At 42.7% G+C, this 115,343-nt stretch carries 106 protein-coding genes, 4 tRNA genes and 1 pseudogene (2 of these 111 running past the window's edge); 41 read left to right on the forward strand and 70 right to left on the reverse strand.

From position 1 onward, the window contains the following. The 5 genes from AQUSIP_RS06330 to AQUSIP_RS06350 all read left to right on the forward strand — a co-directional run. On the forward strand, positions 1-890 hold the 3' portion of the coding sequence (locus AQUSIP_RS06330; RefSeq protein WP_114834423.1) for an SGNH/GDSL hydrolase family protein. The gene continues 313 nt to the left of window position 1, outside the view; 890 of the gene's 1,203 nt are visible here — the last part of the coding sequence; its start codon lies beyond the left edge, outside the window; its stop codon occupies positions 888-890. A gap of 147 nt (positions 891-1,037) precedes the next feature. Continuing rightward, the gene (locus tag AQUSIP_RS06335; protein ID WP_114834424.1) at positions 1,038-1,421 is read left to right on the forward strand and encodes a hypothetical protein; all 384 of its coding nucleotides are present in this window, start codon (positions 1,038-1,040) and stop codon (positions 1,419-1,421) included. Positions 1,422-1,629: 208 nt separating this feature from the next. Beyond that, positions 1,630-3,177 carry a symporter gene (locus AQUSIP_RS06340; RefSeq protein ID WP_114834425.1) on the forward strand — a complete coding sequence of 516 codons (1,548 nt, stop codon included), beginning with the start codon at positions 1,630-1,632 and terminating at the stop codon, positions 3,175-3,177. 311 nt (positions 3,178-3,488) lie between these two features. Then, a complete protein-coding gene (locus tag AQUSIP_RS06345; protein WP_147277487.1) occupies positions 3,489-4,154 on the forward strand; it encodes a hypothetical protein in 666 nt (221 codons plus the stop codon). 104 nt (positions 4,155-4,258) lie between these two features. Further along, positions 4,259-5,935, forward strand: a complete 1,677-nt coding sequence (locus AQUSIP_RS06350) for an Eco57I restriction-modification methylase domain-containing protein (protein WP_114834427.1) — start codon at positions 4,259-4,261, stop codon at positions 5,933-5,935. Positions 5,936-5,941: 6 nt separating this feature from the next. Here the strand turns inward: AQUSIP_RS06350 and cyoD are convergent, their stop codons facing one another. From cyoD to cyoA, 4 genes are read right to left on the reverse strand one after another with little or no spacing between them, the layout of a single operon-like run. Further along, complete coding sequence (gene cyoD / locus AQUSIP_RS06355; protein ID WP_197737837.1) at positions 5,942-6,274, reverse strand: cytochrome o ubiquinol oxidase subunit IV; 333 nt, start codon at positions 6,272-6,274, stop codon at positions 5,942-5,944. A 1-nt stretch (position 6,275) separates the two neighbouring features. Then, positions 6,276-6,863, reverse strand: a complete 588-nt coding sequence (cyoC, locus tag AQUSIP_RS06360) for a cytochrome o ubiquinol oxidase subunit III (protein ID WP_114834428.1) — start codon at positions 6,861-6,863, stop codon at positions 6,276-6,278. A gap of 14 nt (positions 6,864-6,877) precedes the next feature. Then, on the reverse strand, positions 6,878-8,854 hold the full coding sequence (gene cyoB / locus AQUSIP_RS06365; protein ID WP_114834429.1) for a cytochrome o ubiquinol oxidase subunit I: 1,977 nt from the start codon (positions 8,852-8,854) through the stop codon (positions 6,878-6,880). 41 nt (positions 8,855-8,895) lie between these two features. Continuing rightward, on the reverse strand, positions 8,896-9,771 hold the full coding sequence (gene cyoA / locus AQUSIP_RS06370) for a ubiquinol oxidase subunit II (protein WP_197737838.1): 876 nt from the start codon (positions 9,769-9,771) through the stop codon (positions 8,896-8,898). Positions 9,772-10,135: 364 nt separating this feature from the next. Here cyoA and AQUSIP_RS06375 point away from each other — a divergent pair, with 364 nt between their 5' ends. Then, on the forward strand, positions 10,136-10,864 hold the full coding sequence (locus tag AQUSIP_RS06375; protein ID WP_114834431.1) for a Crp/Fnr family transcriptional regulator: 729 nt from the start codon (positions 10,136-10,138) through the stop codon (positions 10,862-10,864). Between the two features lie 476 nt (positions 10,865-11,340). On the opposite strand, the gene AQUSIP_RS12440 is transcribed toward AQUSIP_RS06375, so the two are convergent. Next, positions 11,341-13,575 carry a glycoside hydrolase family 5 protein gene (locus AQUSIP_RS12440; protein WP_197737839.1) on the reverse strand — a complete coding sequence of 745 codons (2,235 nt, stop codon included), beginning with the start codon at positions 13,573-13,575 and terminating at the stop codon, positions 11,341-11,343. Positions 13,576-13,750: 175 nt separating this feature from the next. Between AQUSIP_RS12440 and AQUSIP_RS06385 the strand changes: the two genes are divergently transcribed. From AQUSIP_RS06385 to AQUSIP_RS06395, 3 genes are all read left to right on the forward strand, one after another. After that, complete coding sequence (locus tag AQUSIP_RS06385) at positions 13,751-14,518, forward strand: outer membrane protein (protein WP_114834432.1); 768 nt, start codon at positions 13,751-13,753, stop codon at positions 14,516-14,518. Between the two features lie 274 nt (positions 14,519-14,792). Continuing rightward, on the forward strand, positions 14,793-17,798 hold the full coding sequence (locus AQUSIP_RS06390; protein ID WP_170131807.1) for a tRNA nucleotidyltransferase/poly(A) polymerase family protein: 3,006 nt from the start codon (positions 14,793-14,795) through the stop codon (positions 17,796-17,798). Positions 17,799-17,966: 168 nt separating this feature from the next. Then, positions 17,967-18,773 carry a response regulator transcription factor gene (locus tag AQUSIP_RS06395; protein WP_114834434.1) on the forward strand — a complete coding sequence of 269 codons (807 nt, stop codon included), beginning with the start codon at positions 17,967-17,969 and terminating at the stop codon, positions 18,771-18,773. 123 nt (positions 18,774-18,896) lie between these two features. Here the strand turns inward: AQUSIP_RS06395 and AQUSIP_RS06400 are convergent, their stop codons facing one another. From AQUSIP_RS06400 to AQUSIP_RS06455, 12 genes are read right to left on the reverse strand one after another with little or no spacing between them, the layout of a single operon-like run. Then, positions 18,897-19,583 (reverse strand): HoxN/HupN/NixA family nickel/cobalt transporter, encoded by a 687-nt coding sequence (locus AQUSIP_RS06400; protein ID WP_114834435.1) that lies wholly within the window; start codon positions 19,581-19,583, stop codon positions 18,897-18,899. Beyond that, positions 19,576-20,052 (reverse strand): hydrogenase maturation protease, encoded by a 477-nt coding sequence (locus AQUSIP_RS06405; RefSeq protein ID WP_114834436.1) that lies wholly within the window; start codon positions 20,050-20,052, stop codon positions 19,576-19,578. Before AQUSIP_RS06405 ends, AQUSIP_RS06400 begins: the two co-directional genes overlap by 8 nt. Next, entirely contained in the window at positions 20,049-21,341 is a 1,293-nt protein-coding gene (locus AQUSIP_RS06410; protein WP_114834437.1) for a Ni/Fe hydrogenase subunit alpha, read from the reverse strand. The genes AQUSIP_RS06405 and AQUSIP_RS06410 overlap by 4 nt, the downstream gene beginning before the upstream one ends. Next, positions 21,338-22,150, reverse strand: coding sequence for an NADH-quinone oxidoreductase subunit B family protein (locus AQUSIP_RS06415; RefSeq protein ID WP_114834438.1), 813 nt, complete (start codon positions 22,148-22,150; stop codon positions 21,338-21,340). Before AQUSIP_RS06415 ends, AQUSIP_RS06410 begins: the two co-directional genes overlap by 4 nt. Positions 22,151-22,152: 2 nt before the next feature. Beyond that, positions 22,153-22,992, reverse strand: coding sequence for an FAD/NAD(P)-binding protein (locus AQUSIP_RS06420; RefSeq protein ID WP_114834439.1), 840 nt, complete (start codon positions 22,990-22,992; stop codon positions 22,153-22,155). Beyond that, positions 22,979-24,130, reverse strand: a complete 1,152-nt coding sequence (locus AQUSIP_RS06425) for a 4Fe-4S dicluster domain-containing protein (RefSeq protein ID WP_114834440.1) — start codon at positions 24,128-24,130, stop codon at positions 22,979-22,981. Before AQUSIP_RS06425 ends, AQUSIP_RS06420 begins: the two co-directional genes overlap by 14 nt. A gap of 16 nt (positions 24,131-24,146) precedes the next feature. After that, positions 24,147-25,205 (reverse strand): hydrogenase expression/formation protein HypE, encoded by a 1,059-nt coding sequence (hypE, locus tag AQUSIP_RS06430; RefSeq protein ID WP_114834441.1) that lies wholly within the window; start codon positions 25,203-25,205, stop codon positions 24,147-24,149. An 11-nt stretch (positions 25,206-25,216) separates the two neighbouring features. Then, on the reverse strand, positions 25,217-26,338 hold the full coding sequence (gene hypD, locus AQUSIP_RS06435) for a hydrogenase formation protein HypD (protein WP_114834442.1): 1,122 nt from the start codon (positions 26,336-26,338) through the stop codon (positions 25,217-25,219). Next, positions 26,335-26,571 (reverse strand): HypC/HybG/HupF family hydrogenase formation chaperone, encoded by a 237-nt coding sequence (locus AQUSIP_RS06440; protein ID WP_114834443.1) that lies wholly within the window; start codon positions 26,569-26,571, stop codon positions 26,335-26,337. Before AQUSIP_RS06440 ends, hypD begins: the two co-directional genes overlap by 4 nt. Beyond that, positions 26,531-28,873, reverse strand: a complete 2,343-nt coding sequence (gene hypF, locus AQUSIP_RS06445) for a carbamoyltransferase HypF (protein WP_232058648.1) — start codon at positions 28,871-28,873, stop codon at positions 26,531-26,533. Before hypF ends, AQUSIP_RS06440 begins: the two co-directional genes overlap by 41 nt. Then, entirely contained in the window at positions 28,819-29,565 is a 747-nt protein-coding gene (gene hypB / locus AQUSIP_RS06450) for a hydrogenase nickel incorporation protein HypB (protein WP_114834445.1), read from the reverse strand. Before hypB ends, hypF begins: the two co-directional genes overlap by 55 nt. Next, the gene (locus AQUSIP_RS06455) at positions 29,565-29,807 is read right to left on the reverse strand and encodes a hydrogenase maturation nickel metallochaperone HypA/HybF (protein ID WP_114834446.1); all 243 of its coding nucleotides are present in this window, start codon (positions 29,805-29,807) and stop codon (positions 29,565-29,567) included. Before AQUSIP_RS06455 ends, hypB begins: the two co-directional genes overlap by 1 nt. A gap of 162 nt (positions 29,808-29,969) precedes the next feature. Between AQUSIP_RS06455 and AQUSIP_RS06460 the strand changes: the two genes are divergently transcribed. Further along, positions 29,970-30,272 carry a putative quinol monooxygenase gene (locus tag AQUSIP_RS06460; RefSeq protein WP_114834447.1) on the forward strand — a complete coding sequence of 101 codons (303 nt, stop codon included), beginning with the start codon at positions 29,970-29,972 and terminating at the stop codon, positions 30,270-30,272. Between the two features lie 43 nt (positions 30,273-30,315). Here the strand turns inward: AQUSIP_RS06460 and AQUSIP_RS06465 are convergent, their stop codons facing one another. The 3 genes from AQUSIP_RS06465 to AQUSIP_RS06475 all read right to left on the reverse strand — a co-directional run bounded on the left by AQUSIP_RS06465 (position 30,316) and on the right by AQUSIP_RS06475 (position 31,195). Beyond that, positions 30,316-30,510 (reverse strand): hypothetical protein, encoded by a 195-nt coding sequence (locus tag AQUSIP_RS06465; RefSeq protein WP_114834448.1) that lies wholly within the window; start codon positions 30,508-30,510, stop codon positions 30,316-30,318. Positions 30,511-30,586: 76 nt separating this feature from the next. Next, positions 30,587-30,973 carry a DUF2065 family protein gene (locus AQUSIP_RS06470; RefSeq protein ID WP_114834449.1) on the reverse strand — a complete coding sequence of 129 codons (387 nt, stop codon included), beginning with the start codon at positions 30,971-30,973 and terminating at the stop codon, positions 30,587-30,589. Positions 30,974-30,994: 21 nt separating this feature from the next. Further along, positions 30,995-31,195, reverse strand: coding sequence for a hypothetical protein (locus AQUSIP_RS06475; protein WP_114834450.1), 201 nt, complete (start codon positions 31,193-31,195; stop codon positions 30,995-30,997). Between the two features lie 374 nt (positions 31,196-31,569). Between AQUSIP_RS06475 and AQUSIP_RS06480 the strand changes: the two genes are divergently transcribed. The 3 genes from AQUSIP_RS06480 to AQUSIP_RS06490 are packed head-to-tail and all read left to right on the forward strand — an operon-like array spanning position 31,570 to position 35,341. Continuing rightward, positions 31,570-32,925: an MBL fold metallo-hydrolase RNA specificity domain-containing protein gene (locus AQUSIP_RS06480; RefSeq protein WP_114834451.1), complete on the forward strand. Its 1,356-nt coding sequence runs from the start codon at positions 31,570-31,572 to the stop codon at positions 32,923-32,925. An 11-nt stretch (positions 32,926-32,936) separates the two neighbouring features. Next, the gene (locus AQUSIP_RS06485) at positions 32,937-34,451 is read left to right on the forward strand and encodes a thymidine phosphorylase family protein (RefSeq protein ID WP_114834452.1); all 1,515 of its coding nucleotides are present in this window, start codon (positions 32,937-32,939) and stop codon (positions 34,449-34,451) included. After that, entirely contained in the window at positions 34,448-35,341 is an 894-nt protein-coding gene (locus AQUSIP_RS06490; RefSeq protein WP_114834453.1) for a ribose-phosphate pyrophosphokinase, read from the forward strand. The genes AQUSIP_RS06485 and AQUSIP_RS06490 overlap by 4 nt, the downstream gene beginning before the upstream one ends. A 58-nt stretch (positions 35,342-35,399) precedes the next feature. On the opposite strand, the gene AQUSIP_RS06495 is transcribed toward AQUSIP_RS06490, so the two are convergent. After that, a complete protein-coding gene (locus AQUSIP_RS06495) occupies positions 35,400-35,894 on the reverse strand; it encodes a GNAT family N-acetyltransferase (RefSeq protein WP_114834454.1) in 495 nt (164 codons plus the stop codon). A gap of 277 nt (positions 35,895-36,171) precedes the next feature. Here AQUSIP_RS06495 and AQUSIP_RS06500 point away from each other — a divergent pair, with 277 nt between their 5' ends. Next, positions 36,172-37,575 (forward strand): DUF2779 domain-containing protein, encoded by a 1,404-nt coding sequence (locus tag AQUSIP_RS06500; protein ID WP_170131808.1) that lies wholly within the window; start codon positions 36,172-36,174, stop codon positions 37,573-37,575. 51 nt (positions 37,576-37,626) lie between these two features. Here AQUSIP_RS06500 and AQUSIP_RS12355 read toward each other — a convergent pair whose 3' ends face one another. The 4 genes from AQUSIP_RS12355 to AQUSIP_RS06515 all read right to left on the reverse strand — a co-directional run bounded on the left by AQUSIP_RS12355 (position 37,627) and on the right by AQUSIP_RS06515 (position 41,062). After that, positions 37,627-37,797, reverse strand: coding sequence for a hypothetical protein (locus AQUSIP_RS12355; protein ID WP_170131809.1), 171 nt, complete (start codon positions 37,795-37,797; stop codon positions 37,627-37,629). Positions 37,798-38,175: 378 nt separating this feature from the next. Beyond that, a complete protein-coding gene (locus tag AQUSIP_RS06505; RefSeq protein WP_114834456.1) occupies positions 38,176-39,243 on the reverse strand; it encodes a hypothetical protein in 1,068 nt (355 codons plus the stop codon). A gap of 228 nt (positions 39,244-39,471) precedes the next feature. Further along, the gene (locus AQUSIP_RS06510) at positions 39,472-40,518 is read right to left on the reverse strand and encodes an NAD(P)-dependent alcohol dehydrogenase (RefSeq protein WP_114834457.1); all 1,047 of its coding nucleotides are present in this window, start codon (positions 40,516-40,518) and stop codon (positions 39,472-39,474) included. A 190-nt stretch (positions 40,519-40,708) separates the two neighbouring features. Next, positions 40,709-41,062: a winged helix-turn-helix transcriptional regulator gene (locus tag AQUSIP_RS06515; protein WP_114834458.1), complete on the reverse strand. Its 354-nt coding sequence runs from the start codon at positions 41,060-41,062 to the stop codon at positions 40,709-40,711. Between the two features lie 142 nt (positions 41,063-41,204). Here AQUSIP_RS06515 and AQUSIP_RS06520 point away from each other — a divergent pair, with 142 nt between their 5' ends. Continuing rightward, positions 41,205-41,711 (forward strand): hypothetical protein, encoded by a 507-nt coding sequence (locus AQUSIP_RS06520; protein ID WP_114834459.1) that lies wholly within the window; start codon positions 41,205-41,207, stop codon positions 41,709-41,711. 77 nt (positions 41,712-41,788) lie between these two features. Here AQUSIP_RS06520 and AQUSIP_RS06525 read toward each other — a convergent pair whose 3' ends face one another. Continuing rightward, on the reverse strand, positions 41,789-42,829 hold the full coding sequence (locus AQUSIP_RS06525) for a methyltransferase (protein WP_170131810.1): 1,041 nt from the start codon (positions 42,827-42,829) through the stop codon (positions 41,789-41,791). 168 nt (positions 42,830-42,997) lie between these two features. After that, positions 42,998-43,402, reverse strand: coding sequence for a DUF1275 family protein (locus AQUSIP_RS06530; protein WP_170131811.1), 405 nt, complete (start codon positions 43,400-43,402; stop codon positions 42,998-43,000). Between the two features lie 203 nt (positions 43,403-43,605). Here AQUSIP_RS06530 and AQUSIP_RS06535 point away from each other — a divergent pair, with 203 nt between their 5' ends. Beyond that, entirely contained in the window at positions 43,606-45,462 is a 1,857-nt protein-coding gene (locus tag AQUSIP_RS06535; RefSeq protein ID WP_114834462.1) for a DNA cytosine methyltransferase, read from the forward strand. A 13-nt stretch (positions 45,463-45,475) separates the two neighbouring features. On the opposite strand, the gene AQUSIP_RS06540 is transcribed toward AQUSIP_RS06535, so the two are convergent. The 3 genes from AQUSIP_RS06540 to AQUSIP_RS06555 all read right to left on the reverse strand — a co-directional run bounded on the left by AQUSIP_RS06540 (position 45,476) and on the right by AQUSIP_RS06555 (position 49,198). After that, positions 45,476-46,195 carry an SDR family oxidoreductase gene (locus AQUSIP_RS06540; RefSeq protein ID WP_114834472.1) on the reverse strand — a complete coding sequence of 240 codons (720 nt, stop codon included), beginning with the start codon at positions 46,193-46,195 and terminating at the stop codon, positions 45,476-45,478. A gap of 324 nt (positions 46,196-46,519) precedes the next feature. Further along, entirely contained in the window at positions 46,520-47,806 is a 1,287-nt protein-coding gene (locus AQUSIP_RS06545) for a hypothetical protein (RefSeq protein ID WP_114834463.1), read from the reverse strand. Positions 47,807-48,448: 642 nt separating this feature from the next. Then, positions 48,449-49,198, reverse strand: a complete 750-nt coding sequence (locus tag AQUSIP_RS06555) for a helix-turn-helix transcriptional regulator (RefSeq protein WP_170131812.1) — start codon at positions 49,196-49,198, stop codon at positions 48,449-48,451. Positions 49,199-49,392: 194 nt separating this feature from the next. Between AQUSIP_RS06555 and AQUSIP_RS12630 the strand changes: the two are divergent. Together AQUSIP_RS12630 and AQUSIP_RS06565 are read left to right on the forward strand one after the other, a co-directional pair. Beyond that, positions 49,393-49,890: pseudogene (locus AQUSIP_RS12630) on the forward strand (IS30 family transposase); the annotation flags it as partial. Between the two features lie 102 nt (positions 49,891-49,992). After that, positions 49,993-51,168: an ISL3 family transposase gene (locus AQUSIP_RS06565; RefSeq protein WP_148326074.1), complete on the forward strand. Its 1,176-nt coding sequence runs from the start codon at positions 49,993-49,995 to the stop codon at positions 51,166-51,168. A 47-nt stretch (positions 51,169-51,215) separates the two neighbouring features. Here AQUSIP_RS06565 and AQUSIP_RS06570 read toward each other — a convergent pair. From AQUSIP_RS06570 to AQUSIP_RS06590, 5 genes are all read right to left on the reverse strand, one after another. Beyond that, positions 51,216-51,288, reverse strand: a tRNA-Lys gene (locus AQUSIP_RS06570). A gap of 86 nt (positions 51,289-51,374) precedes the next feature. Then, positions 51,375-51,450: transfer RNA gene (locus tag AQUSIP_RS06575), tRNA-His, on the reverse strand. A 24-nt stretch (positions 51,451-51,474) separates the two neighbouring features. Further along, a tRNA-Arg gene (locus tag AQUSIP_RS06580) sits at positions 51,475-51,548 on the reverse strand. 9 nt (positions 51,549-51,557) lie between these two features. After that, positions 51,558-51,631: transfer RNA gene (locus tag AQUSIP_RS06585), tRNA-Pro, on the reverse strand. A gap of 208 nt (positions 51,632-51,839) precedes the next feature. Beyond that, positions 51,840-52,922: a U-box domain-containing protein gene (locus tag AQUSIP_RS06590; RefSeq protein ID WP_114835070.1), complete on the reverse strand. Its 1,083-nt coding sequence runs from the start codon at positions 52,920-52,922 to the stop codon at positions 51,840-51,842. Between the two features lie 169 nt (positions 52,923-53,091). Here AQUSIP_RS06590 and folD point away from each other — a divergent pair, with 169 nt between their 5' ends. The 3 genes from folD (at position 53,092) to AQUSIP_RS06605 (ending at position 55,021) form a co-directional block, all read left to right on the forward strand. Next, entirely contained in the window at positions 53,092-53,970 is an 879-nt protein-coding gene (folD, locus tag AQUSIP_RS06595; protein ID WP_114835069.1) for a bifunctional methylenetetrahydrofolate dehydrogenase/methenyltetrahydrofolate cyclohydrolase FolD, read from the forward strand. A 73-nt stretch (positions 53,971-54,043) separates the two neighbouring features. After that, the gene (locus AQUSIP_RS06600; protein ID WP_232058649.1) at positions 54,044-54,274 is read left to right on the forward strand and encodes a helix-turn-helix domain-containing protein; all 231 of its coding nucleotides are present in this window, start codon (positions 54,044-54,046) and stop codon (positions 54,272-54,274) included. Positions 54,275-54,301: 27 nt separating this feature from the next. Beyond that, positions 54,302-55,021 carry a hypothetical protein gene (locus AQUSIP_RS06605; RefSeq protein ID WP_114835067.1) on the forward strand — a complete coding sequence of 240 codons (720 nt, stop codon included), beginning with the start codon at positions 54,302-54,304 and terminating at the stop codon, positions 55,019-55,021. Here AQUSIP_RS06605 and AQUSIP_RS06610 read toward each other — a convergent pair. The 3 genes from AQUSIP_RS06610 to AQUSIP_RS06620 all read right to left on the reverse strand — a co-directional run bounded on the left by AQUSIP_RS06610 (position 54,998) and on the right by AQUSIP_RS06620 (position 58,257). After that, positions 54,998-56,371, reverse strand: coding sequence for a sugar porter family MFS transporter (locus AQUSIP_RS06610; RefSeq protein WP_114835066.1), 1,374 nt, complete (start codon positions 56,369-56,371; stop codon positions 54,998-55,000). The genes AQUSIP_RS06605 and AQUSIP_RS06610 overlap by 24 nt on opposite strands. A gap of 102 nt (positions 56,372-56,473) precedes the next feature. Further along, positions 56,474-57,694 carry an ornithine--oxo-acid transaminase gene (gene rocD, locus AQUSIP_RS06615; RefSeq protein WP_114835065.1) on the reverse strand — a complete coding sequence of 407 codons (1,221 nt, stop codon included), beginning with the start codon at positions 57,692-57,694 and terminating at the stop codon, positions 56,474-56,476. Between the two features lie 119 nt (positions 57,695-57,813). Further along, on the reverse strand, positions 57,814-58,257 hold the full coding sequence (locus tag AQUSIP_RS06620) for a hypothetical protein (protein ID WP_114835064.1): 444 nt from the start codon (positions 58,255-58,257) through the stop codon (positions 57,814-57,816). Between the two features lie 540 nt (positions 58,258-58,797). On the opposite strand from AQUSIP_RS06620, the gene rlmD reads away from it, so the two are divergent. From rlmD to AQUSIP_RS06645, 5 genes are all read left to right on the forward strand, one after another. Next, positions 58,798-60,129, forward strand: a complete 1,332-nt coding sequence (rlmD, locus tag AQUSIP_RS06625) for a 23S rRNA (uracil(1939)-C(5))-methyltransferase RlmD (protein WP_114835063.1) — start codon at positions 58,798-58,800, stop codon at positions 60,127-60,129. A 12-nt stretch (positions 60,130-60,141) separates the two neighbouring features. Beyond that, positions 60,142-60,504 carry an Hpt domain-containing protein gene (locus AQUSIP_RS06630; protein WP_114835062.1) on the forward strand — a complete coding sequence of 121 codons (363 nt, stop codon included), beginning with the start codon at positions 60,142-60,144 and terminating at the stop codon, positions 60,502-60,504. Between the two features lie 45 nt (positions 60,505-60,549). Further along, entirely contained in the window at positions 60,550-62,079 is a 1,530-nt protein-coding gene (locus tag AQUSIP_RS06635; protein ID WP_232058650.1) for a peptide MFS transporter, read from the forward strand. A 222-nt stretch (positions 62,080-62,301) separates the two neighbouring features. After that, complete coding sequence (locus tag AQUSIP_RS06640; RefSeq protein WP_114835061.1) at positions 62,302-63,675, forward strand: MFS transporter; 1,374 nt, start codon at positions 62,302-62,304, stop codon at positions 63,673-63,675. 14 nt (positions 63,676-63,689) lie between these two features. Beyond that, entirely contained in the window at positions 63,690-65,159 is a 1,470-nt protein-coding gene (locus AQUSIP_RS06645; RefSeq protein ID WP_114835060.1) for a class I adenylate-forming enzyme family protein, read from the forward strand. Here AQUSIP_RS06645 and ttcA read toward each other — a convergent pair whose 3' ends face one another. The 4 genes from ttcA to AQUSIP_RS06665 all read right to left on the reverse strand — a co-directional run bounded on the left by ttcA (position 65,160) and on the right by AQUSIP_RS06665 (position 68,381). After that, a complete protein-coding gene (ttcA, locus tag AQUSIP_RS06650; RefSeq protein WP_114835059.1) occupies positions 65,160-66,047 on the reverse strand; it encodes a tRNA 2-thiocytidine(32) synthetase TtcA in 888 nt (295 codons plus the stop codon). A 263-nt stretch (positions 66,048-66,310) separates the two neighbouring features. Beyond that, positions 66,311-66,949, reverse strand: a complete 639-nt coding sequence (locus tag AQUSIP_RS06655) for a BON domain-containing protein (RefSeq protein WP_170131861.1) — start codon at positions 66,947-66,949, stop codon at positions 66,311-66,313. A gap of 266 nt (positions 66,950-67,215) precedes the next feature. After that, positions 67,216-67,431, reverse strand: coding sequence for a cold-shock protein (locus AQUSIP_RS06660; RefSeq protein WP_114835057.1), 216 nt, complete (start codon positions 67,429-67,431; stop codon positions 67,216-67,218). A 128-nt stretch (positions 67,432-67,559) separates the two neighbouring features. Beyond that, positions 67,560-68,381: a ChbG/HpnK family deacetylase gene (locus AQUSIP_RS06665; protein WP_114835056.1), complete on the reverse strand. Its 822-nt coding sequence runs from the start codon at positions 68,379-68,381 to the stop codon at positions 67,560-67,562. 63 nt (positions 68,382-68,444) lie between these two features. On the opposite strand from AQUSIP_RS06665, the gene AQUSIP_RS06670 reads away from it, so the two are divergent. Then, positions 68,445-70,172 carry a glycosyltransferase family 39 protein gene (locus tag AQUSIP_RS06670; RefSeq protein WP_147277503.1) on the forward strand — a complete coding sequence of 576 codons (1,728 nt, stop codon included), beginning with the start codon at positions 68,445-68,447 and terminating at the stop codon, positions 70,170-70,172. Here the strand turns inward: AQUSIP_RS06670 and AQUSIP_RS06675 are convergent. After that, on the reverse strand, positions 70,155-70,562 hold the full coding sequence (locus AQUSIP_RS06675; RefSeq protein WP_114835054.1) for a GtrA family protein: 408 nt from the start codon (positions 70,560-70,562) through the stop codon (positions 70,155-70,157). The genes AQUSIP_RS06670 and AQUSIP_RS06675 overlap by 18 nt on opposite strands. Beyond that, entirely contained in the window at positions 70,555-71,523 is a 969-nt protein-coding gene (locus AQUSIP_RS06680; RefSeq protein ID WP_114835071.1) for a glycosyltransferase family 2 protein, read from the reverse strand. Before AQUSIP_RS06680 ends, AQUSIP_RS06675 begins: the two co-directional genes overlap by 8 nt. A gap of 280 nt (positions 71,524-71,803) precedes the next feature. On the opposite strand from AQUSIP_RS06680, the gene abc-f reads away from it, so the two are divergent. After that, a complete protein-coding gene (gene abc-f, locus AQUSIP_RS06685) occupies positions 71,804-73,420 on the forward strand; it encodes a ribosomal protection-like ABC-F family protein (protein WP_114835053.1) in 1,617 nt (538 codons plus the stop codon). Position 73,421: 1 nt separating this feature from the next. On the opposite strand, the gene AQUSIP_RS06690 is transcribed toward abc-f, so the two are convergent. Next, on the reverse strand, positions 73,422-74,789 hold the full coding sequence (locus AQUSIP_RS06690; protein ID WP_114835052.1) for an RCC1 domain-containing protein: 1,368 nt from the start codon (positions 74,787-74,789) through the stop codon (positions 73,422-73,424). A 224-nt stretch (positions 74,790-75,013) separates the two neighbouring features. Between AQUSIP_RS06690 and AQUSIP_RS06695 the strand changes: the two genes are divergently transcribed. Both AQUSIP_RS06695 and AQUSIP_RS06700 read left to right on the forward strand, forming a co-directional pair. Continuing rightward, a complete protein-coding gene (locus AQUSIP_RS06695; protein ID WP_114835051.1) occupies positions 75,014-75,289 on the forward strand; it encodes a hypothetical protein in 276 nt (91 codons plus the stop codon). Positions 75,290-75,366: 77 nt separating this feature from the next. Then, positions 75,367-76,581 carry a multidrug effflux MFS transporter gene (locus tag AQUSIP_RS06700; protein WP_114835050.1) on the forward strand — a complete coding sequence of 405 codons (1,215 nt, stop codon included), beginning with the start codon at positions 75,367-75,369 and terminating at the stop codon, positions 76,579-76,581. A 54-nt stretch (positions 76,582-76,635) separates the two neighbouring features. Here the strand turns inward: AQUSIP_RS06700 and AQUSIP_RS06705 are convergent, their stop codons facing one another. Further along, positions 76,636-76,977, reverse strand: coding sequence for a hypothetical protein (locus AQUSIP_RS06705; RefSeq protein ID WP_114835049.1), 342 nt, complete (start codon positions 76,975-76,977; stop codon positions 76,636-76,638). A 156-nt stretch (positions 76,978-77,133) separates the two neighbouring features. Between AQUSIP_RS06705 and AQUSIP_RS06710 the strand changes: the two genes are divergently transcribed. Next, complete coding sequence (locus tag AQUSIP_RS06710) at positions 77,134-78,096, forward strand: DMT family transporter (protein WP_114835048.1); 963 nt, start codon at positions 77,134-77,136, stop codon at positions 78,094-78,096. Between the two features lie 15 nt (positions 78,097-78,111). Here AQUSIP_RS06710 and AQUSIP_RS06715 read toward each other — a convergent pair whose 3' ends face one another. Next, the gene (locus AQUSIP_RS06715; protein WP_114835047.1) at positions 78,112-79,254 is read right to left on the reverse strand and encodes a phospholipase D-like domain-containing protein; all 1,143 of its coding nucleotides are present in this window, start codon (positions 79,252-79,254) and stop codon (positions 78,112-78,114) included. A gap of 208 nt (positions 79,255-79,462) precedes the next feature. Here AQUSIP_RS06715 and AQUSIP_RS06720 point away from each other — a divergent pair, with 208 nt between their 5' ends. Then, positions 79,463-80,464 carry an MBL fold metallo-hydrolase gene (locus AQUSIP_RS06720; protein ID WP_170131860.1) on the forward strand — a complete coding sequence of 334 codons (1,002 nt, stop codon included), beginning with the start codon at positions 79,463-79,465 and terminating at the stop codon, positions 80,462-80,464. A gap of 34 nt (positions 80,465-80,498) precedes the next feature. On the opposite strand, the gene AQUSIP_RS06725 is transcribed toward AQUSIP_RS06720, so the two are convergent. From AQUSIP_RS06725 to AQUSIP_RS06760, 8 genes are all read right to left on the reverse strand, one after another. Next, on the reverse strand, positions 80,499-81,275 hold the full coding sequence (locus tag AQUSIP_RS06725) for an SDR family NAD(P)-dependent oxidoreductase (protein ID WP_114835045.1): 777 nt from the start codon (positions 81,273-81,275) through the stop codon (positions 80,499-80,501). Positions 81,276-81,306: 31 nt separating this feature from the next. Next, positions 81,307-82,269 (reverse strand): hypothetical protein, encoded by a 963-nt coding sequence (locus AQUSIP_RS06730; RefSeq protein WP_147277502.1) that lies wholly within the window; start codon positions 82,267-82,269, stop codon positions 81,307-81,309. A gap of 222 nt (positions 82,270-82,491) precedes the next feature. Next, a complete protein-coding gene (locus AQUSIP_RS06735; RefSeq protein ID WP_114835043.1) occupies positions 82,492-82,899 on the reverse strand; it encodes a hypothetical protein in 408 nt (135 codons plus the stop codon). After that, complete coding sequence (locus AQUSIP_RS06740; RefSeq protein WP_114835042.1) at positions 82,848-83,324, reverse strand: hypothetical protein; 477 nt, start codon at positions 83,322-83,324, stop codon at positions 82,848-82,850. Before AQUSIP_RS06740 ends, AQUSIP_RS06735 begins: the two co-directional genes overlap by 52 nt. Positions 83,325-84,125: 801 nt before the next feature. Further along, positions 84,126-85,520 (reverse strand): metallophosphoesterase, encoded by a 1,395-nt coding sequence (locus AQUSIP_RS06745; protein WP_114835041.1) that lies wholly within the window; start codon positions 85,518-85,520, stop codon positions 84,126-84,128. A 101-nt stretch (positions 85,521-85,621) separates the two neighbouring features. After that, positions 85,622-86,614, reverse strand: coding sequence for a hypothetical protein (locus AQUSIP_RS06750; RefSeq protein ID WP_114835040.1), 993 nt, complete (start codon positions 86,612-86,614; stop codon positions 85,622-85,624). 124 nt (positions 86,615-86,738) lie between these two features. Further along, positions 86,739-87,275, reverse strand: a complete 537-nt coding sequence (locus AQUSIP_RS06755; protein ID WP_114835039.1) for a superoxide dismutase family protein — start codon at positions 87,273-87,275, stop codon at positions 86,739-86,741. A gap of 138 nt (positions 87,276-87,413) precedes the next feature. Continuing rightward, on the reverse strand, positions 87,414-87,830 hold the full coding sequence (locus AQUSIP_RS06760; protein WP_114835038.1) for a CBS domain-containing protein: 417 nt from the start codon (positions 87,828-87,830) through the stop codon (positions 87,414-87,416). A 519-nt stretch (positions 87,831-88,349) separates the two neighbouring features. Here AQUSIP_RS06760 and AQUSIP_RS06765 point away from each other — a divergent pair. Together AQUSIP_RS06765 and AQUSIP_RS06770 are read left to right on the forward strand one after the other, a co-directional pair. Next, entirely contained in the window at positions 88,350-90,779 is a 2,430-nt protein-coding gene (locus AQUSIP_RS06765; RefSeq protein ID WP_170131859.1) for an ankyrin repeat domain-containing protein, read from the forward strand. Positions 90,780-90,932: 153 nt separating this feature from the next. Next, positions 90,933-92,588: a SulP family inorganic anion transporter gene (locus AQUSIP_RS06770; RefSeq protein ID WP_114835036.1), complete on the forward strand. Its 1,656-nt coding sequence runs from the start codon at positions 90,933-90,935 to the stop codon at positions 92,586-92,588. Here AQUSIP_RS06770 and AQUSIP_RS06775 read toward each other — a convergent pair. The 6 genes from AQUSIP_RS06775 to AQUSIP_RS06800 form a co-directional block, all read right to left on the reverse strand. Then, complete coding sequence (locus tag AQUSIP_RS06775) at positions 92,530-92,961, reverse strand: hypothetical protein (protein WP_114835035.1); 432 nt, start codon at positions 92,959-92,961, stop codon at positions 92,530-92,532. The two genes, AQUSIP_RS06770 and AQUSIP_RS06775, sit on opposite strands and share 59 nt — an antisense overlap. Positions 92,962-93,013: 52 nt before the next feature. Further along, positions 93,014-93,775 carry a sulfate transporter CysZ gene (cysZ, locus tag AQUSIP_RS06780; RefSeq protein WP_114835034.1) on the reverse strand — a complete coding sequence of 254 codons (762 nt, stop codon included), beginning with the start codon at positions 93,773-93,775 and terminating at the stop codon, positions 93,014-93,016. Beyond that, entirely contained in the window at positions 93,769-94,269 is a 501-nt protein-coding gene (locus AQUSIP_RS06785) for a DUF6790 family protein (RefSeq protein WP_114835033.1), read from the reverse strand. The genes cysZ and AQUSIP_RS06785 overlap by 7 nt, the downstream gene beginning before the upstream one ends. Before the next feature lie 114 nt (positions 94,270-94,383). After that, positions 94,384-95,604, reverse strand: coding sequence for an MFS transporter (locus tag AQUSIP_RS06790; protein WP_114835032.1), 1,221 nt, complete (start codon positions 95,602-95,604; stop codon positions 94,384-94,386). 157 nt (positions 95,605-95,761) lie between these two features. Next, positions 95,762-96,415 (reverse strand): M15 family metallopeptidase, encoded by a 654-nt coding sequence (locus tag AQUSIP_RS06795; RefSeq protein ID WP_170131858.1) that lies wholly within the window; start codon positions 96,413-96,415, stop codon positions 95,762-95,764. 885 nt (positions 96,416-97,300) lie between these two features. Next, on the reverse strand, positions 97,301-98,386 hold the full coding sequence (locus AQUSIP_RS06800) for an IS110 family RNA-guided transposase (protein WP_197737807.1): 1,086 nt from the start codon (positions 98,384-98,386) through the stop codon (positions 97,301-97,303). A 233-nt stretch (positions 98,387-98,619) separates the two neighbouring features. Here AQUSIP_RS06800 and AQUSIP_RS06805 point away from each other — a divergent pair, with 233 nt between their 5' ends. Further along, positions 98,620-98,964, forward strand: a complete 345-nt coding sequence (locus AQUSIP_RS06805; protein ID WP_114835462.1) for a zinc ribbon domain-containing protein YjdM — start codon at positions 98,620-98,622, stop codon at positions 98,962-98,964. A gap of 132 nt (positions 98,965-99,096) precedes the next feature. Then, positions 99,097-100,089, forward strand: coding sequence for a zinc-dependent alcohol dehydrogenase family protein (locus AQUSIP_RS06810; protein WP_114835461.1), 993 nt, complete (start codon positions 99,097-99,099; stop codon positions 100,087-100,089). 48 nt (positions 100,090-100,137) lie between these two features. Here the strand turns inward: AQUSIP_RS06810 and AQUSIP_RS06815 are convergent, their stop codons facing one another. Together AQUSIP_RS06815 and AQUSIP_RS06820 are read right to left on the reverse strand one after the other, a co-directional pair. Further along, entirely contained in the window at positions 100,138-101,385 is a 1,248-nt protein-coding gene (locus tag AQUSIP_RS06815) for a hypothetical protein (RefSeq protein WP_114835460.1), read from the reverse strand. 241 nt (positions 101,386-101,626) lie between these two features. Then, positions 101,627-102,595: a hydrolase gene (locus AQUSIP_RS06820; protein WP_114835459.1), complete on the reverse strand. Its 969-nt coding sequence runs from the start codon at positions 102,593-102,595 to the stop codon at positions 101,627-101,629. A 131-nt stretch (positions 102,596-102,726) separates the two neighbouring features. On the opposite strand from AQUSIP_RS06820, the gene AQUSIP_RS06825 reads away from it, so the two are divergent. After that, the gene (locus tag AQUSIP_RS06825) at positions 102,727-104,433 is read left to right on the forward strand and encodes a thiamine pyrophosphate-binding protein (RefSeq protein ID WP_114835458.1); all 1,707 of its coding nucleotides are present in this window, start codon (positions 102,727-102,729) and stop codon (positions 104,431-104,433) included. A 150-nt stretch (positions 104,434-104,583) separates the two neighbouring features. On the opposite strand, the gene AQUSIP_RS06830 is transcribed toward AQUSIP_RS06825, so the two are convergent. The 4 genes from AQUSIP_RS06830 to AQUSIP_RS06845 form a co-directional block, all read right to left on the reverse strand. Beyond that, positions 104,584-105,195: a hypothetical protein gene (locus AQUSIP_RS06830; protein ID WP_114835457.1), complete on the reverse strand. Its 612-nt coding sequence runs from the start codon at positions 105,193-105,195 to the stop codon at positions 104,584-104,586. Between the two features lie 107 nt (positions 105,196-105,302). Further along, a complete protein-coding gene (locus tag AQUSIP_RS06835) occupies positions 105,303-105,620 on the reverse strand; it encodes a hypothetical protein (RefSeq protein ID WP_114835456.1) in 318 nt (105 codons plus the stop codon). Positions 105,621-105,634: 14 nt separating this feature from the next. Then, positions 105,635-106,954 carry a hemolysin family protein gene (locus AQUSIP_RS06840; protein WP_114835455.1) on the reverse strand — a complete coding sequence of 440 codons (1,320 nt, stop codon included), beginning with the start codon at positions 106,952-106,954 and terminating at the stop codon, positions 105,635-105,637. A gap of 43 nt (positions 106,955-106,997) precedes the next feature. After that, the gene (locus AQUSIP_RS06845; protein ID WP_114835454.1) at positions 106,998-107,384 is read right to left on the reverse strand and encodes a DoxX family membrane protein; all 387 of its coding nucleotides are present in this window, start codon (positions 107,382-107,384) and stop codon (positions 106,998-107,000) included. A gap of 133 nt (positions 107,385-107,517) precedes the next feature. Between AQUSIP_RS06845 and AQUSIP_RS06850 the strand changes: the two genes are divergently transcribed. Together AQUSIP_RS06850 and AQUSIP_RS06855 are read left to right on the forward strand one after the other, a co-directional pair. After that, the gene (locus tag AQUSIP_RS06850; RefSeq protein WP_170131894.1) at positions 107,518-108,753 is read left to right on the forward strand and encodes a dicarboxylate/amino acid:cation symporter; all 1,236 of its coding nucleotides are present in this window, start codon (positions 107,518-107,520) and stop codon (positions 108,751-108,753) included. Between the two features lie 189 nt (positions 108,754-108,942). Beyond that, entirely contained in the window at positions 108,943-109,407 is a 465-nt protein-coding gene (locus AQUSIP_RS06855; protein WP_114835452.1) for a hypothetical protein, read from the forward strand. Between the two features lie 37 nt (positions 109,408-109,444). On the opposite strand, the gene AQUSIP_RS06860 is transcribed toward AQUSIP_RS06855, so the two are convergent. Beyond that, entirely contained in the window at positions 109,445-110,491 is a 1,047-nt protein-coding gene (locus AQUSIP_RS06860) for an IS481 family transposase (protein ID WP_114835537.1), read from the reverse strand. Between the two features lie 269 nt (positions 110,492-110,760). Here AQUSIP_RS06860 and AQUSIP_RS06865 point away from each other — a divergent pair, with 269 nt between their 5' ends. Continuing rightward, positions 110,761-111,963: a hypothetical protein gene (locus tag AQUSIP_RS06865; RefSeq protein ID WP_114835253.1), complete on the forward strand. Its 1,203-nt coding sequence runs from the start codon at positions 110,761-110,763 to the stop codon at positions 111,961-111,963. Between the two features lie 55 nt (positions 111,964-112,018). Here AQUSIP_RS06865 and AQUSIP_RS06870 read toward each other — a convergent pair whose 3' ends face one another. Further along, complete coding sequence (locus AQUSIP_RS06870) at positions 112,019-113,074, reverse strand: SGNH/GDSL hydrolase family protein (protein WP_114835254.1); 1,056 nt, start codon at positions 113,072-113,074, stop codon at positions 112,019-112,021. A 124-nt stretch (positions 113,075-113,198) separates the two neighbouring features. On the opposite strand from AQUSIP_RS06870, the gene corA reads away from it, so the two are divergent. Next, positions 113,199-114,272: a magnesium/cobalt transporter CorA gene (gene corA / locus AQUSIP_RS06875; RefSeq protein ID WP_114835255.1), complete on the forward strand. Its 1,074-nt coding sequence runs from the start codon at positions 113,199-113,201 to the stop codon at positions 114,270-114,272. A 7-nt stretch (positions 114,273-114,279) separates the two neighbouring features. On the opposite strand, the gene AQUSIP_RS06880 is transcribed toward corA, so the two are convergent. Further along, positions 114,280-115,343, reverse strand: partial view of a 3-phosphoglycerate dehydrogenase family protein gene (locus AQUSIP_RS06880; protein ID WP_114835256.1) — the 3' portion only. Its footprint extends 118 nt past the window's final position; the window shows 1,064 of its 1,182 coding nt (coding positions 119-1,182); the start codon falls outside the window, past its right edge — the gene reads right to left on this strand; the stop codon is at positions 114,280-114,282.

The raw sequence follows: 115,343 nt of genomic DNA on the forward strand, positions 1-115,343 counted from the left end.
ACGATAAGTCAGCAGACTATAACGGGCAAAATTTCGTTAGAACCTATAGCGAGGGCGGTCTAACCGCGTATGATTACAGCTGGTGGCCCAGCAAAAGCATCAGCCGATTTTTTAGCCGCTTAATACTGTCTACCTTAGAAAAAAAACGCAAAGAACTGTTTGCTTATGATCAGTCACATCATTTGTCCAAAAAACAGAAAGCACACACATTAATCATCGAATGGTCAGGCGCGAATGATCTCATTACCGTTAATGAAAAACCTTCCAAACCAGAAGTAGATCGAGCTATTAAAGCCAGAATTAAAAATTTAACTGAATTAATCAAAAATGGTTATCGACATTTTGTTTTATTTAACTTACCTGATCTTTCATTAACGCCTCGCTATCAAAATAAGGAAGATCCGGAACGTGAAAATGCCAGAGCATGCTCTTATTATTTCAATAATCAACTTGAATTAGCATGCAAAAATCTTAAAGAACAGTATCCTTATTGCTCAATTGATATTTTCGATGCCAACAAGGAATTTACAAACATGTATCATCACCCGGAAAAGTATTATCTAGAAAAGGCCAAAAAAAACCTGGCATACACAAAATCGGCTGATTTTAAAATATTACCGAACGGCACGTCCCCAGCCAAAGGATATATGTTTTGGGATGATGTGCATCCTACCGCTGATGTTCATGCACTGCTAGCTTATAAATTTTGTGAATTATACAGAAACAAATTTAATTTTCTTCCACCGCCACCATATGGACTGCATAGAGCACATGCAAAGCTGCGCCAGCGCTCAACAAGTCAATCCAACTTATTCAGCGCACAAACTCAAAATAAGGAGGATTACTCTGACAATAATGCAAAATTAGCTAAGCGAATTATAAAAAAATGATGCCTACTTTTATGTATCTTACTAACTGTGCCGCCAGTGCCTCGAAGATAGACGGTGACACAGTTAGTCTAATTCATTGATTTTTAATAAAACAAATTCAGTCGGTCTCACATGTTAAAATAAATCAATAGAATAAGAGCTCATCATATGACTAAAAACATCCAAGTACGTCCAGTCACTGTGCTGCTTGTATTTATCTTACAAGTATTCATGAACTGGCTGTATGTATTATGGGTAAAAAGCCAGCCGGATATTATTTCAAATGCCTGGTTTATCCTGACTCCCATATTGGGATATTTTTATTTTACATTCACTCTAATTGCAAGCATTGGGCTTATTTACAAGAAAAAATTTGGTTTAACATTAGCGTATGGCGTCATTTTGTTTGGGGTGATATCCGTAGTAATGTCTTATAATGCGGCCTTTAGAGGTCATTACTTAATCGAGGTAATGATCGTCCCCCTGATCACTATCAATTTTTGCGTTCTTCTTTATATGGTGTTTAACCAGGATTATTTTAAGCCGGACTAAAAATTGCCGAAGTAACTAAAATAAAAACGCTAAAAATCAGGTGATTAGCATCCTAATTCGTCATTTAAGGTTTACTTAAACAAAATTTATTGTCAATAGGATACATTAGCAAGCATTAATTGCCGACTTGATGATATCTGAAAAAAATATGAATGGCTTCAAAAGCATCATATTCACCGTATTAAAAAATCACTGAGGAAATAGAGAGATGCTGAAGAGAACTCACTTAGATAGCTCATATAACTTACAAGCAGCTGAGGCATTCTTAAGCAGGGTCGAAAAAGTTATTTCTCAACGAACTGATCCCAAATTAATCTCGCAAATTTTAATCGAATTCAAGTTAGAAAGCATTAATTTTTCTGATAAAGATTTTGCTGTTTTTATTCAAAAAATAAAAACGGAACCAATGGACGCAACTGAATTTTTAAAAAAATTAAAATCCTCCATTCTAGAAAATAAGCCGTTATGTAAATTACTGGGTAACATTCATATTTTGCAATTAATCAGTGATGAAGAACTTGAATCTGCCGCTGGAACATTCCAATTACAAATTAATTTATTGTTTTTGCTAGAAGCATTTAACATTACAATGGCCAACAGCACTACTTTGGCTAAAGAGATTTATCAATTCATGTCAAATCAGCGGGCTTCCTTTCAGCCCAACAATCAACTGGTTAATTTCATTTGGGGTTCGTTCCAACCCGGTAATCCGGTTGCTAACTTTTTGTTTGGCGCCCCAAAGCAGGCAACGCTTTTTGAAAGATTAAAGATGATCTCGGTTGATCCTGCAATGACGAATGTTGCGTTTCACAAATCCACGGCTGATAAAGAAGAAACTAAGGAAGATGTTGAGACGTTCATTAGTGAATTTCAGCTCAGAGGTATTAATGCCAGCATTTCACCCGGCGTCATAGGCAAACCTTCCGACACATCCGCGCGGGGATTATGTCTTAATATATTAGAAGCTGCATGGGAGGATGCCACGCATGAAGCTAGCAAGAAAGGTGGAATTGACAATGCGATCGCAGGCTTTGGCCTTATCACTATCATGGAACACTTGCAAGATGTATCTACTCAGCAATATATAAACAGGCTTAAACTTGTACCTGCAATATTACCTGAAGGCATACAACTGAATGAAGATCATTCCTACCCGTTGATGCCAGACTTAATTGTTAATAATCAATTAAAGAAAGTCGACGAGCTTGTCATGCATAAAGTGTGGCGCGATTTATACAATACCTGGAATGCTTACTTTGTGGTCGCCAACCTGGATGCCATACTCCTGCCTCTTAAACTGTTATTGCCTTCTGTTTTAAAGGCCGAATCAAACTATTTTAAGGAGAGCCGAGTAATATCTCTCTTTTTAGTGGGCAGCTTGTTCTTCAATAATCAGACCAAGCATAATCCACTTTTCCAAAGCAAATTTACTTTCAAGCAAGCTGATGAAATACTTTCACTGTGGGGAAAAATAAACAGGGAATACGCTGAACAGCTATTAAAAGAGTACTGCCCCGATGTAAAGAAAACTGCGGCTGACCTTTATAAGGAGACCTTTGGCAATCATGCAACGGTTAATTTAATCAAGCATGTTGTCTCCTTTGGACGCAATCCCAGTGATTTTCATATTACCTGCTACGGGACAGGTTCGAAGACAAAAAATCTCACCTTTTTTTCACCTGATGAGCGTAAAACTAAAATGGAATTTGCCTGCTCTAAAAGCGATAAGCAAGTCGAAAAAAAATCCGTTATATAAACTGGATCATGGCGCCCACATCAGCGCCATCCGTATTTATTCGCCTCTCCGTTAAGCGTATTTAATATCCCTATGACGATGTGTTAAAGTACGCATTTGCACTTATTAAAATTAGTTTATTTTCTTTCAACAGATTATACCCAAGCAGGTAATTTTTAAAGGTAATAAAATATATGCTCAACCGCCTTTTCTATTTTTGGAGCCAAAGAAGTGCGCCCTCTCCTCATTCAAATAAGAACGCGTTTGCCAACATACCTTATGATGTACTTTGCTATCTATTTGGCTTTTTAGACCTTGAGGGGCTGAAACAAATGCGATTAACGGCTACCAGGTTCAAGCAAGCAACCGAACCTGTAATAAAAGCTAAATGTAACGAATTTTATTTCAACTATATTCGTCAACGTCGACTCGATCTAAATAGCGATAAGGAAGCAAAGACTGCACTTGAGCACATACACTTCTTATTGAAAATAAACCATTCTCTTAATAGCGACCAGGAAAAAAAACGTTTTTTTATCCTTCTTAGCACATTAACTGTCATGCTAAATGAAATACTAAAGTTCCTTGCAGATGAAAACATAGTAAGTTACTCATTGTTTAAGGGTGAGGATTTGCAAGAAGCAAGCAGTTACCTGGGACCCTATGGACCCAAGGTGGCGGTGGAATTAAGCGGTCCTGTTAATGACCATGATTTGCAAAACCTGAGAAATAATTTAAATAAATTTATTTTTATTGAGGAAACGGCCGCCGAAAATCCCGATAATGACTCCATTGAATCGCTAGCTGATGTAATGTTGAATATGCACTATTCGAAAAAATTTAATGAAGAAAGATCACTTCCACATACTATTCAGAATCTATTTCATTCTGCCAAACCCATTGACTTCAAAAAATTAATTCAGAACTGTATTAACCACTTGAATCAGGGCATCGGCAGGCTGGAAGCCAGTTATAACAAGATCACGCCACGGCGCTAGGGATAGAAAAATGCACGACGAAAAAAAAATTTGCATTGACTTCCAACCATTAAGAAAAGTGATCTGCCATGTCATCATGGATAATTTCAAGTATTGGATGACATATGCTAGATAAACGTCATAGTCAAAAGCGTACGGGAGCTTATTTTACGCCCAGACTATTAGCAGATTTTGTCGCTAAAAACACGCTTAAACATATTAACTTGGCGGGCAGCAAACAGCTTAAAATCATTGATCCCGCTATCGGCGATGGAGAATTGATCCTGAGCCTGCTGGGCATATTGAAAAACTATGCCGGCCAGATAGAAGTATATGGATTCGATATCAATGGCCAGGCATTAGACCTGGCTTGCGCCCGGATCGCCAACACCTTTCCTGGCGTTCATTTGCGGCTTTTTAATACTGATTTTCTTGATACCTGCTTTCACAAAACAATGAACCTCCCCCTTTTTGATATATTGATCGCCAATCCTCCTTATGTTAGGACACAGACACTCGGGCAGGAAAAAATAAAACAGCTAGGAGCCAAGTTTGGCTTAAAAGGGCAAATCGATATTTATCATGCATTCCTGGCAGCCATTCAACCCCTACTAAAACCGGATGCTATCGCAGGCGTTATTATTTCCAATCGCTTCATGACCACTAAAAGCTGTAATGCCCTCAGGAAAACCCTGATGGAGCAATATGCCATAAAACAATTATGGGACTTGGGCGATACAAAACTCTTTGGTGCCGCAGTATTACCTGCAGTGATGCTATTAACGCCCAGGATAAGCACAGCCGAAACAGCGGGTTTTTTCACTTCGATTTATGAATACAAAGGTAACCATCCGGAAAACGAACAGAAGGATGTTGTCGCCCATCCTGTTGACGCATTGAACCATTCAGGCGTGGTTAAATGCAAAAACCAGAAAACCTATCTTGTACGTCACGGAACATTAACTTTCGATAAAGACTCGAGCGAAGTTTGGCGTCTTCATGAACCGGAAAGTGAAAAATGGCTTGCTAAGGTGAATAAACATACATGGGCCACCTTCAAGGATATAGGCAAGATTCGGGTGGGAGTTAAAACAACGGCGGATTCTGTGTTTATTAACAGTGATTGGAAAAAAGCGATCGGCTATGAACCTGAGCTATTGTTGCCGCTCACCACTCACCATGTCGCTGGCCGGTTCAGAAGAACGCCATTACCGCTTAAATCCATCCTTTATACACACTATACTGACAATGGAGTACGGAAGGTAATCGACCTGGAGCAATTTCCGCTTACTAAAATATACTTGCAAACCCATTATAAAACGCTTTCCAGCAGAACATACATACACAACAGCCGTCGTAAATGGTACGAAATCTGGGTCCCTCAGGATCCCGACGCCTGGCAGCGAACTAAATTGATCTTTAAAGATATTTCGGAAAAGCCCTTATTTTGGATAGACACGGAAAAAACGGTTGTTAATGGCGATTGCTATTGGATGACTCGTGATAATGACACATTTTCAGAGGATATATTATGGCTTGCAGCAGCCGTTGCTAATTCAACTTTTATTGAAAAGTTTTATGACATTAAATTTCATAATAAACTTTATTCAAATAGACGTAGGTTCATCACACAGTATGTTGAGCAGTTTCCTATTCCGGATCCGTCAACCAGGTGCGCAAGGGAACTCATTGAATTGGCTAAATCGTTACATCATGATCCTATCAAGCAGCCAAAAAATCAGGAAACCAAAATAAATCAGCTTGTTTTGGCTGCTTTTAACTTGAACGATATCGAACCCTAACGCACATTAGCTCATGTTGATATTTAAATTATACATAATCCATAAAGATCCGCCGACTATAATCGCAATAATCAGAACGGTAAATATAAACGGGAATAAATTCCATCTGCCTTCTGTGCTACAATTTAAGCGGAGAAAGCAAATCGATTGTACAAATAATTGTGCCACGGCTAACACTGTCAGCGCGATGTAAAGATTGGCATCACTCAATAATCGTTTTTCGACAATGCCAAACGCCAACAGCGTCAGTATAATTGATAGCGCCAACCCGGTTATATAACCTGAAAGTGTTTTCTGACCGCTTGCCTGACCCATCATTTTTTCATGCTGATGTGACATACTAGATCGCTCCCATTAAGTACACGATAGTAAACACAAAGATCCAGATAATATCCAAAAACGCCCAGAATAAGCCTAAATAGGTGAGTCTTTTCCTCATGACATCTGTCAGGCCAAATTTTAAAAGCTGCACCATGAGCACTAGCATCCATAATAAGCCGATTGTCACATGAAGCCCATGGGTACCAACGAGCGTAAAAAATGCCGATAGAGCAGCGCTGCTTTGCCAGGTATGGCCCTCATTATACAGGTTGGCAAATTCACTTACTTCCATGCCAACGAATAATGCGCCGAATAGAAAGGTAATGGCAAGCCAGCCTATCACTTTACTTGGTTTATTTTTATAAAGAGCCAGGATGGCAAGCCCATAAGTAAAGCTGCTCGCCAGCAGGGTCATGGTTTCAATCAGAATATAAGGTATATTCACTAGCTCCTTGATGGTAGGACCGCCGTAGACGCTGGTTTGCAGTACTGCATACGTGGCGAAAATACTCGCAAATAAAATGCAGTCGGTCAGGATATAAATCCAGAAACCAAAAATATCCATTTCATCCGTATTGTGATGATGGTAAGTTAAGCTGTGTGCCATAGTAATACCCTTCTTTACGCTTTTTGTGTCTCTAACCTTTCTACTTCGGCCGCTTTCAAATAATAATCTGTATCCATGCTGAATGAACGCATAATCATGGTAACAATCGCACCCACCAATCCAGCTATCGTGAGCCAAGTGATGTGCCAGATAATGGCAAAGCCAAATACACCGCAACACATGGCGATAATAAAGCCGGTTCCCGTGTTTTTTGGCATATGAATATCATGGTAAGACGGATTTGCTGCACCCTGATTTAATCCCTGACGCTTGGCTTCCCAAAATGCATCACGGCTATTCACTACAGGCGTCGTCGCGAAATTATAAAATGGTGCAGGTGATGGAATAGACCATTCCAATGTTCTGCCATCCCAGGGGTCGCCCGTGAGGTCTTTATATTGTTCACGGTTTTTAATGCTCACCACTAATTGTAAAACCTGGAACACAACGCCGCAGACAATAATTAATGCGCCAATGCCAGCGACAATGAGATAGGGCTGCCACCCTGTTGAAGCATCATAATGGCTTAACCGTCTTGTCATCCCCATCAGGCCCAGCAAATATAAGGGCATGAAAGCAATGTAAAATCCAATTATCCAGCACCAAAAAGCGTATTTACCCAAGGTTTCATTTAGCTTAAAGCCAAATGCTTTGGGAAACCAATAGGTCAATCCTGCCAGATAGCCAAATACGACACCGCCAATAATTGCATTATGAAAGTGAGCGATGAGGAATAAGCTGTTATGCACCTGATAGTCAACAGCAGGGACGGCCATGAGAACGCCTGTCATTCCACCTACCACAAAAGTCGTGATAAATCCGATTGTCCACAACATTGGAGTAGTAAAGGTGATGCGTCCTCTGTACATGGTAAATAACCAGTTAAAGACTTTCACACCTGTAGGCACCGAAATAATCATTGTGGCGATGCCAAAAAACGCATTTACATTTGATCCGGCTCCCATGGTAAAGAAATGGTGCAGCCATACACTAAACGCCAAAATGGTGATACATGCTGTTGCCCACACCATGGTAGCGTAACCAAACAGATATTTTTTGGAAAAGGTAGCGACTACTTCAGAATAGATGCCAAACGCGGGCAAGATAAGAATATAAACTTCGGGATGACCCCAAATCCATATCATATTGATATACATCATCGCATTGCCGCCAAAATCAGCGGTAAAGAAATGCATGCCAAAATAGCGGTCCAAAAACAGCATGCCTAAGGTGACCGTTAAAACAGGGAACGCGAGAATGACGAGAATCATGGAACAAAGCGCAGTCCAAGTGAAAATTGGCATTTTCATTAATGTCATGCCCGGGCAGCGCATTTTGAAAATGGTCACAACAAAATTAATTCCTGACAACAACGTTCCAATACCGGAAATTTGCAATGCCCAAATATAATAATCCACACCTACTGTTGGGCTGTAGGCAAGCTCCGAAAGAGGTGGATAGGCAAGCCAGCCTGTTGCGGCAAAATCCCCCACAATCAACGAAATATTCACCAACATTGCACCTACAACAGCGAGCCAAAAGCTTAATGAATTCAAGAAGGGAAATGCGACATCTCGTGCGCCAATCTGCAATGGCAAAACCAGATTGATCAAGCCGAACATAAACGGCATGGCCATGAAAAAGATCATGATAACGCCATGTGCAGTAAATATCTGGTTATAATGTTCAGGAGGTAAATAACCCATTGAATCGCCTACCGCCATCACTTGCTGCAAACGCATCATCAACGCATCCGTCAAGCCGCGAAGAAGCATGACAATCGCGAGGATAATATACATAATGCCGATTTTTTTATGATCGACAGTCGTGATCCATTCCGACCATAACCATTTCCATTTTTTGAAATAAAACACAGCACCTACAATGGCTGCTATTACTAGACCCATAAACACACCAGCACCCATGATGATGGGGTTTTGATAGGGAATCGCTTGCAGTGTTAAATTTCCAAATATGAGCTTTTCAAGCATGTTTTTTTACCTAATCAATTTATTTTTTAATGGGATCTGTTCTATTCGGCGCTTGCCATATCCTTCATGGACATAGGCATCATGGATTTCATGATCGCCATTTCAAATATCTTGCTATTCGCCGCTGAAAACTGCTGAATTCTGTTATTTTCGCTAGGTTGTACCAGACGATGGTAAGCAGCCATTGTCAGTTTATCGGGAGACTGTTTCACCGATTTGACCCATTGATCAAATTGCGCTTGCGAGCTGGCGCGAGCAGTAAATTTCATGCCCGCGAAGCCATCTCCGCTGAAGTTAGCGGAGATGCCCGCATAATCGCCCTCGGCATTTGCAATCAAGTTGAGCTTCGTTTGCATCCCCGCCATCGCATAAATTTGCCCAGCAAGCTGTGGGATTTGAAATGAATTCATGGGCCCTTCGGCTGTGATAAGAAATGTAACGGGAACACCGGCGGGGAATTGAACAAAATTGATCGTCGCAATATTTTGCTCGGGATAAATGAACAGCCATTTCCATTCGAGGGCAATGGCCTGGATGGTAATGGGTTTGCTATTGTTAACCGCGAGCGGTTTGTACGGATCTAATTCGTGCGTGCTTTTCCAGGTAATAGTGGCGAGTATCGCAATAATAATGCAAGGCACAGACCACCATATGAGCTCCAAAACCGTGCTATGCGACCAGTCAGGGGTATACTTTGCTTTTGTATTTCCCGCCCGATACCGCCAGGCAAAAACAAAAGTCAGAATAATCACAGGAACGATCACAATGGACATCAGCCAAACTGAAGTGATCATAATATTTTTTTCATCTGCTGCTATGATCCCTTTAGGATCCAGGAGCGCAAACTTGCAACCACTTAACGATAAGGCTGCGACGAAAAAAAGAATGCCTAAAAGAATGTGTCGACTTTTACTCACTATGCTCTATCCTCTGCCTGTTGTGCCGGAGTCCAACCTATTCACTGACTATTTTTGTTCACTGTTTGTTACTATTACATTCACGTGAACCATTTCGTGTTGATCGTCAGCGCCTTGTCTTAACCCGTATAAAATTTAAACGCCACCTCTCGGGGTGTTTGCGCTAAAAAAATTTTTTAATTTTTCAACAAATTAGTTATTTATCTGCTTGATAACTGGTGCCTTTTGAGTTTGGTCATACCCTATCGATTTTCCGAACATAAAACATTGATCTACATCATGGAAAATTGATAATTTATTTGATAAGGGTGCTTATTTAGGTAAAATAAGGAACAAATTAATATAATAATCAGTGGTATAAATTATGCACAGCTCGGCTACTAGCAATCCTACCTGTAACCTTTGTTTGTTTGCGCCCTTTTGCACTTCAGAGGAAGAAATTTTACACACCGGAAGACAGGCGAGTCTCGCCGTCAAACAGTATCGCAAGCTCAATCGCAACGAAGTCCTGTGCCTTCCCAATAATAAATTTCAAAACCTCTATGCTATTCAGAAAGGGACGCTAAAAACCTATCAGGTGGAAGCAGATGGAAGAGAATTAATCCGGGAATTTTATTTTGCAGGCGAAATCCTCGGTTATGAAGCGATCTATACCGGTCATTATCCTTTTTCAGCTGTTGCCATATCAGAAACCTTGATTTGCGAAATACCTTATGCGAATTTTTTAAAATTGCTGCATTCAAAGCCCGCCCTGCAAAGGCGAATTTTGTACCTGATCAGCCGCCAGCTTAATATAGGATCTTATCTGGTATCGACCACTGCCGAGCAACGCTTGGCCGCTTTCCTTATCGAATTAGCCACCCGATTACATCCCGCCGAGACCCGATATGCCTTTTTGCTGCCCATGTCGCGTCAGGATATAGGCAACTATTTAAGGCTGTCTGCAGAAACCATCAGCCGTGTTTTTTCGCGCCTGCAAAAAAACAAAATGATCCTGATTGACCACAAGAAAATAAACCTGCTTCAACCAGACAAGTTAAAGCAAGTTGCAGATGGATTATGGACAAGTAATAAAGGCAATACAGTTAAGTAAAAGCTTTCTGTTTTTACAGGTTTTCAGATGCTTATCCAGAACCTTATCCACAGAATCTGTGGATAAGGTTCTGGGGTATTCTTGAGGACTCCGTTCAGCATTAATATCCACTATCGGCAGGAAGCCGAGGCAGTGCCTGATTCTATTGCTTTCTTGCCATCACATGATAGCATTTGAACAGCTTTCGCCCTGAGGAGGCCGCGAAGCGGCCGTCTCGAAGGGTGAACGGTTAGAAATTTTGTCGTGTACAGAGTTTATTGATAAAAAATAGTTTGTTTAAAGCACAGCAACATAATGTATCGCCAGAAGTTCGTGATTATTCAGGCAGCCTGCATAACGATAGCCAAAATAAAATTCATTCCGAAGAAAAAAGACCGCTCCAGGCGCTAAGCAATTCATAGTTCTGCCAAAAAGCAATTTGACTGATTAACACGATGCCAAATGCTTTTTAGCAGGCAACAGCTTCTAACATTGCCTTAGTTTTTAATCTTATCTTTTATCCATATACCAGCCGGTTTTAAATTCGTATCTGTCCAGGGCCCACCGGAACAGGTTCCTGTTTTCCAGATTGCACCAGAGCGGAAATCATCCGAATAATTCCAATTGGTCCAACTGATTTTCTTTTGACTCATTAATTGTATGTATTTATCAGACATGACAAAGTCATTCGTCCCATCGCCTGAGTAAGTTTGCGTCCCAAATTCCGTAACAAAAATAGGCAGTACATTGGAGGCCTTATCAAGTTCATTTAAATAAACCTCACGATGAGAAGCTGCATAAAAGTGAAAAGTGTACATAATATTTGGGAAGGTGACAGGCTGATTGATTATGTCCTGTGAACTCCTTCCATCTGAAATGCCTAACGAACTCCAGCCTGCGGTACCGACAAGAATGACTGTGTCGGGGTCAATCGAACGAATCACGGGAATAAGTTTATCCGCATAGCTCTTGATTGTGCTCCAACTGACGCCATTCGGCTCATTCGCGATTTCATAAATAAGGTTTTTCTTGCCTTTATGCGCTGTTGCAATGTCTGTGAAGAATTTCTGCGCTCTCGTTAAATTATAGTTAGGATCGCCCGGAGAAAGAATATGCCAATCCACAATCACATAAACTCCACGTTGCGTGGCTTCTTCAATGATTTGATTAACCTGATTGGTAAAGCCAACCGGGTCCGTCTCATACCCTCCTTCTTGCACATACAAAGAGGCACGGACCACACTCGCTTTGAAATCATTAGTTAATGCATCCAACGATGCCGGGGTGACACATTTGTTCCATCCATACCATTGCAGCCCATGTGTACTCATGCCCTTTAATTGGATAGGAACATTGTGCTCATTGCAAAGCTTCGTGCCGCAAACTTTTAATCGACCATTAATCGAAACAGGCGTTCCCGCTTGCTGACTCAATGAGATAGTTTCGATCTGGTTATCAGTTGCCGTCAAAGGCTGCGGGTTAAAATGAATGGAATAGTCGGGAACGGGATCAGATGAAACCTGATAGATCAGCCCAGCTGTTAACATCACAGTGCTCGTACCGCTGCCATTATTAAGCGTTACCGTTTGTGTAACAGGATTAGCATTATTATTGGGTGTAAAAGTAACATTTAGTGAAGGCAGTGTCGCAGGCGCTCCATTTACATTCACCGTTACACTGGCCTGAACGACCCGACTACAGCTGTAGGTTAATTCAGCAACAGGTGCAGGATCATTAGCTACCAGGGTGGCAGGATGAAAAGCGGGTTGGCATTGGAACCCATTATAATTAATGACAGGTGTTGAGAAGCTATAAGTGCTGCCCTTTTTTAACTGTGAAACAGTTAAAGACATATTCCAATCCACAGTAACAGGTGTCGCACTGCCTGTTCCTGATTCTGTCAGCTGGATAGTCGGCTTGGCTGTATAACCAGCCAATTCTGCAGGCAGTGCCTGCAGTTTAATGGTAATTTTTCCCGTTGGCTGCAACAAGGCATAGTTAATAATAACACTGGCAGTTTGATTTGCGCTCAAATGGACCGTAGAGGGGTTAACCATACTTTGGTAAGTATTACCGCCCGTATCTGTCACATTATCAGCCGAGATAGCATAACTACCTGGTACCAGGCCTGAAACCACCTTGGAACTCAGCCAAGGAAGATTAATATCACTGATTTTCTGCCCGTTCATAGTGATATGAACCAGCGCGTAATCCTGTGAAACATTCGCAGGCTTGGATGAACGACTGGTTAATTCTATATTCCCGGTTTCAACAGGACTTCCGAGATAAACTTGAGTTGTGCCCTCAATATGGTTATCGGTTGCCGCGCCGTATTTAATATAAATGGAATGGTCCGCAGGGAGATTTGTGTTCGCGCCGGGATAGGTGGGAAAATGCAGATTCAATGTCGCCAGGAAATTTCCTTCGGGCAACGCCTGGGAAGTGATTCGTAAATCATTATCAGGATAGGGCAAAGGGCTAAACGTTCCCCAAAAACTCGTGTTAAGGGCTTTAGTCGCCTGGAAGGTAACAGTTGCGTTTTGAAAGTCGACCGCTTTGCCGCAATGATTGCTTAGTTTTAATATAATATTTTTCCAATAGTTATCTCCCGTCGAGCTGAATTGCGCGCCGATGCAGGAGGTTGATTGTGGCGTAATATGCTGAGGAATATTGGCAAAGCTAACAGGCGATAAAAAAAAGAGAACAGCCCCCAAGCTAAAAAATGCTTTCATAACGAATCCCTTCGAAATTTTGAATACGTATTATAAATATAAGGTGGTACGGTTGTCACTGTATTCTCCGAGCTAGAAGATTAAAAAGGGAAAGCACCAGAAGGTAATAGACAGGGCAATTAATTTTTATCTATCATTAGACGTTAAAGGGAATTTATAAAAAGGAACCCATGGAATGAAGAATAAGTTACATCTCATAACGTATTTAACCATCGTTTTGATTACGTGGTTATTGGTGCCAACAAGCAGCTGGGCACAGGGAAACGGAAGAATGAGCTGCGAGGAATGCTATAATCAAGGTTATGACGACGGCTATGATGACGCCGAGTATGATTGCCCCTGTCCTCCCCTGCATTTCCAAAACTTAGGTCGAATTTATGTCGCACTGGCTCTGGGTTACAATTCCTTTCTTTCCACTCAGCGCTTGCATGAAAACAATGAATTAATCGCCAGGCTGCGCGCGAATGCCGCGGGCTTTTTAGCGAATATCTATTTGGGCTATGGCCTTCTGGTATATCAAAATTTTTATCTGGGCGGCGAAGGCTTTTTTGGAACAAGCAATGCAGAAGGTAAAAGCTCAGTCAACACATTAGGCTCCTGGTTCCACCGCCAAGTGTCTATAGGCAATACCTATGGGTTAGCATTATTACCCGGATATCTTATTTACAATACCCTACTTTATTTTCGTCTGGGCTTACTGAGAACAGCCATTGAAACCAAAGACTATTCCACTGGCGCATTGACTTCCAATGTAAGCGAAACCAACTGGCAAAATGGTGTTTCCTATGGTTTGGGGTTTGAAATGCCTGTCTACAAAAATTTCACCCTAAGGGCTGAATATAATCGCATTAATTACAGCTCATTTACCACTGCTGCGGGCACCGAAAACTCACCCTCCGATAATCAGGCTATTCTGGGTGTTCAGTACCGCTTTAATTATTAAAATTTTGAAATCACATCCCATCATCTGTTCCATGATGGGATGTGATAAAGGCCATGCTTTTTTATAAAAGCCTCCTATCATCCTTCACCTCTTGTTAACTAATTAATCGCATCAGCCTATCGGTAGTACTCATCAGGCCGATACGCTTCCATAGGGATTAATGCTATTATTCAGGGAAAATCAACGACCGTATTTTGACCATCTCTTTGCTTACCCAAAACGGCTTCGTCGAGTCAATGCAAGATCATTAAATTTGGCAACAAGGAATGCAACCATGCAGAGAAAAAAAGAAGAAATAGAATTGGCGCTGGATAAATTAAATGATGAAGAAACACTCTTCCAAGTCTACTCCATAGCCAAACTGCAAATAAGCAGGGACGCCTTAAAACTCGAGAAAGATAGATGGGACCCAACCAACATTATTGCTTTTGAAAAACAAGTAATGAATTTTCGATTGTTTATTTCAGCAATCAAAATTGAATATCGTATCGCAGGGAATCTGGATTTAGGTTTATTTTACTTATCACGGCCAGTACGAACATTACCGATCGATAATAAATTTGCATATGAAAAAGCGGAAGAACACTTTGCAGAAGCAAAAAAACTATTTGATGCCAATCCATCGCAGCTGCGGCAATATCGGCGCATATTTGATATTTGTATCAAAGCAGCGGCGGATTTAGTTGAGTTAACCTCCATCTACATGACCCCTTTTAAATTAAATCTGAAAAAACTGCATGATCAAAGAATAGCAAAAAGTATCGCCCTCCCCAATGTGTTGTCATTAGCTGAATTAATAAACAACCAGACAAACGAAAAAAAAGCCACGCAGGCAACAGAAAGGTTATTTGCATCGGACAAAAATAAAGCCGATAAACTTGCACTGAGGATATGTGACATTTATACCAATGACCCCCTTAGAAAACTGAAAGGAGAAAAAGAAATAGCTGAAAACCAAGAAAAAAATCTAGAGTTGTTAAAAATGATTATTCCGGTAATGCACTCTGAAATGTTATTCATCATGACTGATTATCTTAAAAAAATAGTCGAAGGCCATTATCCAGAACAAAATATCATTCAATTATGTAAAAATTTTGAATCGGCCGAAGCAAAAAATATGCAAACTCTATTTACCAACTATGAAAAAATGTTAAAAGAATTGCAAGAATTACTGGCAATCCCCTTACCGGCCGAGCTACCAAACGAAATAAAAACGAGCTTTGACAAAAAGCAAAAGGAATTAGAAGTTGATTTAGCAAAAATAGAATCTTGCAACAAAATAATACAGGAAGCATATACAGCTTTTGTGAGGGAAGAAAAGCTGCGAAACAAACAAAGAAGGATATTTTTTGATGCTTTAATTAAAAGAGAGGCCTTAAAACAAAAGCAGCTTCAAAAGAAGAAAAGCAGCACCGATCAAACCCAGCCATCGACAAAAAACCGGCCTGATACCCATGAAGAGCAACCTGTTCATTCAGTCAAAACAGTCAATCCAGAAGATACTGCTTATCAATTATACATTAATGGAAAATACTTGGATGCTATTAAGGTGTTGAAAAATTTATTACCCAACAAATTGGAACAAGCTGAGACATTGGCGCATTTCAAATACATTCATACCATCGCTGAATATTATAAATCATGGTCAGAATGGGTAATGCTTAACAATGATGGAGGCACAAGACAATATCATCAACTGAGGAAACTTTCCTATCATTACAAGAAACTGGCGAATGAATATTATACTTTAGCTCACGAAGGATTGAAGAAAGGAATTGCTTTACAAATTACAAATACGGCTGATTATGACGAGTGGAAAATGTGGCTGGATTTAGCCGCCATGAGTGCAAGGCCTGAACGCAAATACCTTGACAAAAGCTTGGTCGAGAAAGCGCCCATACAAGAAAGGCGGCTTCCCAAATACTCGTCGTCCAAATCTGAATCCTCTTCGACACAGCCAGTAACAACGGTGGCGCCAAAGCAAATTGAAGTAACTAAAAAACCACCGCCTGTTATCAAACAAGAGCCACTTAATATATCACTCAGTCCGTGGGTTGATGAACAATTACAGTCTCTGATTAAACACGGCGTTGAAGTCCATGTAGTGGGTGGAGCTGTTAGAGACACTTTATTAGGAAAACCTGCTAAAGATAATGATATTGTAGTCAACTGCTCACCTATTAAAATAAAAAAAATACTTCACTCACCAGGTGAAATTCGTGGGAAAACTCGTCCTATCCTAAATCTGAATAATGACGAAGAAAACATGGAGCTTTCTCCTTTATGCGCTCCTCATTCTGGACAGAACCAAAAACCTGTCATCTTGGATGATGGAACAATAACAACTTATACGCCTGCTAATTCAATCTTGGACGACGCCTCATTACGTGACTTTACGATAAATGCACTTTATTGGAACCTTAAATCTAAAAGCGTGTTGGATCCAACAGGAAATGGGTTGGCTGATTTACGTGCGGGAATGATACGAACAATTATTGACGCAAATCTTAGCTTTCAAGAAGATCCCATTCGAATGCTACGGGCTGTTCGGCTCAGGGCGAAACTCAATTTCCGCCTTGAGGAGGCGACCCAGGAAGCAATTGTGAAAAATGCGGGGGTAATTACTAAAGCAAATCCAGGACGAATACTGCTTGAATTAACAAAATGCATAGATGACGGGAACCTGCATACTAACATTATTGAATTACAAAAATTAGGCTTGTTAAAATATATTTTCCCCGCTGCAAATAACCTATTTAATTCCAAACCATCCATAGCCGGATCATTGATTGAGCACATGCTATTGCTGGCCAGCAATCCTTATTCACCCCGCTGCTATGCTAATCTGCCTTTTTTTCTTGCTACAATGCTTTGGGTTCCAGTTCAGGAAAAAATTACTGAATTAAAATTTTCAGCCGATTCCGATAAATATCAAACCATCGTCAACGAGATGGAAAAAATCCTGAGGGAGCAGGAAAAATGCTTGGGCCTTACTGAAGAACTACAAAATATTATACGTTTAATATGGCGCAACCATATTTCTAGAGAATTCAATCAGCCCGATTTATATTTAATTAACAGCGCTTACTCATCCGATGAATTAGAAGTGATGAATAGCTTTTCTGAGATGCATAGTCAAGTCTCAGCGCAAATAGTGGCTTATTACCCAACAGTAACAACATGGATACCAAAAGTTGACGCCCCCAAAACATCCCTTACATCTCCTGTTGAAACAGGTAGTTATAAGCCAGACTCACCAGGAAAATATCGTTTGCATTAAAATTAGCCAAAATGGCAAAGAAACATGCCAAGTTAATCTCTACTTAAGTAAGCTTGCCAGAGCAATTTTTTAATTGTATCTTTGCAATTCATCATAGCAGCGCACCAAACAAATAATGATTGAAGCTAGCTGATTTTAAATATAAATATTGCAGCCATCTAAAGACATATGCATAAAATTGTTATTTCCTCCGGTCATTATATCCTTGCAAGTGTTAGCAAGATCCAAAAAATTTGCGCACCGCTTTTTGCAGGTGACCGATTTTCTTTTTTTGATTATGCACGATTTGGCAAACAGGGGGAGTTTAATGGCTTCACAACGAATGGTGATTCCTTCAGAATATTTTTTGACCTGGAATACGAATCATTAAAATCATGCAAACACCTCTCCTTTGAAGAAAACAAGTTTAACTATTTCTACTCACCTCCCCCTCAGTCATTTTCTGATAGCAATGACTCCCATGCAGCACAAGAAATTCTTAGAGTAACCGGCGCAGACAACGGCTTCTCTCTCTTAAAAAAAAGAGGTGGTTTTATTGAAGCTTTTTATTTTGCCTGCGCGCTGCCACGCGATAAAGCGATTAATTATTATTTAAATCAATTGCCGCTCTTACACAAATTTATTAATTATTTCCAAACCGAAGCCAACGGGCTATTAAAATTAGCTCATGAAAATACGCTCATTTTGCCAGAAAAAATGCGCCCAAAAATGTGGGGCGATTCGTTGCAAAGGCCAACTCCTGCCCATGACCGATTATTGTCTCAAATTAAAAATGAAATTCATTTAACTAAGCGCGAAATTGAATGTGCTAACTATATCGGCCAGGGATATACTATTAAAGAAATCGCTGAATTGTTAGCTCTATCCTCACGCACTGTGGAATCTCATATAGCTCATATTAAAACTAAGCTCAATATTCGGAGAAAATCCGAATTGGTTAAATACCTGTTACGTAATAACCTAATCAGGTATTGATGTTTATACGTATCTCCTTACAACAGTTGGTGCCGGGTAAAATCACACTGTCATTGCTGTAAAGATAAGTGAGGACGCAATGGCGAGGAGAAGGAGATATTCACACTAACAGAGCATTAAGCCCTAAACCATAATCAATTTGATAATTCCATCTACACTCATTGTAAACCCAAACAAACCAATGGCGACACCCAACATACGGGAAAGCAATCGTGACACATAATCAGCGCGTCGAATAATGAGCGATAGAAGATAACCGTTTACTCCATCAATTAAAATCATTCCAGCCATAAACACCACGCCTAACAACATAGCTATAATCCACCCGTAAACAGCCGAGCTGCTCAATGAGAAAAAGGCAATCTGACTAACGGTATCAAATGAAACAGCAAATATTCCTCCAACGCAAAAAATCGCGAAGGGATGATGTACGTTTTTTAGCAGCTTGCTTATAATTAACAATTTTGGCGTCATCATACCAGCCTGTTGATAACGGATAGCTTGAAATACAGAGTAAAAATTGACAAGGCTAAACAATAGCAAAAATAAAATTGATGCAAGCTGCGCATAAAAGCCCAATATGGCCGGCAGCTGAAGCAGCTTCATGCTTATCCCGACGATGATGCTGATTATAATAACCACACTGCCATGCCCAACAGAAAATAAAATGCCAACCAATTTTACCAGTGTTTTTTGTGACGATACATTTCGCGTCATTGCATCAATAGCAGCGAGATGATCTAGATCAAGACCATGGCGCATCCCGAGCAGTAATACAATAATAAACATCGCTAATAAATCGTTATGCATGCGATAATAACTCCCTTAACTTCTGATTAATAGCATTAACAAGACCGCCAAAGGACAATGATACTTGCTCAGACAAGCTGTTGCTTAGATGCTTGGGATCTATTTCCATACCATAAATTATTACTATTTCTGGCAATATATTTAGCGCTTTTCCTAATTCCAACGCGTCCGCAATCGAAACATGATGAGACGTAACACGATTGTTTATGGATGCTATCTCATGGCCAGACAGACGATAAATTTTTCCGACATTTCCATCGTTAACAATCGCATCGATCAGAATAACTGAATAACATTGCTGAAATTCTGTCAATAACGACAAACCAGGCCGATCTAATTTTCTTAATTGCAATAAATGGGGTATATAAGCCTGAAGGGTGATTTCATTAGATAAAGCTTCGACCACTTTCCAGCCCAACTGATCATCGCCAAAGGGCGACCCCACTCCAATTACGCGAGTCAACTTCATTTGCGGCTCACCCGCATATCAAGGAAATGCGTGGAACAGGAGATGCAAGGATCATAATTACGGATAAGTACTTCGCTATACTTGCGTAATTCATTTTCGGGTTTATCGAGGCCTAATTGAGTAAGCGAATCATGCAGATCTTCTTCGATCCTTGCCTGATTTTGGCTGGTGGGCGGCACGATGCGTGCTGACTGAATTAATCCATTTTTATCCAATTCAAACCGATGCCACAGCAACCCCCGTGGAGCCTCTGTACAGCCATAACCAATACCTGCTTGGGTTTCGTATAGGCTGAAAGCGCTTTCTGGATAATCGTAGCACTCTAAAATCCGGATGGCTTCAGAGAAGCACAACATCGATTCAATCGCTCTTGCGATAATGCTGTAAAACATATTTTTAATTGGAAACTGAAATCCCAGTTCCTTTACTAATTGCTTCACGTTGCTAGGTAGCAAAGAAAAATTGCAATTGACTCTTGCAAGCGGCCCTAACAGATAGGATTTACCATGCAGCAAGCATTTTAGCGCGTTTGAATAACTGACCTGATGTTCCGCAAAATGTGCATCAAACTGATCAATTTCGATATCTAGTCCTTCATCCGATACAATCTTTCCTTCATTCATGGGATATTCGCTGGAATGACTTAATGAAACACAAACAAATTTTTGAGATTGCTCGGGTAATTCTAATTTCGTCAGCCATCGTAACAATTGTTCAGCGTCATCCAACCCTTGATACAGGTGGGCAAGTAAATCTTTTACCTCTCTTTTTGGCGGTGCATGGGAAAAACCGCCAACTAAAGTACCCACTGGATGTACGGATCTTGCCCCCAGTATTTTAATTAGATCGTTCCCCAGCTTCTGCAGGCGCAAGCCTCGCCGTACTTCATCGCCATAATCTTTAGCCATATCAATGGCAGAGGCATATCCGAGAAAATCTGGCAAGGCCAGCATATGAATATGCAAACTATGATTTTGTAACCATTCACCGCAATAAAATAATCGGCGCATATTTCTCACCCAGGCACTGGGTTTAATGCCAACAATATTTTCAATGGCTTGCACTGCACTCATTTGATAGGCCACCGGACATAACCCGCAAATACGCGCCACGATATCCAACAACTCCTGGACGCCTCTCCCCACTAAAAGTTTTTCAAAAAAACGCGGCGGCTCATAAATGCGTAATTCAAGCGACTGTATTTTTCCATCGCTTATTTGGACGTGTAATGCTGTTTCGCCTTCAATGCGCGTCAAGACAGGAATATTAACGGTCGTTATCTTGTTCATTGCTCCCCTGACTGGTCTGATCTAATTTTAATTCCTTTGAAATATTGGCCTGCTTTTTGAAAGTCTTCAGTTTGATTATTGATATGTAAAAATTGCCGCGCAATTTCATCCGGTGTCAATCCTATGCCTTCGAACCATCTTCCTAATGAGGCCGTATTAATATTTTCTTTAGGGCCATAGCAGGCGTAACATGCTCGTCCCACGCCGGGGCATAAAGCACCGCACCCGGTTTGGGTAACAGGCCCCATACAAGGCTGCTTTTTTGCAACCAATACGCAAACATGCCCTCGTCTTTTACACTCCATGCAGACTGAATCACGTTTTATCGCCGGCCTGACGTCAAACAGTAACATTCGAACAGCATGAAACACTTGATGGGTGTTAACCGGACAACCCCATAATTCCAAATCTACTTTGACATTTTTTGAAATAGCGGAGGACGTTGACAGTGTTTTAATATAATCCGGCCTTGCATAGACACTGGACAGCCATTGCTGATGATCAATAAAATTGCGCAAAGCCTGTATGCCACCCGCTGTGGCACAAGCACCGATTGTCACAATATAACGACTATTTTCACGGATCTTGCGAATGCGCTCCTGCTCTTCCGGCGTACTAATGCTCCCTTCAACAAAGGCAATATCTACTTTTGCTGAAAAATCGAATGGACCGGCTTCAGCAAAATGCACAATATCAACCAATTCAGAAAGCTCAAGCAAAGCTTCGCCGGCGTTTAAAAAAGCTAATTGACAGCCATCACACGAAGTGAATTTATGCACGGCCATTTTGGGTTTTTCAGCAACATCCATTGTTAAAATCCAGGCACATTGAAAATATGTTTCAATTGGGCATATGAAAAAATGGGGCCATCCTTACAGATAAAATATTCCGCCAACTGACAATGACCGCAATGACCCACGCCGCATTCCATGTTTCTTTCCATGCTTAAATATATTTGATTATCCTGAAAGTTGCGTCGTAACAGTTCCTCGATCACCCGCTTCATCATCATTTCAGGGCCGCACATCATGACAATATTATCCTCGGGATTTAATTCAGCCTGTTTCAATGCATCGACAATCCTTCCTGTGCTCCATGTCCATCCCGTCTCGCTTTTATCGGCAGCCACAATGACTTCAGTATTTGGAATCTGATTCCAGCGGAGGAAATAATCTTTAAATATCATATCGCGGCTGTGTTTGATGCCTTGAAAAACCTTCAGGTGACCGTAGTCTTCTCTGCGCAGCGTAATATAGCGAATGACAGAAACAACAGGCGCACAACCAATCCCGCCCGATATGATCGTGACATTTTTTCCAACCGCTTCCTCAAGCGGCCAGCCATTACCATAAGCTCCACGCACTCCAATTTTATTGCCGACTCGAAGTTGTGCGATTGCTTTTGTCACTCGGCCTACAGCTCGTATCGTATGGTCAAATGTCTCCCTATTTTGGGGATCGGAAATAATCGAGATAGCAACTTCGCCCACGCCATAGAGGTACAGCATATTGAATTTACCGGGACAAAAGCAAAATTGCTTTTGATGTGCGCTATCCGTAAACCGTAATCGCAAAGTAAAAACAGTTGCCGTTTCCTGCATTTTTTCGACTATTTCCGCCTCATAAGGCTGATAGCAATCATTCCGTCTCATCTGTCTCTGCTCTTGCTACCTGATTCGATTCCCCTGTAATAGCAGCTAACTCTTCTGTCAAATCGATCCCGACAGGACACCAAGTAACACAACGCCCGCAACCTACGCAGCCGCTGGTGTCAAATTGTTTATGCCAGCTACCTACCTTGTGAGTGAGCCATTGCCTGTAACGCTTTTCAATATCATCGCGGACAATTTTACCAGTCATATAACTATGTCCCTGCGTAAAGCAGGAATCCCATTCACGCTGATGATCGCTTGAATTGCCGTCCAAACTAGGTTCATCATACTCGCTATGACAAAAACAGGTGGGGCAAACCTGGACACAATTTCCGCAGGAAAGACAACGCTCCGCCACTTCTTTCCAGCGCGGGTGATCTAAATTGGTAAAAAGAACGTCATATAATTTCCTGGAATTATCCAGAGGAATGCGCTTGGTCTGCATGCGTACAGCCGTATCAATACGCTGCCTTCCCTGCTCCTTTTGGGCTGTATCTGCATTGGTTAATTGCAGCGATTCGACAAGCGATTGCCCACGCTCTGAGCCTGTTTCAACTAAAAAACCGTTTTCCAATTCAGTCATCACAATGTCGTAATGATTTTTTATCTCGGGGCCCGTGCCTGCGGAGACACAGAAGCAATTTTGCGATGCATAACCGCAATTGACACCGATAACAAATAATTGCTCGCGGCGTTGCCGATAACGCACATCAACCTGACTATTGGTTACAAAGACTCGGTCCTGTACCGCCATACCCGCAATATCACACGCGCGCACGCCAATTACCGCAAGGGGCTTTTCATTTGCGAAGTGAGGCACAAATTCTAATTTACCCTCTGCGCCACGATTAACTCGCCAGACGGTTTCTTTAGGCTTGAACAAAAGTGGCTTGATTGCCTGAGGACCATTTGCCCAGGCAAAGGCTTCGTTTTTATCTATCTTTTCCAGGTGATAATGTCCAGGTGCTTGCTTTTCCCGATACCCCCAGGGTAGTTGATCAGCGCGTTCTAATATATCGAAGACAATCGCACCTTCTTTCACTTGCGGCCCCATGCATTGATAACCCGCTTGCTTTAGCGCAGCCAGCAGATCTTGCAAGCGATCATGAGGTAAAAATAATCCCTGTGACTCATCCATGAGAGCATTTCCACTGTTAACAAATTCGAGGTAACTGCTCACCTGTCAACCAGTCAACAATCCGCATACCACCGAATTTAGTTTTTAATTGAACGAATTCTTTACTATCCGCAATAACTTTACCAATGACTGCAGCTTCCTTTCCTAACGGATGGTTGCGCATAACGGTGAGCAATGTTTCTGTGAATTCGCTGGGGCAAATAGCCACTAGTTTTCCTTCATTGGCAACATAAAGCGGATCCAGGCCGAGTAATTCACAAGCACTTGTTACTTCTTCACGAACAGGAATTTTATTTTCATCAATCATAAAACCGACATTGGATTGTTTTGCTAACTCATTTAATGTCGTGGCGAGCCCGCCTCGCGTTGGATCACGAAGACAATGCAGTTTAGGAACCGCTTCTGTCATTTTCGCAACCAAATCATTTAACGGTGCCGTATCCGAGAGAAGCGTCGTATCAAACTGAATATTTTCACGATGCGACATAATGGCAATACCATGATCACCGATGTAACCATTGACAATGACATCATCACCTGTTTGTGCCTTGTCACCTGATATGTCAACTCCTTCCGGAACAATGCCTACGCCTGTTGTCGTGATAAATACGCCGTCACCTTTGCCCTTTTCTACGACTTTTGTGTCACCGGCAACAATAACCACCTGAGCCCGTCTCGCGGCTTTCGCCATCGATTGAACAATGCGTTTTAAATCTGAAAATGCAAAGCCCTCTTCCAGAATAAATGCTGCAGTAAGATAAAGTGGTTTTGCTCCCATCATGGCAAGATCATTGACCGTGCCATAAACGGACAAACATCCAATATCACCGCCAGGAAAAAATAAAGGGGATATAACATGTGCATCGCATGTCATCACATAGCGGCCGGACGATAGAGAAAAACAAGCTGCATCGTTATGCTGCTTGATCAAGGCGTTATCAAACTCAACTTCAAAAAGCTGCTCCACTAAGCGGGCTGTTGCTCTTCCCCCCGCACCATGGGAAAGATCAATGATGCCATGCTTTACATCCAGTTTAGGGCCAGGGATTTTTTTAACGACTTTGAATGCTTCCATGAATTGTCCTATTACTCTATTAAAAACGGTCCATAGGCGTACACGGCAGAACAAGCACCCTCGGAAGACACCATACAGGAGCCTAAAGGATTTTCTGGCGTACACACCTTTGCAAATAATTTGCAATCAGTTGGCTTTTTAGCGCCGCGCAAAATAGCGCCGCAATCGCAAGCTTTATGTTCCTGTCCGGACGAAACCGTTAATGGAAATCGGTATTCCGCATCAAATGCTTTGTATTTTTCTTTGATTTTAAGCGCACTATTTTCAATAAAACCTAGACCCCGCCATTCGAAAGTCGTTCTTAATTCAAATACCTCTCCCATCAGCTGTTGAGATTTGATATTCCCTTCACTATTCACGGCACGTATATACTGATTTTCAACTTCACAACGTCCCTCGTTTAGTTGGCGTATTAACATAAGAATTGAATGCATGACATCAAGCGGCTCAAAGCCCGAGATCACGATGGGTTTCTGATATTTCTCTCCAACTGCTTCATATGATTTACTGCCAATAATAATGCTGACATGCGCAGGACCAATAAAACCATCCAATACAACAGGCTTCTCGCCCGGGTATTGTGTTCGTAAAATGCATTCCATTGCGATGGGCGTTAAAACATGATTGCAGAAAACCGTAAAATTTTTTAATCCATGTTCTTTGGCAAAGATAATTGCGTGAGCTGTAGGTGGTGTTGTTGTTTCAAATCCGATCGCAAAGAAAACCACTTCTTTATCAGGATGTTTTTGCGCAATAGATAAAGCATCATCAACTGAATAAATCATTCGAACATCAGCGCCACGCGCCTTTGCTTTAAGCAAAGTCTCCTGATTCGTTCCGGGGACGCGCAACATATCGCCATAACTGCAGAGAATAACATTCGGCTGAAAACTCAATGCAACAGCATGGTCAACACGGGCAATGGGCAGTACGCATACTGGGCAACCCGGTCCGTGCACCATTTCAACATTTTTGGGTAACAACCCAGGAATACCATAGCGATGAATCGTGTGGGTATGGCCTCCACAAAATTCCATAAATCTATAATGGCGATTGCTATCGACTTCTTTTGCGATGGCGCAAGCTAATACGGGCGCAAGTGAACCCTCGCGAAAATCCGAAATGTACTTCATGAGGCAGTCCTTTCAACTTCGGTAGCGATTTCTGATAAAATTTTCAGCGTTTTTTGCGCCTCTGCCTCATCTAGACGGGCGATGACATAGCCCACATGGATCACAACGTAATCACCTTCCTTAATATTCTCCACGAGGGAAAGTGATACTTCCTTTTTGATGCCGCCGAGATTCACGACAGCGCGCTCATTTTCAAGTAAGGCAATAATTTTTGCTGGAATAGCTAAGCACATGGTCAACATCTTTCCTTGTTGTCGCAATTACCCTGTTCGCGCCTACCCAAGCTTGTCCTAGCGAGATACCAGCATCAGAAGGCGGCAGCGCTTTTGCAATATAGGGCAGCAATCCATACTCAAGGCAATAGTCTATCAGTAATTTTGGAAGAAATTGATTTAAAAAACAGCCGCCACTCAACACAATAGCGTTTATTTGTAGTTTTTTTGCCCAATGATTAACCCAGGAGGCTAATGCTTTTGCCAATGTGCCGTGAAATAAGTTAGCTCCTTCTTCTGGCGTACACATCAATAACGCGCTCATGAGCGGCAACAAATTCAGGTAATGATCTTCCATGATCCATCCGCCTTGAAGCACTTGAGGCTGGGTCACCTGAGCCTCAAGCAGCATCGCCGCCTGGCCTTCATAATCTGCAATAGGACAGAGTTCCAGCAAAGCGCTGGCTGCGTCAAACAACCGTCCACAACTTGTCGTCAGAGGCGAATTAACCCCTTTCCGAATCACTTCAGCCAGCATGGCATGGCCTTTCTGTTCCTTAAACCGTTTGCTGATCTGATCCTGTAAATTTAATTGAAACAAAATACTGGCAGCCATTCGCCAAGGTTCTCGGGCAGCCACATCCCCGCCTGGCAAACGCATGGGCAATAATGAGCCCAGGCGCTGATAATGCTGACAGTCGAAAAGAAACAATTCCCCACCCCAGGCCATGCCATCCTCTCCCCAGCCAAAACCATCGAGTGCCAAGCCGAGTATTTTTCCCTCGAGATGATGCTCCGCCGCAACGGCTGCTAGATGGGCATGATGGTGCTGAACAGCGATAGCAGGTAATGGCTGATGTTGGGCAAACTGTGTGGAATAATAATCAGGGTGATGATCATGAATGAGGTATTCAGGCTTCACATTCAGATAGGTGACGAGCCGTTTAATCGTTTCATGAAAAAAAGCCACTGTCTCGGCATTTTTCAAATCACCAATGTGTTGTGATACAAAAGCTTCGTTGCGGCGAGTAACACAAACCGTGTTTTTTAAATATCCCCCAACCGCTAAAACGCTCGGCGTATCTTGCGGTAATTTGACGGGTTCTGGAACGAAACCACGCGCACGCCGAATGAAAACGGGATGATCGTGAATGATGCGAATCACTGAATCATCCAGCCGCGTGACAATATGGCGATTATAGGTGACGATAGTATCGGCAATCGCTTTTAATTCAATCTTCGCGATTTCATCCTCGAAAACTAATGGATTGCCGGAAGCATTGGCGCTGGTGACCACTAGCACATAAGGTAAATATTCATTTAACCAGTTAACGCCTTTTGGATAGCCAGCCAGTGCGTGAAAGATCAGATAATGTAATGGTGTGTAAGGCAGCATGAAACCAAGATGGGTTAAACCAGGCGCAATATAAGATGAAACAATGTCATTTTTCTTTGATAACAAGACAATGGGTGCAGCTCGATCTGCCAATAAAGCTTTTTCTTGTTGTGAAACCAAACCTATTTTATCAATGGTTTCAAGATTAAGCGCCATCAAGGCAAAAGGTTTTGATAAACGCTGCTTTCTTCTTCTCAATGCTAAAACGGCAATATCATTTCTGGCATCACAAATGAGTTGGTAACCCCCTAAGCCTTTAATTGCGAGGATTTTCCCTGATTGTATCTGTTGAACAATGGCATCCATTGAATCAGATAATTGCGGACCGCATTTGCTGCATGCAGTGGGTTGAGCATGAAAACGGCGATTAGCCGGATCATGATAATCAGCATGGCATTGCTCGCATAATGGAAAAGCATCCATGGAAGTTTGACATCGATCATAAGGTAATTGCCGCGTTATGGAATAGCGTGGACCACATTGCGTACAGTTAAGAAAGGGATATCCGTAAAAGCGGCTATCCGGATCAAATAATTCATTTAAACAGGCTTCGCAAATTTTCACGTCCGGCGGAATTTTGGAATAATCTGCATTTTTAATACTTTCGTGGATAATAAAAGCATCTTCCTGGTGATTCAATGAAATCCATTCGACTTTAACCTCATCCATTCTGGCAAGCGGAGGCAGCTTGAGCGAAAGGGATTCAATAAATCGAGGCACTTCCGCTCCTTGTACTTCAAGTGTAACGCCCTCCCCTGTATTGCATACCCACCCGGTAAGTTGATGCGTTTTCGCCAATTGGTAAACATAAGGCCTAAAGCCTACGCCCTGAACTTGGCCTTTTATCACGAGCTTTGCTCTAGACTGCGCAGTCATGACACAAGAGAAGCGGCTGTTGTCGCGCGCGACTTCAACCAATGGTGCCATTGATCAAGACCTTGGCGTGAAGTCACGGACGTTTGAATGATCGTCAATTGAGGATTAACGGATAAAGCATATTGAATACATTGATTAATATCAAAATCGACATAAGGCAGCAAATCGATTTTATTAATGATCATAAGTTGCGATTCGCGGATCATGTAAGGATACTTAAGTGGCTTATCTTCTCCCTCTGTCACGGAGAGAATCATAACCTTGAAAGCTTCGCCCAAATCAAATAAAGCAGGGCAAACAAGATTACCCACGTTTTCAATGAACAGCAGCGAATGGGCTGGCAAAGGAAGCTGATCTATCGCATGGCTTATCATGTGCGCATCAAGATGACATCCTTTTCCTGTATTAATCTGTTTAACAGGGATATCGAGCGCTGCAATACGCCGGGCATCGAAATCTGTTTGTTGATCGCCTTCAATCACGGCAATAGCGAAATCTTTTTTAAGATGCTGAATAGTCTTTAAAAGCAAACTGGTTTTTCCTGAACCGGGACTGGAAAGAAAATTGATCGCTAAAATAGAACGGTCTTTAAATTGTTTACGATTATCAGCGGCAAAACGGTCATTAGTTTCCAATACGTTTTGCTCTATATTGATTAGCTCATGATGTTCATGCGATAAATTTTTATGCTGATGAACATCAGCATGGGCATGATGATCATTGCATCCGCAAGTTACACACATTATTCAGCTTCCATGGATTTCACAACCAATTCGGTTCCAATGACATTTATCATATCCAGTTTCGCATCCTCTGCTACAGTCCCTTGAGCAACTACATTAAACCAAAACGCTAGCGCTTTACAATCAACCGCCAGCAAGTCTCCAATTAAAATCGTTATCTTAAACACTCGCTTTTTTTGATGCCTTTCCGCATGATCTTGCACAATTTTAATGATATTTCGACATAAGGAAAGTTCATGCATTACTATTTAGCCAGTTTAAATAAAATTTAACATATTTTAGACATCTTATTGGCTGATAAAACTAACTCAATAGTTTTAGTGCTCCAAATAGCTTACCATACTATCAGAAGCCTGCTTGTGAAACATTTTACATACCACACGTCATTTCAAGGGAGCACCCGGATGAATAACGGAAACTATACGGTAATGATTGCCGGCATTGCCAAATCGGGCATGGAAGATTATGTAAAACGGTTTCTCAAGCAACTCATGCAGCATTCTCGTAAAGACAAAGGGTGTATTACTTACAACATTCATCAATCCATCGACAATCCTTCTGAATTTATGGTGTATATGCAATGGAAAAGCAAAGAAGCATTTGAGCAACACAATCAAAAACCAGAAATGCAGCAATTTAAACACGAACTGGCGAAAGAAATGTTCGAAGAGCAATCACCCAAAACATATTGGCATTTGCTGGATTAGAAAGCGAATTCATCTAGAAAAAAGTAATTGCTTTAGAATTTACTTATTCCGGAGGAACATACTGAAAATGTTTCACCACCTCCTGGGTTGCATTGTCAATAATTTCACCGTTCAATTCACCAAAGCTCGCTTCTGCCTGGCTATTTAGCCAGGTAATAAGCTCTTCAATGTCATTCCCAGAAGTAAAAATAGTCTCGCCATCATCAAGATATATTTTTGCGGTATACTTGTGTTTCACAATATCGCTCCTTATTTAAGACCGCGTTTAGCAGAGATCATGAGCACAAAACCAACTTGGAATTAAGCAGTGAAGCTTAATATGCAAACCCAAAATAACTTAAGAAGATGCCTAGCAAAAGTGTAATGAAGGCGCTTATATAGTAAGCTGAATTATTCTGTATAAATTTGGCAGACCACTCGGTAGCCGTTAGCGGAAATAAAACCCTAACAACTCCCTTAATCAGACTTAGCCAGGCAATGACGGTTATCACGACACGCCAATCCATTTGCCAAATATTATGGCTAATGACTAAAAGGATACCCACAATAAGCGCCAAAATGCCGGTCAGAAATAAAAGCGCAGGATTGTCCGCAATATCGTCCACCATGGTTTTAAATCGAGATGCGTTGATAAACATTGCTATACCGATAATGACCAAGTAGATACCTAATGCCTTTGCAAGAAAAATCGAAACATCCATATCGCATTCTCCCTCAGTTTATTAAATATCTTCCGCCGGATTATATTGTATACTTTTAACAATACGATGCGTTTTATTATTAACTATAATACCATTAATTTCGCAAAAACGATCCTGTCCTTGGCGACGCATCCAACCAATCAATTGACCAACATCATCAGCGTGATTTTCAATGAAACTACCATCGTCAAAATATACTTTTGCAGTATATTTAGGCTTCATATATCGGCCTCACTGGCAAAACTACAAATCGATGCCTATTCTTACTATTTCTGATGAATGGCTTCCGTAAGCCTTCCGCATAAAGAAGTGTTATGACATTAAAGCGGGCTTTCCAAATTTTATTAACGCTATCCAATAATCATTCTAACACGAATCACCATTGCAATCGGTTAATCAACAATGTTATCACTTGCCTTTGTTTTCTATAGAAAATAAAGTGCATCAAATGAATGGATTTTTTGAGAAGGGTTGATTAAATTGGACAAAGAAGCGAAGTATTCTCATTTCCGTTCGGAACAGCGTCGCATGCAAATTTGCAATACAGACAACATTGTCTAATTTAAAATTAAATTAACCAAAGATGTGTAATATATATGCAAATTACTTTTTTAGGTGCAACGGAAACGGTGACCGGTTCGAAGTTCCTGCTCACACACCATGGAAAAAAAATCCTTGTTGATTGTGGCCTATTCCAGGGATACAAAGCGCTTCGATTACGAAATTGGGACAAATTCCCCGTTGACCCAGCGCAAATCGATGCGGTGATTTTAACGCATGCTCACATTGATCATACGGGTTATTTACCGTTATTGGTTAAAAACGGATTTAGCGGAAAAATTCATTGTACGCACGGCACTAAAGACTTATGCGCAATATTGCTTCCCGATAGTGGTCACATACAGGAAGAAGACGCTAAACGTGCAAACAAATATGGTTATTCCAAACATCATCCCGCGTTGCCCCTTTACACGGAAAATGAAGGCAGACAAGCATTAAAACAATTTCTTCCGCATGATTTTGCTACTGAATATCGCTTATTTGATGATCTATCTTTCAGGTTTCATCATGCAGGTCATATTATTGGAGCCTCAATTGTTGAGATAAAATATAATAGTAAAACGCTCTGCTTTACAGGCGATCTGGGACGTCCTCATGATCATGTCATGAACCCGCCTGACGTCATCCACAAGGCGGATTATTTAGTTATCGAATCGACGTACGGTGGTCGATTACATGATCGAACCGACCCGTTGAAACAACTTGAAGATATTATTCAGCAGACGGTGAAGCGTGGCGGCTCTGTGATCATTCCTTCCTTTGCTGTGGGACGCGCGCAAAGCTTGCTTTATTATATTGACCAGTTAAAAAAAGCAGATCGAATTCCAGATTTGCCCGTCTTTTTAGATAGCCCTATGGCAATCAACGCGACCAATCTGCTGTGCCATTATACCAATGAACATCGGTTAACAAAGGAGCAGTGTAAAGATTTATGTAATGTGGCAGAATATATTGTCACGCCTGAGCAGTCTAAATCCATCGATCAATATAAGGTTCCTGTTATCATTATTTCAGCAAGCGGCATGGCGACAGGCGGCAGAATTCTGCACCATTTAAAATTATTTTTACGTGACCCACGCAGCACAATTCTTTTTGCAGGATTCCAAGCGGGCGGCACACGCGGCGACAGATTATTGCGTGGCGAGACTGAAATTAAGATACATGGTGAAATGATCCCTGTTCGTGCACATATCGAATTGCTGACCAGCCTCTCCGCACACGCCGATTACCAGGAAATACTTGCTTGGCTTAAAAAGTTTGAGCGGCCGCCCCAAAAAACTTTTATTGTCCACGGGGAACCTGAAAGTTCAAAAAATTTAAAGCGAAAAATTGAAGAGCAACTTAAATGGTCTTGCTACCTTCCAAAATACAGGCATGTCGAAACCTTATAAAGGAATTATAGTTGAACACTGAAACGAACAAGCTCCAACTGGTAAGATTGGGCATTAATACTAGACACGAATTTGTTATTTACATGCACGTAGATTGTTTCGTTTGCAAATCAGAAGGATTTGAGGCTCAAAAACAAATCGTTGTTACCTTCAATAACTCCTCTATTGTAGCAACATTAAACATTATTCAATCCGGCATATTGAGTAATCATGAAGCAAGCTTGTCGGAAAGTGCCTGGAAGCGCTTAGGTGTGCAAGAAGGCGATTATATCAGTTTGTCGCATTTAAAACCCGTTACTTCATTAAAATATTTGCGCTCTAAAATATATGGTAATGAAATGAATGCACATAAATTTCAAGCCATCATGGCGGATATCGTAGCGGGAAAATATTCCAACATTCATCTCTCAAGCTTTATAACCGCATGCGCCAAAGATAATTTGAGCATCGCGGAAATGATTGATCTCACTCAAGCCATGGTTCAAACGGGTGAGCGGGTCATCTGGGAGTATCCGCTTGTCATGGATAAACATAGTGTAGGCGGCATACCCGGCAACCGAACGACTCCGATTGTGGTTGCCATTGTTGCAGCAGCAGGCCTTATTATCCCCAAAACATCTTCAAGGGCCATTACCTCGCCGGCAGGAACAGCTGATACGCTTGAAACAATGACACCAGTCGATTTGAGCCTGACCAAGATGCAAAAAGTGGTTCGCAAAGAAGGAGGTTGCTTTGCATGGGGCGGTGCCATCAATTTAAGTCCGGCTGACGATATTATTATACGTGTCGAGCGCTCTTTAGATCTTGATCCTGAAGGACAGATGGTGGCTTCCGTCCTCTCAAAAAAAGCCGCCGCAGGCGCCACGCATGTGATCATCGACATGCCTGTTGGCCCCACTGCCAAGATTCGTTCGGATCAAATATTTTTAAAATTGCAGGACTATTTTATTGTCGTTGGTAAGGCAGTAGGCCTGAATGTAAAAGTGTTAAAAACAGACGGCATACAGCCTCTTGGAATAGGAATTGGCCCTGCACTTGAGGCAAAAGATATATTATCCGTTTTGCAAAATGAAAAAGATGCACCTGCAGATTTAAAAAACAAAGCTATAGTACTTGCGGCTTGTCTTTTGGAACAAGGTAAAAAAGCATCACCGGGTGCAGGGCAAGAATTAGCAAAAAAAATATTAGAAAGCGGTGCCGCTTTCAAAAAGTTTCTCGCTATCTGCGAGGCACAAGGCGGGTTTCGCGAGCCACAGCGCGCACCTTATACGCACGACATTGTAGCGGCACATGAAGGCATTGTGACTGAGATTGACAATCGAAATCTTGCCATGGTCGCAAAATTGGCTGGTGCGCCACATGATGCCACAGCGGGGATTGAATTTTTTGCAAAACGGGGAACGAAAATAGAAATCGGCCAAATTTTATATCGCATTCATGCCGAATCAACGGGTGAATTGGCTTATTCACTCAGTTTTGCTCAATCTATGCCAAACATTATCAAAATTAGCCGGGAGGGCATATGAAAAATTCCATCATTATGCCATTGCCAGCGTATACACAATTAGCTGTGGCATTAGCAAGTCAATTAAGAATCGAAATTGGCACTATTGAAGTACGTAATTTCCCAGATGATGAGTCCTACATCCGCTTGGATTCCGATGTCAAAAATAAGACTGTGATATTGGTTTGCGGGTTGGAACATCCAAATAATAAAAGTATGCCGCTTATGTTTGCTGCTCAAACTATAAAAGAATTGGGGGCCAAATCCGTTTGTTTAATAACGCCTTATCTTCCTTATATGCGCCAGGACAAGCGTTTTAAACCAGGTGAAGCGATTACCGCTGTTCTTTTTGCTAATTATCTTTCCAGTTGGATTGATTGTTTAATGACAGTTGATCCGCACTTACACCGGATTAAAAACCTTGAGGAAATTTATTCAACTAGTTCCATTGTGGTATTACATTCAACGAAGAAAATTGCTGAATGGATTCTCACTCATGTCGATTCACCCTTTATTATTGGCCCCGATGAAGAAAGTCTGCAATGGGTTGCAGAGGTGGCAGCATTAGCCTCCGCCCCCTACACCGTTATCAAAAAGACCCGCTACGGCGACAAAAAAGTGAGTGTTGCTGTTCCAGAAATAAAAGACACAGGTAAAACCCCCGTATTAGTAGACGATATTATCTCTACGGGAACCACCATGCTTGCCGCAATTCAAGAACTTGTAGCCAGAGGATTTAAAAAGCCTGTCTGTATTGGTGTGCATGCATTATTTAATAACGAGGCCTACAACGGCCTCTTGCACGCTGGAGCGCAACAGATTGCCACCTGCAATACCATTGCTCATCCTTCTAATCGCATTGATATTACCGATGTGATTGTGGAAGGTGTAAAATGCTTAAAACTAAACTGAGAAGGATAAGCAAATTATACTCGTTTTCCTCGATTGGATAACTATCATTACTTATAACCTATTTGTATATCTCAAACAGTAAAAAATCCTCGCCTTCCGATTGTATTTTTTTTACAAATTGCATACCTGCTTTCTCTAAAACATGCTGCGATTTTTTATTATCCAATCTCGTCAATGCGATTATTTTACTCACACTTAAATTTTTGAATCCCCACTCAATCAACGCCTTTGCAAGTTCCGTTGCGTATCCTTGATTCCAATATTTTTTATGAATAATATATCCTATTTCTATATCAGCTTTTTCAGCAATTGCTCCGGAATAATAAAAAAGTCCGGCGCGGCCAATAAATTCATTATTATCTTTTAAAAAAACGGAGCCCATGCTAAAACCGTTTTGCTGAAACTCAAGGATATGATGATTCAGCCACGCCTCCACAACCTCATTCGGATATTGCATCTCGTCTGATTCGGCATGCACAACCAGCCAGTTGTTATAGTCGGATAAAGAAGGAGCCCTAATAATGAGTCTTTTCGTTTCTAAAAAAATTGTCATAAAATTTCTCGTCGGACAAGATGGCTGGGCTACCAGGGGGATACTTTGAAATAAGTTTGTACAATATACTGCGAAAATGTTTCCCCATTATCTTTTAGGATAGGTGAAGGCGCGGCGAGTGAGCAACAGAAATTTATATTAAATCTCACACCATGTTATAATGATTTGAATAAATTTTAATTATACATTGCTTATGCACACTCTTTCGAAGTCTCAATATTGTAAGGGCCGGAAGTGTCTGAAAAGGATTTGGCTATACAATTATCATCGTGAGCTAATGGCTGAGACTTCCACCTTCCAGGAATCCATTCTTACTCAAGGGAAGGAAGTCGGCATACTAGCGCGTCAATTATATCCTGAGGGTGAACTTATTCATGAAGATCACCACAATCTGGAAGGCGCACTTGGGCATACCCACTTGGCTATTCAACGTAAAGCACCGGCCATATTTGAAGGCGCTTTTCTGTATGACAATGTCCTCATTCGCGTCGATATCCTGGTGCGGAATGAAAACGACACTTACGATCTGATTGAAGTTAAAAGCAGCACTAAACTTAAAGAAAAAGAACACTTGCCTGACTGTGCAATACAAGCTTATGTGCTTCAGCAATCCGGTTTCCAGATAAAGAATATATGTGTCGCATTTTTAAATAATCACTACATGAGGAAAGGGGAACTCGATCTGACGCAATTATTTATCGTCCGCCCGGTGAACGAGTTGCTTGAGCATGAATTACAATTGGTCCCGGCTTACCTCGATAAAATCAGCAATGTCCTGGCAACGAGTGAGGAGCCTTCATGGAAATTAGGGTCAATATGTAAAAATCCATATCCCTGCGAATTTAAGCATTATTGCTGGAAAGATGTACCGGAAAAATCGATTCATTATCTCTACAACATTCGAGATAAATTTCGTTTTAAATTAATGGAAATGGGCATAGAGCTCATACAAGATATTCCCTCTTCACTTGTTAAAAACGCACAACTTATCCAGGTTGAGCATGAAAAAACACAATTACCCTATATTGATAGTCAACAGATTGTTGAGCATTTGAGTCAACTCAATTTTCCATTGTATTTTCTCGATTTTGAAACACTCGGCTATGCTATCCCCCCTTTCGATAATACACGGCCATATCAACGGCTTCCATTTCAATACAGTCTCCATGTAAAGCAAGCACCTGATCTACCGCTTAAGCATCTGGAATTTTTGTTTGACAAATATGCCAATCCAATGCGAGCTGTAGCGGAACAGTTAGTAAACGATGTAGGACCATCTGGCAGCATTATTGTTTATAACAAAAGTTTTGAGGAGGGATGCATTCGAGACATGATTAAATCCTTTCCCGACCTCGCACCGATGCTTAATAGCATGCTAGAAAGATTATGGGACCTCTTAGTCCCCTTTGGAAAAAAATGGTACTATCATCCTGATTTTAATGGCTCGGCCTCGATCAAAAAAGTTTTGCCGGTTCTCGTACCCGAGCTAAGCTACAAATCTCTCGGCATCCAGCAAGGTGATGATGCCCAGGCTTACTATTTAAAACTAATCAAGGATGAGCTTCCTGCGGCTGATCGTAATCGGATAAAAAATGATCTCCTTGCGTATTGCAGACTGGATACCTTGGCCATGGTGCGTATTCTTGATGAGTTGAGAAAAGTTACATCTGCTTCTTCTTAAATTCATATAAATATCGTAGGGATGAAACTATTAGAATACTAAATTTAATGCCTATTTGAAAATCTCATCCGGCCAGCCCATGTGATCGGATATCCAATATTTATTATTTAAAATATCATAAACGCCTGCCACGACCTGGTCACAACCCAACATTCCTGAGGAGGCCGCGAAGCGGCCGTCTCGAAGGGCATTTTTAATCAAATTTCTTTCGCCTTTTTGCATAAATTGACAATCCTTGCCAATCACCCCTGATTAATCCTTCTTTTTTCTGTCGACTCCAACTTTTTATTGTCTTTCCGATGCCAATGCCGCTTCTCTTCCATTTGAAATGTCTGTTTAAACTACTTCGCAACTGGCTGATATGTTCCATCTATTTCCTCCTTGGCGAGAAGAATTATATGAATTTCTATAAATATCAGCGAGCCCTTCGAGATGGCCGCTTCGCGGCCTCCTCAGGGGCGAACGGTTAGAAATTTTGTCGTGTACAGAGAAAAGCTACTTTAAATTAAGTATAGCATTTAAAATTTGCATAATATCCATTTGATTCTGTAATAAGTAAATGTAAAAAGCCAAGGAATAGTGTCCGCACCTACTTCTATGTTATTTAATTTTTCTATCTCTATTTAAATTATTTTTTACTTCTGCTAAAAAATCTTCAGCTATCTCATGAATTCCTTTTCGAATATTATCCGCGTTAATCCCCTGTTTTTTAAATTCGTCTTTTGCTCTATTACGAAAATCCTCCTCCAATATTGAAGTAAAATTTTCACCAAGCTCAGCTTTAAACTGGTCTACATAAAATTGAATTTCAATAAGCTCCGCCAATTTAATTCCCTTTATTCGAGCATAAGCTAAAACATCCGTTGGTTTTGCTACTTCTTTCGCTTTAAATAATATATTTTTGTCAGTATACTTATCATGAAATTCGTTTAGAGATTTATCTTTATAAATTTTCCTGCCAACGGGGTGTTCTTGGTGAGCGTTAATAAATGCCGCCCTTGCTGCTGTCTTTAATAATTCGTCAGGAAGTTTAGTAACCAAAACTCCGTCTTCATAACCTTCTTTTGTTTCCGCCCTTTCCAATAAACGGTGAAGCAAATCAGGAATAATGTACTGATCATGAGAAACAAACCCAGTTGCATCACGTCCAAATACAAGGCAATCAGCAAAACATGAATAATCGTCTGATTGACGTATTTCTTCTATCGTTAAAACTGGCATCTCTTTGAGGGATTCTGATTTTGTTTTTAAGGCGTATCGCAGATAATTAGCAACTTTCTTGTTATCATAAAACCCAGTGTCTGCTGCCAGTATCGCGTCCCTGCCATTTTCCTTGATATAAAGAATCGGCGTAATATGTTTTCCGTAATTTGATACGATCATAAATAGTTCTCGAAAATTATCTGTATTTGCGGCTTTTTTTTGTGCCTCTCTTAAAAGAGGTACAACATACTGTGCAATTTTTTCATAGATTGCTTCACCACCAAATATAAGACCATTTATTTCATCCTCGACCATGTTTGATTGATATTTGCTTTTATAATATTCGATGACAAGCTCCCTGCCCGCCTCTTGATTTAACAACGCTACGGTATTTTCTACACCTGGATCTACCAATCGTGCATCATGGGTTAAATCGTAATATTCAGAATATTCAAAACGCTTCATAAGTCATACTGCCGTGATTGGGGATATAACTTAAGTTTAGTTCATAAAATCTAAAAGTTATTTTTAGCTATCTTGATGATTTTAAAAGATATAAGAAGTGGTTATTTGAAAATGTGCGATGATATAGGTATTCAATATTTCTCTATCAAATATCCTGGATGATAGGCAAGGGGTGATTAGGCAATTTTTCCCGCCCAATTATTAGTAGTAATTGGGCGGGACTGATGATTACTTCAATGAATTTATATCAATAACGAAACGATATCGTACATCGCCTTTAATCATGCGTTCATAGGCTTCATTGATTTTTTCAATAGGGATGAGCTCAATATCAGCCGAAATACCGTGTTTGCCGCAAAAATCCAGCATTTCTTGTGTTTCCTTAATGCCGCCAATTAACGAACCTGCTAAACAGCGACGTTTAAAAATGAGTGGAAAAGCATTCAGTGTTGCAGGATGTTCTGGTACACCGACCAACACCATGGTACCGTCTAACTTTAGCAATGTTAAATATTGATTAAGATCCGTGTTGCCCGCGGCAGTATTAAGAATAAAATCAAAATAGTTTGCCCGATCAGCGAACACTTTTCCGTCAGAGGTATTTATAAAATGCTTCGCCCCAAAACTTAATGCGTCCTCTTTTTTCCTGTCCGAGGTGCTTAATACAGTAACTTCTGCGTCCATGGCAGCAGCTAATTTAACCGCCATATGACCCAAACCACCCAAGCCTACAATACCCACTTTATCGCCGGCTTTGATTTTCCAGTGTCTTAATGGGGAATACGTTGTAATACCCGCACATAATAAAGGTGCGGCTTTCTCTGCCGGAATATTGGCTGGCATTTTAAGTACATAATTTTCATCAACCACAATTTGGGTTGAATAGCCACCAAATGTTGGCGTTTCACCATCCTTTTCAACGCCATTATAAGTTAGATTCATGCCTTTGTCGCAATATTGTTCAATACCCTGTTTGCAAGGATTGCATTCACGACATGAGTCAACAAAGCATCCAACACCAACCATGTCACCCACTTTATAGCGCGAAACAGCCGATCCGATTTTGATTACCTTGCCCACAATTTCATGACCAGGCACCATTGGAAAATTTCCATTACCCCATTCATCACGTGCTTGATGCACATCAGAATGGCATACACCGCAATACTGGATATCAATCACCACATCATGAGGACCAGGATTTCTACGTTCCACTACAAAAGGTTTCAAAGGGTCTTTGGGCTTCATTGCTGCATAGGCTTTCACAGAATTCATATTTTCATCCTTCTCAGTCGATAAAAACTATGCGCATCATACAAAGTGATTGGCGTTGAATAAAGGGAAGATCGAAAAAAAATAGTAGCGAACAAGCAATGATCAATTTTTTGATCATAATAGATCCAAATGGAGGAACCAGGCCTCCAGCAGCCACATGTGAAAAGTGAGTTAGCGATTTTTGTTAATTTTACAATGGGTGTGCGTTATTCATGACCTTAGCGCCCCACTCCCTTAATGAAAGCAGAATAGGCCTTAGACTCTGCCCAAATTCAGTAAGCGTATATTCTACTTTGGGCGGCACTTGCGGATAAACCTTTCTCTTGATGATTAAGTCTTTTTCAAGCTCGCGCAATTGCAAAGTAAGCATTCGTTGCGTCACGCTAGGAATCAAACGTCTTAACTCATTAAAACGTTTTGTTCCATCTAAAAGATGAAACAATATTACACCCTTCCATTTATTGCCGATAACGCTCAGCGCAGCCTCTATGGAACAGCCATAATGGCACTGGTTGACACGTCTACGCTTTTTTTGATAGGCCATTGATTTATTACCATTTCTCTATATAACAGTATAGTTTTTGTAAGTATATCACAAAATTGTGCGTTCTTGCTATATTTACCCCATTAATATCAAAATAAACATACTTAACAAAACACACATACAATACGAGGTAAAAAAAACCATGATGAGCTATAACAGTGACTATATATCCTACATAGAAGGTCAAATACATAACCAACGACGGATACAGAACGCCTTGGAAGTCGAATTAGCGAAGAAAATTGATATTGCTTCGGTTAGGCAAAATCAAGAACAGTTATTAAAATCTTATAGGGACGATTGGAATAAATCTTGGCGTTCTTGGAGTATATTTAAAGACAATACCCGTGAAGAACACATGGATAAATTTCAAAAGTCCATTAATACTTTGAGTGTTTCAAACTTAATCTATTATTTGGAATACTTGGAAAATGAAATGAGTTATGCAATTAGTAAAAATGGCGCTAATTATGCTTCTATAATAAATAAACTTTATTCTAATTTTATGAGTAATTTTGATAAAGAATCGCGCGAAATTTTACTAAATATTTTACATGCTGAAGTTGAAATTAAACGTCTCATATCCAAGCAGAATGGTCGTGAGGAGTATGATGGAGATTTTATCCGCTTGGGACGTTATATAAAATAGTGATCCTGGAAGCCAAGGATGGCCTTCCTGTAAAAATGCCGTATAATCTTGATGGCCGCTAATGCCGATTTAAAATTTCATCTAAGGTTTTTCTTAACACCGATGATCATATGTTTCTCACCAGACGAAGGGATAACCTGGCAATCCATAAAACCCGCTTTTTCCAACCAATTGACGTAGTCTGATGCGCTTCCATGTTTCCCCTGCATCTCGAACAACATGGTCAAGTTTAACATAGCTGTTAAGTATGGCCCTGATTTATCCTCATCAAATAATTTTTCCAAAATAACAATTAATCCGTTAGTTGGCAGCCTGGCATATGTTTTTTGTATAAGTGAAACACACATTGACTCCGGCCAATCAGATAAAAGATAGCCAATTGAATAAACATCTCCAGCCGGTAACGCGTCTCTAAATATATCGCCTTCATAAAAATACGCTCGGCTCTCAAGATGGTGTTCCTTTAATTTTGCTTCTGCATAAGGCCTAACTTGCGGGTAATCCACGATAATGGCATCTAAATTTGGATTTTTATGCATTGCTGCGACAGCAAACGACCCTGATGCACCGCCTAAATCAATCAATTTCTTATAGCCAGCAAAAGAAAATTTCTCGCACAAATCAATCGAATCGGTATAACCTGAAGCCCACATGGTAGATAAAAAAGCTTCTATTGATTGTTCATTTACGTAAATGAAATCAGTGTATATTGAATTAATATCATTTATGGCTTTTGCGTTTCGCCCTATTTTTTCCCACTGCTGTTTATTTTCACGAATAGCAGATAGCAAATAACCAAAAATTTGGTAACTTGTTTTAAAGTAGTGGCCAAATCTTTCGCCGCAATAGTGATTGCTTTTACTCGATAGAAAAGGCGCCCATTCAGGATTAATTTTATATTTATTGCCTTCCTTCTCTAGCAAGTTGATGCAATGAGCGCAAATTAATAATCGCTCTAAGGAAGCTTCGGGTAATTTGAGATGATTACTGATTTGATCAAGTGTTGAAGGACCTTCATCTATCAGACAATCAAATAGTTTTAATTCATGACAGACAAAAAGCACCTGGCTTTCTACGAAGCCAAACATTATTTTTTCAAGCATTAATGGGATTTTCATTACATAACCCCGCTGTTTTTCCATTTTTTTGATAGGGTAATTTCGTAGAATAACGAGTTAGTTAATCGAAATAAAGTGACATTTTTTTTATTATATGTTCCATGAAGCAACAAATGGTTAGCGAGACTGCTTAGTCGATCTATATGTGTGTCACCATAGCTAAAATAGTCACAATGCGCCTACCGCTATCATGCTGAGAGCAAGGTACTGCCACGAATCGAATGCAAGATAGGGAAAATGATATACGCCGCCATACATAAAAATGCCCAATAAAATTCCTTCTATTAATAGCCAAACCACCAATAGAGACGATGTCTTGCCGTGTTTTTCTATGACAGTAGTGATCAATACAGCAAATATAATGAATAAGGGAATGGCTAAAATTTTTGGTGCAACGCCAGGGTCATGATGAATGATTTCAGAAATAGCGATGACAATATTCCCTGTAATATGCGCGGTAAATAAATGATTTGCTCCGATGAAACTGATAACGTCCGTAAATCCAGCAATGGCTGCCATCAGAAATGCAGTTGAAGATAAAGTAGCAAACTGTATTTTATGTTCAGCGTTCATACAGTAATCCAAGTCAAACGTCACATTATCGCAATGAAGCAGATTTAGATAGCCATTAAACAGCTTATATTCAAAATGTATCATGATCAATAAAGGGCGACCATAACCTTATGAAAAAATAAGCCATCTCAGTATTATTTGCATCATTATGGCCCGATAGATATAATACGTCCCTGCAAAATTGCGGCACACCGAGGAAAATCATGTTACCCACTTACACCATTAAAAATACCGTGGCAGAATCATTAAATTATAAAAAAGTGAAGCTAATTTATTATCTTATTAATATGGGATCAAGTGAAAAGGCGATTGCCGACAAGGTTTCTAAAAACATAAAGCAAATAGCAGCGGATAAAATTGAATGCGAAACAATAACCCATTTTTTATTCGGAGAATATTTATTAAATCGAAAAGGCGCAATCAGTTTTGATCTAGGCATTCTCCAAGATGAATATGGAGTTGAAATCGAGCCATTATCAAACGCAACGCCCTATCAGAGCTCTGACAATAATGAATTGGTTATTAAAATTCTCTTTGCACAAACGGCTGCGTGCGGCGCTCATTCATCCGCCAAGCATAGCAAAACGAAAAATAACGATAATAACAACAATAACAATGAAGAAGATTTTCATTTTCTTAAAGATTTTCAATTTGCCTTGGAAACATTAAAACCTGATATAGTTTTCGCCGAAAATTTACCAACCATCCCAGCCAGCAGCAAGGTTCAAATCAAGGATGCATTAGCAGTTTATGGCAGCATAAGTCACATTCATGACATGGTCATTGACCACAGCAACTATACCGCATCTGAGCGGCAGCGCTACTACATCATTGGTACTAGTTTTAAATTAGAAGATTGCGATTTAAAACCAGAAGTTAAAAATCGATTACCGTTACAATACTTATTCACGCGGAATACGAATCCAAAATACCAATCATTACGCGACAATATGTGTGATAATTCAAACAGGACTCTTTTGCGTTTGCCAATAAGAGAAAATGACAGAAAATCATTTATCAGACAACTAAGGATATATTTCCTACTTAAAAACACCGAACCAACCCTGCACGCTCATAATCTGATTATCTTGCCTAAAAAAGCATTAAATCTTTTCCCAAAAATAAACAATGAAATCAGAAAAGATAAAATGTTGGAGAATGGCTTATCTGCTGTTTTTAATCCTAAAAAAGGAAGGGTAACCTTTTATGGTCTCAAAAAAAATGGGATCGGCAATTTTGAGAAGCATCAATTACTTCACACACAGCAAAAAACGCCTACCTTATTTGATCGATGCATCATTTTCAGTTTTTGGGATGATGATGGTTACGCCCCTAATATTGGGGAACTAAGCCTGATCCAAGGCATGACAAAAGACCATACTTACAAGATGCTGGACTTACTCAAAAAGCATACGGGCAAGAGTGTCAATACCGCCGTCCATGCGCTTGCGCATAGCTTATCTCCCAAAGTAGTCTCCCCTTTTTTGATAAATTGTATTTTGAGAAAGCTAAAAATAGAAAAAATTCTACCTATCGACTTAATGATACCAAGAAGTGAAAGCGACAATAATAACTACCAAACCCAAACGGGCGACACTAAAATAAAATGTCCACAGGAATCCTTAGCGGAAGCGATAAATATTAGCGATTATGAAATCATTAATGCTAAATTGCATAAACAAAATAATCCAGATGAGTTCATTACTGTTGGCGTCGTAAGACACAAATTGACCAAGACAATTTTATGCGATGAGATGATTATTTCTCCACTTCCTTTAATTGAGCTTTATAAACAAAATTATTTATCTAAAGAAAACAAAGAGCCTGTTTTTTCCCTTGATACTACCCCATCAAAGCGAAAACGGCTAAATGTCCATTGCGGTTCAGAATTTATATTTAGCCGTGATCTTAATGTAGCCGGTGAAAACCAGGATCGCTCCATTTCTCATGCTTCTCGTTGGCAGTCAGATAACAACAACCTTGATCAAGTAATACCAGACAGTCATGAAGAAGACATTCAATCAAAATCTGGATATGGTAATTTAGGTTACTCGAAATAATAATATTGCTTGATTACATACCCATTAATCCAATGCTCCCACCACCATCGACAAAGAGCGTTTGGCCTGTAATAAAGCCCGCTCTCTTATCCAGAAAAAAGGCAACGGAATAAGCAATTTCATCGGGTTCGCCCATCCGTCCCATCGGGATAGTAGACATAACACGCTTTTCTTGCTCACTTCCTTTAGGATGATCAAAGAAAAATTGTTCTGTATTGATCGGGCCTGGTGCGATGGCATTTACCGTGATTCCATCTTTCGCAAGCTCTAAAGCCCATGTACGTGTTAGGCCAACTAATGCTGCTTTTGCCGCACTATAACTTGACCGTCCAACTTTACCTAACATTGCGCGGCTGGCGATGTTGATGACACGACCCCAATTTTTTTCTTTCATGTTTGGAATAAAAAATTTCATCGCTTGGAGTGCAGGGCGCAAATTAATATCAATTACAGTGTTAAAATCATTGAGGTTTATGTCTTCTATCAATTGTGGTTTGGCGATTCCAATGTTATTAACAATACCATCAATGGAATGCTTTTGTTTAATAGTACTAAAAATTGAAATGGTTTTATCAGCATCACTTAAATCTGCCAAATACAAAACGCCTGGAAATTTAAAGTTGGGTTCGTTTCTAGCTATTCCAATCGCTTGATAGCCTAACTCATTTAAATGAGTAGCAATTGCCAAACCAATACCCCTGGTTGCGCCGGTGATTAAGAATGATTTTTTCATGTTTGATTGCTTCTTTTTAATCAGCATTGTTCCTTAAATAGGATCAGAACTAGCACATCTAGCACCTCTCCCGAAACCAATATCATGAAATTATATCTTAACCGCACCTCTTTCTGCAGCAATTTAAAACCACACCCCAGTGAACGTAGCAATAAAAAAGCCTGCTCTGTTACCCGATATGCCATCCCGTTTAATATCCAGGAAGTTCAAAAAAACTTGCGCAACTATTACACTCCAATTAAAAACATGAAGCGAAGATTATTAAAAAGCAAGGTATCATACTGGAAAAATGCTCATCAATAGCTCACTGGATCACAGACCTGCCTACTTAGAAAACCGGGATCTAGCAGTCGGCTGGTCGGGTGTTTCATTGTCTATTATTTTTTTGTTGACATCTTTGGAAGGTAATAGATCAGCGGATGGTTTGACTTCTTCCTTGTCAAACAATCTGTCATTTGTTGTTCCCTTATTAGCAAAAGTTGAATTTTCCGTAGTTAAAAAAGAAAAATTATTTTCTTGACTTAATCTTTTTAATATTGCAGTAGTGTTATTTTTTTCGGTTTCCATTTCGAAGCTATCAGGTGCCATAGGGGTTAGATCAACAGCTATGCTTTCTTGTAATTTCTGCTGTTCTTTTTGCCTTTCTTCCTCAAATAATGCTTTAAGACCATTTATATTATGCTCTATTATTTGTTCAGTTTCTCCTCCTGGTAAAATATCAGTTCGGCTATTCAATAAATTATCAAGTATTTTTTCTTTTAGGCCTACATCATCCAGCTGTTTAAATACTTCAGACAAAGAATCATTTAATTTTGCTATTAGCTTGATTGGATTAGCCGTTAAATTTTTTCCTTTATTAGCTAAATTTGCAAAAGCTATCCCCGTTTCCATGCCTGCTTCTAATACGCCATAGCTTGAAATTCCAATTAAGGTGCCAAGCCCTGCAAGCATAGTCGGTGGGAAAAATAACATCGCAGAGCCAGCTAAAGCGATTAGCGACTGCATTAGGCCGTGGCTTTTGTCAGCCATTTGATTATTTTTTGTTTTAACCGCATTAATTAGACTAACTAACTCTTTAAGCTCACTATTTAATTCACCTAACTTTATACTGTCTTTTAATAAATCCTTATCTTCCAATAACAAATTAATTTTATTTTTTAGTTTCTTAATTTCCTTTTTTTTCTTGCGCTTCTCATGGGAGTCAAAACCTAAACCTATCATATTTTCTATACTAACCTTGAGAGATCCTACCAAAGCTAAAAATGGAGTTGCAACAACCGCTAAACCAGATGCTACAGTTGCCGCAAAAATTCCGACGCCAATACCTAACGTATTCATTGCAATTTGAAATCCTTTGCTCAATTTACTTGAACCAGATGTTGTTATAGATTTACCCAGCTTATAGGTGCTTAATACTAAAGAAACAAGGGAAAAAGCTAATGCAGCCCAGCCCAAACTGGATTTAATCTTGTCTGTAAATTCTTCCAGTGTCGCAACCCTGGCTAATCCTCTCAGTGCAAACAATTTACGTGCGGAATTTAAATTTAAACCCTCTCCCTTGGCAGAGAGCTTCAATTTAATCTGGGCTTTTGGGTCTTTTTTTCGTGGCATAATTATTCCTTCATTACAAATAATATTATAGGTCATAAAAAGATGAGGAGAGTTTCTGTAGGTCTTTGATATTATTTAACTTTAAATTGAGCAACTGCCATCAATCGATAAACAGGAAATCTTAATGCGACATACCAAGGAGAGAAAATTAGAGAATATTTATTTAACCCGGCGTTGTTGCAAATTTTGCCTTGCGCAGTCATGGCGTGACTTGATCACGCCATCCTGGGCCTTAAATAGCTTCACTTACCGGTAAACCCAGTTCATTTACCCTATTCATTGCATAGCAACGAATTAATAAATCAGTTCGCTGATTCTCCATTGTACGTGATCTGATTTCATCACTACTCTCGCCCATCACTTGTATTCCAGTTGAATCTACGTCCATATTAGCGAGCAACATCAGACTCAAGATAGTTGATATAGACATGCTATCACCCCAATAGGAGCGTCAATATGAAGAGAAAAACCGATGTCTGAAAATAATGGAGGAACCAGCAACCGCCTGTAAAAAGTGGGATTTTGCTAATTTTATAATGGAAGTTTCATATGCATTTCCTGTGCTCCATGCAGGTTGCATAGTGATTACTAATAGAAAAATCCATATTTTTTTCCGAATACTAATCATGATTTTCAACATTATTATAATGTCTGGACATTCAGCTCAATCAGCTTACTGATTAACTCTGATTTAGAACGACAATGGAGCTTTTCTTTAAGATGTTGCAGGTGTGTTTCTACTGTTCGAGGAGAAATATATAACTGCTCTGCGATGACGTGTGCAGTTTTTCCCAGAACAAGTAATTTTGCACAAGCGATTTCTCGAGAAGATAAAGTAACGTTGTTATCTAAGTATATTTTTTTGATTTTCAGAACAGGTTTAACGAGAGGACTATTTTTGTATGGAATCCCAAGCTCTCGGCAATAAATATTTTCATATTTTTTGGGAATAATAATGCGATTTGAATCTGCATTTTTAAGTAAGAGCGAGGCTTGCTCTTTGAAATACAGCGTGAAACGCTTTAAAAACTCAATGTTATTAAGCAAAAGATTTGCTACATGAGGTTTATCGGGTGTTGTACCAATAAAATAAAATTCACAGCCATTTGCTGTTTTTTGAATGAGCGTCAACCCATGATCAATATTAAAACGGCGAGCAGCTTCCAGTATCGGTTGATGATGAGAAAGATGTGCCCAGACAACAAAACCAGATTGGTAATGTTGCGGATGTTTTTCAAAGCCACTATTGCGATAGTAGCCTTGCTCATAAAAATGTTTGACCCAGGCAGGCTGGTTCGAGAGTCTAATTTCAGAGCCATCGTTAAAGTTGCGCTGATAAACAACGCTGGTCACACCAAAATGTGTTTTCAATGGGTGAATAATGGCATCCACATCAGCACTTGACGCTAAGAATAAATGTGAATTTTTGATATCGACTATATTAGACATGGCCTATTATACTCTATTTTTGCAGGTAACCAACTATGTTAAAACGATTACTTGGTAAAAAAAGCCTGAAGTAACCCGCGATAGGATCAGGATGCATAGGCAGGTCCATGGCCTATGCAAAAGCAGAGGATAATCATATCGCAACAAGAAAACGATTTGGTCATTGGGAAGGAGACACTATTGAATTTAGAGGTACAAAAGAAAAAGTAGTTACTACACTCGTTGAAAGAAAATCGAGAATGGTTTTACTAATTAAAAATAATCTAAATATTCACGAGAGGTAATGGAAAAAATAAAAGAAAAATTTGCATCTCTTCCTGAAAAAATGTGTAAAACAATCACTTTTGATCAGGGTGTTGAATTTGCTGATTCTAGACAGCTGGAGCAAGACAATAAACGCAAAATTTATTATTGCGAAACACATTCACCTTGGCAAAAAGGCAGTAACGAGAACATGAATGGACGATTAAGATGGCACTTTGCCTAAAGATGCCGATATTGCCAAAATAACCCAGAAAGACCTTGATCAATTAGCTGCAAAAATGAACCGGTGCCCTCGAAAATGTTTGGGCTTTAAAACACCTCAAGAACTGTTTTTTCAGCAGTATAAAAATGACTGTCGCACTTGGGACTAAAATCCGCCTAGAATTTTTCAGGCTCTACCCCAAATAAGGGGGCATTTTAATCGTAAATAACATACCTTACTTGTTGAATGGACAAGGAAAAGGAGATTAAAAATGCCCCAAAAGGATATTATCCTAAGTTTACCCGGCTTTACCATCAAAAATGTCAGTGGTCATAACCCGATAATTATTGATGTTCATTATCGAAACAAACCACGATGCCCAGCTTGTAATGGCAGGAACGTGCGCAAGAAGGCTAGCTTCATTCGGCGTGTTCGTCATGAGCCGATAGGGCATAGACAAACAGTGTTGCGCTTTAAAGCTTATAAACTCTATTGCCATACCTGCCAGCGTTACTTTAACCAGCAGTTCCCTGGTATCAATAAGTATCAGCGAGCAACAGAACGCCTGCATAATCACCTTTATCATCGACACACGGAAGGTGTTTCGCAACAGTCTCTCGCTCGTGACTTTAAAATGGGTAAAGCAACCATTGAGCGCTGGTACCATCAGCAATATGTGCTTGCTCACAAAGAAATTGATGTTCGACACTGTCCAACAGTGCTTGGCATTGATGAGCATTTCTTTAGTAAAAAACAGGGTTATGCCACCACGTTTTGTAATCTCAGAAAACATAAAATATTCGACATCGTTAAAGGTCGATCGGCAAAAGATTTGGCAAGCTATTTAGATCGACTACCCGGAAAAGATCGCGTAAAAGTCGTCTGTATTGACTTAAGTAGCACATATCGAAGTATCGTGCATCAGTATTTCCCTAATGCCAAAATCGTTGCTGATCGCTTCCATGTGATTCGACTCATGCACCATATGTGTATGCAGACTTATCAGGAAATTGATCCCAAAATGAAAAATAAACGAGGGTTATTAGCAGCACTCAGAACTAACCCAGACAATCTCACTTCAGACAGATTGAAAAAGCGTGATCAGTATTTAAATGAGCATCCTGCAACTGCTGCCATATACCATTTTAAACGGCGCTTGCATCGATTGTTAATGAAAAAAACAGTGTTCAAAAGTCGTTGCCAGCGGCTAATTCCAGTATTTTTAAAAATGGTTACAGCATTGAAACAGAGTCCATTTAAACGATTAGTAACGCTTGGCAAAACACTTTATCAATGGCGTGAGGAGGTGGTACGTATGTGGCGATTCACAAAGAACAATGGAATAACGGAAGGCTTCCATCGGAAGATGAAATTAATACAGCGACGAGCATATGGGTTTCGGAACTTTGAAAACTATCGGTTACGTGTTAGGGTGCTGTGTTCGTAAATGGTGTGCCCCCTGAAATGGGAAAGACCCCTATTTGATTTATTTAATGGGCCGTGTAGGGATCGAACCTACGACCCGCTGATTAAGAGTCAGCTGCTCTACCAACTGAGCTAACGGCCCTATTAGCTCTTCGACCTGGCGCTGGCAGGTTGCCACCATGCATCGAGCCAGCGTACCAGGTACGAGGAGCTGAAACTTTCAATTTTTGGGGTGACCGATGGGGCTCGAACCCACGACAACCGGAATCACAATCCGGGGCTCTACCAACTGAGCTACGGCCACCATTTCATTCAACATCATTTCTAACGCGCCCGGCAGGACTCGAACCTGCCACCCTCGGCTTAGAAGGCCGATGCTCTATCCTACTGAGCTACGGGCGCATGCTTCTTTCGGGGTAGAGGGATTTGAACCCCCGACATCCTGCTCCCAAAGCAGGCGCGCTACCAGACTGCGCTATACCCCGTCTCTCTGCCTAACGCTTAAAAAATTAGAGATGGGATGATACTGAGTGCCACCCTGATCGTCAATGGTTTATCGTTGTAACTCATAGGCTTCTGTAAAACCGCTCGCCTGTTGCCCTATAAAGCCAAGGAATTTAGCGCCATTACCCTGAGAATTGCCCTTCATTACTTATTTATAGGACATATTGGCATTTTTTTGCTCTGGCACGCTCATCGCGAATGCCGAAGCTTCAATTCTGTATTTCCCTGAGAACTTGGTTTTACATTCACAGCCGGCGGAAACAAACTGGCCTGCATCTTCGCCTTTCTTTCCTGTCTTTCTACAAATTCAATGATTAGCGCTTTGAGCGCCTTATTCGGTGCAATCGAAGTGATCCTGACATCACGCTCAAGAGGGCTATTGCCGTTTACTTCTTTTTGCTTTTGAATGGCTTCCATTTCATAAGAATGGCCATCATTGGTAACAGCGGGTTCCTCCATCAACGCTTGCATAATGGGGCAAATAAAATGCTTGCCTATAGGGTCTTCTTCAAGCTTTTTGATAGTGAAACCGACTGCTTCAAGCCGCTCGGCAAAGGTCTTTTTGGCTTCAGGGAGTTTTTCTTGCTCCTGCCCGCTCAACAAAGGTTCTCGCTCAACCTGTCCCTCTTCCAGAGCCCGCGTAGAGGTTTCTGGCCTCACAGAGTGGCGACAACGCTCCCAGAGATACCTAAATACACCTGTCCCTATGCAAAGCGCAGCTAGTCCGCCAACCACCCCGCCTACAACGCGAAGCGTGTTGAGAGAAGTCTCTCTATTTAACGCTAAAGCCGCTTCCACCATCAGCTCAACGCAGCTTTCCACGTCGCTATACTGAAGCTCACCAAGGCCTCGCCAGAAACACGCAGAATTGCCCCATTGCCTGATCAATTCATAGTCAAACAAAGCAGGTAATGCACTTGCATTCACACCGCATTCGGCTTGGAAACGCTGGGCGATGTCCTTAAATTGCTGTATGTGTTTGTATAATTCGACTTGGTAGTCAGTATTATTTACTTTAAAATAATACACATCCATTTTTTCTCCATCCCCCGCTCCTTCGACCAATTGCGTCTGCAGGAAAGAAAGCGCCACCACGGCCGCCCATTGCATACGTGATAAATTCAAAGGAAGATTACTAAGTCTTAAACTGAAGCCGCCAAAACCAATGCCATCCCGATACAAGGTAAAAGTTGGCTCAGCCATTTTAAATGCCGCCGGCAGGGAGAGTATGCTCGGCAAGCGGATGCCTGAGGAAGAAAATAAGGAAAACACGAATACACACTCCTTTTTTAGCTATTTTTAAGTTAAAAATGTCCCGATCAAGCGGGATATGTCAAAATTAACTTTATTACTGTGATGGAACGGCGATTGCAACTAAAAAGCATCCTTTTTTTAGTACTTATGGTAAATTCGCATCTTAAAAACTGGTGAGAAAAGCCCTATGACCGCCCAATTGATTGATGGAAAAGCCGTCGCCGCCGAACTCAAAGCCCATATCCGTGAGCAAATCAAAGCAAAGATCATGGAAGGCAAACGGCCGCCCGGACTTGCCGTCATTCTGGTCGGCGAAGATCCGGCCTCCAGCATTTATGTTCGCAATAAACGTGAAGCTTGCGAACAAGTAGGCATCCATTCCATTTATCATCATCTTTCCGCAGATATCAAAGAAGAAGAATTGATCGCACTCATCCACGCGCTCAATCACGATAAAAAAGTAGACGGGATTTTATTGCAGCTCCCTCTGCCCCGCCAGATTGATGCGAACAAAGTCTTAGACTGCATCGATCCACAAAAAGATGTAGACGGTTTTCATGCGTATAATCTGGGACGGCTTGCCCAACGGCGGCCGCTGTTAAGGAGCTGCACGCCCTATGGCATCATGCTGCTGCTTGATCACATTCATCAGCAATACAAGGGAAAACATGCGGTCATTGTCGGCGCATCGAATATTGTAGGTCGGCCAATGGCGCTTGAATTGCTGATCGCGGGCTCAACTGTCACCGTATGCCATCGCTTTACCCACGATTTGCCTTACTTTGTAAGGCAGGCCGATATTCTGGTCTCCGCTGTCGGCAAACCTGAAATAATCAAAGGTGAATGGATTAAAGAAGGAGCCACAGTCGTGGATGTGGGTATTACCCGCCGTGAAGACGGCAGTCTCGCGGGCGATGTGGAATTTGAAGCAGCGAGGAAAAGGGCCGCTTGGATCACGCCTGTACCCGGCGGCGTGGGCCCCATGACAGTCGCTGTTTTATTGCATAACACTCTCCGCGCTGCGGGCTACATAAATTCACATCAAGACGACTTTGGCTTACGCTAAAAGGGTTATTCATTATTGCTCACATCTATCTCCCTGAGTATACTCAAATTAGTTCGCATCAAGGAGGATGATCGTGCCACAGAGTGCAAAACACTTTGCCCAAAGGTTAAATAGCTGTCTGGATGACACAGACGCACCTCCCCACGTTCGTGAGCGCGCTGCGATCTTAAGCAAAATGCTCGATATCCCCAAACATCAAGCCTGGAGCCTACTGGAAGGCCAGCTACTGCCGGATGCAGATCTTTTGCAAAGAATTGCAAATGAATTCGAGGTTGATCCTGCATGGTTAAGCGGAGATAAATAATCTAGTCGCTACAAGGAAAAATTTATCATGGAAGAAAATATATATCGTTTACCAGTAGGGGACACGCTTTCAGCCGCCTGGCTAAAAGTAAAAGGGGCAAAAGGCACTATGTGGGCCGGACTATTAATTGTTTTTGTCGCCATGTTTGCCTTTGGGATGTTAGAGAGTGCGGTTGAAAATATGAATTTCGTCGTTGGGAACATTATCCTGTTGATCGGGCAATTTATTCTTTTCTTTTTGCAGGTGGGTTTACTTTACCTAGGCATCAAACGCGCCCAGGATATGCCCATCACGTATGACCAGATGTTTATGGTTTTCAAATCAGACCTGTTTTTTAAAATCATCGGTCTTTATATCCTGCAATTCCTCATTTATCTCCCTTTGATTCTGCTTGGCTTTCTCGCTTTAAATATTTATGGGTTGCAATTAGCCGGTGCCATGTCTTTCTGGCTCGCGCTCGTCATTTACCTTTGCTCAGTGGTCGGTTTTATTTATCTTTACTGTCGCCTGCTGATATCCACTGGCATTGTCCTCGATAAAAAAACGAATCCCTGGGAAGCCATTAAACAGTCGTTTCGCGCCACAAGAGCAAATGTACTGCGACTAGTTGGTATTTCGCTTATTCTGCTGATCATTTTTTTCATCAGCATATTGCCGTTGGGTATTGGCCTTATCTGGTCCTTACCCTTACTTTACATTGCGTATGGCATGATCTATCACCGGTTATTTATCAATATCGGCCGCTAGCGCATGTTTCTTTTCAAAATGAAACTGAATCTCTTCCAGCGATTTGGTTTTAGTTTCAGGTAGCAGGAAGAAGGCGATGAGAAAATACGCAAGCGTAAAGAAAGCAAATAGCCAATAGGTTTGGCTCATGCCCAGCGTGTGTGAAAGCGATAGGAAAAATGTCGCGAGCACCGTGGAAGCCAGTGAATTAAAGAACAGACAAAAAGCGATTCCTTTGCCGCGCACCCGTGTTGGAAACAATTCTGAAATAGCAAGCCAGACCACCACCCCCGGGCCGATGGCAAAAAACACAATGAATGCAAAAAGTCCCGCCAGGGAAAGCAGACCTGTAATGAAAGGGTCCTGCCCAAGATATTGAACTGCACCCAAATAACACTCGGAAACCATTACTCCTGCAACGCCCGTTAGCAGCAGCGGCCGCCTGCCAAGCGTATCAATCAGCGCAATCGCAACAATAGTGCAGAGAAAATTCAGCAGACCAATACCGGCAGAGCCGATCATTGTCACCATGTCTGAACCAATACCGGCATTCTTCAAAATAAGTGGAGCATACTGTAGAAAAGAATTAATACCCGTTAGCTGATTGAAAATGGCAATACCAACCGCAATCAGCGTAGGCACCCAAAATTGACGTGAAAATAATTCTAGCCACGAACCTTGTGTCTGTCGCAGACTGGATTGAATAAGCTGCATGTCTTTTTCTACTTCCTCCGCTGAAGGCCGGATTTGCAAAAGCACATCGCGCGCACGATGAGGATGGTTGTTAGCCATTAACCACCGCGGTGTTTCGGGCAGGAATAACATGCCAAGAAATAAAATCAGCGCTGGCACCAACACCACTGCAAACATCGCGCGCCAGTTGCCGGTAGAAGTAAATATCAGATCAACCACATAGGCGAGCACAATGCCAAACGTCAGGAGGAGCTGAAAAAAAGTCATGTATTTGCCCCGGTCTTGTGCCGGCACAATTTCAGCGACATATAAGGGCACCGCGACTGCGACCACACCTACCCCCACACCAAGCAATAAACGTGCGTAGAGCATCATCAGAAAAGAATGAGCCAGCAAAATCAGGCACACACCCAGCATAAAGATCACACTGGAAAGCAGAATAAGAAAACGCCGGCCGTAGCGATCCCCCACTGGCCCCGCAAGCAGCGTTCCCGCCAGCCCGCCTGCCAATACGGCACCCACGATAATGCCTGTCTGCGTATCCGTCATAGGAATGCTGTTCTGAATAAAAAGCAGCGCACCAGAAATAACACCAATATCATAACCATAAAGAATGCCACCTAAGCTCACCAGGCAGGCAATCCAGAACAGAAATGTCTTATTCTTAGTGTGATTCATTCACTATCCTGTTATTTTAATAAAGTTGATGATGGATTTATTCACTGCCGCCATGCGTGCGGCAGCTAACATAACCATAGCTTGGTTAAGTTTCTTAAAACCTTATTGCTTTTCTTTCACTTCCGCGTCGGCTTCTGCCAATACTTTTTGAAGCGCACTCACTGCGGTATCAATCTGTTCTTCCGTAATAATGAGCGGCGGCGCAAAACGTATGACGGTGCCATGGGTGTCACGTGTCAGCACGCCGTGCTGCAGCAATTTAAGGCAGAGTATGCGCGCCGGATATTTCTCATCTATCTCAAGGCCAATCAATAATCCTTTTCCGCGCACGTCTTTGATAAGGGGTGAAACGAGACGTTTAAGCTGCGCCTGGAAATAATCACCCATGCGGGCAGCACGTTCTATTAACTGGTCTTCCATCAACAAGTCCAGCGCCGCCTTTCCTACCGCGGCAGCCAGTGGATTACCGCCAAAAGTACTGCCATGATCTCCCGGCGTAAAGACATCCATCACTTCTCTGCGTGTTAAAAACAGCGAAACGGGTAAAATCCCCCCGCCCAGCGCTTTGCCTAGCACCACACCATCAGGCTGAATAGCCTCATGCTGATAAGCCAGCAGTTTGCCTGTTCTGCCAAGACCTGTCTGGATTTCATCGCAAATCATAAGCACATTGTGTTGTCTGCAAATCGCCTCACAGGCTTTGAGGTAACCTTCCGGCGGTACCACAATGCCGCCTTCCCCTTTTATGGGTTCGACTAAAAAAGCAGCTGTGCGCGGCGTGATTGCGTTCTCGAGTGCGCTCACATCGCCATAGGGAATAATCTTAAAGCCCGGTGTAAACGGACCAAAACCGGCACGATATTGGGGCTCCGTCGACATACTCACCACCGTAATGGTGCGGCCATGAAAATTACCGGCACAAGCAATAACTTCCGCTTGATCCGCTTCCACCCCCTTCACTGAGTATGCCCACTTGCGTGCCGCTTTTAAGGCTGTCTCAACCGCTTCTGCGCCGGTATTCATCGGTAATGCTTTTTCAAATCCAGTGAGTTCGCAGACGCGTTCGAGAAAAGGACCCAATTTGTCCGTGTAAAAAGCACGGGAAACAATATTCAGCTGCTCTGCTTGCTCTTTTAAAACTTTAACAAGCCTGGGATGACAATGACCATGACTCACCGCTGAATAAGCGCTCATCATGTCAATATAACGCTTGCCCGCATCATCCCACACATACACGCCTTCACCGCGTGTTAACACCACCGGCAACGGTTCGTAATTATGTGCGCCATATAAACGTTCACGTTCAATAACCGGGTTGGCCATGGAGGAATCCTGATGAGTAAAGGACTAAATTGCAGAGGGAATTTTTCCCACCTATTTAACTTACGGAAATTAGCTGGAAGATACAAGTCAAAAAAATGAATGAATATGAATTATTTATATTAGGGATGCTTTCCCATTTTATACTTAGAGCTCTCCATGTACTCTTTTGTTGAGTCTTTTACCATATTCTGCACAGAAGTGACGATGTCCCTCAGGTTTTGGTATTGGCGTAACTGAGAGTTGTTTTCATCAGAACTAAGAAATGATTTCGCGTTTTCATTGGTAATCATTTTACCGATTTCAAGCATCTTATTTTTTTGACTCTGACCAAGATTAAAGCCTTTGTCTTCTACAACATCCTGAAGCGATTTCCATGTGCTCACGTTCGGGTTGTTTTTGAAGTCGACAAATTTTTGAAGAAAATTCAGATTTTCTTCAAAGTAATTGTTTTGAGCAGCTTCATGGACTAACGGAGAAGCACAAAGCTGTTCTACCGTCATTTCATGAGGAGATAACACAGCACTCTTCTCTGGACTTTTTTTCTTTTTTTTCCAAAAAGGCATGGGAAATTCTCCTTTTTCCTTCATCATACCATACTGGGATCCGAACAAGGTGGCTTCTAAATTTAATCATCATTTCATGGAGTTAATTAAGCTGGACTTGGGCATATTTGGCATGTTCACGAATTTGTCATCCTGAGCGAAGCGAAGGATCTCCAGATGTTAAAAGAAACCCTTCTAGCAAAAATGCTCTCAGGATACGTTGTAGGGTAAGGGGCATATTATAAGAGGACAAAATAAAAAAGTACTTTCGAAGAAACGTCTCAAAAAACCCGCTTTACCATTTTTGGAAACCTCTGCCGCGCTTTAGGCTTTCCTCAGTACACTCAAGGACTTGCACACCACGCCGCAATCGCATTTCCTCGTTTCATCACTGAAAGGTTTTGGACAATTCCTTACGAAAGTACTTTTTTATTACCCTCATTTAACAGTATAGGAAAAATTTTACACATTTCCATCCGCCGCCCTTGTTTGTATTTTCCCATCAGTCAATATATAGTCTTTAACTCTTAATGTTTTCCCTATAGTTTAATTTTCATCGATATGAATCAAAATGTAAAACTTGACAGACAAAAAGAAAACACTACCGTTGAAGTCCATTCTCTCAGTCATGATGGCCGCGGCATCGGGACAGTGAATCAGAAAACTACCTTTATCAGTGGCGCGCTTCCTGGAGAAACCGTTTCCTATAAAATGACACAAAAGCGTAGTCACTATAACGAAGCCGAAACACTGGCCATTCTCCATGCCTCTACTGAACGAACCATTCCACCCTGCCCTCATTTTGGCGTCTGTGGCGGTTGCAGCCTGCAGCATATGAGCATTGATACCCAGATTGCACTCAAGCAGCAAACGCTGCTGGAGCAGTTAAAACACTTTGGCCATGTTTCACCCGAAACGCTGTTAGCACCGCTTCATGCTGGCAGTACGGGATATCGCCGCAAAGCACGACTGGGTGTGAAATATGTCATCAAGAAAGAAAAAATGCTGGTAGGCTTCAGGGAAAAATCGAGCCGTTATCTCGCAGACCTTGATGGCTGTGCAGTACTGCATCCCAAAGTGGGTGAACAATTTCATGTCTTGCAGCAACTCGTTCGTTCACTGGAACACTATCAGCAGATTCCACAAATTGAAGTCGCCATCGGCGATGAAGACGCTGCGCTGGTTTTCAGACATTTAAAACCACTTTCTGAAACAGACCGGAAAAAACTTTGGGAGTTTGGAAAAGATTATCAATTTCACATCTACTTACAGCCTAATCCTCCAGCACCAGTTGAAAAATTATGGCCGGATGACAGCCATGCGCGACTGACATATCGTCTGCCCCATGAAGGACTCGAGTTCTTGTTTCATCCACTGGATTTTATCCAGATCAATCTGGAAATGAACCGCCTGATGGTACAGCAAGCGATGGATCTCCTTGACTTGCAGCCGAATGAAACTGTCCTTGACCTATTCTGTGGTATTGGCAACTTTACCCTACCCATGGCCCGCCGGGCTCGTCATGTCACGGGTATCGAAGGCAGCATTGACATGGTTGCCCGGGCCTATGATAATGCGGTACATAATCACCTCCCCAATGCCGATTTCTACGCGGCCAACCTGGAAGAGCCTCCTGCACAGGCGCCATGGATACACTCCTCTTACGATAAAATTCTCCTCGACCCACCGCGTGCAGGTGCAAAAGCGATATTGCCCCATTTTAAACAGTTTGCGGCAAAGCGGATTGTATATGTTTCCTGTAATCCCGCTACGCTCGCGCGTGATGCGGGCGAGCTGGTGCATAACCATGGCTACACACTCAAACAGGCAGGAATGATGAATATGTTTCCACACACTTCGCATATTGAAGCCATGGCCGTGTTTGATAAATAAAAAGGAGAACCTATGGACCTTGACCACCTTCCTGTCATTGATAATGAGCTTGGGATGAAGCTAGCTGGCAACAGACAAGAGCTGGCAGATGAAATACTGGGCATGTTTATGAAAACCTTACCGGCAGAAATGGCCACCATTCGCCAGCTTTATCAGGACCGCTACTACGGAGAACTACTGCAAAGGGTGCATAAACTCCATGGAGCTATCTGCTATTGTGGGCTTCCCCGCTTAAAAATTGTCATCGCACAGCTTGAATCGGAACTTAAAAATAATATAATGATTGATCTACCATCTCTTTTCGATCAGCTTCAGGCTGAAACTAATCTTTTACTTGAGCACTATTCCCACCAACACTCCCAAATGCTCGAGTAAGAAAATGGGTTGTATTTTTTAAAATCCGTACGCGGAGGCAAATACATGAGTCAGACAAGAACTAAAAAAACCTTTTACCAAAAATACCAGGATGTCATGCCAACTGGCGCTGGCGCCCTGTTTCTGATCCAGATTTTTGCAACGCTGGGCTTCAGTGTGCTTTATTCAACCCTGATTTTATATGCTACTCAAGGCCTGCACATGAATGATCTGACAGCCACCAGCATTACGGGTTCGTTTGTGGCGCTGAACTACTTCCTCCATCTGCTGGGCGGCTACATGGGCGGACGGTTCATGAGCTATCGCAGCCTGTTTGGCGTGGCCATGCTGCTGCAGGTCACCGGCTGTGTACTGATTTCGGTTCCTGACACTTCCTATCTGCTATGGGGGCTCTCATTCTTTCTGGCTGGCAGCGGACTCAATGTTACCTGCATTAACTGCATGGTGACACAGCTGTTTGAACCCGATGACAAGCGCCGCGAGGCCGCGTTCCTATGGAATTATAGCGGTATGAACATAGGCTTTTTCGTTGGCTTTACCATCGGTGGCTATTTCCATCTCCATCAGGCTTATCACCAGCTTTTCCTGTTAAGCGCCCTGGGTAATCTGATCGCACTGGTCCTGACGCTGTATAACTGGAAATTGCTGAAAGACAGGGATACCACTTTTGTGGATGCCGTGGATGCCGCAAAAAAGAAAGCTCGGCTGATCGGTATCGGTATAGTCATCGCACTGGTCTTTGCATTGCGCGGTTTATTGAATCAGACTGCCTTATCCAATCAGCTTATCCTGATTATCGGCGCAGCCATGCTCGCGTTGATTATCGTGTTAACCCTGAAGCAGCCAGGCCACGCTGAAAAAAACAAAATGTCTGCCTACATTATTCTGGCGCTCGCTTCGCTGATCTTCTGGGCCTTGTATCAGCTTGCTCCCATGGGGCTTAATCTTTTCATTGAAAGAAACGTTGACCGTCATTTCCTCGGCATTCTGATCGCACCGCAGTGGGTACAAAATATTAACACCGTTGTGATTATTTTTGGCGGCCCGTTATTGAGCGTTGTGTTTTCCAACATGCGCGAACGCGGCATCAATATCAACATCCCCTTACAGTTTTCATTTGCCCTTTTATTAATTGGTATTGCTTTTGCCATCCTGCCTGTTGGGATCGGCATGGCGAATGCCCAGGGGTACACCAACTTTAATTGGGTACTGGTCAGCTACGTTCTGCAAAGCGTGGGCGAACTCTTTATTTCTCCCATTGGCTATGCCATGGTTGGTCAATTGGCTCCCCTGCGGTTGCGTGGCCTAATGATGGGCATGTGGATGATGATTACCGGTGTGGCAGCCATTCTTTCCGATCACTTTTCCAAAATGGCGTTGGGTTCAACCGAATCCATTGATCCGCTGGTAACAAACGCTAGCTACAGCCATACCTTTGGCATGTTAGGCTGGAGCGCTATCGTCATAGGTATTGCGCTCCTTGCTGCCACCCCTGTTGTGGCTCGTCTTACCCAAGAAAAAAAAAGTATAGCGTTTAAAACAGATCTGAAATTACAGGAAGACGCGGCGGGGTAATACCAGCAGAAAGAATAGATGCGATAGAAAAGCGCCTGATAGCTGTTGTTATCAGGCGTTTTTTATTTTGGGATTATACAGCGCCCTGCATTAACCAATTATTGGCGGAGCCATCCCCCTATTGGTATCAAAAAAAGGAATGAACAAAAAACTGTTGTTGTATAATAAAATACGTTTGCTCAGGATTGAAAAGATTCTCTTCTTAATAACAGGATAATTATCATGGATGATAGAGAACATGTTATCAAGGGACGCCAAATCGTCGCTCGCCTCGATCGCCTTCCCGTATGGCCCTATCCCTTTCATTTCCTTCTGATTGTAGGAATCGGATTTTTCTTTGGATTTTTTGACATTCTAACGATTGGGTTTGCACTGCCGCGCATTGAGCAGAGTTTTAATGTCAGTCTGGACCAGGCTACCTGGACCATCACCAGTAGTTTGATTGGTTATATCATTGGCTCTTTTATGATTAGCCGTATTGCTGATCTATACGGACGAAAATGGGGTCTTATTTTTTCTATTTTATTTTTTTCCATTGGGTCTTTCGCCTGTGCAGCCAGTTTTAATTTGTCATGGCTCATCTTCTGGCGCTTCATCACAGGAATGGGCATTGGGGCCGAAATTGCAACAGTCACTGCTTTTATGGAAGAAGTGTCCCCTGCAGCCATTCGGGGGCGATCTACCTGCACGGCCATTGCCTTTGGGATGTTTGGGTTTGCCATCGTCCCTTTTATTTCCTATCTGCTAGTGCCAAACTTTATAGTAGGCTGGCGGATCCTGTTCGTGATTGGCGGTATTGCCGGCATCTGCATTTTTTATACGCGCCGCCATTTACCCGATTCGCCACGCTGGTTGGTTATTCATAACCAACTTGACCAGGCAGAAGCAATTGTCGCCCGTGCAGAGCAGATAGCGCGGCAAAAATACGGGGAATTACCTGAACCGGGCCCCATCAGTGATCAACCCATGATACGGGATACTCGCTTACTCAATCAGCTTTCCGCTTCTTTATTAAAACGTATCGTCCTTTTTGTGTTGGTATGGTTTTTTTATTACATTGGCAACTATGCCTGGCTGACACTCGCCCCCAGTCTTCTGATCAAGCAGGGATTTGATCTGTCAAAAAGTATAGGTTTTATTGCCCTTTCGTCATTTGGATTTATTGTGGGTTCGCTCATTTCCATTTTTCTTAGTGAAAAACTTGAACGCAAGTGGTTAGCCATCATTATCGCTCTTGTCTGGTCTCTAGCCCTCTTCATAATTGGCTGGTATCCACAGCCGATCGTTATTGTGATAGCTGGCTTTATAGCAACTACCACGATCGCTACGATTATTCCCATTTTGTATATCTATACGGGAGAAAATTTTCCCACGCGTATTCGCACGACCAGTCTCTCCATTACTGATGGCCTAGGCCACTTGGGTGGCGCATTTTGCGGACAAATTATCTTTACATTTTCCCACTTCATCAGCAGTAATGCCTATGATTTCAGCAATGCGTTTATCATCATGGCGATTACCGGCATTATCACTGCCATCCTGCTTTTGCCAGGCATGAAAATGACGCAACGTAGTTTAAGTGATTTAGCGAAATAAAGTAGGAAAAACGTATGCTGCAAAATACTTTAGTCAAACTGGCGGCGCTAAAAGAAGCCCACCTTATTTATGAATCCAATATTATTACTGCTGTACAGTTAGTCTCCCGAACTGCCGAAATAATCGCCCAACTACGTGACGCCAAAAATCCCTTAAAGAGTATCGCCTTTTATCTACCCAATTCCCCAGAATTAATTTGTTGGCAACTAGCGTGTTTCCATCTTGGCATCATGATTGTTCCTATTATTTACGAACATGAGCCAGCGTATGTAGAAAAGGTATTGCATCTGACGGCACCTTCGCTGTTAATGACGACGTCCAATAAAGGCAATCAGCTATCGCAAATGCCTTGCCCGGTTCAAATGAATGATGATCGATATGATGCTGTTTTAACGGCAAAACCCATCACGAACTTGCCGCATTCGACCGTATCCGCGGAACAAACCGCCATGATTATTTTTTCTTCCGGCTCAACCGGCACACTGAAAGGCATCATGCATAGCTATCAAAGTGCTTACGAGTTTATTCAGCTATTGGCGGAAGTACTGGATGCCGGCAAAAATCTGGTTTATCTCGTCGCTCAACCAATGGGGCATATCGGCGGTATCACGACTACGCTGTTAGCATTGCTTCACGATGGCCAGGCTATTCTGCTGGAGCAATTCAATTGTGAATCTTATATTAATGCCATGGCACGTTACCAGCCAACGCATATCAACCTGCATACACCATTATTTTATGAATTGCTTCACCTTCCCGATCTGGATAAACGGGCATTTAGTCGCATTCAATCCTGTTTTGCAGGCGGCGATGATATACCCCGTCAATTGCCCGCGCAATTTACTGCTAAAACAGGAGCCCCTATGCGTATCGGCTATGGGATGACCGAAATCGGTATTGTCATCGTGAACAAAAATCCTTACGGATTGCACGCTGGTTCATCCGGCAGAACAATCCCGCAAGCGATGGTTGAGTTGCGAGATGAGCACGGCAAACGAGTTGTCCAAGGCGAAGTTGGAGAAATCTGGGTTAAATCCCCGGCTTGCTGCAAAGGTTACTGGCAAATGCCGGATCTTAATCAACGCAGTTTTGACAATGGCTGGTTTCGCACCGGTGATCTCGCGTCAGAAGACAAGGAAGGTTATTTCTGGTTCAAAGGAAGAGCAAGCCAGGTGATACACAGCGATAATCATATTATTTACCCGCAAGTGATTGAGCAGATATTATTTGATTGCAGCGCAGTAAAGTCTGCGGCCGTTATTGCTATCAATGATAACTTATCAAATGAAATTCCTGTGGCATTTGTTGAACTTACTCATTACCATGCCCATCATGAACATGTGCATGATGCATTAATGCGCATACTGGCATCCGAACTTGCGGCATGGGAAATGCCACGAAAACTTTTTATTCTCGACAAAATGCCGCTTAATACGACTGGCAAGATTGATAGAATTGCCTTAAAAAAATTGACGGGGGAATAATCAGAGATTAAAAACTTCCATGCCACAGCTGCCGCTTGTCTCTCCCTGATCTTCTTCGAATAAATTGTCTTTCTGACTTTCAAGATTTTTAAAATCCCAAAACTTTTTATCCATTAGCTGGCTAGGTTTGATAGCACTCAAGGCATGAAGAATATTGCTTGGCACTTTGGGATTTTCTTCGGCCAGTTGGTCAATAAGCGTCTTGACGCGCTTGCGCATCAGGTTTTCCTGCGAACCGCAGAGATTACATGGAATAATGGGAAAAGCCATTGCTTTGGCAAATGCGCTGATATCATTTTCCTGACAGTAAACCAACGGGCGAATGACGATATGCTTTTTATTATCACTTAATAATTTCGGCGGCATGGAGCGGATTTCGCCATTATATAAAATGGACATAAGCAGTGTGCGGATCAAATCATCGCGATGATGACCCAATGCGATTTTGTTAAATCCTTTTTCTTCTGCATAACGGTAGATAATACCGCGACGAAGCCGCGAACAGAGTGAGCAGTATGTCTGGCCCTCCGGAATTTTCTCTTTTACGATGGAATAGGTATCACGCGTGAGAATCTCGTGTGCTATCTGGTGTTCATCCAGCCAGGCTCTAAGCGCCTGATCATTCCAACCCGGCTGCGCCTGGTCCAGCGTAAAGGCAAACAGTTCAAAATCCACGCGCGCCCTGCGCTGCAGCAATTGCAAAATACGCAGTAGCGTAAATGAATCCTTACCACCAGAGAGACAGACCATGATCCGATCGCCATGTTGGATCAGGTTAAAATCAGCGATCGCCTTTCCAGTGTAATGCAGCAGCTTTTTTTCTAATTCTTCCAGCTTCGCCAAGACACGCCTCCCCCTTTGTGATTTATGAGGTCGAATTATATACATAAAGCGGGCATAGTTGAGAGCGTTTATTTAAGGGGATGACACAGGTAGATAATAGGAACTAACAAGCGAAAGGGGGTAACCCCTCCCGCTGTTACAAGTCAAAATTGTTTGCCAGGGTCCCGCTGATCTCGGCCGGGTTGGCGTGGTTGGCTAGGTTGACGAGGACGTTGATCAGGCCGCTCCCGCTTTTGCTTTCGTTGCTGGTCATCCTTTCTGGGGATCTGGTCCGGGTTCATGCAATCATTTCATCCTTGTCAAAACCATCAGCTGCTGCTGGCTGCTTTTACTTCCAGCTTGGATTCTACTTTCTGCACACCACTAATGGATTGCGCCAATTTCACCGCATTATTGGCCTGTTCCTGGGTATCGACTGTACCTGTTAAATACACCGTCCCATTATTGGTTTCTACGCCAATGCCCATCACGGATATATCTTTATCGCCAAATAATTTTTCACGGATGAAGATGCCACGGACTTTAGCCGTGATAATGGTATCCGCCAGAGGCTGCTTGCTTTCTTTTACATTCAAGTTGGTGGTATTAACGTCTTTCACTCCTGCGGTAGATTCAGCCAGTTCCACTACTTTACTGACATCTGCGTCGGTATTCACGGTACCATTCAGTGTCACTGTACCATTCTGTGTCGTCACATTTACTGTGGAACCCGTTGTCAGCGGATCTGCGCTCAATTTTCCGTTAATGGCAGCAGTAATATCCGCATCAGACATCTGCATACTTCCGTTTGTGCTCATGCCGGAATTCATATTTTGCTGCTGCATATTTGAATTCATATTTTGCTGGCTGTTGCCATTTTGCATGTCGCTGGTTGCTGCAAAACCATATGCGCTGTATGCCAAAATGGAAGCAAGGGTCGTTATTTTTACTGCGTGTAATAATTTCATAAATGCTCTCTCCATGATTTTAAAGTGGTCTTCACTGACACAATAAGGAAGTAGGGTTTAAGCTATTATAGCTTAATCCTAATCGGATTCGGGTTCAATGCCGTCATATTTCAATCAGTACGTAACATGGCTGAAAAAAGAGAAGAATTATAAAAACAGAGAGTTTAAAACGAGAACTAATAGAGAGTGGGATGATGTCTCATCCAGAGAGATTGCCGTCTGAACAGGTGTTCAAACGGCAAACAATGCAAAGCATTTATCCCCTGTTATTTATCAACAGAGACATCTTCTGCCTGAAGACCTTTTTGGCCCTGCGTGACGAGGAATGACACGCGCATTCCTTCTTCGAGTGTGCGGTAACCGTCACCACGAATCGCTCTGTAGTGAACAAACACATCTCCACCTTGATCACGTTGAATAAAGCCATAACCTTTGCTGTTGTTAAACCATTTTACGGTTCCAGTTTCACGTGCTGCTGACATAACTCATTTACCTTTACTAATTAAACAAAGTACCTACATCCGAGATATCTTACCGCGGGGATGAACCTTAAGGCAGAATACACTGATGATAATCAAGTATAACAGATTATCCGGACAATAAAAGTACTTCAAAACCTGCCCAGGGTGACACCTTTGCGATGGCAGTCTATAAGGAATTGATTGCCTGAGAGATATTGGTATTCCTTATACCGGGCTTCCGCAATGGCATCCCCCGGTTCGGATGAGGGTAAGCCAGGGTGGCACATAATAATCCCCTTATCATCCACCTTTTCGAGGAAACGGGGAAACAAGGTTTTATATTGGTAAGCTTTTGAAAATGAATAAATACCGGCAAATGAGTTGTTGTGCGGAATTTGATTTTGCTCTAATAGCCGCTTTAAGGCCTTGGTGCCTGACGCATAAATAACCACTTTTTTTAAATCGCTCATTAAATCACCCAGCTTTGGCTTTTCACCCACGAGCCGCACATATGTCTTATAAGGCCGCAGGTGCTTTTCGTAGACATTCACCAAGGCGGTTCGAACAACGGGCAATTGGTGGACATGCTGATGACCGTCGATGAAGTTAGGCGGGCACCCCAGGGCTTCAATAAATCGTTCAAGCTGGGCTTCACACTCTGCCTCTATGGCTGCGATATCAGGCTTGCGCAAGAACGAACGCCCCATCAAGGACGACAGGGAAAACAGGTTTTCCCCATAAGCTTCTACAAACCGGGCGGACAGGGCTTTTCCTTCAGTCAGGTTAAAATGCAGACCTAAATCAATATGTGGCTGAAAAGGCAGCAGCCGCTTGGCATGCGCCAGCCAAAGGGGGGAGTTAACCATGCAGCTGGTGGCTGATAGGCGGCCATTTTGAATAAGCGTTATGATGCCTTGGGAGATGGCTTCTGCTTGCCCATAATCATCTGCACACAGTACAATGCGCTTCATCTGAGTACCAATTGTTCAATGAACGATAAATAAAAGCTTAAGACAATCGACGAGAATCAACAAGTGTTACCTATCACCCGCTCTTTTATGCGCCGCGACTGGCTAATGGATATCATTGGTCTCGCCGCCTTTTTCGCCCTTTTTTATCTGCTCTGGCTTAATAGTTATCCACTTTTCACACCTGACGAAGGCCGGTATTCCGAGGTGGCCCGTGAAATGGTGGCAACGGGTGATTATATAACACCTCGCGTGAATGGCGTGGCATTTCTGGATAAACCTATTCTTTATTATTGGCTGCAAGCGGCTGCCATCCATCTGTTTGGCGTCAAGGAATGGGCACTACGTTTTTTTCCCGTATTGGCAGGTATCCTCGGATGCCTCATGACCTATATCTGCGGCCGACAGTTGTTCGACCGGCGTACCGGCCTCATTTCCGCCCTGGTACTCGGCACTTCCCCCCTTTATTTTGGCCTTGCTCATTACGCCAATCTGGATCTGGAAGTTGCTGTCTTTGTCAGCTGCACCCTGCTCTGTTTTATTACCGCTGTTCAGCGCGAAGGTGTGATACGTTCAAATTTTCTTTTCGCCGCCTATTTCTTTTCCGCCCTGGCCGTGCTTACAAAAGGACTCATCGGCATTGCCTTCCCCAGCATGATTGCAGGCGCCTGGATTCTTCTTCTAGGGCGATGGACACTGCTGAAAAAGATTCGACTGCCGGCTGGCCTCATGATTTTTCTGGTCATGGTGCTCCCCTGGTATAGCCTGGTTCAAAAAGCCAACCCCGAATTCCTGCATTATTTTTTTGTTAACCAACAAATCACCCGCTTTCTTTCCGCCGGAGAGTTTAACAATAAAACCCCTTTCTGGTTTTATTTACCTATCGTGCTAATCGGTTTTTTTCCCTGGACTATTTTTCTCGCCCAAGCCCTTTATAACCAGTGCCGTAAAGCTTGGCAGGCACCTCAGCAACACGGGACAGAATTATTTTTATTATTATGGGTCGTCATTATTTTTCTATTTTTCTCTATTCCACGGTCTAAAATAATCGGTTATATACTGCCCGTTTTTCCGGCGCTTGCGTTGCTGGTGGGAAATTACTTATCCATGGTATGGGAAAATACCCAACGAAAAAGTATTCTCCGGGCAACAAGCATGTTTATTATTCTGAGCGGCCTGCTTGCTGCTCTTCTGGTAGGACTGCCTTACGTTGACTGGACAGATCTGCCAGTTGCCGTTTCTCCTTATTTTATGATCATGGCAGCCATCCTCATCGCCAGTGCTGGCATTTTGTATTTTTTAAGAAAAAAAGGGCGGTTTTTTGCTTTGTTTATTACTTGCATTGCTTGCAACATAGGCGTGCTGTTAACGCTTACCTCAAGTGCGGCGCACCTCAACCAGAACTCAGCTAAGCCCCTGGTGAGCCATCTCAATGCTATCATCCGTCCGCAGGATGAAGTCGTTACTTATTATAAATTTTATCAGGATGTGCCCTTGTACTTGGGACGCCGTGTGACGATTGTCGCTGACTGGCACTCACCCGAAATACCATACCGGGATAACTGGCTGCGCGAATTATGGTATGGAATGGCGTTTCAAAAAACCGATGACTGGTTAATTGATGACACAACATTCTGGCAGCGCTATCGAAGTGACAGACGCATGTTTGTATTTTTAAATGAGAACTACTTCAGTCAATTCAAGTCACAGGCGAAACGCTATTTTATCCTGGAACGATATAACGACATTATTCTGCTTAGCAACAAACCGGAAGTTTTATCGAAAAACCCATAGCTTACTCGAGATAAACGTGAACACAGGCAGAATAGTCAAAACCAGAAACAGGGCGATGGGGTAAGGCAGATGCAACGTCAGAAAAACATAAAACAGCGATTCATTTGCTAAAAAATTCACGATTTGCACCAACAATAATTTCGGCAACGCAACGCGGTGCAAAACAGCCGCATCGCTGAATGTCCATAAACGATTTCCCCAATAGCTCATCTGAAAAGCAATGGCAAAACCAAATATATTGGCAGCGAGAGGTTCCAATCCCTCATATTGCACCAGCAAAATCACGATACTGATATGGATGGCGGCCGCAGTAAGACCCACGATGCCAAAACGAAAAATCTGCAGAAACAGCGGTAAAAAAATGGTACGCGTATCGGATAGTTTATTCATCGAAACCGTCTTTAATTTGCAATAAATATTTGGGACGCTGCTTCACTTCAGTAAAGATACGTGCAATGTATTCACCCAGAATGCCGATGGACAACAACTGAATGCCGCCTAAAAACATGATCGCGACGACCAGCGTCGGAAAGCCCGGCAAGTCTGCGCCAAACAGCAGCGTGACAGTCACAATGTAGACTGCGTAAATAAGTGCAATAGCTGAAATGATAAAGCCCACAAAACCCCAGACACGCAGCGGAACATCAGAAAAAGAAGTAATGCCGGTAATCGCAAGCTCCGTGAGCTTGGAAAATCGCCATGAACTTTTACCGCCGGCCCGGTCCTTTACAGCAAACGGCACGCCAATTTTCTTGAATCCAACCCAGGCATAAAGCCCTTTCATAAAGCGTGTGCGTTCCGGAAATTGTTTCAGAGCGTGCACAATATTGCGATCAATCAACCGAAAGTCGCCAGCATTATTGGGAATATCAATCTTGGTGATTTTCTGCATAAGCCAATAAAAAGCGCGCGCGAAATTCCGTTTGAGATACGATTCCGATTCGCGGTCTTTGCGGGTGCCATACACCATGTCATAGCCTTCCGCCCAATAATTTAAAAAATCTGACAAGGTTTCAAGCGGATGCTGAAAATCCGCGTCCAGCAGTATCGCCACTTCGCCCGAGCAATGTTCAAGGCCTGCCGTGAGCGCTACTTCTTTGCCAAAATTGCGCGATAAGCCCAGTAATTTCAGCGAACGGTCTTTGGGCAACTGCAATACTTTGCTGACAGTTGCATCCTGACTACCGTCATCTACCACGATAATCTCGTAGTGATGCGTTAATTCCCGCAGCTTGGCCTGCAAGGCGATCAAAAAACGTTCGATCACAGCTTCTTCGTTATAGACGGGAACAATACAGGAAATAAAAACCGTTTTATTTTGTAAAGCCAATCGGCGCTGTTCTGGGTGCATAGTCAATGTCATGAAGTGGGTTGAAATGGCGCAATTATAGCAAAAATCCTGCACTGACTCCTACAGGATTAAGTTATACCCGCGAAAACGGTGGCGTTGTTACAAATTTAACCCCAGCTGCTGTCATGCGCGGCTAAAAGAACACCTTGATTTCCCTTAGTTATATTTGCTAGGATTCAAAGCAACTCAATAAGAGGTCCTCTCATCGATGCGCAACTAAGCTTTTCTCGGTGATCTTCTCCTGAAGATCTATGCTCAAACTTATACCGGAGAGCTTGTGATGTCGCAGCCTAACCCCCTGATTCTTATTCATCAATTATGTTATTCCCTCCCGGACGGAAAGCCGCTTTTTGCCTCCCTTTCGCTTACGCTCGGCACGGAGAAAACCGGCCTCGTAGGACGGAACGGGGCGGGTAAATCGACCTTGCTCAAGCTGATGCTAGGCCATCTTTTGCCGGCTGCCGGCTCAATTCAGGTCACTGGCACGTTAGGCTATTGCCCCCAAGATCCGCCCGAAGCAGCTAATGAAACCATCGCAGATCTGCTGGGAATCCGTTCTAAATTAGAGGCGTTGACACGCATTACGCAGGGCAGTACAGATGAAAACGATTTTCAGTTAATCGCAGATGACTGGCTGATTGAAGAGCGCACATGTCTGCAATTAAAAGCGTTTGGCCTGGATTACCTTCCCCTTTCCTGCCCCACTGCGCACTTAAGCGGCGGTGAAAAAACGCGTCTTCACCTTGCCCGCGTTTTTCTTGCTGATTCAGATATGATCCTCCTGGATGAGCCCACCAACAATCTGGATAGCACAGCGCGCCAACTGCTTTATGACAAAATAGCGAGCTGGAAAAAAGGTTTATTGGTTGTTAGTCATGACCGGACGCTACTGAATTTCATGAATCAAATCGTTGAACTGAACCCGCGGGGCGTCACTATCACCGGCGGCAATTACGATGCTTATCGCACGCAAAAAAGCCTCCAGCAAGCCGCGTTAGAGCGGGAATTAATGGATGCTAAAAAATTATTGCAACAAACCCAAAATACAATTCAGGCAAGCCGGGAAAAGCGTGAACAAAGACAATCCTACGGCCGAAAATTATTTCGCGCAGGCAAAACGGACAAGATTACAGCCAAATCACGAAAAGGCCGCAGCGAAAGAACACAAAGTCGGCTGGTGACGCAAGGCGACATGCTGCTTAAAAAAGCGGAACAGCTGCATGATAAGGCACAATCCAAAATCGAAATAGTGCCAGAGATTCACATTACGCTGCCCAGGACAGCAGTGCCTCATGGCAAAACAGTCTTGGCCATGGAACAGCTCAGCTTTTCCTATGCATCACAGCAACCCGCTCTTATCGATCGCTTTAGTTTGAATGTGTCAGGTCCTGCGCGTATCGCATTAGCAGGAAAAAATGGCAGCGGCAAAACGACATTGGTGAAATTGATTTTGGGTGAATACCTGCCTTCACAGGGAAGCATTTATAGAGGTGTTGAGCAAATACGCTATCTGGATCAGAAAATAACCCTTCTGGATCCTGCTTTATCTCTTTTAGAAAATTTCCTACGATTAAATCCCGACGCCAAAGCGACCGAAGCGCATCACGCACTCGCGCAATTTTTATTTCGCAATACAGCAGCGCATAAATTAGTAGCGGAACTGAGTGGTGGTGAGAAATTGCGTGCGGAACTTGCCTGCGTGCTTTTGTCTTCCCAGCCACCGCAGTTACTGATTCTCGATGAGCCTACTAATCACCTTGACCTTGATAGTATCGCCAGCATCGAATCGGCACTTAGCCACTATGAAGGTGCATTGATCGTGATTTCGCATGATCAGGCCTTTTTACAAAACGTCGGCATCGAAAAAACCATTACTGCACCGTTTAAAGGGGACTAATTTATCGATTGCTGGGGCTAAATGTCATTTCTTTCGTGCATGCTTCAGCAAAAGAGACTTTCATCGGGACATTCAGGTATTCCAGGTCAGAAAAAGAATCCAGGCCTAATTGTTCCATTAAGTTATCACCGCAGCTATACAATTGGCCTTTTTCCGTTAGAAATAATGAAAAGGAAAATCCTGCGGCGACATCTCTAATTTTTATCTTGTTCCTTTCAAAAGCCTCAATCTTTTGAGGCGCAGCTTGAATTTCCTCGTTACCCAAAGCCAATTGCCCGCTACTATTCCAGCCGCAGCCATATACCATGCCATCTGAAGTCAGCAACAAGGCAAAATCTCTACCCGTGCTAATTTTAACAATTTTTTTATCGTGCAATGATGCAACCAATTGAGGATTATTTTGGTCGGCATAGTGACCCAGCCCCAATTGACCATAACCATTGCGGCCGCAGACGTAGACTTCGCCCTCTGCTGTTAAAAAATAACTCTGCTCCCTACCTGCTGCAATGCCAGCGATTTTTTTAGTCAACGGAATAAGAACCGGCACTGGTTGGTAATCATTATTTCCTATTCCCAACTCACCAAACTCATTGCTATATTGACCGTAAACTTTTCCGCTTGCAGTCAAAAATAAAATGTGATTAGCACCAGCAGCCAATGCAATTATTTTTTCGCCGTGTTCAGCAATTGTATGCTGCCCCGTTGATTCAATGAGATGATGCGTCAGAATATCGTAATAATAAATTTCATTATCCGATGTTAAGAAATACGTTCTTTTATTATTAACTGATCTGCATGCATCAATGATTTTTTTGTTTTCAAGCAACCGAAAAAGTTTAAATTTAGCGTCATCCACTTGTTGTGCAATTTTATCTTTATCAAACCCTGGCCTATGATGTGCAGCAGTCGCATAAACCTCTCCATCTTTGGTTATAAATACTGTCCAGATAAAACCGGATTGGCATATGTCGCCAACTATTTTCTTGATTTTTTTCCCCGATAAAAGCGGATCAATTTGTTTAATTATCTGTACATTTCTATTATATGGAGAACCTCCCCACACATAGCAATTTCCATTGGCTGAAAAATAAAAGCCGCTGCTACGACTAGCACCTATTCGAATATTCTGCAATTCTTTTTCGTAACAGCTTTTGCCTTTTTGAAATAATGTGTGGTAATAACGACTGGCATAATCTTTTTTTGTTTCTACGGGCGTACTTTTAAAATCATAGTGCCTTGTTAGTCCACAGGTTAAAGTGAGTGCCAGATTAAAAATACTTTTAGCATCAAGATAAGTAGCCAAATAAATTAATAAATCATGAGGAATATTAAAAATAGTAACGTCTATGGGTTTGCTTTGAGTAAACATGATGGGACATCCTGAGTGATAAAAATTTTATAATTGGGTATGAGCGCTTTTAATTGTTCAATAATTTACCTACACCGGTGAGGCTTCGCTATGGGTAAAGTTACCCAGCCTAAAAACCCTCATATATCATGCTATTACAAAGGTGACCGCTCTTAACCAAAAAAACTGTTATCAAATCAGGTTATAATATAAAGAGAAAAACCATTATCGCAGGAGCAAAACCCATGGCGACAGATATCAAAATGGCAAAATTGGATCCCGCGAGTGTATTTAAATCGCCACAAGAAGTGCTTCAGGACAAATCACTCTCCCGGAATCAAAAAATTGATATCCTACAACGCTGGGCGTACGATGAACGCGAACTTGCTGTAGCCGAAGAAGAAAATATGCAGAGTTCGGGCGCGAACAAACATAATATTTTGGATGAAGTCTTAAAATGCCTGATTAAATTAGGTATCGATACAGATCAGAATGAACCCCCGCCTACCAAGCACGGCTAATAATTTAATGATTTCAGCCCAAACACAGCAGCTTGCACAGTTTTAAGAAAAGAAACGAAAGAAGGACCAGATTCATTATGCAGCTTTCACCCGATGCGACTAAAGCGAATCTGACTTTTAGCTTGTTCATGATGTTGCTTCTGTATTCCTCCTTAGGTCAAGTTGCCGCCGATATGTATGTGCCCTCGCTGCCTACCATTGCTGCCCAGTTTGGCAACGAGACATCCGCTATTCAGCTTACGCTCTCTGTTTATATTTTTGGTTTCAGTATTTCTCAATTGATTTATGGCCCACTCTCCGATCGATATGGACGGCGACCGCCGATGTTGATTGGAGTGGGTATTGGCATGGCTGGCACCGTAATCTGTCTTTTCGCCCCGTCAGTTTACATACTCATTTTGGGCCGGTTCATCCAGGGCGCAGGCATTGGTGTTTGTAACTCGGTAGGCCGTTCCTTAACACGTGATATATTATCTGGCACGCATCTCGCCAAAATCGGTTCGCACATCGGCATGGCAGCAGTCCTATTGCTTGCAATCGCGCCTACCATCGGCGGTTATATTCAAGATTATCTTGGCTGGCGTGCCATCTTTTTTATTCTTTTTATTTATACTTTCTGCATCTGGTTATTCATGTTGAAAACATTGCCTGAGACGAACCGCTATTTGAATCCGGAAGCTACCAAAATTAAAATTATCACGAGCAATTATCGAACCCTCATCACGAACAAAACATTTATTGGCTATACGATCTGCGCAAGCGCGGCCTATGCCGGCCTCATCGCTTATTTCACTGCCGCACCCTTTCTGCTGCAAACCGTCGTCGGCTTAACACCTGTTGAATTTGGATGGCTTGCTTTTTTAACATCCGGTGCGCTTTTTCTCACGATGTTTATTAATAGCAGGCTGATCGTAAAAGTCGGCATCGCACGCATGATTTTTGTCGGAAATTTATTGATGCTAAGCGGCGGTATCCTCATGCTTGTTTTTGGTTTATTAGGTTATATCAACACTTTTGTTATAATGTTTCCTGTGATTCTCTTTGCCATGGGTGCTGGATTAACATTCTCAAATGCATTTGCTGGCGCATTTCATCCCTTCCCTAGAATGGCAGGCGTCGTCGGTGCAGTGTATGGCTGTCTGCAAATTCTGGGCGGTTCTATAACCAGTGCGCTGATCGCAAGCCTCCATGAAAATAATCAATTGCCCCTTTCTTACATTTTGATTTTCATGGGACTGGCAGCCTTATTTTCGCTAAGACTTGCTGCAAATGATGCCGGTCATGAACAGTAGGCAATGCTCAGGCATGCGATATATCTTACAAAAAATCTCGCCACTCCTGTCGCTTCAATCGGAATTGGAATGAAAGCGGTGTAAAAAGCGGTGAATGATCGGCGCAAAAATGACTCCCACGACAGAAACATATGCAATGCCACAAAACAGCGCATAGAAAGCCCCAAACAGCATACCTGCCTGTGTTCGAAGCGGTGTCGCCTGGCCCATATCGGAAAAAACCATAGAAGCATTTAAAAATGCTTCCACCCAGGACATTTCGCCATAAATGTGATAACCCCATACACCTATACAGAGCACGATGATAATCACGAACAAACCAAAGAAAAAGCTGTATACCAATCGCATCACAAAACGGGACGTAGAAGCCAATGGTTCGTCATGTTTCTCAAACATATACTCTTCCTTTATCGCGACTGCTTTCTTTTATTGTAGCAGGTGTTGACGCAGCAAACATACTCTGAATTAATACGTTTTTTTCGCTACTGCTTGATAAATTCCGCCACTTATGCTGGAGCCGGTCTACGCCAACATTGATTCAGATGATCATCAATGATTATAATCACTGAGATTAAAAAGCGTGCAAGGTGGGCGATGAAGCATGATTTGTTACTAGGCGTGGCATTGACACTGCTAGCCGCGTTTTTATATTCATCCCAGGCCGCGCTGGTGAAGGCTGAATACCTGCACCTTCCGCCCCTGCCTGTTGTGATCTTTATACAAAGCATCGTGGCGTTGACACTGATTTTACCAATCATTTTCAAGAACGGTCCCGCGCACGCAAAAAATTTGCTGCTCACAAAAAAAATTGGGCTGCATCTATTACGAACCGTCTTTAGCCTGTCAATTAGCTTCCTGCTATTTTATTCAGTAACATTCATTCCACTAGTGAATAGCATTCTGCTTGCCAACACAGCGCCCCTGATCACGCCGTTTTTAGCGTATCTATTTTTGTCTCAAAAAATCAACCATCGTTTATGGGTCCCTATTCTCATCGGGTATGCAGGCGTTGCAATCGTTCTACATCCAGATTCACGTATTTTCAATCCCGCCTCTCTACTTGCCCTGGGTGCGGCGTTTGCCTGGGCTTCTACCATGCTGACAGTACGCAAGCTTTCCGCCACTGATGCCACCGAAACAATCGCTTTTTATTTTTTCCTGTTTTCTTCCATTCTATCCGGGCTCATCTCGCTTTTCTTCTGGACGCCGATAACCACTCACATGATGATCATTATGCTCATCATTGGTATCCTTTATTTTTTAACCCAGTATGCTGCTACTTCTGCGTTAAAATATGCGCACGCCCAATTAGTGGGTTCGCTTTTTTATGCGAATATTCTTTATGCGACTGCTATTTCGCAGTTTGTATGGAACATACTGCCAGCCCTCTCTACTCTCGCGGGCATGGTATTAATTATCATTGGCGGGCTTCTGTGCATTCACGTGGAGCACACGACTCATCAACACTCAACAGCATTAAAAGAAGACGAACTGGATTATGCAAACGAAAGCTGACCCTGACTGCGGCCATTATAAAAAATATTTTCCGTATAGAAGCAGATAACCCAAGTATTTTTTATAAAAAGATTGTTTGTGTAAATCTTCAAATTCAATTTTGCGACACTGAGTCAGGCTTTCCTTGAACTGGCTTTCAAGCATTTCTTCCGCCTCAGTAGTTTGAATGGTAACATCGACTTCCAGATCATGTCTCAAACTGCGCTGATTCAGGTTACTGGATCCGATGGAATACCAGTCATCAATGATTAGTACTTTGGAGTGCAGAATATTAGGCAAGTACTCATACACTTCTACTCGAGCTTTTAATAGACGCGTATAAAAAGTTGTCGCAATGATCGGCATAATAAAGACATCAGACTGATAGGGCAGAATAATTTTTACATCAACGCCCCGCTTGGCGGCTTTGATCAATTGTTTCAATAAAAAAAAGTCTGGATTGAAATAAGCAATGGTGACCCAAATCCTGCGTGTAGCCATTGAGAGCCTGCGCAGCAGTGATTTATATAGCACGCGGCGTAAATGGCGGGAATAATTCAGGCGAAAGACAGGATTAAGATCAACTTTTTGAAAACTTTTCTGAATGCGTTCGCGAATAGGAAAGCCTTTCCAGGCCAGGTCAAAAGCGGTTTTTAAGTCGCTGGTATCAAATCCCGCGAGCCTATCAATTGTATCATGCCAGCCTTCTCCGCCACGCGCTTTGCTTAAATGTTTTTGAGAAATATTGGCACTGCCAACATAGGCTATATTTTCATCGATACGACACGTTTTGCGGTGATTGCGCTTATTAATTTTGGATAGGAAATAAACGGCTTTGACGACAAAAAATGACTGATAATTTGACCGGCTCCACTGCCAGAAACTCCATGGGGAGGGATGGAATACGCGAATCGTTACCCCTGCTGCCTCCATCTGTCCGAGCAGCATTCCCAGGTTCGACGTACCAATGCCATCCACCAGCAGCCTTACCTGCACGCCTCTTGCTGCAGCATCAGCAAGGGCCGATGCAACCTCCGCACCCAGCAAATCGGGGTCATAAATATACGTTTCCAGATCAATAGATGTTTTTGCCTGTCTGATATCAGCCAGCAGCCGCTCGAAATAAACATCAGCATTAAAGATGGTTTCTTTTTGGGAAACAGTCGCTTTATCGTCCATGAGATAAGTTCATTTGTTCTGTCCTAGCATGTTTTATTCCGATTATTTAAACGTAAACACGCGCTTACGATAGATAATACAGTACGAACAAATTATATTAGAATATTATTATTGAGATGTCATGAATCGGTGTAAATGTTCGGCTATAAAAACCCGGCTGCAAGCGGCAGGGTTGATGTGATAACTTCATTATTCTATGGACAACAAGATGCCGCATTCTCATAAACCAGCTAAGAAAGCCCATTATATGAAGTTTCCCCGCTATAGGCGTTTTAAAAATCCGCCCGGGGGAATAAAACGCAAATTTAGCTTGTACAGGCGGCTTTTCTTTTTCATGCGGCGCCTGTTTTATCTGCCCCCCACTCTGCCTGAGAGTTTTGTCGTCCCCTCGCAGGAAGCTTTACTTACGTATTACCATCTTGAAGAGGAAAATACCATCACCTGGCTGGGACATAGCACATTTCTGATTAAACTCAATGGAAAAACCATTTTGACTGATCCTTTTTTAACTTCGCATGCTTCACCCATTCCAGGCGTAGGGCCTAAACGTTTTTCACCGCCCGGGCTTCCTATTGCGGATTTGCCGCGCATTGACATGCTGGTGGTGAGCCATGATCACTATGATCATTGCGATGCACGCACCATTGCTCATCTGCCAAATAAATCGGATATCCAAGTCGTAGTACCCTTGCGGCTAGGTAAATTGTTCAGAAAATACGGCTATAAAAAGAAACAGATTCACGAACTGGATTGGTATGAAACCTGGTCGCATGAAGACATTACCATTCGGGCTCTGCCTGCCTATCATTATTCCAAACGACATTTATTTACGCACAACACTTCACTCTGGGCTGCATTCAGCATTCATAACCATCAAAAAAAACTCTATTTTAGTGGTGACACAGGTTATGGCACGCTTTTTCCTGAATTGGGTGACAATTTCGGCCCATTTGATTATGCGCTGCTCAGCATTGGTTCCTACGAACCGCCTGATTTTATGTTGGCAGGCCATTTATCACCCGAGCAAGCCGTGCAGGTAGGGATCGATTTACGGGCAAAAACACTGGTCGCCATGCATTGGGGTACGCTTATCCTATCTGATGAGCCGCCCCTTGAACCGCCCCTGCGCTTTTATCATGCCGCACAAATGGCGCAAATTCCTTATCATGGCATCTGGATTTTAAATATTGGCGAGACACGAAAATTATAATCCGACTTCGTTTTCGCTTTTAGCTACGGGAGCGTTACTGATCTTTAGCCTTGCGCGAAACCATCGTTGCTGCAGCCTGATCCGTTGGCATGATCAGGATTTCGCTAATATTCACATGAGCCGGCCGGGTAGCACAATAAAGAACCGCATCCGCAACATCCAGCGCCGTCAGCGGTTGCATGCCTTCGTAGACTGCGGCCGCACGCTGTTCATCTCCCTTAAACCGCACTTTGCTAAAATTGGTTTCAACCGCACCAGGATCCACAGTACTGACCCGTATGCGTGAGCCTAACAAATCCATGCGCAAGCCCTGCGTAATGGCGTTGACTGCAAATTTGCTCGCACAATACACTGCCCCTTTGGGGTAAACCTGATGACCTGCGATGGAGCCAATATTAATAATGTGGCCTCTATTCTGCTTCAACATGTGCGGCAGGATTTCCCGGGTCATATAAAGCAGGCCCTTCACATTGGTGTCGATCATGTCTTCCCAATCTTGAACCTGACCTTCATGTAAAAAATCAAGTCCGGCTGCTAAGCCTGCGTTATTAATCAGAATATCAATTGCCTTCCATTTATCTGGCAACGCATGAATGGCTGCTGTAATCTGCTCCTTGCTTCGTACATCCAGCATGATGGTGTGGATTTCAATGCCATGAGCGTTTTGCAATTGCGCCGCGAGTGCATGCAATTTTTCAATCTGCCGCGCACAGAGAATCAGGTTCGCGCCCATCGCAGCAAACTGACTGGCGCAAGCAGCACCAATGCCACTTGATGCGCCGGTAATCAACACCGTTTTATTTTTTAACATCCGCCTCTCTCATTTTTATCGTTATAAAGTCTCAGGATACGCTTTCATCCGCAATAGCAAGTACCTGAGGCATGTAAACAGCCGGTTTTGCCATCCAGGCAAGAAAATCCGCCTTGACATCTTCCTCGGGTATGCCGCGCATCATATCGAGGAAATAATCAACCGTAAATCCTACATTGTAAGTGTTAGGGAGTGAATGTTTACCAATCGTATAGGCACCGATCAATTTTAATGACCATGCGCCATAACAAGGCAATGTATTCCAGGCAAGCTCCGCCTGGTAATGATTAAAGGGCTCACGAACGGCAGCCGAGGCACCCACCGCAATATAATCTCCCAGCTGTTGACGGAGATGCGCGGTTCCGCCCCATCCCTTGGCCGTGGTCGAAGGCTCATAACGCATATCATAGCGAACATTATCATAGTTAAGATCAATACCGGCTCGCATTCCCTGCCACGCCTGAATACTGAAACCTGGGCTGATCCCCGACGCGTGCGATCCGGCAAGGCGCTGAATGTTAGTAAAAGGCTGAACCACGCCGCTACTATTGATAAAAGTGCCGGTCTCTGTTCCTAGCGCAGCACTGGAAGCGGATGCATAATAGCCGTTTAAACCTAATTGAGGGTGAAACCGCACATAACGGCCAAGATCATATTGATACGCAGCACCCACCGCACCTTGATTCGCCCAATCGTGATTATTACCGGCAAAGTACGCGTAGTTAATTTGCTGCCATAAAAATTCCGCTGAAAATTTTAATGCATGCGCTTGCATGATATTCCAGCCCACTGAGCCGCCTGCGCGCAGATTTCTGATGCCCGCTTCACCTGATATCGCATACGCACTGGTATCAGTCAGCATGCTGTTAAAACCGCCACGCAAGGTTGGCCCCAGAAATGTGGCAGGATGGTCGTTGTTGGGGACGGCCGAATAAGCAGCGCTGACACTTAATACGCCGCAAAAAGCAGCCATTATCCTGAAATATCGTTTCATCGCGCCTCCAGTCTATTTTTATGCATTCCTTGGAATAAGACCGGATAGTCTAGCTAAATCGATTTCAAAATGAAATCCTTGGCGCAATTCAATTTTAAACGCTTGGATAATACTGGATAGATATTGCCTGGGCCACGCAAGGAGCAAAGCAGCTGACTTAGCTTTGCTCCCGGGGAACCTCCTTTTAACAATGGCGTTAAGCGAGACAAACCAGATAAGCAGCTATTTAAATTTCCTGTAAATCGAAACTTTACTCCATGCTTCAAATCGGGTTAGCCCTACCTCACGAATGATTTCTGATTTTATCCGCAATAGTTTTTGCTTTTTCTGATTTTCATTTCCCGTTAATTGATTAAGTTCGTCTATTCTCCTCGTATAAAATTGCTTCAAAAGCCGTTCGCCAGGCGACTCTTTCGGAAGTTTAATTTCATCTATAGCTTTTTTAATGACGCGGATTATTTTTTCTTTTTCTATTTCCAGCTCAGACTTAGTTTGCGATTGTTCTGAAGGCTTGAATAAAGACAGCTGAGATATTTCAGCTTGTTTTTTTTGGCTTTTTAATATGACTAATTTTTCAGCTAGATGGCAAGTCTGCCCACCAAGTACATTTTCGTCAACAGGTGTCGACATTTTTTTAAATCGGAAAACGAAAAATCATCTATTTTTATGCTTCGAAAAAAATTAACCGTTGCCCTGAGACCATCACCAATCGTTGATGTTTTATACTCTTTACTCTGTTCATATTCGCGCGATAATTCATTATAAGCATTATCGAAGCTTTGTTTGACGGCGTTGAATCTTTGTTTGTAAGAAGTTTCTGCGGTGGCCACTTCGGTTAAATAATCTGCCACTTCAATAATTAGAGCATCAATCTCTTCTATATTTTTGGTTTTCAGCGAAAAAGTTTTGCTTAATAACGCTTGACGTTTTAATTTTAGCTTTTCAATAACATCATCTTTCTCTTTATCAATAGGAGTAATTTGTTGCTTATACCTATTAACCAAATCGCTGAATTTCTGTCTATAGTGCTCAGATATTTTAACAGTCGGATACATACAACCCCCCTCTTATTATGTTTAATTACGCTATTAAAACAGAATAATACAAGCAAGATTAAGGATTTATTAAATCCACTTCAAATCCAGACGAACTAGCATTTATTCTTTAACAAGGGTAGTCAATCCAATAATGTGGCTTAAATGGTCTCTTGGATGCTGCTGAAGAAATTATATATTAAATAACAAGTGGTGCGCCAGCTTGCTTGTTCGCTGCAATGCATCCAGCACCGGCCTATCCATCCTGCTCTGAACCTGCTTGTCATCCCGCACTTGTTGCGGGATCCGGTATAAAAAATATATGCATTATTTTTTTTATACGCCAGACCCCGCAACAAGTGCGTGGTGACAAAATCCAAGTGCGGGTGACAAGCACATACGGAGAATGACAAAGCGCACAGTGTGACGAAATAGCACCGAAAGCGGATGCTAATAACCATTTAAACCAAAATGAAAAGGCGCAATTATCTTTTGGGCAGCTATTTCTAGTCGGGTTTTAATGAACTCAAACTGTGTTATTTTTTTAATATCATATTCATGAAGATTTAAGCACTGCTTAACCAAAATGTTAGCGGGATTATCTATCATACTGTCGCAAGTATGCACCGTTCTGCCTTGTTTCCTTTTTTCCATGAGACACCGGTACTTGGCATGTACTTCGTTGCAAAGGTGATAGTAAAGGCCATGATATTCCTCGCTCTTACAGGACGACTCGCTATAAACAGAGGAAGGTATCAAATTTGATCAGGAAAAGTGGATAGGTAATATTACCCATGCAGGAACAATAGCATTATTAAACAATTAGATTGCAGCCAGACATTTCCTGTAATTGGCCGCGTTTACCGTGCGTGTCGCACACCAGTAATAGGGTTTCCACTGGTTTGTAATAGGCTGACTAGTGGTGCTAACAGCGTAATAATATTTATACGAATCTGCTAACCTTCCTGTTTGCTGCAACGCATCCATCCCTTTGAGGATAGGACAGTTGTTGCAGCCAAGCGGGTACACACGATTAAAAGTATATTCGAGTCCCCATCTTTTTTTACTGAGCGGATAATAAAAAGTCTCCACATTATCAATTTGATGAGACGTGAATGAATACGTATAAATTTTAAATCCGGGGTTATTGCCAAATAGAGGACTGATGGAAGGTGTACCCGTCACCGGCACGCGGTTCGCATTGCTCAAGGTTAGAATCTGGAACCAATCAGTGTGCAAATGACCGGCAAAAATACCGGAAATTTCGGGCGCAAACTGCTTTAATTCAGCTTCAAAGCGCTCTGTATATTCAGTTTTCCAGAGCTCGATCAACCTGAGCAAACGAAATTGCAAAGTGGCGTAAACATCAATGCCAGGAGGTATATGCATCGCAATCAACACGTGCTGCCGGCGCTTCCTTGCTTCTGCAAGCTGTTCATGCAACCAGCCGAGTTCTGTATTCGCAGCCTGATGAATATTTTTTCCTTTTGCTTTATAGGAGAACAGCACGGTGTTCAAAACAATCAGACGCAAAGCAGGATAATGGGGAATATCCACTGAATAATATCCGCCCGTCGGAAATTCACGCAGTAACGCAGCCCGATTGTTTTTGTCCTTTACTAAACCAGCCCAAAGGTGGGCCGTGTCGCTAAAAAAAGCGCCATGCGGTTCTGATACATAATCGCCGCGGTAGGAATCATTATTGCCTACCACAGCATAGGCATCTATTCCGGGAAAAGCGCGCATGAATTCGCTTGTTAAAAATACCATGGTTTTCCGGACAAATGCGCGATAACCTGCCGATGACTTATCGAGTGCATACTGCTTATAATATCGTCGGTAATCATGCCCAAGAAAGTCACCCAGCACCATCACAAATTGCGCTTGTTCTTTCTGCGCGGCCTGACTTGCAGCTCCAAGCGCGGATTTGAGTAATGGATAGTTAGTATCCTGGCGGTACTGCGGAGCGCTGATATCGTATTTCGCCAGAATAGCGGGCCATTGTGCTGCTGGCGTTTGCTGTAATTTTTTTATTAACGGACAAGGCCTTACAGGAGCTTGATAACAAGAAATAAAAGGATCAAAGTGCACATCCGTTATGCTGAGGAAATGAATATTATTAGCCGGACCCGAAGCAAAACTGGATGGAATCATTACGCCTGTAACAAGCGCTAAAAAGCAAAATAAAGTCGAAAACCAACGAGCTGTTAAAAGCATGGGATATCTCATGGATTCTATCATCGCGATGAATAACAATTAGTTTATATGGATATAAAACAAATAGACAATAAAATTAACCCAGCAAGCGGCACAAGCCATTAACGTATTCTTTTTTTGGATTCAGGTTTTGTGATCGAAGATGACTCTTCTTTTTTAGAAGGAGTACGTTTCATAATGCTGTATCTTGTCAATTCCGAACTGGCTTTAGCCATTTTCTGAATAAGAATATTCGCAGCAGTCCACTTGAGTTGGCCCCGCTTGGCAGCGTCGATTATTTTTAACTGGTGATAAACACTTTCCGGTAAAGAGACAATATGTTTTTTATTATTAAACATAAAAGTATAGGGATAAGTTACTTGTTTGTCAGTAAGTTTCCTTTGGTTTTCAGAAATAGCTTCATAAATGTTGTTGCGTAAACCAATCAGTTCTGATCGGGCAGCCTGTTCAGTTATCCAGTGTTCATAATCTTGTTTATTCATATTAGTGATCACATCTACAATTTTGTTGCCCACCATTTTTTGGCACACATAATTCCATTGATTGTTTATTTTTATTGCGAACACAGCGGCTGCCTCTGCATTATCATAATAATCCGTTTTACGGATAATAAATAAATTTTGCTTACTATTGTCCATGAAATTTCGAATATCCGCCTCCATCAAGGCAGGATCCGTTTCACCTTCCGTGTTCTCATCCAAACTAAGACGATTGATATGAGCGATTCGGGGAGTAGCAGTATTTTCTTCCGCCACAAAACTACAGCCTGTTAGCATGGGGGTAATAATTATCTGCGCCTCGGCAGGAACCTCGATCTCTATTGATTCATTGCTTTCGCAAGGAACGTAAAAAGCGGGGAAGCGCAACAATGCCTTCCCCTTTAACTGACTATAAAGCCGGCTGTTTTCCGGTACCATGATTAAAATATCTTCGCCCAAACCCAGTTTAAGCTCGGCCGAGTCGAACAAGGCAAAATTAGTCATCCCCCCTGCCGCCAATCCGGGAGCCTCACTTTGAACCAACCCCATCAACATTACCGGGTTGGTAAGCAGCATATTGATTATAAAGTTAAAATCAGCATCAGCGCTGTTCATTTAGAAGGGCCTTTTTGTCCTCACACTACTACAGTATAAGAGGAAAAAGGCCCTAATAATTAAAAGCTAAAGAAATTCTTCGGAAGCTGGTTATCAAGATCAAACTTCTCTAAAAGAAATTGAACTAGGATTTTTTTTCAGCCGAGGAAATGACACCGCACGCAATACGCGCGCCGCCGCCACCCAGTTTTTCGGGATGGTCAGAATAATTATCACCCCCCTCATGAATCATGAGCGCGTGGCCTTTTAACTCCGCCATCTTAAAACGCGGGGCAAGCGTAGGCAGTGTTGCTGACCCGTCCTCATTAACAATTAAAACTGGGAGATCTCCCAAATGGCTATGTTTGATATAAGGCCCATTGTGTTCTTTTGTGTTAGCAGGATCAAAATGCCCGCCTGCGGCCATGCCCTTATCTGCGCAGGAAGGGTTTTCATGGATATGAAATCCATGGATACCGGGCGGAAGACCTTTTAAATCAGGGGTCAGCAATACACCACAAATGGAAAGCTCAACTTTTACAGTGCCAATACTTTTACTTTGATTATTTTCATCTACCAAATACATGGGAATAACAACCTGATGTGACGCAGCGCAAGCCAACTTAATACCTAGAAGCGCCAATAAGCTTACTATTCCGTTCGCTATTCTTTTTCCTTGCATGTTTAAAATTCCTTCAGTTTATTCACAATGCAGCTATTAATCATACTTCGGGTAGATTAGGTTCGTAAACTGATATTGGGAGAATAGATGATCAAGAAAAATAGGATAGCGCCAAACATGAGCTTGGCGCCAATGTGCCTATTCTTGTGAAACCGCGTCAGTCAGCTCAGCACTTAGCGATGGATTGTGACACTTGGTAGCAATATCGCCAAGGGATATGATACCTGTCAGACGTTTGTCCTTGTTTAACACCACAAGCCGGCGGATTTGCAACTGTTCCATTTGTTGCGCGACTTTTTCTATATCATCCGACTCAAAACAAAAATGTATTCCCTTGCTCATGACGTCCCTTAATGTTGTTTTAGCAGGATCCTTACCCTCCGCCACTGCACGGATCACAATATCACGATCTGTTACCGCACCAATCAAACGGTCATTTTCCCCTACCGGGATAAATCCATAATCATGTGTATTCATTTGTCGAGCGGCTTCTTTTAAAGTAGCAGTTGGAGGGAGAAATTCAGGTTTTTTCGACATAACATCTTTCGCTTTCATAAGCACCTCCTTGAAAAAAGACTTTAAGCCATTTTTATTCTTGACAACATAAATTATAACATTATACCGACACCCCTGCAGTCGGAGAGAAAAGCGCCCACATTAATAGATTGATAATAATGATGAATTATTTCTGATGGCTAGTTTAACGTTACCGGGCCAATTTAATTGAATTTCTCCGATTTAACCTCACTAGAAAAAAGCCGAAAATTCACAGCGTTCAATGATACAATCTTAAGAAAACAATTTTTAAAATTCATTTAAAAACAAAAAGCTATTGCCATGGGCGAGAGCGAAGCAAGCCAGATTTTATTGTACATTTGAAAGGAGCATGTGGCATGAATGCTCGTTGTAAAAACTGGATTCCTCCGTTTTCGCTTGCAATCACGGTCTTATCTTGATCCTCCTATAAAAAATCAGCTGCTTAACTTCTCGTTAATATTCAACGTTTATACTAGGCCTCATCATTTCATAACGATTTCCCTATAAATTATGTATTCGCACAGTTACAACTCAAGCATGCTAAAAAAGCTGGAAGCATTCCTCAACGACGCCTCTTCCAGCCACGGTACACCTGTTTCCGTAAAGTCGTGCCAATGCAATAACATGGAAGCAATCAAGGATTATCTCTACGAACGCTTTCAGGCACCCCAGAACCAAACGATTTTACTATTATGCGCGGACCATGCCGGTTATGGTGATTTGCTGTTCGGTCTACGAATGGCAGGAGTAATAAAGGAAAAATTTCCTTCTATCACCATTCATTTTGTCACGAGCAAATCTGGACAGAAAAAAATACTGGAATTAAGCGGTGGCATTGAATTTGGATTAACTGATTGCATTTATAACATCGAAGATTATCTGGGTCACATAAATCAAACATACGCTAATGGTGCGTGGTTAGATAATCCAGCACAACTCGAACAACGTGACAAAATGGTACCTGATCTGATCATTGAGGCGCCTGTTTACAGCCTTTTAAAACCGAATATTCAGTATTTACCTAATAAAAATAATATTCTCTTAATCTCAGAGTATGGGGCTGATGCAAACAAGAGTTTTACTACTATTTCATCCTCACAAAAAATGCAGGAATACTTTGAAGTAAATGGTATAAATATCGCAAGCAGTATTGATACCGGTTTTTTAGAGCATGAATCGGGTATTCTCATTGATCCTTCATTAGCCGCAAACAGCAACCGATTAGCTGCCTGGCAAAGCGTACCGGAACCTTACCGCTCTATTTTATTACAACATCGCCAGCCTGCCGCTTATGATCAGGACATTGAGCTTGGGATGGGGTATACAGCAGCTCCTTATCTACAAGGCATCGGAATTTTTGCTGAACTGCTTGGAAATTCAAATAAAAACGCAGACCTGCTACTACTTGGACACGCATCTGAAGCGTATAGCATGCTTGATGTAAACCAAATTCTAAAAGAAAATAATTTTGATCTTTTTATTATTCATAACCTCGATAATAACGAAATACAGCATATCCCTTTAAACAATCATCAAGCTAAACAGGCTCGTCCCGAAAGAACCTTTAGATTGCTTCATAAAAAAAACATACCTCATGGTCAATTGACGCAATTAAATAAAGTGGCCGGCTGTTTTCGCATTGCAACCGGCGACCAATCCATGACTGAAGCGTGCTCCAACCCCGCGGTCGCGGTCGTTGCCTATGAAACCCTACTGCACAAGCGTCCATTTGCGAACAGTATTCGAAGGCTCGCCTCCCGTTTTGAATCTCTGGCACCTGGCATTTCGAGGGCAGTGGAATTACTCACTTGGTATCCAACCAGCGGACAAGAGCCCGTTTCCCTCTCCTATAGCCAAATAAAAGAATTAGGCTGCCTAATAAGAAATCCCGCCATCCAGGGTGCACTTGAAAAAATGTATCACCTTATCAGGACTGAATATAATCTGAATCATACCATCATCGCGCGTATTAACAGGTTATTGTGGTACGGGTTTAATCCTTCCCTCAAACAACTTGAATCTGAATTATTTCAGCAGATGAAATATGACAATGTTGATCAGGTTCAGGCCACCATCGAAATGCTGTTAGGTATGCTGAATCAGCCAAAGGAATTTCACAAGATTACGAGCGAAGATTATGTGTATCGCGACGATGGAACACTCGAGGACGCGGTTGCCAACAATGATTACTATCAAGTGCTGTTGCATCTTAAATTTGATGAAGAAGGAGCGTTTTTAAAACCGTACTTGAATGAAAATAAAATCCAGCTGCAGCATTTACTTGAACTCGCTATTTCATCGGGCGCCAGTTTGGATATCATTAAAATTCTATTAGAGGTAGGCGCCAACTCCGAAGCTGCAAACGCATACGGCCTGACGCCGATTGCCCAAGCTGTTATCAGTCAGCACGTCGACGCTTTGATGTTTTTTATGGAGGCAGGCGCAAACACACTAACCCAGACGCCGCAGCAGCATACATTACTCCATCTTGCTGTTTTCAAGCACAATGCCGGAATGCTAAACATAATACTGCAGGCAAATGCCATTGAACTGATCAATTGGCCAGATAAACATGGTAGAACACCTCTCCACTATGCTGCCATCCATAACGACTTACCCACTTGCAAAATGTTAATTCAACATGGAGCTGATGTATTGCGTAAAGATAAAGATGAAAAAACAGCCAGCATGTATGCAAAAGATCTTTTACGCCAGTATATTCATCGTACTCAGATGATGCAGGAACATCGTGCCAGCATCAATGCGCGATACTTGTTTAAACTGGGACTTACCCGCAAAATTCAATCTTCTTCATTTTTTGGGCAAACCAGAAGTAAGTCCGACCAAACGACTCCTTCTGTTTGTAACTCAGCAATGATGAAACTCCCATCAGCGCCCAAGAATGACCACGCTATTTCTGCTGCAACTATCAAACTTGATTTCATGTCCAAACGCAGCCAGCGCTAGTTTGATAGCAGCTTGAAATCATTGAGCACTACTGCCTTTAAGCTGCTTCGATCCGTTCGGTTGGCATCTCGCAATTTTCTTTTTGAGCGATATAATAGCGAAGTGCGAATATCCGGTCCGAATGATCTATTCTTTACCAAAAAGGTATACCCTATGCTTGCCATTATTGATGCCTATCGCGCTGGCCTCCTTCGCTGGAATAACTGGCGGCCTAATCTGATTTCCGGGCTTATCGTAGGGGTCGTCGCCCTGCCTCTCGCTATGGCTTTTGCTATCGCATCGGGCGTCAAACCAGAGCAAGGATTGTATACAGCCATCATCGCCGGCTTTATTGTTGGTGTTTTTGGCGGCAGCCGAGTCCAAATTGCAGGTCCAACAGGCGCCTTTATTGTCATCCTCGCCCACATTACCGCTCAGTATGGGGTAGACGGTTTGCAAATCGCGACGCTGCTCGCAGGTTTTGTTCTTATATTTATGGGCATACTTAAGCTTGGTAACGTGATTAAATACATTCCCGATCCTGTCATCGTGGGTTTTACCACAGGGATTGGCTTTATCATTTTTGTTGGGGAATGGAAGGATTTTTTTGGTTTTAGCCAAACGCTTCCGCTGAATGCAGCTTTTTATCAAAAGCTGATCTGGTCCTTTCATGCGCTTCCAAACCTTAACGTCACCACGACCGCTATTGCGGTCTTAAGCCTTTTATTAACCATTCTGTCACCCCGATTAATAAAGTGGATACCAGGACCGCTTATTGCCATGCTAACCGCGACGGGACTGCAAATCTATTTTAAATTTGATAGCGTGGCTACCATTGGGAGTACGTTTGGCGGTATACCACAACAACTGCCACAATTCCATATTCCTTCGCTTACACTGGGTCACGTGTCCGGATTAATCGGCCCTGCTTTTACAATTGCATTGCTCGGCGCAATTGAATCTCTCCTATCGGCTACCGCTGCAGACGGGATGGCACGTACTCGCCATTACTCTAATCAGGAATTAATCGGACAGGGCCTTGCTAATATTGCCGCGCCCTTATTTGGCGGTTTTGCGGCAACCGGCGCCATCGCGCGTACCGCCACCAATGTCCGCAACGGTGGAAACTGTCCTCTCGCTGCCGTCACACACTCTATTTTTTTGCTGCTGGTCATCATTTTTCTGGCGCCGCTTGCGTCATACGTTCCACTCTGCGCACTCGCCGCTATCCTTTTTGTGGTTGCGTACAATATGAGCGACCTACCCCATTTTTTTCATATCCTCAAACGCGCACCACGCTATGATGTAGTCGTTTTGCTCATTACTTTCTTCCTGACGGTTTTTACAGATCTGGTGGTGGCGGTCAATGTGGGTGTGATTTTAGCGATGCTATTTTTTATTCGCCGCATGAGCCAAATTGTCAATATAGAAGAACAAACCAGAGAAAAATTACAGGCTGAACTGGCTGCAAATGGCATCGATACCATACCCAGTGACACGATTGTTTACACTATTCAAGGTCCCTTCTTTTTCGGTGCCGCTGAAAAAATCGAACGGGCGCTGGCGGCGGCGCATCTTGATTCTAAAACCATTATTTTTCGCCTCAAGGAAGTACCTTTTATGGACATGACCGGCCTCGAAACATTCAGCGAATTGATCGCTGAATACCGTAAACGTGGTATTAATATCTATCTTTGCGAAGCCAATGACAAAGTTAAACGAAAGCTGGCAAGCATCGGTATTTTCCGGCTGATTACCAAAAAGCGTGTTTTTAACACGCTTGCAGACGCAATAGCAATATCCCAAAAAGGGAAAGCACCGCCAGCTTGAATATTTCCAGCATACCGTACAATGCATGCTGATAAGTAGGCGGTGGTTTGATTCCCTTTAATATCAAATCAACGCGCTGACTGAGTTCCGGAAACAGCCAGAAAACCTGCAGGCACAAGCTGATACCTGCACTTGCGATCAGGATTTTTTTAAGCAGATCAATCTGAACAAAAAAAGCACAAATCACCAATATGGCTAGCAAACCGAGCTGAACATAATTGAATACGCCAAAAACCGTACGCCCGACATCAAAACCGACTGGCTTTGTTAAAGTAGGCGCATTAAATTTGACAATACTTTCCATGCCTATCGCAAGCATCATGCCAACCCAGACGAGGGCCACCATCACCATCAGCATCTTACCATTCGACATAACTTGCCCTCCCACCCTTGGATAAGGTGCCATTCTACCAACTTTGATTAATTTAAAAAGGTCGATTCAAGCCAGGAACGAAGATACCGCTTTGTGATTCTTCAATCCAGAACCGAGTAGCTGCCGCAGCCGCAGCAGGGATAGTGAAAAAATTTAACACAGGAATCATACTGGCAATGAGCACACTCGCGCCAAACCCCAGCGATGTCCATCGCCTCTGACCGAGCCAGGCACGCACATCATTTAGCGGGATACGATGATTATCCGTGGGGTAGTCAATATAAGTGAGCGCCATAAACCAGGCATTAAATATAAACCATAAAACAACAGCAAACGGCTGCGCCAGGGGAATAAAAAATAAAACCAGCAGCACGATCGCACGCGGCAGGTAATAGCCAATAATGGCGAACTGACGGCCCAGTATGCGTGGCACATCCTTGATATTTTCAAGCAGTCCGCGCGCCTCAGGCATTTTTCCTGTCAGGTACTGTTCGACTTTTTCTGCCAGTAAACTGTTAAAAGGTGCAGCGACAATATTGCCTATTGTCACAAAGGCATAAATAAAAATCAGAAAAAAGCCAACGAAAAAAAATAGCCAAAGAATATTCCCCAACCACTGCAGCCATGTCGGCAGTAAACTTTCAAACCAATGGTTAAATGCATCCATATAATGGAACAACAGCATAAGCAGGATAATAAAGAGAACAATATTGATAATCAGGGGAAGGATAACATAACGTCTCAGGCCGGGTTTGGAAATCAGACCAAAACCGGCCATGAGATAATAAAAACCGGAAAAAGGATTATTTACCACCTTTTATCCCGTCGTAATTGAAAAATGCAGATGATCAGGATAAGGGGAAGAATGATATCCATCCAGAACCAAGTGCCGGCATTGCCCGGTGCAAAATTTTGATATTGTATCATTTGGTAAATGTGGCCTCCCGCAGCACCCCACAAAAAGATAGTGGCGCCAATCACCGTAGCAAGGCGAAAGCCAAAGCTTGCTTTAAAGGAAAGAATGGCAAGCACGCCGATGGCAAGGTCAGCCATGGCTACTTCCCATTGGAAAGGACTGGTTGGCCAGCCAATGTTGGCTGCGGACATCTCTGGATAAAAAGCATGAAAAAACGCAGCATACAAGCCCGTGAATCCAATGGCAAAGAGAGCAATCCATCGATAAACAATTTCATATTCTGGCACAGTCCTTCTGTAAATCAGCCAGTGAAAGATAATGAAAAAAATAGCCAGAGCAAACATGGCCAGATCAAAGTTAGTCATCACCCAGGTAATCCAGTCTGCGAGCATATCCTTATCTCCTTCTTTGATGCCAGTCGAATCGAGCGTGTTTCAATGAATTGTCATGGGTACGAAGCCCTGCATAACAACCGTTACACGCTCAACAAAATCAGCTCTATCTTATCATGAAAGATCGGATTGATACCGCCAGAATTTAGGCAGAAAATAACAACTGGCAAGTACGGCTGCCACACAAAGCACACCGCCGGAAACGACAGAAACGGTAATGCCAAACGCTGCGGCCACCAGTCCCGCTTCAGTATCACCCAGTTTGGGCCCGCTTAAATAGCTGATCATTTCAATGCCCGCCATCCGGCCGCGCAGTTCATTAGGGATGGTTTCATTCCACATTGTCATACGAAAAATACCACTGATGCCGTCAAACGCGCCCGCTAAAACAAGGAAAAAAAGCGCCAACCAGAAATTGGATGCGAGCCCAAAGAAAATAATGGCTACACCCCAAAAAGCAGCGGCCACCGCTATGGCAACGCCATGACGTTTGACGCCCGCAATCCAGCCGCTAAAGAAAGAAACAACAAGCGCCCCTACCGCTGGCGCTGAATACATCATACCCAACACTTTGGGGCCGCCAAATGAAAGCGCAATGGCAGGAAACAAGGCCGTCGGCATACCAAAGACCATCGCAACAAAATCAATAACATAGGTCCCCACCAATTCCTGCCGGGAAAGCGCGTACTTTAAACCTTTTTTGAGCGCCAACAAGGTGGATTCATTCATCGCCGCAGTGGGTTTGGGGATGTGGGTCATGCATAATATGGCGATGAGTGAAACGAGAAAGGTCGCAAAATCCACCAGATAAGTTTCAAAGATACCTGCATGCGCGATAATAAGGCCGCCAATCGCAGGCCCCGCTATCATGGCAACGCTGAATTTGAATGTGCCTAGCGAACTCACAATAGGCAAATCTTTTTTCTCGACAATCTGTTGCACAATACTGTCAAGCGCAGGACGGTGCAGACCATTAAAAGCAGACATCAAGGATGAAACGACAAAGATGACCCAGATGTGCGGCACAGCGACCCATGAGTTCAGCGCAAGCAGCAGACAGCCAACCGCCAATACCGCTTCTGCCACTAATAACAAAAGTCGCCTGTGATAGCGGTCCGCAAAAACGCCGCCGATGAGCGCCGTCACCAGTAGGGGCAATAGCTGGGCAAGACTCAAAAGCCCTACCATTAAGGTTGAGCGCGTTTCCATGTAAATCTGATAGGGCAAAGCCACACCCGTAATCATGGTACCCAAGAAGGAAACGAATTGGCCGATATATAACAGTGTGAAATTGCGATTACGGCGAAAAATGGAGAGATTAATGAAGTAACTCATAATGTGTGTTTAAAACTAATAGATTATTAGAAAGGGATAATAGTGGTTTTCTTAAAAAATGGGAAGCGCCTTAACGTACAAGAAAGCCATCATTTCAAAAATGACATAACTTTGGGTGTTCGCAAGCAAGAGATGGCTGAGATGGCTCAGCAGCTCTTTACTCAATTGACCCATAAATTGAACAGGGTTGATTAGCATGATAAGCCCAATATTTGTCCCCATAGGACCAGTGCCACCATTCAGCAGGATAATTAACAAACCCAACGCGGGAGAGGGCATAAATCAGTAGACTGCGATTTGCTCTTGCAGCATCAGTAATATGCGCGGCATGCGTAAAATTTCGATTTTGATTTTTATCCGGCGTCTCATCTAAAACAGAGCCCATATCCAGCTCCTGGCCATTGGCATCTATTAAAGTGATATCAATCGCTCCGCCTGTTGAATGCGGCGGTACATCTTCCGGAGGCGCCACATATTTAGTCACTTCGCGTTTTAATATGTGTTCATCCCACTCAGGATGAACATCAGCAAGATGCGCATAGTATTCGCGATAAATCAATCTCTGGATCGAGAGGGGTCTGTGGCCTTCTGAAAATAAAAAAGTGATGCCTTGCGGTAAATATTGCTGCGCAGCAACCAATTTAGTAGCAACAGACTGACGCACCTTCGTATAGCCAGCATAAAAACTGGCACGATTTAAACTGATCTGAAAATGAAGGTCTTTTAAATCTATCAACGGCTCATGGCATTCTTTCACAGGCATTGCCCAGATTTTAGGATCGGAGATAAGTAAAAAATCAGTATCGCTCATATAAGAGTCTCCGCTAATATGAAAAAAACTTGTTAAACTGAACTTGGCCATTTTTGAAAAGCATTCCTCTGTGCACGACAAAATTTCTAACCGTTCGCCCTGAGGAGGCCGCAAAGCGGCCGTCTCGAAGGGTGACCTTCTCGCCAAGGAGGAAATATAGGGAACATATCAGCCAGTTGCGAAGTAGTTTAAACAGACATTTCAAATGGAACAAGGCTAGGATGACCTGCTTTGTGCAGATGCTACTTTTTACGATACGGACAGTCAATCTGAACAGATTGGCTTGTGTATGATTCAAAGTGGAGCGACTGAGCAAACCGAAGCGGAGAACATTCATGTTTTGGGTATACATGCTGAAGAAAAAAGAAGGATTAATCAGGGGTGGTGATTGGCAAGGATTGTCAATTTATGCAAAAGGCGAAAGAAATTTGATTAAAAATGCCCTTCGAGACGGCCGCTTCGCGGCGTCTGGATCCCGCTGATAAGCAGCGGGACGACGGCGGGCGGGAGATCCTTCAAGCAAAAAAAACGCTCTCAGGATAACAGCATTATCGAGCATTTTGTAAAAATGGCCAACTTCCGGTTAAAGAGGGTGTTTAATTGTGCCATCCTTGTATTAACCTCTCTGTCATTCCGCTATGTGTATTTTCAAGTTTGCGCATAGCGGCATCTCCTGCTAATAAAAGCACTTATTTTTCAATTTAAAACCAACTCAGAAGCCAGCTCTTATACCGATCCTATCACTAGACCTTGTAGGCCAATCTGCTATTCGTGGTCGTTTCCGTAAAAACGCGCACAAGTTGTTCATTCGGTCTTATAATGCCTGCCCCAAACTCGCGAACGTGGTCCCTAAAAATTACAGACTCACAGGATGACTGAACGAGGTCAGGCAACCTTTTCCTGAAGCGAACAAGCTTCTTGAGTTGGTTTTATTTCATATAATGCTCCTGTTAATACACAAGATCGAATACGGCCTGCTAATCGTCGTGCAACACCAACGATTGCACGCTTTTTTCCTCGATTATTCGAGAGACGATTAAATATTTCTTTCAGGCTCGGGTCTTTTGTAATGGCTATCCATGCTGCTTCTATAAAAATTCTGCGTAATACTGAATTTCCTTGTCGTGTAATATGACCCTGTCGAGTATGCTCACCCGATGAATGCTCACTCGGCGTTAGTCCTGTAAAACTAAATAACTGTTTTTCATTTTTAAACTGAATCATATTACCCAGCTCATTGGCTAATTGTCTTGCATGAATTGGGCCAATCCCTGGGACGCTTTCATAAATCATTTGCAGACTTTTTTCATCATTTGCCTGAATTTCAAGCCTTGCTTCTATTTCTTTCATTCGTTTCGTCAATTGCATCCATTGCTCAGCATATTGATGAACGCTATAACAAAAATCGTTTGAATAATTCCCCTGTTCCACTTCACTTAACTTTTGAGATAACCATCTTGGACAAATCACCGTATCATCTTCTACTTCTATTAATCCTTGAGTAAATAATAGTCCTTTAAATTGCTGACCAACTTGATGCCGTAGTTTCAATATATTTGTCCGTAATCGCGTCATGCTACGTTTCTCTTCTCGCTCTTGGCTTGGCACAAAGATCCCATGCAATCGCCCAGCAGATAATTGTAGGGCTATTTTTAATGCATCGCGTTTATCTGTCTTGACCCGATCTCGGGAGGCTACTTCAATAGAACCAGGATGGACCACTATGTTATTTATTCCATGGGAGACCAAATAGCGATGCAGATGAAATCCAGAAAATCCAGCTTCGTAAGCAGTTTTGATGACCGCTCCAGAAAACGTATTTTTTAGATAACTTACCAATATCTCAGCTTTGGCTGGCATTGTATCTCGTTTCACTACTTCTCCTTCGCAAATAATAACGCAAGAATAGGTCTTTTTATGAACATCTATACCAACGTATACCTCTTTCCCTGTATAATCGTACTGTTTCATGAGACCCCTCCGTTGTTTAGTTTGTTGGTCGCAAACTATTTTAACTGGTGGGGTCTTTCTTAATACAGCATAGCAACTCGCGCAGGCGGGAGTCTATTCATCCCTGACAGTAACACCGACCAGAGGGAAGAAACTTGAGTAAAGGCTTTCTGATACATACAATGCCAGCACAGTATATAGGTTTGTCCTTCACTCCAACAGAAATTAGACTAATTAATCATAGGATTGAAATTATGAATGCCTTGCCAAGATGCCCAAAATGCGATTCGGAGTTCACTTATAAAGATGGCATGCTTTTTATCTGCCCCGAATGTGCGCATGAATGGTCGAATGACACTGCAGAAGAAAAAGCAGCTGAGGCCTTATCAACCGTCAAAGACGCAAATGGTAATGTCCTTCAGGATGGTGACACAGTCATCGTCATAAAAGATTTAAAAGTAAAAGGGTCCTCATTGGTCGTAAAGGTAGGAACGAAAGTTAAAAATATCAGGCTGGTGGAAGGCGATCATGATATTGATTGCAAAATTGAAGGCATTGGCCCCATGAAATTGAAGTCGCAATTTGTGAAAAAAGCATAAATGAGGCAATTTGATAACGGCGTTCATCAATTGAAAAAATAAGTCATAGTAATCGGCCTGTCCCGTTGACTCTTGAATGCGCTCTTTTTAATACATACAATGCCTGCATCTGCAATCAATAAAGAGACCACCATGAAAGCACAAGTCATTAAAGCGTTTGGCGATCCTGGAGTATTTGAAACAATGGATATGCCCGTACCCATGCTTTTACCCGGTCATGTGCTTGTTCGTGTGGCTGCCACCAGCATTAATCCTCTTGATTATAAAATCCGCAGCGGCAAGTATCAGGCCAGTGCACCGCCTTTCCCGGCTGTTTTACATGGTGATGTAGCAGGCATTGTCGAAGCTGTCGGTCCAGATGTCACAACGTTTCAAGTAGGCGATGAAGTTTTTGGCTGCGCAGGCGGTATCATGGGCAGTCACGGTGCATTAGCAGAACTGATGCTTGCCGATGCCAGGTTGTTAGCCAAAAAACCCAAATCATTAAGCCTGACCCAGGCAGCAGCACTGCCCCTGGTCAGCATTACAGCCTGGGAAGGTTTGTTTGATAAAATAAAAATTCAACCGGGCCAAAAAATACTGATTCATGCTGGTACTGGTGGTGTAGGACATGCCGCTATTCAGCTGGCGAAGTGGGCTGGCGCGGATGTTTACACAACTGTCTCCTCCCCTGATAAGGCAAAAATTGCAAAATCGCTAGGCGCGACTGAAACCATCGATTATCGCCATGAATCTGTCGAAGATTATGTAAAACGCCTCACGGGCGGCAAGGGTTTTGAGGTTGTCTTTGACACGGTGGGCGGCGAAAATCTGGAACGTTCAATGGCGGCTATCTCCCTCTACGGCAATGTGATTACAGCACAGGCAAACTCCACTAACAATCTTAGCCTACTGCACGCCAAATCCGGCAGCCTGCATGCAGTTTTTATACTCATTCCCCTACTTTATAACATTCAGCGTGAACGTCACGGCATGATCATGACAAAACTTGCCGAATTAGTCGATCAGGGCAAGCTGAAACCGCTGATTGATCCACATACTTTTACATTTGATGAAATTGGCAAAGCACATGCGCTGCTGGAATCCGGAAAAGCTATTGGCAAGATAGTGGTTAGCAGGGAATAATCTTCAGTACTTAATAACATTGTGCTGGACAATTATTGTTATTCACCCTTAACAAAAGGCATAAGCCGAGAACATTAGTAACTCTTCAAACAAGGCAGGAAGCGCATCAACCTCTTCACGCCTGCTTTCCACGTGCCGCAGGTCAGGAAAGACATTTATCATGTGTTTTCGTGCGGCAGCATACCGGGTAGTAAAATAATGTTCTATCATGAGGTCTTCAACGATCTGCCTTCCTTCTGTCTGGTCAATCAATTCATAGAGTAAAACCAGACTTTCCGCTTTCAAGCACTCGTCATTGATTCGTTCCGCTGCTTCCACACAACAATATCCCAGCTTCGCCGCCATTTCACTTAGACCAGCCTGGTGCATCACATGAGCAGTATGCATGGCATGCAGGATCTTGGCAGTATTAAGATAACCCAGGTGAAATGAACGAAATGCACGTTTATAAAGCGCCTGCAGTTCGGCAAAAACCGGCTTATTCAAATAAACATTCATCTCACATTCACGCAGCACAAAAACTGCTGATGCACTTCGGCTGTAAGAAGATCGGCAGTGATTTAACAAGTCAAACGCTCTGTTCATTTTGCCTGTATTTGCCAGTGACACTATCAGCGCTTCCTGCAAAGGCAGATCGTATTCCATACTCTCTGTTTCTTGTTTTGCTTCAACAAACGTGATCAAGGCTTCATACTGTTTATGAATTAAATAATATTTGACTGGCTCAAGCAGACAGGCTGATTTCACAAAATGGTGAATGTTTTCATCTGCCTTAATAATATCACGCAATAACTGCTTTAGCGGATGGCCCTCTCTCATGGGCGATTCATCTTGAATACTTAGCAAAGCCAGTTTGTTAAAAGCATCGCCGCTATTTCCTTCCAGCCTATCCATGCAACTCAAATTTACCCAGGGCTCGACAATATGCTTTAACAGTGCGTAATTTCCCGATTTTTGGCTCCAGCCAATAAATAGCTGAATTTGTGAATAGCATAATTCACGGGCTGAACGAATATCATCCAGCGCAAGAAAAATATGCGCTGCCTGATTATATATTTTCGCAATACTCGCGGCATTGCCTCGCTTGTCTCTCTGCGTCATCAGATCGCCAAGCGATGCGATTAATTCATTGGCCCAAGGAAGAATGGGTTTGTTTATTATTCGGCTCTCCGAAAAAAGCAGAATATTCTTTAATATTTCTTTTGTCATCGGCACTGAGTGATATGTGCAAGCAGCTAAATGACATGGACTAACAGGCAGTGGCCCGTCAATGACGGCAGCCAGATTGGTTTTCATTGTTTCACCTCTTTTATGAAATTAATAATAAAAATGCAGGCACGATAATGCGGCGCTGCGAAAGCAGCTGTTGAATACGCAGAAAAAGAAAGGAAATGAAAAAAAAACAGGTGTGAATAAATTTGATAACATCATACTCGTTATCTGTCAACGGAAAAAATTATTTTTCTGCACACGATATGGATGTTAATAAAACAACTAAACGGATAATGAAATGGGGCGGCAGCAAAAGCATCCCGATTTATTTTTCAAGATGCAAACGCAGAAAATCCGGAACACGTTTTTCCAGCCAATACTCGGGCCGCCACGGATATTTTCCAGTTACAAAACCAACATGACCGCCTGCATCCGTCACCTCCAGTTTAACTTGCGGCGATAATTCATTTTCCGTGGGAATCACATCCTCTGACATAAAGGGGTCATCTTTTGCATGCAGAATCAAGGTTGGCACATGGATATAACGCAGATATTGGCGGCTGCTTGCGGTAGAGTAGTATTCTTCCACGCCAGAAAATCCGTGCAACGGCGCTGTGATCTTGTCGTCAAAGTCATACATGGTACTGACTTCATACATCAGCGATGGATCAACCGAAGTTGGCCGCGCCTGAAATTTTACCGCCAGCCGGTCCCGCAAGCAGCGTATAAAATACCACTGATAAAATTTGGAAAACCCGTTTTGAATGCGCGAAGCAGCCTTATGTAATTCAAAAGGAACAGAAATCGCAATGGCAGCCTTAAGCGGATTATATTTGCCTGTTTCTCCCAGCCATTTTAACAAGACGTTACCGCCCAGCGAAAATCCGACCACACCCAGCATCATATCCGGTTCCCGGTCCATCAATACTCTAATAACAAAGTTCACATCGCCTGTCTCACCAGAATGATAACTACGTGGCAATCGGTTGGGCTCACCGCTGCAGCCGCGAAAATGCATAAATACCCCTCGCCAGCCTTGCTCTGAAACGGTCTTTAACATGCCTTTGGCATAATGGGACTGAATGGACCCTTCCAGGCCGTGCAGAATCATCACCAGCGGAGCTTGTTCATCGCGGTTAATCCAGTCGAGATCAATGAAATCGCCGTCGGGCAATTCCAGTCTTTCACGCTCTAGTTGAATATTTTTGACATCACGCCTGAAAATGGGCGGCCATAAAGTTTGCAAATGGGAATTAGGCAGCCACCAAGCAGGTTTGAATTGATTATTGCTCATAGCGTTTCCCTATTGGATCTCTACTTCATTCTTCCGTTAATGAAATAGCCTATACATTTATAATACAATATTTTTATAACTAGCGCGCAAGTCCCGGTCAGTTGGTACTCATTACAAGGAGCTTAAACACCATGAAGGTAAAGCAGTTCCTGTTAGACGCGCTTCACGCAGAAGGCATCTCTTATGCGTTTTTGGTACCAGGCGGTCTAATTGATCCTCTTTTGGAAGCTCTGGCAACAAATGTCCATATTAAGCCCATCATCGCCTGCCATGAAGGAGGCGCCGCCTATATGGCGGACGGTTATTCACGCGCAAGCGGTCATTTTGGCGCCTGTTTTTGCATAGGTGGCCCTGGTATCACCAATACCGCCACCGCGTTGGCAGCAGCACGCTCAGACGAGTCCCCAGTCATTGTCATCTCGGGAGAGGTTTCTACACTCCTTGAAGGACGCGGCACCTTTCAGGATTCAGGCATGGATACCGCCCTAAATGACTTGCGGGTCATTCAGGGCCTCACCGCCCAGCAATTTACCATTCTTGATGCTCAAATGACACCCGTTTTTTTACGCAAGCTATTAGCAAAAATGGTGACGCCGCCGTGTGCGCCCGTACACCTTGTGGTTCCCGTCAATATCCAGGAAACAGAAGTTGATGCACCTTATCAGCCCATCACACAGGCGATTAATCGTCCTGATATGCTTGACCATCAAGCGAGCGCCCGTTGCTGGGATTATTTGCGGGGTAAAAAAAATATTGTGATTTATGCAGGTGAAGGCGTGGAAAAAGCGGATGCCTCAGCCAGTCTGATTGAATTTGCAGAGCGGTTTCAGATTCCCGTCACCACGACTTTGCGTGCAAAAGGTGTGTTTCCAGAAGACCACCCGTTATCCTTAGGTATCTTTGGTTATAGCGGCACGCGCCAGGCCATTGAAACTTTACTGTCTGATCAGGTTGAGATACTGCTGGTATTGGGTTCCGGCTTAAATCAGCGCGATACATTGTTCTGGAACACAAAACTAAAACCGTCATCTGCCCTCATTCAGGTCGACGTTAATCCCGAAGTCATTGGTGATACTTATCAAACACAATTGCCCATAGTGGGTGACTGCGGTGAATTTTTACGTTATTTACTGCAATCCCCTCCTGAGAAGCTGGCCTTGCTCGAGGAAACCAAATCAGACAGACAAAAATGGTTAACGCAAATCCGTGCTCTCCCCCGTTTCTATGATGAGGAAAATTGCAAAAGTGATGCTATTCCTATTCATCCCGCTCGAGTTATCGCTGATTTACGCAAGGTCATGCCGCGTGACACGATTGTCCTGGTTGATTCAGGCGCACACCGTGCCTTTGCCGGGCATTACTGGCAGTCGTATGCGCCTCGCCAGTATATTAGTGCAACCAATTTAGGTCCGATGGGTTGGGCCATTCCTGCGGGTATTGGCGTCAAACTGGCACAACCAGAACACCCCTGCGTTGTCATCACAGGCGATGGCTGCATGTTAATGCACGGTATCGAAATACAGACAGCAGCGCGTTATGGTGTATCTGTTATTTACGTCGTGATTAACAACAGTGCCCTGGGCAATGTTTATTTGCGTGCAAAAAAAGTAGGACCGCAGGCAGCGGCGCTGACTGAATTACCCACACATGATTGGGTGGCGTTTGCAAAATCATTGGGTGCAGACGGTATACGGGTTGATAAACCGCAAACGCTTGAAACAGCCTTTGAACAGGCGCTGAAAATGAAGGGGCCGGTCTTGATTGATATCCACTGCGGTCGCGATTACACCACCCCCGTTGCGCCTTTCGCTAAATCCCAGCACGAATGGCACGAATAAAAGCGAGCGCTTATTTAACTGTGTCACTCATTTGTCATCTCCGCGTAGGTGCATTACTGTCAGGTAAATTCTCACTGCCGTCCCGCTGTTTGTCAGTGGATGGCGAGAACGAAAATTCGTGAGCGCGAAGAACATGCATGGGCATTGCAATTAATAAATAGACCACGTCTTCAACATGGCTTGTGCAATAGTAAGGTTCTCTTCGTATTGCGCTGCAGGTGACGTGTATGCCCAGGCATAAAAGACTTGTTCGTCATTTCTTAATAACACGACTTGCCATTGCTTGAAGGCAATACCGTTATAATCATACGTAAAAGTCAGGAACTCACCTTTCACTTCTGTACCATCCGGCATAGATAAACTAATAGGCCCGCTATCCAGGAAAATAGCGTTCTGAAACTCGTCCAGCGCCTGTTTCTTGATGTCCGCCATGAATGCTTCTACGGTTTCAAAGTCACCACCTGTTTGTTTGCTCAGCACAGTCTGTATGTTAACGGTGGCGTAATAGGCAGATGTGCCTTCAACACCGCTGAACACGACCGTTCCTTGCGCGGGAATCTGGTATTCCCAGTTAGTCGGGTATTTAATGGAGTAACGGCTGTCCTGGTTATCATAGGTTTTAGTTAATAGAATAGGCGTAGCAGCCTGCTCCTCGAGCGCACGATCATCGGCAACCCTTGTGCTCAGATAAATAACCGCAGCGACAATCAGGAGAACAGCAAGCGCAAACCCTACTCCGGTAAATAATTTTTTTTTGTTCATAACGCTTAATCCTATTTTCACATTTAGTTATATGATGGTATTTTTGCGCTCATCTATTACTTCGATAGCAATATCATACTCCACTTTTGTTATTATCCAACTTGCCGCTATCTATTTATTTTTCGCCTTTTGATCCTTCCAACCAGCATGCCTAAAATAAAAACGACTACAATCAACACGGCATTAGGCCAATCCAACATGCTGATTTCACGTGGAGCGCCCGTGAAATCAGCCGCCGTCATTTGTGTCATGGACGCGATGTTCTTGACCCCAAACACACATAATTCACCGGTCGGCAGCGCACAAAAACTCTCTTTGGGGCAAGATCGCAAAATCTGCTGCTTTTCTCCCTGTCCGCATTTGATACCAGCGTCTTTCAGTAATTGCAGTACAATATCAGGATGTTTCGTAACAATTTCCGGCATGGTGCACCTCCTTGTTAGTCCTGTTTATTTTTAGGATAAACCCTTACCTGCAATATGCGCGGGCCGCGCATTTTCTCGATGAGAATTTCAAACTGGTCAAATGCAATACGCTGTCCCGATTTAGGGATGGATTCCAGTCGCGATAAAATCAGACCGTTTAACGTGTCTATTTCCTCTTCGATGTTTTCAATTTCGATATCAATATCGAGCGCCCGCTCCAGCGTATAAATGGATGCGTTCCCGCGCATAATGTAACTACCATCCTTATCCTTCACCCAGTCATCGCGCGTGCGGTGGAATTCATCCTGGATACGACCTACCAGCACGTGCAAGAGATTATCGAGTGTCACAAATCCAATTAAATTTTCTTCTTTGCCGCTGTAAATCAATGCAAAATGCGGCATGCCTTCACGGAATTTTCGCAGCAATTCCATTAGGGGTAATCGACGTGACACTTTGAGTACGGGACGAATGATATTTTTCAGGCTGGTAATTTCCTTATTCTGATAAAGCGCTGCAAAAACATCCTTAACATGAATGATCCCCATTATCTGATCAGATTCGTTCTCATAAACGGGATAGCGACTATATCGAGATTCGTTCATAATGCGTAACGCCTCAGCAACGGACTGCTGTGTTGTCAACGCTACCATTTCATCCACCGGCCGCATCACGTCTGTGACTTTCAGATCGCCCAATTCCAGCGTATGCTCCAGGATTTTACGTTCTTCACTCGTAAGCTCGCCATGAATGTAACTGCCATGCAAAATCAGCCGGATTTCATCGGTTGAATAAAATTGTTCACCCGCTCTCATCTTGCCAAGCTTCGTCAAGTTGATAACCGCATTCGCACAAGTATTCATGAGCCAGATGATGGGATACATCAACCAGTAAAACCCATATAACGGCAGCGCCGTCCAGAGTGAAATGATCTCTGATTGACGTATCGCCAATGACTTGGGAACGAGCTCCCCGATAACAATATGCAAAAAGGTAATAAACAGAAAAGCTGTCGTTACAGCTGTTGCGGTGGCAGCACCCTGCGCAGAAAGCCCCAGCATTTCAAACCCAGGCTCAAAGATGTGAGCGAAGGCAGGTTCACCGACCCAGCCTAATCCCAGCGAAGCCAGCGTGATACCCAATTGACACGCAGAGAGATACGCATCCAGATGCTTGTGTACCTCCGCCAGAATTTTCCCGCGCAAGCCATACTGTTTTTTAATCGCGGCAACGCGTGTATGACGCAGCTTGACCATACCAAACTCCGCAGCCACAAAAAACGCATTTAATAAAACTAAAGAAAAGGCAATGATGATATAAAATAGATTACCCATGGTTCTTCTCAATTATTTTTTTATAATAGGGGTGACGCATCTTTCAAATTACTGGCGTTGGTGTCACCAGCAGCAGAAGCAGCGCACCCAGCGTTACCGTCAGATTAGCTAAAAATAATGTAAAATTCAGCAGGCGTAACTCGCCTCTAAAATGCCAGAATGGGTGAAAAATGAAAACAGCAACAATCGTGGCCGGGATCAATATTAAGACTGCTACCTTAACAAACATGCCAAACATAATCATGCCACCCGTCACCACCTGTATACCAATGCCTGCAGGCAGCAGTAAATAAGGATGAGGAACGCGTTTTTTTACCAGTGTTTCCATGATAGGTACCCAATGGTAGATGCTCCAGCAACCTAGAAAAACAAAATATCCGCCGATAAGAATATGGGCCAAAACGGATAAAATGGTAAATAAAATATCCATATAGCCATCCTTTTTTACTATCTTACCTTCATCTTATCCCGTTTAGCTCGGTCGAGATAGTGGCTACCCCCTCACTATTTCGTTTTTATGGGGTTATAATATGACCCTAACCAAAACGAGAGGGGAGAATATTTTGAAGAATTATATGTTTCTGGCGATATTACTGAGTATCGCACTTGGCATTGTGTGCGGGATATTTATCCCCGAGCAGATGATAGCGATCCAGTGGATAGGCCAATTATTTATTAACTTATTGAAATTAATCGTTCTTCCCCTTATTTTCTGCGCGCTCGTCAGTGCGATTACCTCCATTGGCGGCATGAAACGGCTCGGGTCCATTGGGGTCTATACACTCGGTTATGTGCTGCTCAGCGTCTCCATTGCCGTCGCTATCGGGCTATTTCTGCTGAACGTGTTCAAGCCCGGCGTTGGCATCCCACCGAGCCTGATTCTGGCTAACGCAACACCAACCGATCTTAAGCCGATGGCTTTTTCCTCCTACCTGCTTTCCCTTTTTCCACCCAATATTGTTGCCGCTGCGGCAAAATATGAAATCATGCCCATCGTCTTTTTCAGCATCGTCTTCTCTCTCGCCTGCCTTGCAGTAGGCCAGACCGCCACACCTGTGATTAGTTTTTTTGTAGGATTAAGAGACGTTCTCATTAAAATGATCACTTGGCTCATGGTATTAACACCTGTCGGCTTATTTTCATTACTGGGTACTGCTGTAGCAGAAGCTTCCATTGAGCATCTTTTATTGCAAAGCTTAAGCGGAATGATCCTATTTATTTTGATTTTTTTAAGCGGACTGCTCCTGCAGTTTTTATGGCAACTATTTGTGGTGGCTATTGTACTGCGTAAAAACCCTAAACAGTTTATTTCAAATGCCTCTAACGCACTTATCACAGCCTTCGCTACATCCAGTTCAATGGCAACACTGCCCGTCACCTTAATGGTAGCCAAGAATGAGGATATCAGTGACGATGTGGCGCGCTTCGTTCTACCGTTTGCTACCACGATTAATTTGGCAGGCACCGCCATGTATGAAGCGGTTTCTGCGCTTTTCTTCTGTCAGATTCTGGGATTGCATCTTTCCATTCCTGCCCAGATCGGCGTATTTATTACAGCCATCCTTGCAGGTATGGGTGCAACTGGCATCCCGGAAGGCGGTCTAGTGACCATGGTGATGGTGCTCCGCAACGTGAACGTACCTGCCTCCGCCATTGGCCTATTATTGCCGTTTGACCGTATCCTTGACCGCTTCCGTACTATGACAAACGTGTGGGGCGACCTGGTTTGTGCTGCTACAGTCGATCATTTGCAACAATGGCGATTAAAGAATTCAAATCACCGCGCGCAAACCCGTTAATCTAATATTAATCTGATTTATGTTGTCTCCTTACCTCATTGTGAGGAGACAATTTCATTTTTTCTAAAAAAATCAATAGCTTTTGACTTCCTGCCGCTCCTTTATTCTGTTTGAGCTAAGAATGCAATAACATTTTTAAACTATAATAATAAATACCGAAGATTATCTTGTAAATCTAGAGGAAAACACATGTTCGATAATCGAAAGAAAGAGCAAGAACTTCTAAAAGAGCGCCGTCTAAAAGAAGAAAGAATGATGGCAATCACCGAAATCTTCAAGAGATTTATTATTGACAAAGCCGCATTGGAAAAGGAGATAGCGGAGCTCGAAACAATGATTGCAAATAATCTAGCTTCGAAGGATATCGATCCTGATGCAGGGATCGAAACCATCCTTGCAATGCGAGCAGCCAAAGCTAAATTGCTCACACTATCCAGCAATAAAATAATAGATGAGTTAAAAACCATTCATGAAAAAATGAACCGTATACTTTTGCTACCAGAAACGAACAAAAACGATGCGATTGACTCAATGGATCTCTCTACATTAGAAAAAAATCATCGTGAATTAATTCGAAAGACAGACGAGGATAAAGGTTACTGGCAAAATTACCAATCTCAGCTTCGTAAATTAACTGTAAAAGTTCCGACTTGATCTGACAGTTACCCGTTTTTCAGTTACGGTTTTACTGTCAGTTCAAGTTGAGATTATCAACTTTTTCCTTCCAGATTCTTTTACCATCAATCAATGTCGCCATCGGAGTTCGGCCACAACACATTTTACCCTGATGTGTGCGTTCATTGTTGTAATAACCGAGCCAATCATCCAGATCTTTTTGCAACTCGTCAATAGTTGTGTAAACTTTCTTTCGGAAAGCAACCTGATAAAACTCATTCAGAATCGTCCTATGAAAGCGTTCACAGATGCCATTGGTCTGGGGTGATTGAGCTTTCGTTTTGGTGTGCTCAATATCATTGAGCGCCAAATACAACTCGTAATCGTGTTGCTCTACCTTGCCGCAAAACTCAGTGCCACGATCCGTTAATACGCGCAGCAAGCCCAAGCCTTGTTCTTCAAAGAATGGCAACACACGATCATTTAACAGGTCAGCAGATGTAATCGGTGTTTTTGTGGTATATAGCTTGCAATGAGCCACTTTGGAGTAGGTATCAACAAATGTTTGCTGATAAATGCGCCCAACACCCTTGAGATTGCCAACATAAAAGGTATCTTGTGAACCAAGATAGCCAGGATGTGCTGTTTCAATTTCACCGCAGGCCATATCATCGTCTTTTTTGCGTTCTAGCGCGGCCAGTTGTGCTTCAGTTAGAATTAAGTTCTCCTCGGCAGATTTCTTTTCCAGTGCGGTTAGACGCTGTTTAAATGATGCCAAATCATGCCTTAGCCAGATGCAACGAACACCGCTAGGAGAAACAAAAACACCTCTTTTCCTAAGCTCATTACTGACTCTTAATTGACCATGCGCGGGGTACTCAATGGCATAGTCCAATACAGCATTCTCTGTAGCTTCATCGGTGCGGTTCTTGATGTTTGGCTGCCGTCTGCTCTTGTCGAACAAGGTCTCAATGCCTCCTTGCTCAACTGCTGATTTATAACGATAAAACGTATCTCTGGAGAAGCCCATTACCTTGCAGGCTCTTGATACATTCCCTAGCTCTTCTGCCAAATTTAACAGACCGACCTTGTTTTTAATGATTTTTTGCGTACACTCGTACATAAGGTTACCTCTTTAATGTTTTGATTTTTACTCGACATAACTATCAAAACGGGTAACCTTACTTTTTTCAAGTAGCAAGTGTCAGATTAGATCGGAACTAATGCAAATTAACCCTACCTCTTCCTGTAAAACCTGCCAAGATTCCCGCACCAGAACCAGTATCCGAACCCGAGCTGACAGGCTGGGAAAAATTCAAAGCAGATGCAAAAGAAGTATGGGATAACTTTTCGTGGGGAAAGCGTAAAAAAGCAACAACAGCCAGAGGGCTTTTGTATGCTGGTGCTGGCGTAGGTATTGGCTTAACTATTGCGATTGGCATTGGAACAGGTGGGGTCGGCCTTGCTGTTGCTGCAGGTGTCGTCGGATTGGTCGGTCTGGGTGTAGGGCTCTCAAAATCCTATCGCGCCAATAGAGATGAAAGAAACCGCGAGGCAAGAAAAGCAAAAGCGCAAAATGAATGCCATAAAAAACAGCAAGAACTGTTCGATCGTATAAAACGCGAATATATCGAATTGGATTCTAAATTAATTAAACTGGATCCTTCCCCTCTCGTAAATGCAGAAAAAAAAATATATATCAAAAAAATTGCTATCCGCCTTATGGCCACACTTAAGGGAATGCATTTGACCGATCCAGCAGATGGAGGGAAAGTATATGATCTTGCACGCATTCTTGATAAACTCATTCAAGATCCACGTTTAGCTGATTTTGAGCCGCTTAATGCATCTCAATCTACATCTGAACTTGCTCGACCTTTAGCTATCGAAGAACCAAAGGTGACCTGGAAAGACAAACTGGGACGCATTTTTAAGCCTACCGGCATTTTTGACATGTTAGGTTATGGAAGCACCGGAGTCACTATCGCAACTGTTCCGCAAATCCAAGCAGCCGCTGTGGGCGGATTAGGTGCTATTGGTATCGGCGCCACGACAGCAACCATTCTCACCACAGGTGGATTAGGTTTGTTAGGCGGAGCGGTTGCTGCGATCGGCGACAGAGTCATTTCCCGAGACCAAGATGATGCTATTTCTTCTCTAACTTCTGCGGCGCATGCATTTGAAAATTATTCACAAAGCCAGGATAACCTAGTCCACAGGATCGATTTGGAAAAAGGATCATTGAAACTTGAAAAAAATAAAGAAAAAATAAAACAGCTGAAACGCGAAAAACAACAACTGGAAGAGGAAAAGAAAAAATCAGAAACAGAAAAAAAACAATCTATACCGCATGAGTCTGATTATGATTTGTATCTTAAATTAGCTAACGGTGATCATGATAAAGCAATTCAATTAGCTAAAGAAGCTTCTCGTCCGCATCCTCCCATCATCCCACCAGAAGATATTCGCACAGGACCACAAAATGATTCGCCATTTGTTAAAGAAAGTAAAAAAGAACTTGAAGAAGATGATGCAGGTAAGAAAGAAAAACAGGATCAAAACCAACAACACCCTCATAACCCTTTCAATGAGTAAAAGAGATTGATTCCTTCCCTCCGTAAGGAGGGAAGGAATCATAGCAATCAAACAACTAAATCATCAGGTTTTCCACAACAATTTGCGCTAATACGCGATGCACTGTCTCTGTAGGATGAATAGCATCCCAAAATAAATATTGATCCGCATTCGCACAAGGCAAGCTGCCCTTTTTATAGGCCTTACCCATCGAGTAAGTATAGGCAATGGAAGGTGAATCCAGAATAACCTGACGCATCGCTTGTGTGTCTATTCGTCCGGCAAGATTCCCTGCTTTCATTAATGAAGCTTGCTGCAATTCGCTTTCCAGGCCTTGATTAGCGAGCCCTTCTGCCAGCAAATAATCACCTTGCCAGCAGGCTTCTGCTGTGTTTGTAATGTTAACCTTGTACTTCTGATTGTATTTTTGCGGATTCGCTATCACATCATTAAAAATATCATAGACGCTAACGTAGTGGATTCTAACACCTGGATAAGCTGCTTTGAGATTTTTAATCGCCTGATCCAACTTCTGGTTATGCAATTCGGTTAACCGGTGTAACTTCTCAATCGATCCATTGGAGCGCGCGAAAGGAATAGCAGATAAATCCGGCAAGTTCATCACCAGAAAATCCTGTGCACCCTGCTCGATCAGTTTGGTAACCGCCCATGAAATTTTATTGACAACCTTACCTGTTAACTCATTGGCATCCGCATCCTGGTCAAACAGATAATCGTTACCGCCTATCCATATGGCATGAAGTGTTTTACTTTTGTCTTTAAACAGATTGTCAATAATGTATTGATCGAGCTCAAGTTGTAAGTTTGTGGGCGCAATAAATCGGGTACTGGGTTTATGTAATATGGCTGTAGCCCCGCCTACCGCATAGATTTTGTAGTCAATATAATTTTTATGATAATAATAGTTGCCTACCTCTTCCGCCCAGGTTGGTCCATTCGAAAACCGACCTTGGTAGTAAGGCGGTGATTGGGGAATAATATGGAGAAACAGCTTATATAAGTTGCCATTATCGCTTAGGCTGTCACCAAAAAAAACCATCCTGTTTATTTTGCCTGCGAAGCAGCCCGCGCTTAAAACCATTAACATGAGAAACCAAATTATTTTTTTCATATGCCGTCCTTTAGCTTGTCGTTCCTAGAATGAGTTCACAGATTTTGATTTTAGCCAAATCCTCCGGTATTGTCATTTAAGGGAATGTCCCTAGCATGTGACGGCATCAAGGAGAAGCAGCATCATGGATATGTTTTCTGAAGTCCGCAAACGGGCAAGAAAAGCAGGCCAGCCCCCCGGGACTGCGACTTATACAGGTAATAAAACCCCGGTTAAGCCCGTTATCACTGTCATTACCTATGACGCGGATCATGCCCATGAAGCAACAGGAACCCGCCTTGAAGACTGTCTCCCCGAAGCGCATAAACCAGCTGGTACCATTTGGGTGAATATCGAAGGCCTGAGTACAGATGTGGTTACGCAAGTAGCCAAACAGTTCAACCTGCACCCGCTCACGGTCGAGGATATCCTCAATGTAGAGCAGCGACCCAAAATTGAAGAATTTGATGACTATCTGTTCCTGACTTTGAAAACGCTTTCCTGGCATCCAAAAGAATCTACTTTTTCTGTCAGCCAACTCAGCCTGGTGATAGGACATGACTTTGTGCTGTCATTTCAGGAAGCCGATACGTCTCTTTTCGATGTCATCGCGGAACGGCTGCAAAGTACGTCTAATCAACGCATGCGCCAACAGGGAAGTGATTATCTTGCCTACCGGCTGATCGATTCAGTGGTCGATGAATATTTTGTGGTACTGGAAGCAATGGGCGACCAGATTGAAACAACGGAAGAACGCATTATTAAAACGCCCTCGCCGCAAAGTTCACGCACGCTTTATCGATTAAAGCGACAAATGCTTCTGCTGCGCAAAGGCATCTGGCCCATGCGGGAAATACTGGGACATTTATTGCATACGGAAGAAAAAATCATTACTGACTTCACTCGCCTCTACTTACGGGATGTATATGATCACACCGTGCAGGCAATTGATACGGTGGAAACGTTTCGCGATATGCTGTCCAGCATGCTGGACATGTATCTGTCCAGCCTGACAAACCGCATGAATGAAATTATGAAAACCTTGACCATCATCGCCACTATTTTTATTCCCATCACCTGTATTGCCAGCATTTATGGCATGAATTTCACTCACATGCCGGGGCTCCGCTGGTATTACAGCTATGCGGTTGTGATGGGAATCATGGTGCTCATTGCTATCTCTATGCTGCTCTATTTTCATCGCAAGAAATGGATCTAGCCTCAGGTTAAGAACATACGGGAACAATCCGGCGCAATTGCACAACACCTTCTATGTCCTTAATTGCGTTTAGCGTTTGCTCATTCACATCCTCATGCACATCGATTAATGTGTAAGCAATATCATTTCGGGATTTATTCAGTAAACTCAGAATATTGAGTCCCGCCGCTGCGAGTTTCGAAGAGATCTGGGCAACCATATTAGGGATATTAATATTGACAATGGACAGTCGCACACCCGAATGATGTTGTGGTGTTTCAACCGATGGGAAATTCGCCGAATAGCCTATTGCGCCAATTTCCAGATAATCACGTACCTGTTGAGCAATCATGACCGCACAATTTTCTTCCGCTTCTTTGGTTGAAGCACCCAGATGGGGAAAGCTGATGACACGCGGATGGTTTTTTAATTCTGCATGCGGAAAATCAGTCACATACGCAAAAACCTTTTGTTCGTTAATCGCCTCTGCGAGTGCTTGATTATCAATGACGCTATCACGAGAAAAGTTCAATAAAACCACGCCGGGTTTTACCAACTGCAGCCGGGATGCATTAATCATGTGTTTTGTTTCGTTCGTCAGAGGCACATGAAATGTCACAAAATCCGATTTCATGAGCACTTCTTCGATATGGTGTGCTTTTTTAACATTCGCTGATAATTCCCAGGCTCGATTGACAGAAATTGCAGGGTCATAACCAATCACACGCATACCTAAATTGACGGCTGCATTGGCCACTTTCACCCCTACACTGCCGAGGCCAATGACACCTAAGGTTCTGCCCATCAATTCAAAACCAACGAACTGCTTTTTATTTTGCTCGATTTCTTTTTCCAGATGCTCGCCACTCGCTTCCAGATGTCTGACATAATTCCAGGCCTGACAAAGATGGCGGCTTGCGATGAGCATGCCCGCAATCACCAGCTCCCTGACGGCATTGGCATTGGCGCCGGGCGTGTTAAATACCGGAATCCCACGCTTGGTCAGTGCGTCAATGGGAATATTATTGACGCCCGCGCCAGCGCGGCCAATCACTTTTACCGACGAAGGAATAGTCATGTCATGCATGGCAT

The sequence above is a fragment of the Aquicella lusitana genome (genome assembly GCF_902459475.1).
GTDB classification, from domain to species: Bacteria; Pseudomonadota; Gammaproteobacteria; order DSM-16500; family DSM-16500; genus Aquicella; species Aquicella lusitana.

Bases quoted from the DNA above. Each gene is read 5' to 3' on its own strand.
- AQUSIP_RS06705 (WP_114835049.1), bottom strand. From the start codon at position 76,977: ATGTTTGAGAAACATGACGAACCATTGGCTTCTACGTCCCGTTTTGTG.
- AQUSIP_RS06375 (WP_114834431.1), top strand. From the start codon at position 10,136: ATGCACAGCTCGGCTACTAGCAATCCTACCTGTAACCTTTGTTTGTTT.
- AQUSIP_RS06695 (WP_114835051.1), top strand. From the start codon at position 75,014: ATGGCGACAGATATCAAAATGGCAAAATTGGATCCCGCGAGTGTATTT.
- AQUSIP_RS06675 (WP_114835054.1), bottom strand. From the start codon at position 70,562: ATGAATAAACTATCCGATACGCGTACCATTTTTTTACCGCTGTTTCTG.
- AQUSIP_RS06490 (WP_114834453.1), top strand. From the start codon at position 34,448: ATGAAAAATTCCATCATTATGCCATTGCCAGCGTATACACAATTAGCT.
- AQUSIP_RS06610 (WP_114835066.1), bottom strand. From the start codon at position 56,371: ATGAATCACACTAAGAATAAGACATTTCTGTTCTGGATTGCCTGCCTG.
- hypF (WP_232058648.1), bottom strand. From the start codon at position 28,873: ATGGCACCATTGGTTGAAGTCGCGCGCGACAACAGCCGCTTCTCTTGT.
- AQUSIP_RS06635 (WP_232058650.1), top strand. From the start codon at position 60,550: ATGAGTCAGACAAGAACTAAAAAAACCTTTTACCAAAAATACCAGGAT.
- AQUSIP_RS06390 (WP_170131807.1), top strand. From the start codon at position 14,793: ATGCAGAGAAAAAAAGAAGAAATAGAATTGGCGCTGGATAAATTAAAT.
- AQUSIP_RS06620 (WP_114835064.1), bottom strand. From the start codon at position 58,257: ATGCCTTTTTGGAAAAAAAAGAAAAAAAGTCCAGAGAAGAGTGCTGTG.
- AQUSIP_RS06505 (WP_114834456.1), bottom strand. From the start codon at position 39,243: ATGAAGCGTTTTGAATATTCTGAATATTACGATTTAACCCATGATGCA.
- AQUSIP_RS12440 (WP_197737839.1), bottom strand. From the start codon at position 13,575: ATGAAAGCATTTTTTAGCTTGGGGGCTGTTCTCTTTTTTTTATCGCCT.
- AQUSIP_RS06725 (WP_114835045.1), bottom strand. From the start codon at position 81,275: ATGTTAAAAAATAAAACGGTGTTGATTACCGGCGCATCAAGTGGCATT.
- AQUSIP_RS06835 (WP_114835456.1), bottom strand. From the start codon at position 105,620: ATGCCGGAAATTGTTACGAAACATCCTGATATTGTACTGCAATTACTG.
- AQUSIP_RS06500 (WP_170131808.1), top strand. From the start codon at position 36,172: ATGGCTGAGACTTCCACCTTCCAGGAATCCATTCTTACTCAAGGGAAG.
- AQUSIP_RS06565 (WP_148326074.1), top strand. From the start codon at position 49,993: ATGCCCCAAAAGGATATTATCCTAAGTTTACCCGGCTTTACCATCAAA.
- AQUSIP_RS06340 (WP_114834425.1), top strand. From the start codon at position 1,630: ATGCTGAAGAGAACTCACTTAGATAGCTCATATAACTTACAAGCAGCT.
- abc-f (WP_114835053.1), top strand. From the start codon at position 71,804: ATGTCGCAGCCTAACCCCCTGATTCTTATTCATCAATTATGTTATTCC.
- AQUSIP_RS06440 (WP_114834443.1), bottom strand. From the start codon at position 26,571: ATGTGCTTAGCTATTCCAGCAAAAATTATTGCCTTACTTGAAAATGAG.
- AQUSIP_RS06795 (WP_170131858.1), bottom strand. From the start codon at position 96,415: ATGAGCGATACTGATTTTTTACTTATCTCCGATCCTAAAATCTGGGCA.
- AQUSIP_RS06770 (WP_114835036.1), top strand. From the start codon at position 90,933: ATGCTTGCCATTATTGATGCCTATCGCGCTGGCCTCCTTCGCTGGAAT.
- AQUSIP_RS06545 (WP_114834463.1), bottom strand. From the start codon at position 47,806: ATGCCACGAAAAAAAGACCCAAAAGCCCAGATTAAATTGAAGCTCTCT.
- AQUSIP_RS06640 (WP_114835061.1), top strand. From the start codon at position 62,302: ATGGATGATAGAGAACATGTTATCAAGGGACGCCAAATCGTCGCTCGC.
- AQUSIP_RS06860 (WP_114835537.1), bottom strand. From the start codon at position 110,491: ATGTACGAGTGTACGCAAAAAATCATTAAAAACAAGGTCGGTCTGTTA.
- hypB (WP_114834445.1), bottom strand. From the start codon at position 29,565: ATGTGTGTAACTTGCGGATGCAATGATCATCATGCCCATGCTGATGTT.
- AQUSIP_RS06535 (WP_114834462.1), top strand. From the start codon at position 43,606: ATGTTACCCACTTACACCATTAAAAATACCGTGGCAGAATCATTAAAT.
- AQUSIP_RS06825 (WP_114835458.1), top strand. From the start codon at position 102,727: ATGAAGGTAAAGCAGTTCCTGTTAGACGCGCTTCACGCAGAAGGCATC.
- rlmD (WP_114835063.1), top strand. From the start codon at position 58,798: ATGAATCAAAATGTAAAACTTGACAGACAAAAAGAAAACACTACCGTT.
- AQUSIP_RS06515 (WP_114834458.1), bottom strand. From the start codon at position 41,062: ATGGCCTATCAAAAAAAGCGTAGACGTGTCAACCAGTGCCATTATGGC.
- AQUSIP_RS06740 (WP_114835042.1), bottom strand. From the start codon at position 83,324: ATGTATCCGACTGTTAAAATATCTGAGCACTATAGACAGAAATTCAGC.
- AQUSIP_RS06395 (WP_114834434.1), top strand. From the start codon at position 17,967: ATGCATAAAATTGTTATTTCCTCCGGTCATTATATCCTTGCAAGTGTT.
- AQUSIP_RS06655 (WP_170131861.1), bottom strand. From the start codon at position 66,949: ATGAAATTATTACACGCAGTAAAAATAACGACCCTTGCTTCCATTTTG.
- AQUSIP_RS06855 (WP_114835452.1), top strand. From the start codon at position 108,943: ATGTTCGATAATCGAAAGAAAGAGCAAGAACTTCTAAAAGAGCGCCGT.
- AQUSIP_RS06690 (WP_114835052.1), bottom strand. From the start codon at position 74,789: ATGTTTACTCAAAGCAAACCCATAGACGTTACTATTTTTAATATTCCT.
- AQUSIP_RS06495 (WP_114834454.1), bottom strand. From the start codon at position 35,894: ATGACAATTTTTTTAGAAACGAAAAGACTCATTATTAGGGCTCCTTCT.
- AQUSIP_RS06480 (WP_114834451.1), top strand. From the start codon at position 31,570: ATGCAAATTACTTTTTTAGGTGCAACGGAAACGGTGACCGGTTCGAAG.
- AQUSIP_RS06345 (WP_147277487.1), top strand. From the start codon at position 3,489: ATGCGATTAACGGCTACCAGGTTCAAGCAAGCAACCGAACCTGTAATA.
- AQUSIP_RS06540 (WP_114834472.1), bottom strand. From the start codon at position 46,195: ATGAAAAAATCATTCTTAATCACCGGCGCAACCAGGGGTATTGGTTTG.
- AQUSIP_RS06820 (WP_114835459.1), bottom strand. From the start codon at position 102,595: ATGAGCAATAATCAATTCAAACCTGCTTGGTGGCTGCCTAATTCCCAT.
- AQUSIP_RS06630 (WP_114835062.1), top strand. From the start codon at position 60,142: ATGGACCTTGACCACCTTCCTGTCATTGATAATGAGCTTGGGATGAAG.
- AQUSIP_RS06525 (WP_170131810.1), bottom strand. From the start codon at position 42,829: ATGAAAATCCCATTAATGCTTGAAAAAATAATGTTTGGCTTCGTAGAA.
- folD (WP_114835069.1), top strand. From the start codon at position 53,092: ATGACCGCCCAATTGATTGATGGAAAAGCCGTCGCCGCCGAACTCAAA.
- AQUSIP_RS06665 (WP_114835056.1), bottom strand. From the start codon at position 68,381: ATGAAGCGCATTGTACTGTGTGCAGATGATTATGGGCAAGCAGAAGCC.
- AQUSIP_RS06830 (WP_114835457.1), bottom strand. From the start codon at position 105,195: ATGAACAAAAAAAAATTATTTACCGGAGTAGGGTTTGCGCTTGCTGTT.
- AQUSIP_RS06790 (WP_114835032.1), bottom strand. From the start codon at position 95,604: ATGAGTTACTTCATTAATCTCTCCATTTTTCGCCGTAATCGCAATTTC.
- AQUSIP_RS06415 (WP_114834438.1), bottom strand. From the start codon at position 22,150: ATGGATGTTGCTGAAAAACCCAAAATGGCCGTGCATAAATTCACTTCG.
- AQUSIP_RS06645 (WP_114835060.1), top strand. From the start codon at position 63,690: ATGCTGCAAAATACTTTAGTCAAACTGGCGGCGCTAAAAGAAGCCCAC.
- AQUSIP_RS06715 (WP_114835047.1), bottom strand. From the start codon at position 79,254: ATGGACGATAAAGCGACTGTTTCCCAAAAAGAAACCATCTTTAATGCT.
- AQUSIP_RS06735 (WP_114835043.1), bottom strand. From the start codon at position 82,899: ATGTCGACACCTGTTGACGAAAATGTACTTGGTGGGCAGACTTGCCAT.
- AQUSIP_RS06530 (WP_170131811.1), bottom strand. From the start codon at position 43,402: ATGAACGCTGAACATAAAATACAGTTTGCTACTTTATCTTCAACTGCA.
- corA (WP_114835255.1), top strand. From the start codon at position 113,199: ATGGATATGTTTTCTGAAGTCCGCAAACGGGCAAGAAAAGCAGGCCAG.
- rocD (WP_114835065.1), bottom strand. From the start codon at position 57,694: ATGGCCAACCCGGTTATTGAACGTGAACGTTTATATGGCGCACATAAT.
- AQUSIP_RS06810 (WP_114835461.1), top strand. From the start codon at position 99,097: ATGAAAGCACAAGTCATTAAAGCGTTTGGCGATCCTGGAGTATTTGAA.
- AQUSIP_RS06730 (WP_147277502.1), bottom strand. From the start codon at position 82,269: ATGAAACGATATTTCAGGATAATGGCTGCTTTTTGCGGCGTATTAAGT.
- AQUSIP_RS06745 (WP_114835041.1), bottom strand. From the start codon at position 85,520: ATGCTTTTAACAGCTCGTTGGTTTTCGACTTTATTTTGCTTTTTAGCG.
- cyoC (WP_114834428.1), bottom strand. From the start codon at position 6,863: ATGGCACACAGCTTAACTTACCATCATCACAATACGGATGAAATGGAT.
- AQUSIP_RS06405 (WP_114834436.1), bottom strand. From the start codon at position 20,052: ATGAAGTTGACTCGCGTAATTGGAGTGGGGTCGCCCTTTGGCGATGAT.
- AQUSIP_RS06840 (WP_114835455.1), bottom strand. From the start codon at position 106,954: ATGGGTAATCTATTTTATATCATCATTGCCTTTTCTTTAGTTTTATTA.
- AQUSIP_RS06475 (WP_114834450.1), bottom strand. From the start codon at position 31,195: ATGAAGCCTAAATATACTGCAAAAGTATATTTTGACGATGGTAGTTTC.
- AQUSIP_RS06460 (WP_114834447.1), top strand. From the start codon at position 29,970: ATGAATAACGGAAACTATACGGTAATGATTGCCGGCATTGCCAAATCG.
- hypE (WP_114834441.1), bottom strand. From the start codon at position 25,205: ATGGAAGCATTCAAAGTCGTTAAAAAAATCCCTGGCCCTAAACTGGAT.
- AQUSIP_RS06660 (WP_114835057.1), bottom strand. From the start codon at position 67,431: ATGTCAGCAGCACGTGAAACTGGAACCGTAAAATGGTTTAACAACAGC.
- cyoB (WP_114834429.1), bottom strand. From the start codon at position 8,854: ATGCTTGAAAAGCTCATATTTGGAAATTTAACACTGCAAGCGATTCCC.
- AQUSIP_RS06710 (WP_114835048.1), top strand. From the start codon at position 77,134: ATGATTATAATCACTGAGATTAAAAAGCGTGCAAGGTGGGCGATGAAG.
- ttcA (WP_114835059.1), bottom strand. From the start codon at position 66,047: ATGTATATAATTCGACCTCATAAATCACAAAGGGGGAGGCGTGTCTTG.
- AQUSIP_RS06470 (WP_114834449.1), bottom strand. From the start codon at position 30,973: ATGGATGTTTCGATTTTTCTTGCAAAGGCATTAGGTATCTACTTGGTC.
- AQUSIP_RS06410 (WP_114834437.1), bottom strand. From the start codon at position 21,341: ATGAACAAGATAACGACCGTTAATATTCCTGTCTTGACGCGCATTGAA.
- AQUSIP_RS06755 (WP_114835039.1), bottom strand. From the start codon at position 87,275: ATGCAAGGAAAAAGAATAGCGAACGGAATAGTAAGCTTATTGGCGCTT.
- AQUSIP_RS06350 (WP_114834427.1), top strand. From the start codon at position 4,259: ATGCTAGATAAACGTCATAGTCAAAAGCGTACGGGAGCTTATTTTACG.
- AQUSIP_RS06520 (WP_114834459.1), top strand. From the start codon at position 41,205: ATGATGAGCTATAACAGTGACTATATATCCTACATAGAAGGTCAAATA.
- AQUSIP_RS06845 (WP_114835454.1), bottom strand. From the start codon at position 107,384: ATGGATATTTTATTTACCATTTTATCCGTTTTGGCCCATATTCTTATC.
- AQUSIP_RS06605 (WP_114835067.1), top strand. From the start codon at position 54,302: ATGGAAGAAAATATATATCGTTTACCAGTAGGGGACACGCTTTCAGCC.
- AQUSIP_RS06425 (WP_114834440.1), bottom strand. From the start codon at position 24,130: ATGGATGAGTCACAGGGATTATTTTTACCTCATGATCGCTTGCAAGAT.
- AQUSIP_RS06420 (WP_114834439.1), bottom strand. From the start codon at position 22,992: ATGAGACGGAATGATTGCTATCAGCCTTATGAGGCGGAAATAGTCGAA.
- AQUSIP_RS06815 (WP_114835460.1), bottom strand. From the start codon at position 101,385: ATGAAAACCAATCTGGCTGCCGTCATTGACGGGCCACTGCCTGTTAGT.
- AQUSIP_RS06765 (WP_170131859.1), top strand. From the start codon at position 88,350: ATGCTAAAAAAGCTGGAAGCATTCCTCAACGACGCCTCTTCCAGCCAC.
- AQUSIP_RS06510 (WP_114834457.1), bottom strand. From the start codon at position 40,518: ATGAATTCTGTGAAAGCCTATGCAGCAATGAAGCCCAAAGACCCTTTG.
- hypD (WP_114834442.1), bottom strand. From the start codon at position 26,338: ATGAAGTACATTTCGGATTTTCGCGAGGGTTCACTTGCGCCCGTATTA.
- AQUSIP_RS06385 (WP_114834432.1), top strand. From the start codon at position 13,751: ATGAAGAATAAGTTACATCTCATAACGTATTTAACCATCGTTTTGATT.
- AQUSIP_RS06455 (WP_114834446.1), bottom strand. From the start codon at position 29,807: ATGCATGAACTTTCCTTATGTCGAAATATCATTAAAATTGTGCAAGAT.
- AQUSIP_RS06870 (WP_114835254.1), bottom strand. From the start codon at position 113,074: ATGAAAAAAATAATTTGGTTTCTCATGTTAATGGTTTTAAGCGCGGGC.
- AQUSIP_RS06775 (WP_114835035.1), bottom strand. From the start codon at position 92,961: ATGTCGAATGGTAAGATGCTGATGGTGATGGTGGCCCTCGTCTGGGTT.
- AQUSIP_RS12355 (WP_170131809.1), bottom strand. From the start codon at position 37,797: ATGCAAAAAGGCGAAAGAAATTTGATTAAAAATGCCCTTCGAGACGGC.
- AQUSIP_RS06800 (WP_197737807.1), bottom strand. From the start codon at position 98,386: ATGAAACAGTACGATTATACAGGGAAAGAGGTATACGTTGGTATAGAT.
- AQUSIP_RS06700 (WP_114835050.1), top strand. From the start codon at position 75,367: ATGCAGCTTTCACCCGATGCGACTAAAGCGAATCTGACTTTTAGCTTG.
- AQUSIP_RS06720 (WP_170131860.1), top strand. From the start codon at position 79,463: ATGCCGCATTCTCATAAACCAGCTAAGAAAGCCCATTATATGAAGTTT.
- AQUSIP_RS06805 (WP_114835462.1), top strand. From the start codon at position 98,620: ATGAATGCCTTGCCAAGATGCCCAAAATGCGATTCGGAGTTCACTTAT.
- AQUSIP_RS06760 (WP_114835038.1), bottom strand. From the start codon at position 87,830: ATGAAAGCGAAAGATGTTATGTCGAAAAAACCTGAATTTCTCCCTCCA.
- AQUSIP_RS06400 (WP_114834435.1), bottom strand. From the start codon at position 19,583: ATGCATAACGATTTATTAGCGATGTTTATTATTGTATTACTGCTCGGG.
- AQUSIP_RS06680 (WP_114835071.1), bottom strand. From the start codon at position 71,523: ATGCACCCAGAACAGCGCCGATTGGCTTTACAAAATAAAACGGTTTTT.
- AQUSIP_RS06785 (WP_114835033.1), bottom strand. From the start codon at position 94,269: ATGCTCGCAGACTGGATTACCTGGGTGATGACTAACTTTGATCTGGCC.
- AQUSIP_RS06335 (WP_114834424.1), top strand. From the start codon at position 1,038: ATGACTAAAAACATCCAAGTACGTCCAGTCACTGTGCTGCTTGTATTT.
- cyoD (WP_197737837.1), bottom strand. From the start codon at position 6,274: ATGTCACATCAGCATGAAAAAATGATGGGTCAGGCAAGCGGTCAGAAA.
- AQUSIP_RS06750 (WP_114835040.1), bottom strand. From the start codon at position 86,614: ATGAACAGCGCTGATGCTGATTTTAACTTTATAATCAATATGCTGCTT.